The organism is Mesorhizobium sp. M0016 (assembly GCF_040324035.1).
Lineage (GTDB): Bacteria > Pseudomonadota > Alphaproteobacteria > Rhizobiales > Rhizobiaceae > Mesorhizobium.
On the sequence record NZ_JAMYVM010000007.1, the window covers coordinates 1 to 113,313 of the forward strand.

At 62.8% G+C, this 113,313-nt stretch carries 108 protein-coding genes, 1 tRNA gene and 1 pseudogene (1 of these 110 only partly in view); 57 read left to right on the forward strand and 53 right to left on the reverse strand.

Translation table 11 applies throughout. The features are described 5' to 3' along the window. Window positions 1-146: 146 nt before the first annotated feature. Window positions 147-638, reverse strand: coding sequence for a BA14K family protein (locus NKJ88_RS12395; RefSeq protein WP_023684657.1), 492 nt, complete (start codon window positions 636-638; stop codon window positions 147-149). Between the two features lie 322 nt (window positions 639-960). On the opposite strand from NKJ88_RS12395, the gene NKJ88_RS12400 reads away from it, so the two are divergent. Beyond that, a tRNA-Lys gene (locus NKJ88_RS12400) sits at window positions 961-1,036 on the forward strand. 49 nt (window positions 1,037-1,085) lie between these two features. Here NKJ88_RS12400 and NKJ88_RS12405 read toward each other — a convergent pair. From NKJ88_RS12405 to NKJ88_RS12430, 6 genes are all read right to left on the reverse strand, one after another. After that, window positions 1,086-2,147 (reverse strand): ABC transporter ATP-binding protein, encoded by a 1,062-nt coding sequence (locus NKJ88_RS12405; RefSeq protein WP_352444161.1) that lies wholly within the window; start codon window positions 2,145-2,147, stop codon window positions 1,086-1,088. A 38-nt stretch (window positions 2,148-2,185) separates the two neighbouring features. Continuing rightward, entirely contained in the window at window positions 2,186-3,007 is an 822-nt protein-coding gene (locus tag NKJ88_RS12410) for a carbohydrate ABC transporter permease (protein ID WP_023684659.1), read from the reverse strand. Next, entirely contained in the window at window positions 3,008-3,946 is a 939-nt protein-coding gene (locus NKJ88_RS12415; RefSeq protein WP_023670984.1) for a carbohydrate ABC transporter permease, read from the reverse strand. It lies immediately after the preceding gene. Next, window positions 3,946-5,283 carry an ABC transporter substrate-binding protein gene (locus NKJ88_RS12420; protein WP_352444163.1) on the reverse strand — a complete coding sequence of 446 codons (1,338 nt, stop codon included), beginning with the start codon at window positions 5,281-5,283 and terminating at the stop codon, window positions 3,946-3,948. The genes NKJ88_RS12415 and NKJ88_RS12420 overlap by 1 nt, the downstream gene beginning before the upstream one ends. Before the next feature lie 63 nt (window positions 5,284-5,346). After that, window positions 5,347-6,006, reverse strand: coding sequence for a GntR family transcriptional regulator (locus NKJ88_RS12425; RefSeq protein WP_352444165.1), 660 nt, complete (start codon window positions 6,004-6,006; stop codon window positions 5,347-5,349). A 23-nt stretch (window positions 6,007-6,029) separates the two neighbouring features. Further along, complete coding sequence (locus NKJ88_RS12430) at window positions 6,030-6,914, reverse strand: dihydrodipicolinate synthase family protein (protein ID WP_023824857.1); 885 nt, start codon at window positions 6,912-6,914, stop codon at window positions 6,030-6,032. 240 nt (window positions 6,915-7,154) lie between these two features. Between NKJ88_RS12430 and NKJ88_RS12435 the strand changes: the two genes are divergently transcribed. Beyond that, entirely contained in the window at window positions 7,155-8,297 is a 1,143-nt protein-coding gene (locus NKJ88_RS12435; protein WP_023706211.1) for a hypothetical protein, read from the forward strand. A gap of 217 nt (window positions 8,298-8,514) precedes the next feature. Here the strand turns inward: NKJ88_RS12435 and dprA are convergent, their stop codons facing one another. Genes dprA through NKJ88_RS12455 form a run of 4 tightly spaced genes read right to left on the reverse strand, consistent with a single transcriptional unit; the run spans window position 8,515 to window position 12,549 of the window. Next, window positions 8,515-9,642, reverse strand: coding sequence for a DNA-processing protein DprA (gene dprA / locus NKJ88_RS12440; RefSeq protein WP_023670989.1), 1,128 nt, complete (start codon window positions 9,640-9,642; stop codon window positions 8,515-8,517). After that, the gene (gene plsY, locus NKJ88_RS12445) at window positions 9,639-10,244 is read right to left on the reverse strand and encodes a glycerol-3-phosphate 1-O-acyltransferase PlsY (RefSeq protein WP_023696534.1); all 606 of its coding nucleotides are present in this window, start codon (window positions 10,242-10,244) and stop codon (window positions 9,639-9,641) included. Before plsY ends, dprA begins: the two co-directional genes overlap by 4 nt. A gap of 56 nt (window positions 10,245-10,300) precedes the next feature. Beyond that, window positions 10,301-11,587 carry a dihydroorotase gene (locus NKJ88_RS12450; protein WP_352444166.1) on the reverse strand — a complete coding sequence of 429 codons (1,287 nt, stop codon included), beginning with the start codon at window positions 11,585-11,587 and terminating at the stop codon, window positions 10,301-10,303. Continuing rightward, window positions 11,584-12,549: an aspartate carbamoyltransferase catalytic subunit gene (locus NKJ88_RS12455; RefSeq protein ID WP_023806087.1), complete on the reverse strand. Its 966-nt coding sequence runs from the start codon at window positions 12,547-12,549 to the stop codon at window positions 11,584-11,586. The genes NKJ88_RS12450 and NKJ88_RS12455 overlap by 4 nt, the downstream gene beginning before the upstream one ends. 195 nt (window positions 12,550-12,744) lie before the next feature. Between NKJ88_RS12455 and NKJ88_RS12460 the strand changes: the two genes are divergently transcribed. The 3 genes from NKJ88_RS12460 (at window position 12,745) to NKJ88_RS12470 (ending at window position 15,426) form a co-directional block, all read left to right on the forward strand. After that, window positions 12,745-14,373 carry a DNA alkylation response protein gene (locus NKJ88_RS12460; protein WP_023670993.1) on the forward strand — a complete coding sequence of 543 codons (1,629 nt, stop codon included), beginning with the start codon at window positions 12,745-12,747 and terminating at the stop codon, window positions 14,371-14,373. 124 nt (window positions 14,374-14,497) lie between these two features. Continuing rightward, the gene (locus tag NKJ88_RS12465; RefSeq protein WP_352444168.1) at window positions 14,498-15,085 is read left to right on the forward strand and encodes a hypothetical protein; all 588 of its coding nucleotides are present in this window, start codon (window positions 14,498-14,500) and stop codon (window positions 15,083-15,085) included. Next, complete coding sequence (locus NKJ88_RS12470) at window positions 15,085-15,426, forward strand: DUF6105 family protein (protein WP_023670995.1); 342 nt, start codon at window positions 15,085-15,087, stop codon at window positions 15,424-15,426. The genes NKJ88_RS12465 and NKJ88_RS12470 overlap by 1 nt, the downstream gene beginning before the upstream one ends. Here NKJ88_RS12470 and ruvX read toward each other — a convergent pair. Further along, window positions 15,344-15,850: a Holliday junction resolvase RuvX gene (ruvX, locus tag NKJ88_RS12475; RefSeq protein ID WP_023742455.1), complete on the reverse strand. Its 507-nt coding sequence runs from the start codon at window positions 15,848-15,850 to the stop codon at window positions 15,344-15,346. The two genes, NKJ88_RS12470 and ruvX, sit on opposite strands and share 83 nt — an antisense overlap. A gap of 181 nt (window positions 15,851-16,031) precedes the next feature. Between ruvX and NKJ88_RS12480 the strand changes: the two genes are divergently transcribed. The 7 genes from NKJ88_RS12480 (at window position 16,032) to NKJ88_RS12510 (ending at window position 20,963) form a co-directional block, all read left to right on the forward strand. Next, window positions 16,032-16,739, forward strand: a complete 708-nt coding sequence (locus NKJ88_RS12480) for a metal-dependent hydrolase (protein ID WP_023684673.1) — start codon at window positions 16,032-16,034, stop codon at window positions 16,737-16,739. Window positions 16,740-16,783: 44 nt separating this feature from the next. Further along, window positions 16,784-17,200 carry a hypothetical protein gene (locus tag NKJ88_RS12485; protein ID WP_023696540.1) on the forward strand — a complete coding sequence of 139 codons (417 nt, stop codon included), beginning with the start codon at window positions 16,784-16,786 and terminating at the stop codon, window positions 17,198-17,200. A 110-nt stretch (window positions 17,201-17,310) separates the two neighbouring features. Next, a complete protein-coding gene (gatC, locus tag NKJ88_RS12490) occupies window positions 17,311-17,598 on the forward strand; it encodes an Asp-tRNA(Asn)/Glu-tRNA(Gln) amidotransferase subunit GatC (RefSeq protein ID WP_023670999.1) in 288 nt (95 codons plus the stop codon). A 7-nt stretch (window positions 17,599-17,605) separates the two neighbouring features. After that, a complete protein-coding gene (locus NKJ88_RS12495; RefSeq protein ID WP_023726661.1) occupies window positions 17,606-18,061 on the forward strand; it encodes a GNAT family N-acetyltransferase in 456 nt (151 codons plus the stop codon). Beyond that, window positions 18,061-19,626: an amidase family protein gene (locus NKJ88_RS12500; protein WP_023734345.1), complete on the forward strand. Its 1,566-nt coding sequence runs from the start codon at window positions 18,061-18,063 to the stop codon at window positions 19,624-19,626. The genes NKJ88_RS12495 and NKJ88_RS12500 overlap by 1 nt, the downstream gene beginning before the upstream one ends. Before the next feature lies 1 nt (window position 19,627). Continuing rightward, window positions 19,628-20,158, forward strand: coding sequence for a hypothetical protein (locus NKJ88_RS12505; RefSeq protein ID WP_023671002.1), 531 nt, complete (start codon window positions 19,628-19,630; stop codon window positions 20,156-20,158). 7 nt (window positions 20,159-20,165) lie between these two features. Continuing rightward, on the forward strand, window positions 20,166-20,963 hold the full coding sequence (locus NKJ88_RS12510; protein WP_023734347.1) for a YdcF family protein: 798 nt from the start codon (window positions 20,166-20,168) through the stop codon (window positions 20,961-20,963). On the opposite strand, the gene NKJ88_RS12515 is transcribed toward NKJ88_RS12510, so the two are convergent. Next, the gene (locus tag NKJ88_RS12515) at window positions 20,912-21,655 is read right to left on the reverse strand and encodes a DUF599 domain-containing protein (RefSeq protein WP_023671004.1); all 744 of its coding nucleotides are present in this window, start codon (window positions 21,653-21,655) and stop codon (window positions 20,912-20,914) included. The genes NKJ88_RS12510 and NKJ88_RS12515 overlap by 52 nt on opposite strands. A gap of 271 nt (window positions 21,656-21,926) precedes the next feature. On the opposite strand from NKJ88_RS12515, the gene NKJ88_RS12520 reads away from it, so the two are divergent. The 4 genes from NKJ88_RS12520 (at window position 21,927) to NKJ88_RS12535 (ending at window position 25,373) form a co-directional block, all read left to right on the forward strand. Beyond that, a complete protein-coding gene (locus tag NKJ88_RS12520; RefSeq protein ID WP_352444172.1) occupies window positions 21,927-23,330 on the forward strand; it encodes an L-serine ammonia-lyase in 1,404 nt (467 codons plus the stop codon). Between the two features lie 78 nt (window positions 23,331-23,408). After that, window positions 23,409-23,846: a DUF1489 family protein gene (locus NKJ88_RS12525; protein ID WP_023824861.1), complete on the forward strand. Its 438-nt coding sequence runs from the start codon at window positions 23,409-23,411 to the stop codon at window positions 23,844-23,846. A 103-nt stretch (window positions 23,847-23,949) separates the two neighbouring features. Further along, on the forward strand, window positions 23,950-24,675 hold the full coding sequence (locus NKJ88_RS12530; RefSeq protein WP_023712359.1) for a hypothetical protein: 726 nt from the start codon (window positions 23,950-23,952) through the stop codon (window positions 24,673-24,675). Further along, window positions 24,675-25,373, forward strand: coding sequence for a DnaJ domain-containing protein (locus NKJ88_RS12535; protein WP_023730128.1), 699 nt, complete (start codon window positions 24,675-24,677; stop codon window positions 25,371-25,373). The genes NKJ88_RS12530 and NKJ88_RS12535 overlap by 1 nt, the downstream gene beginning before the upstream one ends. 46 nt (window positions 25,374-25,419) lie before the next feature. Here NKJ88_RS12535 and NKJ88_RS12540 read toward each other — a convergent pair whose 3' ends face one another. Continuing rightward, a complete protein-coding gene (locus NKJ88_RS12540) occupies window positions 25,420-26,814 on the reverse strand; it encodes an SPOR domain-containing protein (RefSeq protein WP_502904746.1) in 1,395 nt (464 codons plus the stop codon). Window positions 26,815-26,882: 68 nt separating this feature from the next. Here NKJ88_RS12540 and NKJ88_RS12545 point away from each other — a divergent pair, with 68 nt between their 5' ends. The 4 genes from NKJ88_RS12545 (at window position 26,883) to clpA (ending at window position 30,584) form a co-directional block, all read left to right on the forward strand. Further along, complete coding sequence (locus tag NKJ88_RS12545) at window positions 26,883-27,158, forward strand: hypothetical protein (RefSeq protein WP_155923319.1); 276 nt, start codon at window positions 26,883-26,885, stop codon at window positions 27,156-27,158. Continuing rightward, window positions 27,155-27,484, forward strand: a complete 330-nt coding sequence (locus tag NKJ88_RS12550) for a phasin family protein (protein ID WP_023671011.1) — start codon at window positions 27,155-27,157, stop codon at window positions 27,482-27,484. The genes NKJ88_RS12545 and NKJ88_RS12550 overlap by 4 nt, the downstream gene beginning before the upstream one ends. Window positions 27,485-27,761: 277 nt before the next feature. Beyond that, complete coding sequence (gene clpS / locus NKJ88_RS12555) at window positions 27,762-28,088, forward strand: ATP-dependent Clp protease adapter ClpS (RefSeq protein WP_023671012.1); 327 nt, start codon at window positions 27,762-27,764, stop codon at window positions 28,086-28,088. A 6-nt stretch (window positions 28,089-28,094) separates the two neighbouring features. Further along, window positions 28,095-30,584, forward strand: coding sequence for an ATP-dependent Clp protease ATP-binding subunit ClpA (gene clpA, locus NKJ88_RS12560; protein ID WP_023824862.1), 2,490 nt, complete (start codon window positions 28,095-28,097; stop codon window positions 30,582-30,584). Window positions 30,585-30,686: 102 nt separating this feature from the next. Here the strand turns inward: clpA and NKJ88_RS12565 are convergent, their stop codons facing one another. The 5 genes from NKJ88_RS12565 to NKJ88_RS12585 form a co-directional block, all read right to left on the reverse strand. After that, window positions 30,687-31,364, reverse strand: a complete 678-nt coding sequence (locus tag NKJ88_RS12565; RefSeq protein WP_352444177.1) for a phosphatase PAP2 family protein — start codon at window positions 31,362-31,364, stop codon at window positions 30,687-30,689. Then, entirely contained in the window at window positions 31,361-31,789 is a 429-nt protein-coding gene (locus tag NKJ88_RS12570) for an HIT family protein (RefSeq protein ID WP_023671015.1), read from the reverse strand. Before NKJ88_RS12570 ends, NKJ88_RS12565 begins: the two co-directional genes overlap by 4 nt. Before the next feature lie 96 nt (window positions 31,790-31,885). Then, window positions 31,886-33,100 carry a GNAT family N-acetyltransferase gene (locus NKJ88_RS12575; protein WP_023693439.1) on the reverse strand — a complete coding sequence of 405 codons (1,215 nt, stop codon included), beginning with the start codon at window positions 33,098-33,100 and terminating at the stop codon, window positions 31,886-31,888. A gap of 55 nt (window positions 33,101-33,155) precedes the next feature. Beyond that, window positions 33,156-33,884: a glycerophosphodiester phosphodiesterase gene (locus NKJ88_RS12580; protein ID WP_023700734.1), complete on the reverse strand. Its 729-nt coding sequence runs from the start codon at window positions 33,882-33,884 to the stop codon at window positions 33,156-33,158. Window positions 33,885-33,898: 14 nt separating this feature from the next. After that, window positions 33,899-34,363 carry a RidA family protein gene (locus tag NKJ88_RS12585; RefSeq protein ID WP_023693441.1) on the reverse strand — a complete coding sequence of 155 codons (465 nt, stop codon included), beginning with the start codon at window positions 34,361-34,363 and terminating at the stop codon, window positions 33,899-33,901. Between the two features lie 138 nt (window positions 34,364-34,501). Between NKJ88_RS12585 and NKJ88_RS12590 the strand changes: the two genes are divergently transcribed. The 6 genes and pseudogenes from NKJ88_RS12590 (at window position 34,502) to tsf (ending at window position 38,258) form a co-directional block, all read left to right on the forward strand. Continuing rightward, window positions 34,502-35,332: a cell envelope integrity EipB family protein gene (locus NKJ88_RS12590; RefSeq protein ID WP_023671019.1), complete on the forward strand. Its 831-nt coding sequence runs from the start codon at window positions 34,502-34,504 to the stop codon at window positions 35,330-35,332. Window positions 35,333-35,375: 43 nt separating this feature from the next. Beyond that, window positions 35,376-35,654 (forward strand): DUF4031 domain-containing protein, encoded by a 279-nt coding sequence (locus NKJ88_RS12595; protein ID WP_023824864.1) that lies wholly within the window; start codon window positions 35,376-35,378, stop codon window positions 35,652-35,654. A 65-nt stretch (window positions 35,655-35,719) separates the two neighbouring features. Continuing rightward, window positions 35,720-35,848 (forward strand): annotated as a pseudogene (locus NKJ88_RS12600) (LysE family transporter); the annotation flags it as partial. A gap of 70 nt (window positions 35,849-35,918) precedes the next feature. Then, window positions 35,919-36,263, forward strand: a complete 345-nt coding sequence (locus NKJ88_RS12605; protein ID WP_280800237.1) for a LysE family translocator — start codon at window positions 35,919-35,921, stop codon at window positions 36,261-36,263. Between the two features lie 177 nt (window positions 36,264-36,440). Then, a complete protein-coding gene (rpsB, locus tag NKJ88_RS12610; protein WP_023671022.1) occupies window positions 36,441-37,229 on the forward strand; it encodes a 30S ribosomal protein S2 in 789 nt (262 codons plus the stop codon). A gap of 108 nt (window positions 37,230-37,337) precedes the next feature. Beyond that, window positions 37,338-38,258, forward strand: a complete 921-nt coding sequence (tsf, locus tag NKJ88_RS12615) for a translation elongation factor Ts (RefSeq protein WP_023706229.1) — start codon at window positions 37,338-37,340, stop codon at window positions 38,256-38,258. Window positions 38,259-38,291: 33 nt separating this feature from the next. On the opposite strand, the gene NKJ88_RS12620 is transcribed toward tsf, so the two are convergent. Then, window positions 38,292-39,218, reverse strand: coding sequence for a LysR substrate-binding domain-containing protein (locus NKJ88_RS12620; RefSeq protein ID WP_023706230.1), 927 nt, complete (start codon window positions 39,216-39,218; stop codon window positions 38,292-38,294). Window positions 39,219-39,317: 99 nt separating this feature from the next. On the opposite strand from NKJ88_RS12620, the gene NKJ88_RS12625 reads away from it, so the two are divergent. From NKJ88_RS12625 to lpxB, 13 genes are all read left to right on the forward strand, one after another. Then, window positions 39,318-39,845 (forward strand): nuclear transport factor 2 family protein, encoded by a 528-nt coding sequence (locus NKJ88_RS12625; protein WP_023671025.1) that lies wholly within the window; start codon window positions 39,318-39,320, stop codon window positions 39,843-39,845. 34 nt (window positions 39,846-39,879) lie between these two features. Continuing rightward, window positions 39,880-40,989 (forward strand): aldo/keto reductase, encoded by a 1,110-nt coding sequence (locus NKJ88_RS12630; protein WP_023706231.1) that lies wholly within the window; start codon window positions 39,880-39,882, stop codon window positions 40,987-40,989. A 150-nt stretch (window positions 40,990-41,139) separates the two neighbouring features. Beyond that, a complete protein-coding gene (gene pyrH / locus NKJ88_RS12635) occupies window positions 41,140-41,862 on the forward strand; it encodes a UMP kinase (protein WP_023671026.1) in 723 nt (240 codons plus the stop codon). A 100-nt stretch (window positions 41,863-41,962) separates the two neighbouring features. Beyond that, a complete protein-coding gene (frr, locus tag NKJ88_RS12640; RefSeq protein WP_023671027.1) occupies window positions 41,963-42,517 on the forward strand; it encodes a ribosome recycling factor in 555 nt (184 codons plus the stop codon). Window positions 42,518-42,548: 31 nt separating this feature from the next. Beyond that, window positions 42,549-43,271 (forward strand): isoprenyl transferase, encoded by a 723-nt coding sequence (locus NKJ88_RS12645; RefSeq protein ID WP_031196581.1) that lies wholly within the window; start codon window positions 42,549-42,551, stop codon window positions 43,269-43,271. Window positions 43,272-43,282: 11 nt separating this feature from the next. Further along, window positions 43,283-44,098, forward strand: coding sequence for a phosphatidate cytidylyltransferase (locus NKJ88_RS12650; RefSeq protein WP_352444183.1), 816 nt, complete (start codon window positions 43,283-43,285; stop codon window positions 44,096-44,098). Window positions 44,099-44,201: 103 nt separating this feature from the next. Next, window positions 44,202-45,344 carry an RIP metalloprotease RseP gene (gene rseP / locus NKJ88_RS12655; protein WP_023684693.1) on the forward strand — a complete coding sequence of 381 codons (1,143 nt, stop codon included), beginning with the start codon at window positions 44,202-44,204 and terminating at the stop codon, window positions 45,342-45,344. Window positions 45,345-45,561: 217 nt separating this feature from the next. Next, window positions 45,562-47,955 carry an outer membrane protein assembly factor BamA gene (gene bamA / locus NKJ88_RS12660; protein ID WP_023684694.1) on the forward strand — a complete coding sequence of 798 codons (2,394 nt, stop codon included), beginning with the start codon at window positions 45,562-45,564 and terminating at the stop codon, window positions 47,953-47,955. Window positions 47,956-48,032: 77 nt separating this feature from the next. After that, window positions 48,033-49,091 carry a UDP-3-O-(3-hydroxymyristoyl)glucosamine N-acyltransferase gene (gene lpxD / locus NKJ88_RS12665; RefSeq protein WP_023684695.1) on the forward strand — a complete coding sequence of 353 codons (1,059 nt, stop codon included), beginning with the start codon at window positions 48,033-48,035 and terminating at the stop codon, window positions 49,089-49,091. Window position 49,092: 1 nt separating this feature from the next. After that, window positions 49,093-49,545 (forward strand): 3-hydroxyacyl-ACP dehydratase FabZ, encoded by a 453-nt coding sequence (gene fabZ, locus NKJ88_RS12670; protein WP_023684696.1) that lies wholly within the window; start codon window positions 49,093-49,095, stop codon window positions 49,543-49,545. A 15-nt stretch (window positions 49,546-49,560) separates the two neighbouring features. Further along, entirely contained in the window at window positions 49,561-50,394 is an 834-nt protein-coding gene (gene lpxA / locus NKJ88_RS12675; RefSeq protein WP_352444186.1) for an acyl-ACP--UDP-N-acetylglucosamine O-acyltransferase, read from the forward strand. Beyond that, window positions 50,381-51,283 (forward strand): LpxI family protein, encoded by a 903-nt coding sequence (locus tag NKJ88_RS12680; RefSeq protein ID WP_023829639.1) that lies wholly within the window; start codon window positions 50,381-50,383, stop codon window positions 51,281-51,283. Before lpxA ends, NKJ88_RS12680 begins: the two co-directional genes overlap by 14 nt. Then, window positions 51,273-52,451, forward strand: a complete 1,179-nt coding sequence (gene lpxB / locus NKJ88_RS12685; protein WP_352444188.1) for a lipid-A-disaccharide synthase — start codon at window positions 51,273-51,275, stop codon at window positions 52,449-52,451. The genes NKJ88_RS12680 and lpxB overlap by 11 nt, the downstream gene beginning before the upstream one ends. Before the next feature lie 136 nt (window positions 52,452-52,587). Here lpxB and gltA read toward each other — a convergent pair whose 3' ends face one another. Then, entirely contained in the window at window positions 52,588-53,919 is a 1,332-nt protein-coding gene (gltA, locus tag NKJ88_RS12690) for a citrate synthase (RefSeq protein ID WP_023671037.1), read from the reverse strand. Between the two features lie 181 nt (window positions 53,920-54,100). Then, window positions 54,101-55,525, reverse strand: coding sequence for a glutamate--tRNA ligase (gene gltX / locus NKJ88_RS12695; RefSeq protein WP_023696561.1), 1,425 nt, complete (start codon window positions 55,523-55,525; stop codon window positions 54,101-54,103). A 462-nt stretch (window positions 55,526-55,987) separates the two neighbouring features. On the opposite strand from gltX, the gene arr reads away from it, so the two are divergent. Together arr and NKJ88_RS12705 are read left to right on the forward strand one after the other, a co-directional pair. Then, complete coding sequence (gene arr, locus NKJ88_RS12700) at window positions 55,988-56,404, forward strand: NAD(+)--rifampin ADP-ribosyltransferase (protein WP_023696562.1); 417 nt, start codon at window positions 55,988-55,990, stop codon at window positions 56,402-56,404. Window positions 56,405-56,515: 111 nt separating this feature from the next. After that, window positions 56,516-58,972: a ComEC/Rec2 family competence protein gene (locus NKJ88_RS12705; protein ID WP_352444191.1), complete on the forward strand. Its 2,457-nt coding sequence runs from the start codon at window positions 56,516-56,518 to the stop codon at window positions 58,970-58,972. On the opposite strand, the gene lexA is transcribed toward NKJ88_RS12705, so the two are convergent. Both lexA and NKJ88_RS12715 read right to left on the reverse strand, forming a co-directional pair. Continuing rightward, window positions 58,966-59,748: a transcriptional repressor LexA gene (gene lexA, locus NKJ88_RS12710; RefSeq protein WP_023712350.1), complete on the reverse strand. Its 783-nt coding sequence runs from the start codon at window positions 59,746-59,748 to the stop codon at window positions 58,966-58,968. The two genes, NKJ88_RS12705 and lexA, sit on opposite strands and share 7 nt — an antisense overlap. 204 nt (window positions 59,749-59,952) lie before the next feature. Beyond that, the gene (locus NKJ88_RS12715) at window positions 59,953-60,717 is read right to left on the reverse strand and encodes a GntR family transcriptional regulator (protein ID WP_023824872.1); all 765 of its coding nucleotides are present in this window, start codon (window positions 60,715-60,717) and stop codon (window positions 59,953-59,955) included. A gap of 168 nt (window positions 60,718-60,885) precedes the next feature. On the opposite strand from NKJ88_RS12715, the gene kynU reads away from it, so the two are divergent. Continuing rightward, on the forward strand, window positions 60,886-62,130 hold the full coding sequence (kynU, locus tag NKJ88_RS12720) for a kynureninase (protein WP_023824873.1): 1,245 nt from the start codon (window positions 60,886-60,888) through the stop codon (window positions 62,128-62,130). 106 nt (window positions 62,131-62,236) lie between these two features. Here the strand turns inward: kynU and kynA are convergent, their stop codons facing one another. Both kynA and NKJ88_RS12730 read right to left on the reverse strand, forming a co-directional pair. After that, window positions 62,237-63,073 (reverse strand): tryptophan 2,3-dioxygenase, encoded by an 837-nt coding sequence (kynA, locus tag NKJ88_RS12725; RefSeq protein ID WP_023748414.1) that lies wholly within the window; start codon window positions 63,071-63,073, stop codon window positions 62,237-62,239. Next, window positions 63,070-64,695, reverse strand: coding sequence for an AMP-binding protein (locus tag NKJ88_RS12730; RefSeq protein WP_352444194.1), 1,626 nt, complete (start codon window positions 64,693-64,695; stop codon window positions 63,070-63,072). The genes kynA and NKJ88_RS12730 overlap by 4 nt, the downstream gene beginning before the upstream one ends. A 166-nt stretch (window positions 64,696-64,861) precedes the next feature. On the opposite strand from NKJ88_RS12730, the gene NKJ88_RS12735 reads away from it, so the two are divergent. Continuing rightward, entirely contained in the window at window positions 64,862-65,692 is an 831-nt protein-coding gene (locus NKJ88_RS12735; protein ID WP_352444196.1) for a hormone-sensitive lipase, read from the forward strand. A gap of 45 nt (window positions 65,693-65,737) precedes the next feature. Here NKJ88_RS12735 and NKJ88_RS12740 read toward each other — a convergent pair whose 3' ends face one another. The 5 genes from NKJ88_RS12740 to NKJ88_RS12760 are packed head-to-tail and all read right to left on the reverse strand — an operon-like array spanning window position 65,738 to window position 71,182. Further along, entirely contained in the window at window positions 65,738-66,943 is a 1,206-nt protein-coding gene (locus NKJ88_RS12740) for a molybdopterin molybdotransferase MoeA (protein WP_023806111.1), read from the reverse strand. Beyond that, a complete protein-coding gene (gene moaC, locus NKJ88_RS12745; RefSeq protein WP_023684710.1) occupies window positions 66,944-67,426 on the reverse strand; it encodes a cyclic pyranopterin monophosphate synthase MoaC in 483 nt (160 codons plus the stop codon). It lies immediately after the preceding gene. A gap of 2 nt (window positions 67,427-67,428) precedes the next feature. Beyond that, window positions 67,429-68,241: an indole-3-glycerol phosphate synthase TrpC gene (trpC, locus tag NKJ88_RS12750; RefSeq protein WP_023684711.1), complete on the reverse strand. Its 813-nt coding sequence runs from the start codon at window positions 68,239-68,241 to the stop codon at window positions 67,429-67,431. Window positions 68,242-68,244: 3 nt separating this feature from the next. Further along, window positions 68,245-69,255: an anthranilate phosphoribosyltransferase gene (gene trpD / locus NKJ88_RS12755; protein WP_023712346.1), complete on the reverse strand. Its 1,011-nt coding sequence runs from the start codon at window positions 69,253-69,255 to the stop codon at window positions 68,245-68,247. 31 nt (window positions 69,256-69,286) lie between these two features. Further along, window positions 69,287-71,182, reverse strand: a complete 1,896-nt coding sequence (locus NKJ88_RS12760) for a peptidylprolyl isomerase (protein ID WP_352444199.1) — start codon at window positions 71,180-71,182, stop codon at window positions 69,287-69,289. 147 nt (window positions 71,183-71,329) lie between these two features. On the opposite strand from NKJ88_RS12760, the gene tpiA reads away from it, so the two are divergent. The 5 genes from tpiA to NKJ88_RS12785 all read left to right on the forward strand — a co-directional run bounded on the left by tpiA (window position 71,330) and on the right by NKJ88_RS12785 (window position 76,448). Further along, on the forward strand, window positions 71,330-72,100 hold the full coding sequence (gene tpiA, locus NKJ88_RS12765) for a triose-phosphate isomerase (RefSeq protein WP_023688559.1): 771 nt from the start codon (window positions 71,330-71,332) through the stop codon (window positions 72,098-72,100). Between the two features lie 196 nt (window positions 72,101-72,296). Next, window positions 72,297-72,785, forward strand: a complete 489-nt coding sequence (gene secG, locus NKJ88_RS12770; RefSeq protein ID WP_023693455.1) for a preprotein translocase subunit SecG — start codon at window positions 72,297-72,299, stop codon at window positions 72,783-72,785. 201 nt (window positions 72,786-72,986) lie between these two features. After that, complete coding sequence (locus NKJ88_RS12775) at window positions 72,987-74,105, forward strand: L,D-transpeptidase (RefSeq protein WP_352444201.1); 1,119 nt, start codon at window positions 72,987-72,989, stop codon at window positions 74,103-74,105. 153 nt (window positions 74,106-74,258) lie between these two features. Then, window positions 74,259-75,896 carry a CTP synthase gene (gene pyrG, locus NKJ88_RS12780; RefSeq protein WP_081725397.1) on the forward strand — a complete coding sequence of 546 codons (1,638 nt, stop codon included), beginning with the start codon at window positions 74,259-74,261 and terminating at the stop codon, window positions 75,894-75,896. Between the two features lie 15 nt (window positions 75,897-75,911). After that, a complete protein-coding gene (locus NKJ88_RS12785) occupies window positions 75,912-76,448 on the forward strand; it encodes a DUF1697 domain-containing protein (RefSeq protein ID WP_352444203.1) in 537 nt (178 codons plus the stop codon). Window positions 76,449-76,529: 81 nt separating this feature from the next. On the opposite strand, the gene NKJ88_RS12790 is transcribed toward NKJ88_RS12785, so the two are convergent. The 5 genes from NKJ88_RS12790 to NKJ88_RS12810 form a co-directional block, all read right to left on the reverse strand. Next, window positions 76,530-77,987, reverse strand: a complete 1,458-nt coding sequence (locus NKJ88_RS12790) for an NCS1 family nucleobase:cation symporter-1 (protein ID WP_023688556.1) — start codon at window positions 77,985-77,987, stop codon at window positions 76,530-76,532. Between the two features lie 201 nt (window positions 77,988-78,188). After that, complete coding sequence (otsB, locus tag NKJ88_RS12795; protein WP_023672690.1) at window positions 78,189-78,977, reverse strand: trehalose-phosphatase; 789 nt, start codon at window positions 78,975-78,977, stop codon at window positions 78,189-78,191. After that, window positions 78,974-80,755, reverse strand: a complete 1,782-nt coding sequence (locus NKJ88_RS12800) for an alpha,alpha-trehalose-phosphate synthase (UDP-forming) (RefSeq protein ID WP_023707492.1) — start codon at window positions 80,753-80,755, stop codon at window positions 78,974-78,976. The genes otsB and NKJ88_RS12800 overlap by 4 nt, the downstream gene beginning before the upstream one ends. A gap of 144 nt (window positions 80,756-80,899) precedes the next feature. Next, complete coding sequence (locus NKJ88_RS12805) at window positions 80,900-83,062, reverse strand: amylo-alpha-1,6-glucosidase (protein WP_023688553.1); 2,163 nt, start codon at window positions 83,060-83,062, stop codon at window positions 80,900-80,902. A gap of 43 nt (window positions 83,063-83,105) precedes the next feature. Then, window positions 83,106-84,167, reverse strand: a complete 1,062-nt coding sequence (locus NKJ88_RS12810; RefSeq protein ID WP_023738733.1) for a glycosyltransferase family 4 protein — start codon at window positions 84,165-84,167, stop codon at window positions 83,106-83,108. 189 nt (window positions 84,168-84,356) lie between these two features. Here NKJ88_RS12810 and NKJ88_RS12815 point away from each other — a divergent pair, with 189 nt between their 5' ends. After that, window positions 84,357-84,659 carry a DUF982 domain-containing protein gene (locus NKJ88_RS12815; protein WP_023688551.1) on the forward strand — a complete coding sequence of 101 codons (303 nt, stop codon included), beginning with the start codon at window positions 84,357-84,359 and terminating at the stop codon, window positions 84,657-84,659. A 185-nt stretch (window positions 84,660-84,844) separates the two neighbouring features. Beyond that, window positions 84,845-85,003 carry a hypothetical protein gene (locus NKJ88_RS12820; protein WP_023672685.1) on the forward strand — a complete coding sequence of 53 codons (159 nt, stop codon included), beginning with the start codon at window positions 84,845-84,847 and terminating at the stop codon, window positions 85,001-85,003. Between the two features lie 601 nt (window positions 85,004-85,604). Here the strand turns inward: NKJ88_RS12820 and NKJ88_RS12825 are convergent. The 5 genes from NKJ88_RS12825 to NKJ88_RS12845 form a co-directional block, all read right to left on the reverse strand. Then, window positions 85,605-85,805, reverse strand: a complete 201-nt coding sequence (locus NKJ88_RS12825; protein ID WP_081726098.1) for a hypothetical protein — start codon at window positions 85,803-85,805, stop codon at window positions 85,605-85,607. Between the two features lie 2 nt (window positions 85,806-85,807). Then, the gene (locus NKJ88_RS12830; protein ID WP_023682450.1) at window positions 85,808-85,993 is read right to left on the reverse strand and encodes a hypothetical protein; all 186 of its coding nucleotides are present in this window, start codon (window positions 85,991-85,993) and stop codon (window positions 85,808-85,810) included. A gap of 685 nt (window positions 85,994-86,678) precedes the next feature. Beyond that, the gene (locus NKJ88_RS12835) at window positions 86,679-88,193 is read right to left on the reverse strand and encodes a protein adenylyltransferase SelO (protein ID WP_023824880.1); all 1,515 of its coding nucleotides are present in this window, start codon (window positions 88,191-88,193) and stop codon (window positions 86,679-86,681) included. A 243-nt stretch (window positions 88,194-88,436) separates the two neighbouring features. Beyond that, window positions 88,437-89,813 carry an NAD(P)/FAD-dependent oxidoreductase gene (locus tag NKJ88_RS12840; RefSeq protein ID WP_352444206.1) on the reverse strand — a complete coding sequence of 459 codons (1,377 nt, stop codon included), beginning with the start codon at window positions 89,811-89,813 and terminating at the stop codon, window positions 88,437-88,439. 30 nt (window positions 89,814-89,843) lie between these two features. Next, entirely contained in the window at window positions 89,844-90,671 is an 828-nt protein-coding gene (locus NKJ88_RS12845) for a DUF2243 domain-containing protein (protein WP_352444208.1), read from the reverse strand. Between the two features lie 311 nt (window positions 90,672-90,982). Between NKJ88_RS12845 and ctaD the strand changes: the two genes are divergently transcribed. Further along, window positions 90,983-92,641: a cytochrome c oxidase subunit I gene (gene ctaD, locus NKJ88_RS12850; protein ID WP_023693467.1), complete on the forward strand. Its 1,659-nt coding sequence runs from the start codon at window positions 90,983-90,985 to the stop codon at window positions 92,639-92,641. Window positions 92,642-92,744: 103 nt separating this feature from the next. Here ctaD and sdhD read toward each other — a convergent pair whose 3' ends face one another. Further along, the gene (sdhD, locus tag NKJ88_RS12855) at window positions 92,745-93,134 is read right to left on the reverse strand and encodes a succinate dehydrogenase, hydrophobic membrane anchor protein (protein WP_023688545.1); all 390 of its coding nucleotides are present in this window, start codon (window positions 93,132-93,134) and stop codon (window positions 92,745-92,747) included. Between the two features lie 659 nt (window positions 93,135-93,793). Here sdhD and cphA point away from each other — a divergent pair. Genes cphA through NKJ88_RS12870 form a run of 3 tightly spaced genes read left to right on the forward strand, consistent with a single transcriptional unit; the run spans window position 93,794 to window position 98,291 of the window. Further along, window positions 93,794-96,571, forward strand: a complete 2,778-nt coding sequence (gene cphA, locus NKJ88_RS12860; protein WP_352444210.1) for a cyanophycin synthetase — start codon at window positions 93,794-93,796, stop codon at window positions 96,569-96,571. Continuing rightward, window positions 96,571-97,470 carry an isoaspartyl peptidase/L-asparaginase family protein gene (locus NKJ88_RS12865; protein ID WP_023696172.1) on the forward strand — a complete coding sequence of 300 codons (900 nt, stop codon included), beginning with the start codon at window positions 96,571-96,573 and terminating at the stop codon, window positions 97,468-97,470. Before cphA ends, NKJ88_RS12865 begins: the two co-directional genes overlap by 1 nt. Beyond that, on the forward strand, window positions 97,467-98,291 hold the full coding sequence (locus tag NKJ88_RS12870; RefSeq protein ID WP_023688542.1) for a cyanophycinase: 825 nt from the start codon (window positions 97,467-97,469) through the stop codon (window positions 98,289-98,291). Before NKJ88_RS12865 ends, NKJ88_RS12870 begins: the two co-directional genes overlap by 4 nt. A gap of 194 nt (window positions 98,292-98,485) precedes the next feature. Here the strand turns inward: NKJ88_RS12870 and NKJ88_RS12875 are convergent, their stop codons facing one another. Together NKJ88_RS12875 and NKJ88_RS12880 are read right to left on the reverse strand one after the other, a co-directional pair. After that, complete coding sequence (locus NKJ88_RS12875; protein WP_023702861.1) at window positions 98,486-98,983, reverse strand: hydrolase; 498 nt, start codon at window positions 98,981-98,983, stop codon at window positions 98,486-98,488. Between the two features lie 39 nt (window positions 98,984-99,022). Further along, window positions 99,023-99,193: a hypothetical protein gene (locus NKJ88_RS12880; RefSeq protein WP_023672674.1), complete on the reverse strand. Its 171-nt coding sequence runs from the start codon at window positions 99,191-99,193 to the stop codon at window positions 99,023-99,025. Between the two features lie 914 nt (window positions 99,194-100,107). Here NKJ88_RS12880 and NKJ88_RS12885 point away from each other — a divergent pair. After that, window positions 100,108-100,932: an SIR2 family NAD-dependent protein deacylase gene (locus NKJ88_RS12885; RefSeq protein WP_023672672.1), complete on the forward strand. Its 825-nt coding sequence runs from the start codon at window positions 100,108-100,110 to the stop codon at window positions 100,930-100,932. A 128-nt stretch (window positions 100,933-101,060) separates the two neighbouring features. On the opposite strand, the gene NKJ88_RS12890 is transcribed toward NKJ88_RS12885, so the two are convergent. From NKJ88_RS12890 to NKJ88_RS12900, 3 genes are all read right to left on the reverse strand, one after another. Beyond that, window positions 101,061-102,128 carry a M42 family metallopeptidase gene (locus NKJ88_RS12890; RefSeq protein WP_352444389.1) on the reverse strand — a complete coding sequence of 356 codons (1,068 nt, stop codon included), beginning with the start codon at window positions 102,126-102,128 and terminating at the stop codon, window positions 101,061-101,063. A 47-nt stretch (window positions 102,129-102,175) separates the two neighbouring features. Continuing rightward, complete coding sequence (locus tag NKJ88_RS12895; RefSeq protein ID WP_352444213.1) at window positions 102,176-102,604, reverse strand: GFA family protein; 429 nt, start codon at window positions 102,602-102,604, stop codon at window positions 102,176-102,178. 68 nt (window positions 102,605-102,672) lie between these two features. Then, window positions 102,673-103,284 (reverse strand): ATP-dependent Clp protease proteolytic subunit, encoded by a 612-nt coding sequence (locus tag NKJ88_RS12900; RefSeq protein ID WP_023672669.1) that lies wholly within the window; start codon window positions 103,282-103,284, stop codon window positions 102,673-102,675. A gap of 445 nt (window positions 103,285-103,729) precedes the next feature. On the opposite strand from NKJ88_RS12900, the gene NKJ88_RS12905 reads away from it, so the two are divergent. Further along, the gene (locus tag NKJ88_RS12905; protein WP_023707500.1) at window positions 103,730-105,130 is read left to right on the forward strand and encodes a Do family serine endopeptidase; all 1,401 of its coding nucleotides are present in this window, start codon (window positions 103,730-103,732) and stop codon (window positions 105,128-105,130) included. Between the two features lie 201 nt (window positions 105,131-105,331). Here the strand turns inward: NKJ88_RS12905 and NKJ88_RS12910 are convergent, their stop codons facing one another. The 6 genes from NKJ88_RS12910 to NKJ88_RS12935 form a co-directional block, all read right to left on the reverse strand. Then, complete coding sequence (locus NKJ88_RS12910; protein WP_023672667.1) at window positions 105,332-106,297, reverse strand: ABC transporter permease; 966 nt, start codon at window positions 106,295-106,297, stop codon at window positions 105,332-105,334. 3 nt (window positions 106,298-106,300) lie between these two features. Next, a complete protein-coding gene (locus NKJ88_RS12915) occupies window positions 106,301-107,305 on the reverse strand; it encodes an ABC transporter permease (protein ID WP_502904747.1) in 1,005 nt (334 codons plus the stop codon). Next, window positions 107,302-108,846, reverse strand: a complete 1,545-nt coding sequence (locus NKJ88_RS12920) for a sugar ABC transporter ATP-binding protein (RefSeq protein ID WP_352444216.1) — start codon at window positions 108,844-108,846, stop codon at window positions 107,302-107,304. The genes NKJ88_RS12915 and NKJ88_RS12920 overlap by 4 nt, the downstream gene beginning before the upstream one ends. Window positions 108,847-108,906: 60 nt before the next feature. Then, on the reverse strand, window positions 108,907-109,887 hold the full coding sequence (locus NKJ88_RS12925) for an ABC transporter substrate-binding protein (protein WP_023672664.1): 981 nt from the start codon (window positions 109,885-109,887) through the stop codon (window positions 108,907-108,909). A 102-nt stretch (window positions 109,888-109,989) separates the two neighbouring features. After that, complete coding sequence (locus NKJ88_RS12930; protein ID WP_352444218.1) at window positions 109,990-111,609, reverse strand: GMC family oxidoreductase; 1,620 nt, start codon at window positions 111,607-111,609, stop codon at window positions 109,990-109,992. Next, window positions 111,606-112,355, reverse strand: a complete 750-nt coding sequence (locus NKJ88_RS12935; protein WP_023707502.1) for an FCD domain-containing protein — start codon at window positions 112,353-112,355, stop codon at window positions 111,606-111,608. The genes NKJ88_RS12930 and NKJ88_RS12935 overlap by 4 nt, the downstream gene beginning before the upstream one ends. A gap of 187 nt (window positions 112,356-112,542) precedes the next feature. Between NKJ88_RS12935 and NKJ88_RS12940 the strand changes: the two genes are divergently transcribed. Further along, a protein-coding gene (locus NKJ88_RS12940; protein WP_352444220.1) for a mandelate racemase/muconate lactonizing enzyme family protein crosses the window boundary here: on the forward strand, window positions 112,543-113,313 show its 5' portion. Its footprint extends 324 nt past the window's final position; only the first 771 of its 1,095 coding nucleotides appear in the window; its start codon is at window positions 112,543-112,545; the stop codon falls past the right edge of the window.

Genomic DNA, 113,313 nt, shown 5'->3' on the forward strand with positions numbered 1-113,313 from the left:
CCCATATTTTTTTTCAACCCCCCCCCCCCCACACCACCCCTACCCCGGGCGCGGGGGCGGGTATAGGTTAAAACCACCCACCTCCGAAACCCCCCGCGCCGCGCCCGGCGCGCGCTTTTCTACTCAGCACTTGGTACCAACTCAGCTCAATAGGGCGAATTGCACTGTTGACGCGGGCCGTAATTGGGCTGGAATGTGTTGTCCGAAGCGCGGTACGACCGATAGCGGTCGTAGCACCACTGCACATGGGCATCGCCGCGGTTGTTCTCGCTGTTGACGATCGCGCCGGTGATCAGGGCGCCGGTGGCGAAGGCAGCCAGCGGGAACCAGTAGTCGCCGTGACGGCGATAGCCGCGGTGATATTCGCGATAGCCGCGATGGCCATTCCAATAGCTGCCGCCATCATTGTTGCGCGAGAACTGGCGGCCCACGCGGAAATCGCGATTGCCGGAATTGCGGTTGCCATGGCGCATCCACCGCCAGTTGTCATGACGAGAATCGCCCACATTCACGATGTCGGACGAAGTTGCTGATGACTGGGGCACGAACATCTGGGCGGCATTGGCCGGCATAGCGGCGGCCGCGGCAAACGAAATTGACAGGGTGGTCGCCAGTAGACCCGTTGCGATCTTGTTCATGATCTTCTCCTTGAAGGGTGGTTGACGTCCCTTGTGAGACGAAAACGGCCCGCTCGTGCGATGGTTCCCACCAAAACAGTAAGTTGCTGATTTGTAATGTTTCTCGAATGTGGCGCGTGAGAAAAGGCGCGTCTCGCGCGCCAACAGATCGACGCGGCGACCACGTTGCGGGAGCGGCTCACCGGGCTGGTGACGACGCAATTTGCGGCGCGTCGGGCGATGGCCGAAACCCCGATGGAACGGCCATCTTTTTCCGGTTGACCGGTCGCGGCACTCTCCCTATGTTCCGCGCAATTTCGAGGGCGGCCTTTAGAGCCCGCGGGAGCGCGTAGCTCAGCCGGTAGAGCAACTGACTTTTAATCAGTAGGTCTCGGGTTCGAACCCCGACGCGCTCACCAGAAATATTTCGTGCGGAAGTTGCTCCCTGTCAGCAGCCCCCATCGCCGCCTACAATCGCCGCCCGGTCTTGACGTCGAACAGATGAGCACAGGCGCGGTCGATCTCGATGCGCATCTGCTCGCCCTGTTTCAGTGCCAGCCGCTCGCGGAAAAGGCAGGAGATTTCTTCTCCGGCGCAGTCGACCCTGGCAAAGATTTCCGAACCCGTTGCTTCCAGAAGCACGATCGTGCCGGGGATTCCTTTGGCGGTCGTCGCACGGATATGTTCGGGGCGAATGCCGTAGATGAGGTCGCGGCCGGGTATGTTTGCCAGGTCGCTGCCTTCCGGCAACGGCAAGATCAGTCCACCTGCGCTGCGGAAAACGCCTTCCTCGACATGGCCGCGAATGAAATTCATCGCCGGCGAGCCGATGAAGCCGGCAACGAAGAGGTTGGCCGGGCGATCGTAGAGATCGAGCGGCGCGCCGATCTGCTCGACGAGGCCGTCATGCAGCACGACGATCTTGTCGGCCATGGTCATGGCCTCGATCTGGTCGTGGGTGACGTAGATGGTGGTGGTTCCCAGCCGCTGGTGCAGCGCCTTGATCTCGCCGCGCATCTGCACTCGCAATTTGGCGTCGAGATTGGACAGCGGCTCGTCGAACAGGAACACCTGCGGGTCGCGCACGATGGCCCGGCCCATGGCGACGCGCTGGCGCTGGCCGCCGGAAAGCTGACGCGGATAGCGGTCGAGCAGCTTGTCCAGGCCGAGAATGCTGGCGGCCCTGCCGACGCGGCCGGCGGTGTCGGCCGGATCGGCTTTCTTGATCTTCAGGGCAAAGCCCATATTGTCGGCCACCGTCATATGCGGATAGAGCGCGTAGTTCTGGAACACCATGGCGATGTTTCGGTCGCGCGCCCTGAGATTGTTGACGACGCGATCGCCAATGGCGATCCTGCCGCCCGAGATCGTTTCCAGTCCGGCAATCATGCGCAGCAGCGTCGACTTTCCGCAGCCCGACGGCCCGACCAGGATGACGAATTCGCCATCGGCGATGTCGACGCTGACATCGTGGATGATCTTGGCGGCTCCGAAAGCCTTCTGAACGTTGTTGATTGTTACCGATGCCATTGGATTTCTCCCGGAATGAGTGATGTCGGGGCCGTGCCTCAGCCGCCCTTGACGGCGCCTGCGGTCAGCCCGGCGACGATCTGCCTTTGCGCGAACAGGGTCAGCACCAGCACCGGCAGCGTCACCACAAGTGCCGCGGCGGCGAGCGGACCCCAGCTCACCTGCTCGTAGGAAAGCATGTTGTAGACGGCGACCGGCAGCGTGCGAGTCTCGCGGCTGGCGAGCACAATGCCGAAGACGAAATTGTTCCATGAGAAGATGATCGACAGGATGAAGGCGACGACAATGCCCGGCTTGGCGATGGGCAAGGCGACCAGCCGGAACACCTGCCAGGAACTGGCGCCATCGATGTTGGCCGCTTCTTCCAGCTCCATCGGCGTGGTCTCGAAATAGCCGATCATCACCCAGACCACGATCGGCACCGTCACCACCAGATGGATGATGATCTGCGGCCACAGCGTGCCGAGAATGCCGACCCACTGGAACAGCAGGAACAGCGGAATGAGATAGGAAAGCCCCGGCGTCATGCGGGCGATCATGATGACCACCGCCGAGCGTTCGGCCTTGAGCCGCGCGATGCCATAGCCGGCCGGCACGCCGATCAGCAGCGCCAGCAACGTTGCCGTGCCCGTCACCAGAACCGAATTCCAGAAATAGAGCAGGAAATTGTTCTCCTCGAATACCTTCACATAGTTCGACCAGGCGAGATGTTCCGGGATCAGGATCGGCGGGTATGCACCGTTGTCGATCTCGAACTTCAGCGACAGCGAGACCATCCAGAGGAAGAACAGGATCGCCGGCGAGACGAAGACCAGAGCCGCGAAAAACAGCCCGATCCGGTTGAGCAGCCGTGAACTCATCTATTTGCCCTCCACCCCGATCCATTGGGAGCGCTGGCGCAGCATCAGCAGGATGAAGGACAGCGCGACGATGACGATGAAGAACACCACGGCCATGGCCGAGCCATAGCCGATGTCGTAGTAGGAGAAGGCGGTGTTGTAGAGATAGATGTTGATGGTTTCCGAGGCCGTGCCCGGTCCGCCCTGGGTCATGGCGTAGATGATGTCAAAACTCTTCAACGCATCGATGGTGCGGATGATCATCGCGATCATCAGGAACGGCGCGATCATCGGCAAGGTGAGATAGCGGAATTGCTGCCAGGCGTTGGCGCCATCGATCTCGGCGCTCTCGAAGGGCTCGCGCGGCACGGAGGCCAAGCCGCCCAGCACGATCAGCATCACCAGCGGCGTCCACTGCCAGGTCTCGACCGCAACCAGGGACGGGATGACCGTCCTGGCATTAAAGATCCATTCCTGCGCCGGGATGCCGACCAGCGACAACAGATAGTTGAGCACGCCAAGCTGGGGATGGAACATCATCGTCCAGACCAGCGCCACGGCGACTGGCGTTGCCATCATCGGCATGACGAAGACGCCGCGCAACAGGCCGCGCAGCGGAAATTTGGCGTCGAAGATCAGCGCCGCGACAGTGCCAAGGAACATCGGCGCCGCGACCGAAAGCGCCGTGTAGGTCAGCGTATGGAAAAGCGATTCCCAGAAGCGTTGGTCGACGGCCAGCCGCAGATAGTTTTCCATCCCGGCAAAGCTTCGCGCCTGGCCGAGGGTCCAGCGGTTGACGCTCATCCACAGTGTGAAGGCCCAGGGAAAGACGATCACGGCGCCGACGACGACGAGCGCCGGGACGACGAAAGGCCAGTAGTTGGGAGCCAGACGGATGGTCTGGCCCCCTTCGATGGCTTGCGTCGTCACCCCGGTGCGTTCTGGGGTGATGGCGGACATCAGCCTTGCTCGCTCCGGTCGAGCACCGGCTGGAACTGCTCGGTGGCCTTCTTCAGTTCCTCCGCCGGATCGGCGCCGGCGATCAGATTGGTCAGCGCCACGCCATAGATATCGCGGAACTCGGTGACCGGAATGATGACCGGCAGCGACAGCCGGCTGACATTGCCCGAGCCGACCACGGCATCGAGCCAGCTCGCCGGCATGGTGACGCCTTCGCGCACCTTGGGATCTTCCAGCACCGACTTGCGGAACGGCACGCCGGCACCCGCCTGCAGCAGGCGCGTGCCCATGGCGGGCGAAATCGCCCACTGGCAGAAGAGATAGGCGGCCTCCTTCTTCTCGCTGGCGGCCGTCACGCCGAGGCCGTCGCCAAAGGTGCCGGCGGCATGCGCCTTGGGCCCTTTGGGCATGACGCCGTAGCCAACCTTGCCGACCACACGCGACTTTTCCGGATTTTCCATCGGCGGGGCAAAGCCGACGCCATCGAACCACATGCCGATCTTGCCTTGCAGGAAGGCGGACTGGGCTTCGGCCCAGTTGAATCCGGTGACGCCTGGAGGCGCCGACTTGGTCATCAGCCGCTGGTAGAGGCTGGCGGCCTCGATCGCCTCGGGCGAGGTCGTGCGCAGCTTGCCCTTGTCATCGAGCGGCGTCATGTCGTAGCCGAGCATCAGCGACGTCCATACCGGCGTGTTGGCGTTTTTCAGGCCGCGGGCGACAAAGCCGTAGGTGTTGGTCGACGGGTCGGTCAGCGCTTCGGCGGCCGCCACCAGTTGCTCGAAGGTTTCAGGGTATTTGAGGCCCTTGGCCTCGAACAATTCCTTGTTCCAGTAGACGATCCAGTAGTCGACTGAGAACGGCAGCGAGCGCAACACGCCCTGGCCGTCCTTGGCAAACAGCATGCCGGCATCGGCGAAATCGGTTTCCACCAGCGTAGGATCGGTCAGGGTCGGGTCGGCGAGATAGCCTGATATGTCGGCCAGCCAGCCGCCCTTTTCGAACTGGCGCTTCTGCACGTGGTAGCTCAGATGCACGACGTCGAAGCTCGGTTTGCCGGAGCTCAGTTCGATCACCGTCTTCTGGCGCTGCTGCTGTTCGGGCGTCGCCTCGGCATTGACCTTGATGCCGGTCAGTTCCTCGAACTCGGCGATGTATTTTATCAGCGTGTCGCTGCGCGGGCTTTTCACCAGATTGACGTCAAGCGTCGTTCCCGCAAAGCGCTTCCAGTCGACGCCGGCGGCAAAGCTTGGGCGAACGCCCGCAAAGCCGGCGGCGGCAAGCGCTGCGGTTCCCTGAAGCAGTTGCCTCCTGGTTGGGTTGAACAGATTGGACGACATTTCTTCCTCCCGGTTGTTGTCGTTGTCGATTGCATCGCGGACCGCGGTGCGGCTCAGGTTTCCTCAGATCTGCAGCGCCAGCCGGCGCGCCTTGTCGATATGCAGACTGATCGCCTCGACCGCCTTCTCTGGATCGCGGCTCTCCATGGCTTCGATCACCGCCAGGTGCTCGCGCATCACCGGCACGACGCGCCCGTCGATACGGAACCGCTCCTGGTGGATCAGGCGGATCTTCACCGAATTGACCAGATAGGCCTTGGCGATGATCTCGTTGCCCAGCGCATCGATGAACGTGTCGTGCATGGCCCAGTCGATGGTCTGCGCCTTGGCCTCCATCTCCGGCGTCGGGGTTTGCGCCAGCGCCTGGGCAAGCATGTCCTCATGCTCGCGCCGCAAGCGGGCAAGCTCGGCGTCGGAGGCGCTGACCGTAAACAGCGCCACCGCTTCACGCTCCATGAACAGGCGGAACTGAAAGGCCTCGCGGATCAGGCTGATGTCTATATGGGCGATCTGCATGCCGCGCTGCGGGATGGTCGTCAGCAGTCCTTCCGCCTCGAGACGCGGCACGATCTCGCGAATGGCGCCGAGCGGCAGTCCGGTGAAGGCAACCAGCTCACGTTGCGACACGAACTGGCCCGGCTTGAAGTCGCGCGCCAGCAAATGCCGCGTGAAGCTGGCATAGGCCTTCTCCCTGAGGGTGGTCGGTTCGTTGCCGTCTTCCATTTCGGCGCGCTTCCCTTTGCCGGTCAGGCCGGTTCCCTGGCAAACAGGCTGTCATAGGCTGCGGCAAGCTGCTGCTGCCCTTGCAACGCAATCGGCTCCAGCGGCGGACGGACCGCCAGCCAGCGCTCGTCGCCGGTCTTGCGCGCCACCATGACCTTTACCGCGGGGGTGACCGGATATTTCAGCAATTCGAGCACAAAACTTTCGACGCGAGGATCGTCGCGCCCGTCCTCGGCCATGGCGCGGATTTCGCCCGGGGCGAAATTGGCCATGCCCGAGATTGCGCCTTGAGCACCCAGTCGCACCGCACGCGCCAGATGCCTTTCATCGCCGATCAGGATCACCAGATCGCCGTGGGCGGCAAGCAGCGCCTCGCTGTAGCTCCAATTTCCACCGGAATCCTTGACCCCGGCGACCACGTCGGGAAAAGCAGTGCGCAACCGGCCGATCAGGCCAAGGGAAAGCTGCACCATGGTAACCGAAGGGATGTTGTAGAGCAGCACGTCACGGGCGAGGGGGCCGAGCGCGGCAAAGACGGCGGAGAACCAGCCGAAAAGGCCGTCCTCGCCGACATTCTTGAAGTAGCTCGGCGGGGCCAGCAGAATGTTTCGGGCGCCTCGCTGCAAGGCATGCTGTGCCTGTTCGGCGGCGTCTTCGGCGGCGTCGACCAGCACGCCGGCAACGAGTTGATGCGGCAAGATTCCAGCAGCCAGCATGGCTTCGGTCACCGACCGCCGCTCCGTCGTGCCCACCGACGCGCCTTCCCCTGTGGTGCCGAAAAGCGTCACGCTGCCGCAACCCTGCGCCAGGCAACTTTTGGCCTGAGCGATCATGGGAGCGGTGGCGATCTGCCCGCGGGCATCGAAAGGCGTGGCGAGAGCGGCCGAAAGGCCAAAGCGTGATGTCACCGGAAGGTCTCCGAAGTAGGTGTGTATGCCGTGCTAGCACACTAACATGTTAGTCGTAAATTGGGGTGGTGCGCTTTTTTAACAGCGGAGGGCCTTCACGGGTTCGAAGCCCATGGCGGATCGAGACCATTGGCGAAACAGCAGGATGGCCCCAGTGTTAGGGCACGGAGCGGCAGCTCCAACCTTGTCCCCATCCCAGTCGATGGCTAAACTCAGCCTTTCCCAGGGGAGGGTTCTGACATGACACTTCAGCTTTCGGCGGATGCTGTCGCTCCTAAGGCGGCGGCGCCTCAAAAGTACCTCTTCGGCCCGGTCGCCGATTTCCTCATGCTGGGCGGCAGCGCGTTTCTCATCCTGCCGGTGCTGTTTCTCGTTCCGCTCGAATATGAGGGGCCGGTGGCCGCAACGATGGTCGTCGTCGCCTATCTCGTGAACTATCCCCACTTCGCCCACTCCTACCAGCTTTTCTATCGCAATTTCGGGCGCAAGGTGACGGGCGACGGCTACGACAGGAGCCTGCAACTCCGCTACATCTTCGCGGGCATTGTCGTGCCCCTGGTCATGGCCGGGTTCTTTGCCTATGGCGCGGTGGCGGCGAACACGCGGCTGCTCGGCTTTGCCACCAACGCCATGTTCTTTTTCGTCGGCTGGCACTACGTCAAGCAGGGCTACGGCATGCTGATGGTGGACGCGGTGCTGAAGCGCAAATTCTTCGACGATCGCGACAAGAAGGTGCTGCTGGTAAACTCCTATGCCGTGTGGATCCTTTCGTGGCTGCAGACGAATACGGCGGTCACCCAGGGCAAATATTACGGCCTCGACTATTACACCTTCGCGGTCCCTTCCTGGATCACCGACATCGCCTTGCTGGCAGCCATTGCTTCGACGGCGGCTACGCTTTTGATGCTGGTCAATCGCTGGCGAAAGAACGGTGGCAAGCTGCCCTATAACGGCATCGTGGCCTACGTCGCGTCGCTCTATCTCTGGATCCTGATTGTGAGAATAAATCCGCTCTGGCTGCTGATCGTGCCGGCGCTCCACTCGCTGCAGTACCTCGCCGTGGTCTGGCGCTATCAGACCAATGTTGAGCGTGACAGCTCCGATGCCGAACGCGATCCGCAGCCGAAAATCCTGTCCTTTCTCGGCCCCCTCTACAGGTTTCGGCTCCTCGGCTTCATCGTCGGCGGCACGGCCCTTGGCTATCTCGGCTTCTGGCTGATCCCATCCGCGCTGACGGCTTTGATTCCCTATGACAGGCAAGTGCTGGGGTCATCGCTGTTCTTCTTCATCGTGCTCATCTTCATCAATGTGCACCATTATTTTCTGGACAATGTGATGTGGCGCCGTGGCAATCCGGAGGTATCGAAGTATCTGTTCCGCTGACTGATGCGCAGACTGTCGAGCCCGGTTTTCGTCAGCTGTCGAGTATGCCATCGCGAGCGTGATCGTCAGTGCAACGGAGAGCCCTGGAATGGCGGAGTGCTTTTTCGAGAGCCGCCTGGAAAATACCCTGCGGTGGCATCTGTACCGGCGTTGGCGCCGCCGGCGTGACCCTCGACGCGTGAGTTGCGGCCGACGTGCGGCGGGATCGGCTGGAACGTCACGAAACCAGTGAGACATTGCCGCCGGCATGGCGCTCGATGCGGCCGGCAAGGTCGAGTTCCAGCAGCACCATGGAGACTTGCGCGGCGTTGAGGCCGGTGTGGCGGATGATCTCGTCCACGCCCACCGGCGTTGGGCCCAGCGCCTCGAGCACGCCGCTGCGTTCGTCCTCACCGGGCGGGGGTGTTGCCGAAAAATCGGGTGCCTTTTCTGGCGGCGCAATGCTTCGCGTTCGCGTGCCCGCCAAGGGTGCGATCGCACCGGAAACATCGGCCGCCTCGGTGACCAGGGTGGCGCCATCCTTGAGCAGCCCGTTGGAGCCGGCGCAGCGCGGATCGAGCGGCGAACCCGGTACGGCAAAGACCAGCCGGCCCATCTCGCCGGCCAGGCGCGCGCTGATCAGCGAGCCGGAGCGTTGCGCAGCTTCGATCACCACCAGTCCGAGGGCGGCGCCCGCGACAAGCCGGTTGCGGCGCGGAAAATCCTGCGCCCGCGGCTGCCAGCCGAACGGCATTTCCGAAATAACGGCGCCGCCACGCTCGGCAATGTCGTCGCACAAGCCGATATTTTCGGGCGGGTAGGGGACATCGAGCCCACCGGCCAGCACACCCACTGTACCAGTCGAGAGACTGCCCTGGTGTGCTGCCGTGTCGATGCCGCGCGCCAGGCCGGAAACGATGACGTAGCCGTCGCGGCCAAGATCCGCCGCCAGCATGCGCGCCATCTTGATGCCGGCGAGCGACGCGTTGCGGGCGCCGACGATGGCCACCGCCGGCAGGCGAAAGACGGCTGCCTCGCCCTTCACGGCAATCAGCGGCGGCGGATTGTCCATGTTTTTCAGCATCGGCGGGTAGTCGGCCTCGCCGATGCCGACGAAGCGGGCGCCGTTTTCACTGGCTGCGTCGAGTTCCGCTTCGGCTTCCTCCACGGAAGGAATGCGCATGATCCTTTTGGCTCCGCCCGAAATCATCAGCTCGGGCAGCATCTCCAACGCCGCCTCCGCCGAACCAAAGCGGTTGATCAATTCGCGAAACGAGGCCGGGCCGACATTTTGTGTGCGGATCAGCCGCAGCCAGCTCAGCCGCTGCCGGTCGCTGAGGCGCGGCCCGGCGGCGGGCTTGCTCAACCCTTGGCTCCGATCTTGCCTTCGGTGCCGGCAAGAAGGCGCGAAATGTTGGCGCGATGTTTGAAGATGACGATCAGGCTCATCACCAGGAACAGCCCGGCGGTCTCAGGTGTGCTCCAGAAATAAAGCGCGATCGGCACGATGACCGCCGCCGTCAGCGCTGCCAGCGAGGAATAGCGAAACAGAAAAGCCATCGCCAGCCAGACGACGATAAAGATCAGCGCCACATGCCAGCCGAGCGCGATCAGCACGCCGAGATAGGTCGCCACGCCCTTGCCGCCCTTGAAACCGAGCCAGACCGGAAACAGATGGCCAAGGAAGGCGCCAAGGCCCGCCCAGAGTCCAAGGCCGGCCCACAGTCCGTAGTCGTGTCCAAAATGGCGCGCGATCATCACCGCCGCCGTACCCTTCAACGCGTCGAGCACCAGCGTCGCGGCGGCGAGGCCCTTGTTGCCGGTGCGCAGAACGTTGGTGGCGCCGATATTGCCGGAGCCGATTTTGCGCACATCGCCGAGGCCGGCCGCGCGGGTGATCAAGAGGCCGAAGGGAATCGAGCCGAGGAGATAGCCGAACAGCAATGCCAGGATAACGTTATAACTCATTGTTTGCCCCCGCATTTCCCCAGCAACATATCGGTCTGCGACGTGGCGCGATCGCTCTAGCTCGAAAACACTGTGCGGCCCGCCACCAGCGTTTGCAAGACCATGCCTTGCAGCCGCGCACCTTCGAAGCAGGTGTTTTTCGAGCGCGAGCGGATGCCGCTTTCACTCACGATCCAGGGTTCTTCAAGGTCGATCAGCGCAAGATCGGCCGGCGCTCCCGGCTTCAGCGTGCCGCCCGGCAGGCCGAACAGCCTTGCTGGTGCGGTGGACAGTGTTTCGACCAGCCGAAGTAGCGGCACGTCGCCATTGTGGTAGAGCCGAAGCGCTGCTCCAAGCAGCGTCTCCAACCCGATCGCGCCGGCAGCTGCATCGGCGAAGGGAAGGCGCTTGGTGTCGACATCCTGCGGGTCGTGCGAGGAGACGATGATGTCGATCGTGCCGTCCTTGACCGCCTCGATCATGGCCAGCCGGTCTTCCTCCGCGCGCAAAGGCGGCGTCAGCCGGAAGAAGGTGCGGTATTTCCCGACATCGTTCTCGTTCAGCGACAGATTGTGGATCGCCACGCCCGCCGTGACATTGGCCTTGTCGGCTTTCGCGCGCGTCATCGCTTGCGCTGCCATCGCCGTCGAGATCTTGGCCGCGTGGTAGGCGCCGCGCGTCAGCCGTGCCAGCGCCAGGTCGCGCTCCAGCGGGATGGACTCGGCCTCGCGCGGAATGCCGGCAAGGCCGAGCCAGCTGGCATACAGGCCTTCATTCATCACGCCCGCCGAAGCGAGGTCGCCATCCTGTGTCTCATGTGCGATGACGCCGCCGAAATCGCGGGCATAGGTCAGCGCCCGGCGCATCACCAGTGCGCTGGATATTGTGTGCCGCCCATCGGTGAAGGCGACCGCACCGGCCTCGCGCAACAGGCCGAATTCGGTCATCTCGCGACCGGCGAGGCCTTTGGTGATCGCCGCCGCCGGAAAGATGTTGACGCTTGCCGTGTCCCGGGCGGTGCGCAGCACGAATTCGACCAGCGCGACATTGTCGATCACCGGGTCGGTGTCGGGCATCATGACGACGGAGGTGACGCCGCCGGCCGCCGCCGCAACGCTGGCCGAAGCGATGGTCTCGCGATGTTCGCCGCCCGGTTCGCCGATGAAGACGCGCGCGTCGATCAGGCCGGGAATGATCGCCTTGCCGGCGCAGTCGACCACGGTGGCTCCCGCCGGCAGGCCCTGGTTCAGGGCAGCCTTGCCGGCGGCAACGATCTTTTTCCCTTCGACGATGACGGTGCCGACCTCGTCGATGCCGCGTGACGGGTCGACGATGCGGGCGCGCTCAAAGACCGTCGTGCTCATGCGCCGCGGCCCTCTGCATTGCGGCGGGGATCGAGCAGCGCTTCCATGACCGCCATGCGCACGGCCACCCCCATCTCGACCTGTTCCTGGATGACGCTTTGCGGACCGTCGGCGATTTCGGACGCAATCTCGACGCCGCGGTTCATCGGACCGGGATGCATCACCAGCGCGCCGTCCTTGGCGGCCTTCAGCTTTTCGGCATCGAGGCCGAAATAGCGGAAATATTCGCGTACCGAAGGCACGAAGGCGCCTTCCATCCGCTCGCGCTGCAGGCGCAGCATCATCACCACGTCCGCGCCCTTGAGGCCCTCTGCCATCGAGCGCGAGACGATGACGCCCATTTTCTCGATGCCGGACGGTAGCAGGGTCGACGGCGCCACCACACGCACCTGCGCACCAAGCGCGTTCAACAGCATGATGTTGGAACGCGCCACGCGAGAATGCAGGATGTCGCCGCAGATCGCTACGATCAGTTTCGACAGCGGCCCCTTGGCGCGGCGGATAGTCAGCGCGTCGAGCAGCGCCTGCGTTGGGTGTTCATGCGCGCCGTCGCCGGCATTGACCACCGAGCAGCCGACCTTCTGCGCCAAAAGGGCGGCGGCGCCCGCAGACTGGTGGCGGATGATCAGGATGTCGGGGCGCATGGCGTTCAGCGTCATCGCCGTGTCGATCAGCGTCTCGCCCTTCTTCACCGAAGAGCTCGCCACCGACATGTTCATGACGTCGGCGCCGAGCCGTTTCCCGGCCAGTTCGAACGACGACTGCGTGCGCGTCGAGGCTTCGTAGAAGAGGTTGATCTGGGTGCGGCCGCGCAGCGTCGAGGTCTTCTTTTCGGACTGCCGCGAAATGGCGACGGCGCGATCTGCCCGGTCGAGCAGAAGCTCGATGTCACCGGGGGAAAGATCGCGGATGCCCAGAAGATGGCGGTGAGGATAAAGCGGCAGGGACGAAGCGTCGGTCATCTCAAGGCGCTGCTATAGGGGGGAGAATTCCTTGCCGCAAGCGCCAGCTTGGGATTGCGGCCTTTCTCCCCGGTATTTTCGTCGCGCGCGCCGCCTGCCTTGGGCTATATCTAGCCGATTGCTTCGGATTCGAAGCCTTGTGATGTGAGGCCTTTCTTGCGTTAGAAGGCCCTTCTACTTTCAGAAGGATTGGGCGTGACCGACGACGTGACCAACCAGCCTCCGCCGCTGACGGGCGGCAACGCCTGGCGGGGCGATCCGTTGCTGATCCAGCTTGCCGAGCGTTTTTCCGATCCGGTGCGCAAGGACCTCGACGGGCTTGGCCGGTTCGTCCTGACGCAGGAGGCGCAGGAGCTGGCGCGCCTCGCCAATGTCGAGACGCCGAAGCTCCGCACGCATGACCGTCAGGGCCGGCGCATCGACCTCGTCGAATTCCATCCGGCCTATCATGCGCTGATGCGCCGCTCGGTTGCCGGCGGCCTGCATTCCTCGATCTGGGAAAACGGCGATAGCGAGATCGGCCGTCGCCATCAGGTGCGCGCCGCGCGTTTCTACCTGACCGCCGAACTCGAGACCGGGCATCTCTGCCCCATCACCATGACCAGCGCTTCGCTGGCCGCCCTGATGGCCAGCCCAAAGCTGTTTCGCGAATGGGCGCCGCGCGTGACGACGCGCAAATACGACCAGAGCCAAAAGCCGCCGGTCGACAAGGCCGGGCTGACGCTCGGCATGGGCATGACCGAAAAGCAGGGCGGCACCGACGTGCGCGCCAACACCACACGGGCCGAACGCGCCGGCAGCGGCTTTTATCGCCTCACCGGCCACAAATGGTTCATGTCGGCGCCGATGTCGGACGCTTTTCTCGTGCTTGGACAGGCGCCGGAAGGGCTTTCCTGTTTTCTCGTCCCGCGCATCCTCGGCGACGGTTCCGGAAACGGCTTCCGCTTTCAGCGGCTGAAGGACAAGCTCGGCAACCGCTCCAACGCCTCATCGGAGGTAGAGTTCGTCAACGCCATCGGCGAGATGGTCGGCGAGCCCGGCGCCGGCATAAAGACAATCATGGACATGGTCACGCTGACCCGGCTCGACTGCGCCGTCGCCTCGTCGGCAATCATGCGAGCGGGGCTGGCTGAGGCCGTGCATCACGCCCGTCACCGCCAGGTGGCCGGCTCGACGCTGATCGAACAGCCGCTGATGCAGCGCGTGCTGGCGGACATGGCGCTCGATGTCGCCGCCGCCACGGCACTCTCGTTCCGACTGGCGCGCTCCTTCGACGAGGCTGCCGGCGACCGCGGCGAGGCTGCTTTTGCCCGCGCCATGACCCCGGTGGTCAAATACTGGGTCTGCAAGATCGCGCCGCCACTGCTCTATGAGGCGATGGAGTGCCTCGGCGGCAATGGCTATGTCGAGGAAGCGCCGCTCGCCCGCTACTACCGCGAAGCCCCGGTCAATGCGATCTGGGAGGGCTCAGGCAATGTCATGGCGCTCGACGTGCTGCGCGTGCTCGGCCGCGCGCCCGGCCTGTTCGAGGAGGTGCTGGCCGGCATCGACCGCGATCTCGGCGCCGGCGGACGCGGAACCATTGGCGTGCTCAAGGCGGCCATGCAGGTCGCCGGCACCGATGAGGGGTCGGCCCGCCTGCTGACCGAACAGCTGGCGCTGTCGGCGGCAGCTGCGGAATTGCGCCGGCTGGGGGCAGGGCGGATTGCGGACGCCTTCGTCGAGACGCGGCTCGCCGGCCAGTGGCGCAACACCTATGGCATGCTCGATTCGCGCCACGATGCGCGCATGATCATCGACACGCTCTATCCGCCGGTGAATTGAGGGCCTTCCGCCAGGCCGTGAACGAATTTGCCTGCCTGTGGACAGCCGTTAACCTTAACGAATGGTTTCCGTTGCAGCCGCAGGCCGCAGACCCCACTGTCTTTGTCACCAAAGCAGGAATGCCATGCGGCACATTTTGACGTCCTTTCTGGCCTTGCACTGGGCGCTGGTTTTCGCCCTGCTGGCGTTCATCTGTGTCGATGGAAACCGCGGCGTTGCGGGCGCTCTGGGCGTGCTCGGCGTCGTCGTGGAAAACACTCGTCTGGCCGATCTCGGCAATGCTGCCGTCGTGGCGCCGCTGGCCATCGCCTTGCTGGTCGTGGCGGTGCTGTTTTGCTGGGTCTTCGTCGAGAGCCTGGTTAACGCCGCGGCGAGCCCGGACGGAGCCGACAGTGTGGCGCGGACCGCCTTCATTTCGGCATCCGCGGTGTTGTCGCTCATCCTGATCGGCGGCGCAGCGCGAGGCATCAACGGCCTGTTTTTGGTTGTCGCCGTGCAATTGGCGGCACTTCTGGCCTCCTATGTCGCCATGCTGGCCGAGCGGAGGTCGGTCTTCGCTGTCATGGTTTCTCGGGAGGCAGAGAGCCGCGCCACCGCCCATGCCATAGCCAAGGGTGCCGCGCACGGCTCCTTGCTGTCGCGCATTTCCGGCCGTCCGGACATTGGTCCCAGCGGTCGCAGAGGCGGCTCCAGCCGCAGGGACGGTCACTGATGCGCACGCTGTTCGCATTGTGGGCCGCGCCACTCGCTCTGTTCTGGGGCTGGTTCTTCCTGTCGCTCAACGACATCAATTTCGGCTACGTCATGCTCAGCCGGCAGCTGCATGATTTCGTGTTCCAGCTCTACGGGCAGATGCTGGGCATCGATCCGGCGATCATTCCGGGCATGGTGGCAAGGGCCTGCATCTTCGACGGCTTCCTGCTGATGGCATTGTGGGCGTTTCGCCGCCGCCGCAACATCATGGCCTGGGTCAGGCGGCAGGCGGGGAATCCGGTTCCGTCCGATCGCGTGGGTCAAGCGACTGGAGCCGGTCCAGAACTCCCTGCAGAATAAAGGCCGCAGCCGCCGAATCGATCTTGTCGGCGCGCTTTCGGCGCGAGAAATCCATCTCGATCAGCGTCCGCTCCGCCGCCACCGTCGACAGCCGCTCGTCCCACAGCACGAAGGGCAGGTCGGTTATGCCTGCCATGTTGCGCACGAAGGCGCGCGACTTCTGGGCGCGGGGACCTTCCGACCCATCCATGTTGATCGGAAGACCGAGCACAAACGCGCCGACATTGTCCTTCTGCAGTTGGGCGAGCAGCGCTGCCGCATCCAGCGAAAACTTTTTGCGCAGGATGACCGGGCGCGGATGGGCAAAGGACAGGCCGCGGTCGGAAACGGCGACACCGATCGTCTTGTCGCCGAGGTCGAGCCCGGCCAGCGTCCTGCCGCCTTCCAGGCGTGACGGCAGATCCTCGATTGCTATGATGCCCAACGGCTTTCCCCACCAGCTTTACCGTGACCCAGTCTTAACCGTGACCCAGACTTACCGTGACCCAGACTTGCCGTAACAAAGACCGCGACACGTTCTTTTGAACCGCGAGCACACTATGTCACTTTAATTTTGCTGCCGGCGTTCTATCTTCCGGCGCAACCAAAATCGAGGAACACGATCGATGAAATTGACCTGGTACGGACATTCCGCCTTCCGCGTCGAGACATCAGGCGCGACCATCCTGATCGACCCCTATCTCGTCGGCAACCCATCATGGACGAGCGGCTGGGAGGGGCCGGCGGAAGGCGTCACCCATGTGCTTTTGACCCACGGCCACAGTGACCATGTCAGCGGCGCGGTGGAGGTGCTGAAGAAGAGCGGCGCCCAGCTGGTCGCCAATTACGAGATCTGCATGTACCTGGTCGGCAAGGGCGTCGACGGCAAGAAGATCAATCCCGGCAATCATGGCGGCACCGTCGATTGCGGTGCCTTCACCACCACCTTCGTGCAGGCACTGCATTCCTCGTCGTTTGGGCTCGATGGCGGCCAGAACGTCTACCTCGGCAATCCCAACGGGCTGGTCCTGCATTTCCCGGAGGACAAGACGCTCTACCATATGGGCGACACCGACATCTTCTCCGATATGGCGCTGATCGAGGAACTGCATGAGCCGAAGATCGGCCTCGTGCCGGTCGGCGACCGCTTCACCATGGGCGGCGCGGTGGCGGCCCTGGCCTGCCGGCGCTTCTTCCACTTCGACACGGTCGTTCCCTGCCATTTCGGCACCTTCCCGATCATCGACGCGACGGCGGAGAAGTTCGTGGCCGGCCTCGAAGGGTCAGGTGTCGACGTAGCCTTGCCAGCGATCGGCCAAACGATCACACTATAAAGCGATCGTTTGAACGATCCCTTGTCGCAAAGGGGAATCAAACCATGGGCTTGAGAGTGACTCTTTGCGTGTCGATGCTGGTTGCGGCGTCGCCCGCATCCGCCGCCGAGGACTTCATCAAGGGCGTTTACCTCCAGACCCAGGAGCTTTGCGCGCAAGCCAAAAAGGACACGCTGCAGACGCTGATCGACACCGGCAATGTCATCTTGTCGGCGGACGGCCTGCAAAGCGTCGAGTATAATTGCGAGTTCGTCCAGGTCACCAAGGCGACGCGCTCGCCGAGCTGGGCGGTCACTGCCATCTGCCAGGAGCCGGGCTTTCTCTTTCCCGATATACTGTCGATCACGCAGATGAACGCGACCCAAATCGACATCGTCTCGGTGCGCCCGACCGCCGACGAAGGCGAGCAGGCCGGCAATGGCGGCAGCTATTATCTGTGCGAGGGTGTATCGCTGCCCTAGGCTGAAATGCCGCCCTGGCATGAACGGGCTCTATCCCCAAGCACGATCGATGTTGCGCGGAACGCGCCACGCCGCTATAGCGCCATCTGGTTTTCCCAAAGGCTAAAGACATGTCCGTTGATCTGCAAACTGTGAAGCGCGTCGCGCGTCTCGCCCGCATTGCGGTGAGCGAGGAGGATGCCGAGCGCATGACCGGCGAGCTGAACGCCATTCTGGGCTTTGTCGAGCAGCTGAACGAGGTCGATGTCTCCGGCGTCGAGCCGATGACATCGGTGACGCCGATGGAGATGAAGAAGCGCCAAGACATCGTCACCGACGGCAACAAGGCTGCCGATATCGTCGCCAACGCGCCGGCCACTGACGAGAATTTCTTCCTCGTGCCGAAGGTCGTGGAGTAGCTGGCCGATGGCAATCGAGATCGCCGTCGAAACGCCGCTGCAGGACGATGTCCGCGCTTTGGTCGAGGAGCTCAACGCGACGCTGCTCGAACTGACGCCGCCGGAGCATTGCTACCATCTGACGGTCGAGCAGATGGCTGGCGACGACACCACCGTGTTCATCGCCCGCGACGACGGGCAAGCCATCGGTTGCGGCGCGCTGAAGCGCCATGACGCCCGCGTCGGTGAGGTCAAGCGCATGTACACGCGGCCCTCGCATCGCGGCAGGAAGATCGGCGCCAAGATCGTCGAGCATGTCGAAACGCTGGCGCGCAGCGAAGGGCTGAAGCGCCTGGTGCTTGAAACCGGCGACCGCCATCCCGCCGCCTGGACCGTCTACGAACGCGCCGGCTTCTCGCGCTGCGGGCCGGTGCTGGATTATCCCGATTCCGAGTGGTCGGTGTTTTACGAAAAGAGCCTTTGATGAGCGGATTGACCCATCTGACAATTTCGCAGGCGCGCGCCAAGCTGCGCGCCAAGGAGATTTCGGCCGTCGAAATCACCGAGGCCTATCTCGGTGCCATCGAGCGCGCCAATCCGGTGCTCAATGCCTACATCGTCGTCACCGGCGACAAGGCGCGCGATATGGCCAAAGCTTCCGACGCCAGGCTCGCCAAGGGCCAGGGCGGTGCGCTGGAAGGCATCCCGCTCGGCATCAAGGACCTGTTCGGCACCGAAGGTATCCACACCCAGGCCTGCAGCCATGTGCTGGACGGCTTCAAGCCGCGCTACGAATCGACCGTCACCGCCAATCTGTGGGCAGACGGCGCCGTCATGCTGGGCAAGCTTAACATGGACGAGTTCGCCATGGGCTCGTCCAACGAGACCTCCTATTACGGCCCTGTCGTCAATCCGTGGCGGCGTTCGCGCCTCGACACGGTGGTGATGCCGACCACGCATCAGGGCGATGGCGGTTTCGTTTCGGCCGGCGGCACCAAGACCGCGCGCACGCTGGACAATGCCCAACTGGTGCCGGGGGGCTCGTCGGGGGGCTCGGCTTCCGCCGTCTCGGCTTTCCTGTGCGCCGGCGCCACCGCCACCGACACCGGCGGCTCGATCCGCCAGCCAGCCGCCTTCACCGGCACCGTCGGCATCAAGCCGACCTATGGCCGCTGCTCGCGCTGGGGCATCGTCGCCTTCGCTTCGTCGCTCGATCAGGCGGGCCCGATCGCCCGGGACGTGCGCGATGCCGCGATCATGCTGAAGTCCATGGCCTCGGTCGACGCCAAGGACACCACTTCCGTCGACCGGCCGGTGCCGGATTACGAGGCGGCGATCGGCAAACCGATCAGGGGCATGAAGGTCGGCATTCCCCGGGAATACCGCGTCGACGGCATGCCGGAAGAGATCGAGGCGCTGTGGCAGAAGGGCATTGCCTGGCTCAGGGATGCCGGCGCCGAGATCGTCGACATTTCGCTGCCGCACACCAAATATGCTTTGCCGGCTTATTATATCGTAGCGCCTGCCGAAGCATCATCCAATCTGGCGCGCTATGACGGCGTCCGCTATGGCTTGCGCGTGCCGGGCCAGGACATTGTCGACATGTACGAAAAGACCCGAGCCGCCGGGTTCGGTCGGGAGGTCAAGCGTCGCATCATGATCGGCACCTATGTGCTGTCGGCAGGTTATTACGATGCCTACTATCTGCAGGCGCAGAAGGTGCGCAATTTGATCAAGCGCGACTTCGAGACGGTTTTTGCCGACGGCGTCGACGTCATCCTGACGCCGGCGACGCCGTCGGCCGCCTTCGGCATCGCTGACGAGGACATGGCCGCCGATCCGGTCAAAATGTACCTCAACGACATTTTCACGGTGACCGTGAACATGGCCGGACTGCCGGGCATTGCCGTGCCTGCCGGCCTCGATGCCAAGGGCCTGCCGCTCGGCCTGCAGCTGATTGGCCGTCCCTTCGACGAGGAAACCCTGTTCCAGACAGCCGCCGTCATCGAGCAGGCGGCGGGAACCTTCCAGCCGGAGAAGTGGTGGTAGCATGCCGCCTCCGTCTCGCATTTCCATCGTCGAGACGGGAAACGAACTGCTGATCACGAACCCGCCACGCACCTCGGATTTCAGGACAGTCTTTGTCCTGATCGGGGCCGCGATCGTCGCCTACACCGGCTACATGGGATTGACGGATATGTCGTCCGCAACGCTCACCAGCGGCACGCTCGGCCTGCTGTCCTTCGTGGCGGTCATTGCCCTCTTCACCTATTTCCTGGGCAAGGATTTCATCTGGCGGGTGTTCGGCAGGGAAACCCTGCGGCTGACCGACACTGCAGCCGTGCGCTCGGTGAGGGGTTCCTTGCGAAATCGGTGGTCACTGCCTTTGAAAGGGCATCTTAGGGTCGAAATCCTCGACCATACCTATCCCACGGACGAAGTGGGACTGTCGGAAGTCATCAGCTTGACCAACGCGAACGGCGTCCTTGTTTTCGGCAGGGAGTTAAGCCGCCTCGAAGCGGAAGCGGTAGCGAGTGCGGTCGAGCACTTCACCGGCCGTCACAATTTGAGCTGGAGATAGGCAGGCAATGTTCTTCTATCTCTCCAAGGTATTCTGGTTCTTCGTCCAACCACTCAACCTGGCGATCTTCCTGCTGCTTGCCGGCTTGCTCGCGGCGCTGATCGGCCGCCGGCGATTGGCGGCGACGGGCAGTGTGTTCGCCTTCCTGATTCTGGCGCTGTCGGCCTGGACGTCGCTTGGCGCCATGATGCTCAATCCGCTCGAAGAGCGCTTCCCAAAGCCGCCGCTGCCGCGGAAGGTCGACGGCATTGTCGTGCTCGGCGGCGGCTTCGAGGGCGCCATCAACTTGGCGCGCGGCGGCTATGAGCTGAATTCCGGCGGCGACCGCATGGTCGAGGCGGCGATCCTTGCCCGGCGCTTTCCCGAGGCGAAAGTGGTTATCTCGGGCGGCACCGGTGAACTGTTCATCGATGGCGAGGGGGATGCGGCCACCGCGCCGCGGCTGCTCGGTGCGCTTGGCGTCGACGCCGATCGCCTGATGCTCGAGAGCAAATCCCGCAACACCTATGAGAATGCCGTCTTAACCAAGGAACTGGTAACGCCGAAATCGGGCGAAACCTGGCTGCTGGTGACCTCCGCCTTCCACATGCCGCGCGCCAAGGCGCTGTTCGACAAGGCCGGCTTTCACACGGTCCCGTGGCCGGTCGACTATCGCACCTCGGGCAAGGAAGGCTTTGGCCTGTTTCGCGACAACGCACCCGATTCGCTGCAGACCACGACCATGGCGATCCGCGAATGGATCGGGCTCGCCGCCTATTGGCTATCGGGCCGGATCGACCAGCTTTTCCCCGGCCCGGGCGGCTGACCGATCACCGCTTGTCGCGCCGCTGAAAAGAACTGGCGCCGCACCAGCACCGCCAGAAGCAGCAGCGTCGACAGCACGAACACGATCGGGTCGACGAACCAGCCGAGATAGCCGATCGAGAAGAACACCGCGCGCAGGCCTGAATTGAAATGCTTGCCGGCCAGCATGTTCATGCGCGCCGCGCGCCACACCGCCGTTTCGCTGACCGGGTTGCGTGACGCCTCGCCATAGGGGATCGGCACCGCGCCGATCAGGATCGTGCAGTAGTTGAACAGACGGTAGGCCCAGCCGAACTTGAAGAAGGCGAAGGCCAGGATCAGCACCAGGCCAAAGACCTTGATCTGAAAGGCGGAGCGCGATGAGGTCGCGTTCAACGGCAGATCGTTCAGCACGGCAAGGACCTGATCCGAGGCGCCAAGCAGCGCGAAACAGCCACCGAGCGCAATCAGCGAACTGGAGGCGAAAAAGGCGGTGCCTTGCTGCAGGCCGCTCATGATGGCGGTGTCGACGATGCGGATTTCGCGCTCGGCCATGGTGCGCATCCAGGCCTCGCGCTGCACGTTCATGGCCATCGTCAACGACACCCGGCTGACCAGTCTGCCGTCGGACGCCAGCGTATGCAGCAACCATGCGAGCAGGAAGAAAGCCAGCGCCGCCAGATCAGCCGTCGACAGATGGAAGGAATCGCCCATGCCCCCTTTTACCACAGGCAAAGCGGTCAGTTCGATGCTCCATGCATGCCGCCCAGAAGTGAGCTGCGGTTCTGGGACAACGACATGCATTGAAACAAGAACTTAAAGCGCGTCGCATGAATCCGTTTCAGCGCGACGCGCTTTCAGCCGGTGATGTCGCTGCCGGAGCAAACAAGGTCGGCAGGTGCAGCGCCGCAATCCGCAAAACAGCACAAACATCATGGAAAGTCCTATATGTAGGTCTTGATCCCATTCCCGGAGACGGCGCAGCGTGTTTCTTTCGGTTTTCGACCTGTTCAAGATCGGCATCGGACCGTCGAGTTCGCACACGATGGGACCGATGACAGCGGCGCGGCGGTTTCTCGACGAGATCGCCGGAGACGACTGGCCGCGCCCGGCCGGCGCGAAAGTTGATCGTCTGGGCGCCAGCCTGCACGGTTCGCTCGCCTATACCGGTATCGGCCATGGCTCGGATCGCGCCGTTGTCCTCGGCCTTGCTGGCCTGACACCGCAGACGGTCGATCCCGATCAGGCCGAAGGCATCGCCACGCGCATCGCCGCCGAGAAGCGGATATCGCCACACGGCCATCCCTCCTATCGCTTCGACCCGGCGACGGATCTGGTGCTCGACCGCAAGACGCCGCTCACCGGCCACGCCAACGGCATGGCCTTCTACGCTTACGATGCCGGCGACCGGCTGCTGCTCAAGCGCATCTATTATTCCATCGGCGGCGGCTTCGTGGTGTCCGAGGAAGAGCTGCAGCGGATGAAGGTCAAGGGCTCGGTGACCACAGAAGGCAAGAAGGTGCCCTATCCCTTCAAGAACGCCGTCGAGATGCTGAAGATGGCAGGCAAAAGCGGCCTGTCTATCGCCGACATGAAGCGCGTCAATGAAGAGACGCATATGTCGCGCGAGGAGGTCGACAGCGGCCTTGATGCGATCTGGGGCGCCATGAAGGGCTGCATCGACCGCGGCCTGTCGCAGGACGGCATCATGCCGGGCGGGCTGAAAGTGCGCCGTCGTGCCCGCATGCTGCACGACAAGCTGCAGGAGCAATGGCAGCAGAACAAGCCCAACCCTTTGCTGGCCAATGACTGGCTGTCGATCTACGCCATGGCGGTGAACGAAGAGAACGCCGCCGGTGGACGCGTCGTCACCGCGCCGACCAATGGCGCGGCCGGCACATTGCCGGCGGTGCTGCGTTACTGGCTGCATTTCCACCCCGAGGCCGACCAGCCGAGCATCCGCGACTTCCTGCTCACGGCGGCCGCCGTCGGCGGCATCATCAAGACCAATGCCTCGATCTCCGGCGCCGAGGTCGGCTGCCAGGGCGAGGTCGGTTCGGCCTCGGCGATGGCTGCCGCGGGTCTCTGCGCCGTCATGGGCGGCACGCCCGAGCAGGTCGAGAACGCCGCCGAAATCGCGCTCGAACATCATCTCGGCATGACTTGCGATCCGGTCGGCGGTCTGGTCCAGGTGCCTTGCATCGAGCGCAACGCGCTCGGCGCCGTCAAGGCGGTCACCGCCGCCTCTCTGGCGATCAAAGGCGACGGCGTCCATTTCGTGCCGCTCGACGCCGCGATCGAAACAATGCGCCAGACGGGCCTCGACATGAACGAGAAGTACAAGGAAACCAGCCTTGGTGGGCTCGCCGTCAATGTCGTGGAATGCTGACCGCGCAACGCCACTGGCACTGTGGAGAAGTCGGGCAGGGCCGTTGACGCAATCGCGCGCCGGACTAAACCTTAAGCGATGGCACTCAATCTCCTAAAACTGTGCGTCGGTTGCGACAGCGTCGAGGACCTCGAAGAATGGATCGCCTTCCGCCTCGATGAGCGCCGCCGCGCCGGCGAACCCGCCGAGCACTGGCACACCACCCGCATGGTGCCGGCGCGCGGCGCCGAGGTCACCGATGGCGGTTCGCTTTATTGGGTGATCAAGGGCAGCGTGCAATGCCGCCAGCTGATCACTGATATCAGGCCCTTCACCGACGACGAAGGCATCGGCCGTTGCCGCCTGATGCTCGACCTCGACGTCGTGCGCACCGACTGGCAGCCGCGCCGCGCCTTCCAGGGCTGGCGTTATCTCAAACCTTCGGATGCGCCCGCCGATATCGGCAAGGGCAAGGCCGGAATGGTCGAGATGCCGCCGAAACTGAAGCGCGAGCTCGCCGATCTGGGCTTGCTGTAGAGCCAAGGGCGCGGCCGCTTCTCCCAGAGCGTCGAGCGCTGGCCCTTCATCTTGTCCAAGGCTGGACTTGCAAGGGGGCCGACAACGCCACATCTTGCTTCTTATGAGCGACAAGAAGCAGCGCGTGCCCGCAAGGGCCAGTCCTGCGCCGGTCAAGCCTCAATCCAATGCCGGCGAGATCGACGCCTTTATCCGTCAGGCCCGGACGCTTGTCGCGACCGGCACGGGCCGGCTGATCCTTGCCCTCGACGCAACGATGAGCCGCCAGCCGACCTGGGATGTCGCCGCCAAGCTGCAGGGCGAGATGTTCGACGCCGTTGGCAAGGCCGGCACCCTCAGTGTCCAATTGGCCTATTTTCGCGGGTTGGGCGAGTGCCGCTCGTCGGCTTTTGTCGCCGACACCAATGCCCTGAAGCAGCTGATGACGCGGATCGACTGCCGTGCCGGCCACACCCAGATCGGCAAGGTGCTGGCGCATGCGCTGAAGGAAACGGCGGCGGCCAAGGTCAATGCTCTGGTCTATATCGGCGACGCCATGGAAGAGGATATCGACGACCTGGCGCAGAAGGCCGGCAGCCTCGGTCTGCACGGCGTTCCCGTCTTCGTCTTCCAGGAAGGCCATGATCCCGGCGCAGAAAAGGCGTTCAAGGAGATTGCGCGGCTGTCCAAAGGGGCTTGGTTCCGATTTGATCGGCGGGCTGCCGCGACCTTGGCCGGGCTGCTTTCGGCGGTTGCCGTCTATGCGACCGGCGGATTGAAGGCGCTCGAGGCAAGGGACAGGCCGGGAGACCGGCTGCTGATCGAGCATCTCAGGGGCGGCGGGAATTGATGGGCGCTATCATTGCACTTGTTGCACTGTTTCTGGTGCTGCTCGGCGCGGCGACGATCTTTGTCCGTGCCGATGCGCAAAAACTGGCAAGCGGCATGCGCACGCTCGGGCCGGTGCTTCTGGCGCTGGTTGGCCTTGCCGTGCTGGTGGTCGGGCGCGAAGGCATTGCCGGCCTCATCCTGGCCGCGGCCCTTGCCTGGTACGGGTCGATGCGAATGAAGCGGCCGTCGGTCGGGCCGGCGCCCGGCAAGCGCTCAACGGTGCGGACCGCCGCACTGGAAATGGAGCTTGATCACGATACGGGCGGGCTTGAAGGCCTGGTTCTGGCCGGCCGCCATGAAGGCAAGATGCTGGGCGCGATGGGCCTGGCCGAGCTGCAGCAGCTTTACCGCGAACTCCCCGGCGACCCGGAGAGCCGCCAGCTCCTAGAGACGTATCTTGACGGCCGTTTTCCCGTCTGGCGCAACGACGCTGAGGCGAACGGTGGCGAAGGGCTGGGTGTTGCGCCAGGTGCGGGCGCCATGACTAAGGAGGAGGCCTACAAGATCCTTGGTCTTGAAGCGGGGGCCGCCGCGGCGGATGTCCGCAAGGCGCACCGCCGCCTGATGCAGCGCCTGCACCCCGACATCGGCGGCACGTCTTTCCTGGCGGCGCGGATCAACGAAGCCAAGGACGTCTTGCTCTCCAATCACAACTAGTCTCCTTCGACGCAGTAAATTTCCGGGAGATGGTTCCGACGCCGCCCTACTGTTGGACGGCGTAGCAGGCGATTTTCTTTTTCTTCAGGGCATTGCAGGCATTCCAGGCCGCATCCTTCGAGCGGAAGCCGCCGAACCGGGCACGGTAATAGGTCTCGCCATCCTTTTCGAAGGCGACGGTGAAACCGGAAGCAGCCCCAAGAACTTTGGGCGCCAGCTTGGCGGTCTTGTCGAGGAAAGCCTGGGCTTCGGACTGCTTGGGCGACGACGCCACCTGCACCGCCCAACCAGCCGGCACCGAGGCCGTGTTGACCGGGTCGACCGCCTGTGGGGATACAGGCGTGGGTTCGGCATAGGCAGCCACAATCTGCGCAGTTTCGACCTTCGGCGCCGTCACGATGACGGTCTTGACCTTCCTGGTCTTGACGACGGGGGCGGGCTCTTCGACCGCGGCCACCGTCTGTTCGTCGGCAGACTGGCCTTCAGCAGACTGCTCGTCAGCGGATGTCGGATCGTCATTGGACGCCACGGCATCGTCTTCAACGATCGGCTTGCCATCCGGCGTCGGCGCGTCATGCTTGGGCAGGAAGACCTTGGCCAGCGCCTTGACCGGATTGTCGCCGCCGGCCTTGGCGACCAGGGCGCCGCCGCCGCGGGTCGATGCGCGCGGCATGTAGGCGTTGATCATGCCGGCCATCTGGTTGTCGCGGCTGCGCCCCGAAGTGCCGCCCATGACGACGGCGACGAGGCGGCGGTTGCCATCCGAAACCGACGAGACGAGGTTGAAGCCGGAGGCGCGGGTATAGCCGGTCTTGATGCCGTCGACGCCCTTGATGCGGCCGAGCAGACGGTTGTGGCCATTGATGCGCTGGCGGCCGTAAAGGAAGGAGCGCTGCGAGAAATAGCCGTAATACTGCGGATAATGTTCCCTGAGCGCTATGCCAAGCATCGCCATGTCGTGGGCGGTTGTGAACTGGCCGGGATCGGGCAGGCCGTTGGCATTGCGAAACACGGTGCCGTCCATGCCGAGCGCGCGCGCCTTAGCGGTCATCATGCGGGCGAAATTGCTTTCGCTGCCGCCGAGCAGTTCGCCGAGCGCGGTCGCCGAATCATTGGCCGACTTGGTCACCATCGACAGGATGGCGGTCTCGACCGAAACCGCTCCGCCCGCCTTGACGCCGAGCTTGGTCGGCGGTTCGGCCGCCGCTTTGGCCGAGAACGGCACGGGCGTGTTCCTGCTGATCCGGCCATTCGCCATGGCCTCGAAGGTCAGATAGAGCGTCATCATCTTGGTCAGCGACGCCGGGTAGCGCCGGCCGTTGGCATCGGACGAATAAAGCACCTTGCCGGTCTTGGCGTCGACGACGATCGCCGAAGACCTGGCGGCCATCGAGGACGCGGCATCCGCAACGACAAATGACATCGCCAAAGCGAGGATCATGATCGTTTTGAGGGAAGATGCGGATTTTGAACCGAAGACCGACAACGCCTGACGCACTGATAGTTCCTTTGAAACTCATTGCCCTGGAGGCGGCAAAGGGATCCGACCTCACTTGTTGTCAAACTATCGCAGCCAGCGTTACCAATCCGTTTATGGTAACCGGCGCGTTCACCATTTTCCTCGGGCTTGAGCCTTTCTTTATTCGAATTTTAGCTGATGCCGGCGCAGCGCGGCCTGATGCCGCTGAAATCTTGACTTTTGTGCAGCGCACAATATATTCTCGTGCATTGCACAACCGCGCTCAGGCAAGGGCGCTTCAAAACGCCAAGGGAAACGTCAAATGACCCAGACCTACGAGGACTTCTCGAAATACGGCAAGGAGTTTGCCGATACCGGATTGAAGAGCTTCACCTCGCTCTCCAAGGGCGCGCAGGCGATCGCCACTGAAGCTGGCGAATACACCAAGAAGAGCTTCGAAGCCGGCAGCGCCGCGGTCGAAAAGCTGTTCTCCGCCAAGTCGCTGGAAAAGGCGGTCGAGATCCAGTCCGACTTCGCCAAGCAGAGCTATGAGAGCTTCGTTGCCGAGGCGACCAAGTTCGGCGATCTCTATGCCGATCTCGCCAAGGAGGCTTACAAGCCCTTCGAATCGATTGTCGCCAAGGCGAAGTAATTTCGCTCGAGAATACCAGGCACGGCCTTTCGGGCTTGCAAAACAGACCCGGTCGCGGATGCGCGGCCGGGTTTTTTCATGCCGGTTTCAATTCCGGGGCTTTGGCGGTTCACGATTTTGAAAATCGCCTCGGTTTGCCCACCTAGCCATATTGTCAGCTAACAAGAAGGGCTTAAAATCGTCCATCGAACACCTACATATCGAACTCGCCATGGGGATTCGAAAGAGGCAGGATTACGTGACTTCAGGTTTGACTGCCACAACAAGCGTGGTGCGGATGCAAAGTGACGGCGACGGCAATGAGGCCGGTCGCGGCACAGCCGTCATTACGCGCACGAAGACCAAGACCAAGAAGCCCAGCCTTTACAGGGTCCTCATCCTCAACGACGACTATACGCCCATGGAGTTCGTGGTTCACGTCCTGGAGCGCTTTTTTCAAAAGGACCGCGAAGCCGCCACACGCATCATGCTTCATGTTCACAATCATGGGGTGGGCGAGTGCGGGGTCTATACATTCGAGGTGGCCGAGACCAAAGTGTCTCAGGTCATGGATTTCGCCCGACAGAATCAGCATCCGCTGCAATGCGTGATGGAGAAGAAGTGAGGTAACATGCCGGCTTTCTCCCAAGGCCTGGAAAAGGCGCTTCACCAGGCGCTGACGCTCGCCAATGAGCGGCACCATGAATATGCAACCCTAGAACATCTGCTGCTCGCCCTCATCGACGACACCGAGGCGGCCGCCGTTATGCGCGCCTGCAACGTCGATCTGGACGAGCTGAAGCACACCGTTCTGACCTATATCGACACCGAACTCGACAATCTGGTCACCGGTTACGATGAGGATTCCAAGCCGACCGCCGGCTTCCAGCGCGTCATCCAGCGCGCCGTGATCCATGTACAGTCATCCGGCCGCGAGGAAGTGTCCGGCGCCAACGTGCTCGTCGCCATCTTTGCCGAGCGCGAGAGCCATGCCGCTTATTTCCTGCAGGAACAGCAGATGACCCGCTACGACGCGGTCAACTACATCTCGCACGGCATCGCCAAGCGCCCCGGCGCATCGGAGACGCGCTCGCCGCGCGGCGCCGATGACGAGCAGGGCGGCCAGAACGGCGCCGAGCCGCAGGAGGAAGGCGGCAAGAAGAAGCAGCAGCAGGATGCGCTGACGGCTTATTGCGTCAACCTCAACAACAAGGCCAAGGCCGGCAAGATCGATCCGCTGATCGGCCGCGAGAGCGAAATCAACCGCACCATCCAGGTGCTGTGCCGCCGCTCTAAGAACAACCCGCTCTATGTCGGCGATCCCGGCGTCGGGAAGACGGCGATTGCCGAAGGTCTGGCCAAGCGCATCGTCGAAGGCGACGTGCCCGAAGTGCTGCAGGACGCCACCATCTTCGCGCTCGACATGGGCACGCTTCTGGCCGGCACCCGCTACCGTGGCGATTTCGAAGAGCGGCTGAAGCAGGTTGTCAAGGAGCTAGAGGATTATCCCGGCGCCGTGCTGTTCATCGACGAGATCCACACGGTGATCGGGGCCGGCGCCACGTCAGGCGGCGCGATGGATGCGTCGAACCTGTTGAAGCCGGCGCTGTCTTCGGGTGCCATCCGCTGCATCGGCTCGACCACTTACAAGGAATTCCGCCAGTTCTTCGAGAAGGACCGCGCTCTGGTGCGGCGCTTCCAGAAGATCGACGTCAACGAGCCGACCATCGAGGACGCCATCGAGATCATGAAGGGCCTCAAGCCCTATTATGAGGAATTCCACAAGGTGAAGTTCACCAACGAGGCGATCAAGGCTTCGGTGGAACTGTCGGCCCGCTACATCAACGACCGCAAGCTGCCGGACAAGGCGATCGACGTGATCGACGAGACCGGCGCCTCGCAGATGCTGGTGCCGGAATCCAAGCGCAAGAAGACGATCGGCATCAAGGAGATCGAAGCCACGATCGCCACGATGGCCCGCATCCCGCCGAAGACGGTTTCGGCCGACGACGAGAAGGTGCTGCAAGGCCTCGACATCGAGCTGAAGCGCGTCGTCTATGGCCAGGACACCGCCATCACCGCGCTGACCTCGGCAATCAAGCTGGCGCGTGCCGGCCTGCGCGAACCGGAAAAGCCGATCGGCTCCTACCTGTTCTCAGGCCCGACCGGCGTCGGCAAGACCGAAGTCGCCAAGCAGTTGGCTGCCTCGCTCGGCGTCGAGCTGATCCGCTTCGACATGTCGGAATATATGGAACGCCACACCGTTTCGCGGTTGATCGGCGCGCCTCCCGGCTATGTCGGCTTCGACCAGGGCGGTCTGCTCACCGACGGCGTCGACCAGCATCCGCACTGCGTGCTCTTGCTGGATGAGGTCGAGAAGGCGCATCCGGACCTGTTCAACATCCTGTTGCAGGTCATGGACCACGGCAAGCTGACCGACCACAACGGCAAGCAGATCGACTTCCGCAATGTCATCCTTATCATGACCACCAATGCGGGCGCATCCGATGCGCAGCGCGCGGCGATCGGTTTCGGATCGACCAAGCGCGAAGGCGACGATGTCGAGGCCATCAACCGGTTGTTCACGCCGGAGTTCCGCAACCGTCTCGATGCGATCATCCCGTTCGGCTCGCTGCCGGTGCCGGTCATCCATCAGGTGGTGCAGAAGTTCGTCATGCAGCTCGAGGCCCAGCTCTCCGAGCGGGGCGTCACCTTCGACCTGTCGTCCGACGCGATCGCCTGGCTGGCCGACAAGGGCTATGATGAGCGCATGGGTGCGCGGCCGCTCGGCCGGGTCATCCAGGAGCACATCAAGAAGCCGTTGGCCGACGAGGTGCTGTTCGGCAAGCTCAAGAAGGGCGGCACGGTGCGCGTCACAGTCGAGAAGAAGGAAACCGGCGAAACCGGCCTGAAGCTCGAATCACTGGCCGACGAAGCCCCGGTGCAGCCGAAGCAGGAGCCGGAAGAGGCGCCGAAAGCCCGCAAGGCGGTGGCCAAGAAGCCCGTCGCCAAGAAGGCGGTGGCGCAGAAGCCTCAGCCCAAGGGCAAGGACGAGCCCGAGCCGAAGGGCAAGGATGGCGGCAAGCGCAGCCTGGTGCCGCAACTGCCGCGCAAGAGCTAAAAAGTTCGCCAATGAAAAAAGGGCCCGGTGACGGGGCCTTTTTTCATGGCTGGCCGGTTTGCCGACACAGCGCCCCTGCTTTTCAGGTCAGATGTTGTTAGGTCAGGCGGCGACGCCCTCGGGTGCAAACTTGCCCAGGAAGAACCCGCACGCCTTCCAGATGGCGATCGAAATCAGAACGCTCGCATAGCCATCCACGGCATAATGCCAGCCAAGGACGACCGAGCCGACCATGATGATTGCGGCGAATGCCCACATCAAAAGGCCGGCCAACCGTGAGCGGCGTGTTGCATAAAGCGCGAAAAGCACCGCCATCGCCACATGCATGGACGGGAAGGCGGATATGCCGAGACTGCCTGGCGTCGCCCCGATATAGCCGCTCCACACAATGTCCTGCGCAAGGTGAAAAAAGCTGCCGAGTGCGAAGGCGCAGCCACCGATCCAGAAAGCGAAAAGAAGGTATTGGGCATAGTCTTCCAGCACGCCGAAATCCGGCATGTTTCCGGTGCGCAGGCCGACCGCGGCTGCCAAAAGCAGGGCAGCGATGGCCATCGCCTGCAGCAGGCGGTGTCGCCGGTACGCGTCCGCCAAGGTGCGCAGAAAGGCCCGCCCGGCAGCTGCTTCTACCAACGGCTCTGATGTCGCAACCGAATGTTCCGCGATTTTGAAACCCAAACGCATCCCGGTACGGCGCGCGTTATCACGGGTGGTTTGATATTTTCCTAACCGACGCAGTGGATTGTGGCTGAGCGCATCGCCGTGAGGCGCGCGCCCCCTCAACCGTTCAGCGCTGCCCGGATCCTGGCCGCGTTCTCAGTCAGCACTTCGGGCTTCTCCATCTGCCCCGTATGCGGCTTGAGCGCGATGCCTTCGAACCGCGGGATGACATGGACATGCAGGTGGTAGACGGTCTGGCCGGAGGCCGGTTCGTTGAACTGCAGGATCGTGACCCCGTCAGCGCCGAAAGCCTTTTTGACCGCCAGCGACACCTTTTGGACCGTGGTGAACAGCCGGCCGAGCGTCGCCGGATCTGCATCGAGCAGATTGCGCGACGGTGCTTTGGGCACCACCAGCGTGTGACCGGGGCCTTGCGGCATCACATCCATGAAGGCGACCACGGCATCATCCTCGTAGACGCGGTGCGACGGGATTTCGCCGCGCAGGATCTTCGCGAAGATATTGCTGGGGTCGTAGGCCTCGGTCATGGCGGCGCTCCGGGAGTATGCTCCCGGTGTAGCGAAGCTGTCCCGGACCGGCAAGATGGTCCGGCGATATCGACAGGCGAGGGCAGGGGCGGATCGCTATTCCTCAAGATCCTTGCGGAACGGCGTATGCTCTTCCAGGATTTCGCCCATCCGCTCGACCTCGCGGCGTTCCCGCCGGAGATAGTCGGCCACAGCATTGCGCAGGCCGGGATGTGCGATGTAGTGCGCCGAATGCATGGTCACGGGACGATAGCCGCGCGCCAGCTTGTGCTCACCCTGCGCGCCGGCCTCGACCACCTTCAGCTTACGCTCGATGGCGAAGTCGATGGCCTGATGGTAGCAAACTTCGAAATGCAGGAACGGGTGGTCCTCGATGCAGCCCCAATTGCGGCCGTAGAGCGCATCGGAGCCGATGAAGTTGATGGCGCCGGCGACATAGCGGCCATTGCGCTTGGCCATTACCAACAGGATATCCTGGGACATGCGCTCGCCGATCAGCGAGAAGAACTTGCGGTTGAGATAGGGCCGGCCCCATTTGCGGCTGCCGGTGTCCATATAGAAGGCGAAGAAATCGTCCCAGGCCCTTTCGGTCAGGTCCTTGCCGGTCAGCCGGTCGATCGAGATATCGTTGGCGAGCGCCTCGCGCCGCTCCTTCTTCATCGCCTTGCGCTTGCGCGATGCCAGCGTAGCGAGGAAATCGTCATAGGTCGAAAAGCCTTCGTTGAAGAAGTGGAACTGCTGGTCGGTGCGGTGCAGGAAGCCGGCTGCTTCCAGCGTTGCAACGTCGCTTTCACTGGCGAAGGTGACATGCGCGGACGACACGCCGAGCTTTTCCGTCACCGCCTTCAGGCCCGCTGCGAGACCGGCCTTCACAATGGCGCTGTCCTCGCCTTTGCTGACCAGCAGGCGAGGGCCGGTGACCGGAGAGAACGGCACGGCGCATTGCAGTTTCGGATAGTAGTTGCCGCCGGCGCGTTCGAACGCATCCGACCAGCCGTGGTCGAAGACATATTCGCCCTGGCTGTGCGATTTGAGATAGCAGGGCACGGCGCCCAGCAATCTGCCTTGGGCATTTTCCAGTCTGAGATGATGACCTTGCCAGCCGGTACGCCGCACGGCGCAGCCGGAATCTTCAAGCGCGCTCAGAAAAGCATATGAAACGAGAGGGTTATAGCCATTTTCTGTGTCGCTGCGGGTTGTGCCGGTAAAGCCGTTCCACTCGTCGCAGGTGAAGGCATTGATGCCGGCGGCAACGCGGATGGAAAACTCCGCATTCGCCGTTTGCCCGTCACCTTCATCACCCTGATCCATGGGGCTTATTTAAGCTCTGTCGGGGCCGCTACAAGTCACGTTTCAGGCACTTCCATCAGGCGACATTGACCAGATCGGGTTCGAACCCTTCGAACGTCATCTGGTCGGCGTATTTGAAGGTGAGATCCACCGCCGGCTGGTCATGCACCGTCCAGGTGATGACAGGCATTTTAAGCCTTTCGCGCACGAAGCTGACGAACGGGTTCGGCAGATCGCCCGCGGCATAGGAGGTGAAGGCGAGGTCATGTGCCAGCATGGCAAAATGCGCCTCGATCAATTGGTTGTCCCTGCCATAGGCGGTCAGCCCACCCGGAATGCCAGGCGCATCCCTGGGGAAATCGCGGACCAGCCAGTGGTCGAACGACATGATCGCCGCCTTGCCCTTGTAGCGCTCCAGCATCTTGCCGACGCTTGCCACCAGGCCCTCGTCGTAACCGGGCACGCCCTTCAGTTCGACCACCAAAGGCACGCGGCCGTCGACCAGGTCGAGCACCTCCTGAAGTGAAGGCACATGGTCCTTGGTGCCGCCGATCCTGAGCGCCGCCAGTTCCGCTGCCGTGCGCTGCCAGACAAAGCCGTCCTGGCCGGTCAACCGCCTGAGATCGCCGTCATGAATGATGACGGGGACGCGGTCGGACGACAAATGCACGTCGCATTCGATCGCATAGCCGCGCTCGGCGGCAGCAGCGAAGGCCGACAGCGTGTTTTCCCAGCGCGTCTTGTTCATGTCGTGAAAGCCGCGATGCGCCACCGGGCGGGCGGTCAGCCAGGAAAGGTCGGTCATTGTCTTGGTCCTGCTCATGCGACCTCGAAGACGGCTTCGATTTCCACTGCGGCATTAAGCGGCAGACAGGCGGTGCCGACGGCGGAGCGGGCATGCTTGCCGCGCTCGCCAAGGGCCGCGACCAGGAAATCGGAGGCGCCATTGGCGACCAGATGCTGCTCGACGAAATCCGGCACTGATGCAACAAAGACGGTGATCTTGACCAGCCGCTGGATTTTTTCGAGATCGCCAAGTGCTGCTTTTGCCTGCGCCAAGATGTTGATTGCACAGTACTTTGCGCCTTCCTTGCCGGTTGCCGTGTCGACGTCGCGGCCGAGCAGGCCGCTTGCCTGCAGCTTGCCGTCCTTGAGCGGCAACTGCCCGGCGGTGAACAAAAGATTGCCGGACCTGCAATAGGGCACATAGTTCGCGGCGGGCGCTGCGGCGGCAGGTATCGTCACGCCGAGATCGCTTAGCCGCTTTTCGATTGTTTCACTCATCGTATTTCCCTATTGCTTGGAGACGCCGCGCTGGCCGGGCCGAAATTGCTATTTTTGCCTCGCTTCCGCCACGACTTTTTTTAAGCTGGACCATCCTTACCTGCGGCCTGCCATCAGCTGCGACGATCGGAGCCCTTTATGCGCGCAACGCGCCTTGCCTTCCACGCCGTTCTCGTTCCGGTGCTGTTCTCGATGGCTCCAGCCTTTGCCGTGCCGGCGCTGCAGGCGCATCGCGCCGTCTACGATCTTACCCTCGACAAGGCGTCGGACCGCTCGGGCATCACCGGCATTTCCGGCCGCATGGTCTATGAGTTCAACGGCTCGCCCTGCGAGGGCTATACGGTAAAATTCCGTTTCGTCACCCAGATCGCCACCGGCGACAACACCAGGCTGACCGACCAGCAGACGACCACGTTCGAGGACGCCGAAGGCAAGACCTTCTCGTTCGTGACCAAATCCTTCGTCGACCAGAACCTAGACAAGGAGGTCAAGGGCACCGCCACGAAAGAGACCAAGGGCCTCAAGGTCGACATCGACAAGCCCGAGAAGAACAGCCTGGAACTCGCCGCTACTCAGTTCCCGACCCAGCATCTGGTCGAACTGATCGGCAAGGCCGAGAAGGGCGAGAATTTCTACGAAACCAGCCTGTTCGACGGTTCGGAGGATGCCAACAAGGTGATGACCACCACCGTCATCGTCGGCAAGAAGGCCGAGGGCGACAAGGCCGACCCCGAAGCGCCGGCGCTGGCCAAGCTTGCCGGCGACAAATACTGGCCGGTCGACATCGCCTATTTCGACGAGACCGACAAATCGGGCGAAGAGGTGCCGGAATACCGCATCAGCTTCAAGCTGCACGAGAACGGCATCACCCGCGACCTCACAATGGACTATGGCGAGTTCTCGATGACCGGAAAGCTGGTCAACCTCTCGCTGTTCGATCAGACCAAGCCTTGCCCGGTCTCGAAATAGCAACAATGCGGCGCTGGCACGGCAGGCTTGATGGCAGTTCCCGATGGCGGTCTATGTCGATGCGGCGATCTGGAAATGGGCCGGCCATCGCTGGTGCCACCTGATGGCCGACGATACGGACGAACTGCATCGTTTCGCCGCCGAGCTTGGTGTCAAGCGTTCGTCCTACCAGGGGCCGCCCAGGACATCGGCGCCGCACTATGACATAACCGGCTTCGAGCGCGACCGGGCGGTGCGGCTCGGCGCCATCGAATGCAGCCGCGAGGAGATCGTTTCGATCTTCAGGCGCGTACGGGTACCCAACGGAAAGGGCCGATCGTGACGCTAACGGCATTCTTGGCTTATTGCCTTGCCATCACACTTGCCGCCGCCACGCCGGGTCCGGCGATGTTCACGGTGATCACCAACGGCGTGGCAGGCGGCTTCCTGCGTGCGTTCGTCGCCGGAATGGGCATTGCCGCCGGTGATGCCGTGCTGGTCACCTTGGCACTGCTCGGGCTGGTGGCGCTGGCCCAGACCTTCGAATGGGTGTTTCTCCTGTTGAAATACGCCGGTGCGGCCTACCTGATTTTCCTCGGCATCAAAGATGTGGCGGGCCGCGGCCGCGCAATCGGCCGCGCAAGGAATCCCCCAAACCGGATTGTCGCGTTCGTTCCTGCTTGGCGCCTCCGTGGCGCTCGGCAACCCGAAGGCGATCCTGTTCCACGCCTCGATCATGCCGCTGATCCTCAACCTCGACACCATGACGTTTGCCGACAGCCTGCTGGTGGTGGCAGTCGTCGTCGGCGCCAATATTCTCACCATGGGCATCTACGCCGCGCTGGCGGGCAGGGCATCCGGCTGGTTCAGGACGCCCGAACGCATGCGGCTGATTAACCGGTTCGCCGGCAGCGCCATGATCGGCACCGGAGCGCTGATTGCCGCACGCTGAGCGATGAAGCACCTCACCGCTTGCGTTTGCAGCGCTTCCCCTCTATATGCGCGCTCATTCCACACACGGACTTTGGTGTCTGCCCGGGAGAAATCCGGCTGAAACCTCCGGTGGCGTTCGAGGACAAAGTCCAAAAATGCCTGTGTCCGTGGAGGCTAACCGGAAAAGGAACTAAGAATGGCACTGCCTGATTTCAGCATGCGCCAGCTTTTGGAAGCTGGCATTCACTTCGGCCACCAGACCCACCGCTGGAACCCGAAGATGGCGCCTTACATCTACGGCGCCCGCAACAACATCCACATCATCGACCTGTCGCAGACGGTGCCTTTGCTGCACCAGGCTCTGAAGCAGGTTTCCGACACCGTTGCCAAGGGCGGCCGCGTGCTGTTCGTCGGCACCAAGCGCCAGGCGTCCGACATCGTCGCCGACGCCGCACAGCGTTCGGCCCAATACTATGTCAACTCGCGTTGGCTCGGCGGCATGCTGACCAACTGGAAGACGATCTCGAATTCGATCCAGCGCCTGCGCAAGCTCGACGAGATGCTGGCCGGCGAAGCCCAGGGCCTGACCAAGAAGGAACGCCTGAACCTCGACCGCGAGCGCGAGAAGCTCGACAAGGCGCTCGGCGGTATCAAGGACATGGGCTCGACGCCCGACCTGATGTTCGTCATCGACACCAACAAGGAAGCGATCGCCATTCTCGAGGCCAAGCGCCTCGGCATTCCGGTCGTTGCCATCATCGATTCGAACTGCGATCCGGACAAGATCGACTTCCCGATCCCCGGTAATGACGACGCGGCGCGCGCCATCCAGCTCTATTGCGACCTGATCGCCAAGGCTGCCATCGACGGCATCGCCCGCCAGCAGGGCGCGCTCGGCGTCGACATCGGCGCCTCGGTCGAAGCTCCGGTCGAACCGGCGCTTGATCCGGCTCCGGCCCCGGCTGCGGACGCTCCGGAAGCTTGACAATCGAAGGCCGGTTGCGGCCTTTATCATTCTCATATTTGGCACGCTAGACGGACGCATCACCGAGTACCGGTGGTGCGTCGGTGCATTTAAAACAAAGAGGCGACAATGAGCATTTCGGCTGCACAGGTCAAAGAACTCCGCGACTTGACCGGCGCGGGCATGATGGACTGCAAGGCGGCGTTGACCGAGACCAACGGCAACATCGAAGAGGCCGTCGACTGGCTGCGCAAGAAGGGCATTTCCAAGGCCGACAAGAAGGCTGGCCGTACTGCCGCCGAAGGCCTGATCGGCGTCGACTCCGGCGTCCGCGAGGCCGCCATCGTCGAGGTTAACTCCGAGACCGATTTCGTGGCCCGTAACGAGCAGTTCCAGGAGATCGTTCGCAATGTCGCCAAGGTCGCGCTTGCTTATGGCACGACGGAGGCTGTCTCTGCCGCAAAGTATCCGGGTTCGGACAAGTCGGTCACTGACACCATCAAGGACGCCGTTGGCACCATTGGCGAGAACATGAGCTTCCGCCGTTCGGCCAAGCTCACCGTCCCGCACGGTGCTGTCGCAACCTACGTCCACAATGCGGTTGCCGATGGTCTTGGCAAGCTCGGCGTTCTGGTCGCGATCGAGACGACGGGCAATGAGCATGCCGCCAACGCCTTTGGCCGCCATGTCGCCATGCATGTCGCCGCCACCAACCCGCTGGCGTTGACCGCCGAGCAGATCGATCCGGCAGCGGTCGAGCGCGAGAAGGCGATCTTCGCCGACCAGGCGCGCCAGTCCGGCAAGCCGGAAGCGATCATCGAAAAGATGGTCGAAGGCCGCCTGCGCAAGTTCTACGAGGAAGTCGTGCTCCTCAAGCAGGCCTTCGTGCTCAATCCCGACATCACTGTCGAGCAGGCGCTGAAGGATGCCGAGAAGGACATCGGCGCTCCGGCCAAGATCTCCGCCTATCTGCGCTTTGCGCTGGGCGAAGGCATCGAAAAGGAAGAGACCGATTTCGCGGCGGAAGTCGCGGCGGCGGTGAAGAAGTAGTTTTAAAAATAGCCCCGAAAAGGGCTTCTCAGCTCAGGCAACTCGGCCGGGTGTCCGCAAGGATGCTCGGCCGATTTCTTGTGCGGTGTCGATGAAGGCCCTGAGCTTTGGCGCCATCGACGCCCTGCGCGGGAAGTAGAGGAAGAGGCCGGGCTCCTCGATCGCCGTTTGCGGCAGGATCTGAACGAGGCGGCCGGCGGCCAATTCCGCGCGCACCAGCGGCTCGAACACATAGATCAGCCCGACGCCGGCAAGCGCAAGGTCGATCGCGGCCAGCGAATCGGTAACGATGACCGTACCCTTCGTCTCGGCCACGACATCCTTGCCGTCCTCGGTCAGGTCCCAGCGATAGAGTGCGCCGGAGCGCACAAGCCGGTAGCCGACGCAATTGTGGTCCGAAAGATCCGTCACACCGCGCGGACGGCCATGCCGGCCGACATAGGCGGGGGAGGCGACGATCACGGCGTTGAATGGCGGCGTCAGCCGGACCGTGACCATGTCCTGTGCGATCATCTCGCCCAGCCGGATGCCGGCATCAAAACCCTCGCCGACAATGTCCACCAGCCCCTGGTCGATGAGCAATTCGATGGTCACATCAGGATAGCGTTCAGCCATCGCGGCGACCACGGGAGTGACGGCAAGTGGAACGGCGATGTTGGGAACGTTCAACCTGAGCAAGCCGGAGGGCCGGCCCTTGATGGCTCGGATGCGGTCCATCCGGTCGGCGATATCCTGGAGAGCAGGGGCTGCCGTCTCCACCAGCGCCTTGCCGGCTTCCGTCAGCGAGACGCTGCGCGTGGTGCGCGCAAACAGCGGCTGGCCGATCCGCTCCTCCACGAGGCGCACCGCATGGCTGACGGCGGATGGGGACATGCCCAGTTCGGCCGCGGCAAGCGCAAAGCCGCCGCGTCGGGCAACGGCGACGATGACAGGCAAATGACTGAGCAGATCCCGGTCCATTCATGCATGATATCGCATAGTCCTTGCAAACACTTCAATCTTCTCGATGCCGACAGGCTGACCCATATTGCCATCACCGATGCACAAAGGAGAAGAGAGATGGATGCCTTGAAACACGCTACCTTCGCCGCAGGCCTTGCCCTAGCGCCGGTCGATGCCGGCGGCGCCGAGCCGTCCGGTTGGCGCGCGCTCGCCGACGAACGCGCCGTCATCCGCATCGCCGATGCCATCGACCGTGCCGTCGATGCGCAGGACTGGAAGCTTGCCCGCTCCTATTTCGCCGACCGTGTCACCGTCGACTTCAGCAGCCTGTCAGGACAGCCTGCCGCCACCATCCCCTCCGACAATCTGATCGGTACCTGGGCCGGCAACCTCAGGGGCAGCAAGACCAGCCTGCATCTGCGCACCAATCACCAGGTGATCTTTGAGGCGGACGCGGCGACCGTCTCTTCGAACGGCTATGCCTGGAACCGGATGGAAGGCAATGGCGACCCGCTGTGGGAAGTCTGGGGCACCTACGAGCACCATCTGGTTCGCTCCGGGACCGGCTGGAAAGTCGACGGCTTCGTTTTCCGCGCCACGCATGAGCGCGGCAATCCCTGGGTCAAGATGACGCCTGGCCAGTGAGCCGGCGTCAAGAAATCAGGATAGGAAAAACACCATGACCATGAGCTATTACACACTGGGCAACAGCGGCCTGCGCGTCAGCCGGCTGGCACTGGGCACCATGACCTTTGGCACCGAATGGGGCTGGGGCGCGGACAGGGAAACCGCGCGCGCCATGGCCGACGCCTATGTCGAGGCCGGCGGCAATTTCTTCGACACCGCCGACCTCTACACCGGCGGCACAGCCGAAACCTGGCTCGGCGAATTCATCGCCGAGCGAGGCTTGCGCGACAGAGCGGTGATCGCCACGAAATTCACCTTCAACGCGGAGCCCGGCAATCCGAACGCCGGTGGCAATGGCCGCAAGAACATCTTGCGCGCCGTGGACGCCTCGCTGAAGCGGTTGGGCACTGACTATATCGACCTCTACCTCCTCCATGTCTGGGACGGGCTGACGCCGGCCGAGGAGGTCATGCGCACGATGGATGATCTCGTGCGTGCGGGCAAAATTCGCCATGTCGGCCTGTCCGATGTGCCGGCCTGGTATGCTGCCCGCGCGCAGACGATCGCCGAGTGGCGCGGCTACGAGCCGGTGTCGGCCTTGCAGCTTGAATATTCGCTGGCGGAGCGTTCGACCGAAAATGAGTTCGTGCCCTTCGGCACCCGCCATGGCGCAGGAATCATGGTGTGGAGCCCGCTGGCCAGCGGGCTGCTCAGCGGCAAGTACCGGCCGACGCAGGAAGGCCATGCCGGCCGGCTCGACGGCTTTCGCAACACCACTCATCCGGGGTTCCAGAAGTTCACCGAGCGCAACTGGGCGATCGTGGCGGAGCTCGAAAAAGTTGCCGCCGAACTCGGACGCAGCATGGCGCAGGTCGCGCTCAACTGGGTGGCAACGCAACCGGGCATCGCCACCGTGATTCTTGGCGCCACCAAGCTGGCGCAGTTGCAGGACAATCTAGCGGCGTTGGATTTCACTTTACCCGCCGAGCTTCGCGCGCGGCTGGATACGGTCAGCAGGACACCGCCGCCATTCCCGTACGCCTATTTCGGTTCCGACATACAAGCCCGGGTTACCGGCGGCGCCGTGACCGGCGACAAGCCGTTGGGTTATGCGCCGCCGCTGCTGGTCGAGGGCGACGCCGTCAGCATCACCAGCAACTGACGGGCCGCGACGGGAAGGCGGAATTGGGCGAGGGGCGCCGCGTGACATCGCGGCGCCCTTCGTGTATCGGAACTCGGCATCGCGCCAGCGGCGGCGCCCGCGCGAGGGCGGCCTGCCCAGGCTGCCACACGCAACAATGACGAGGTCCAGATGACGGCAAAGCCCCTCTATCGACGTGTCCTGCTGAAAGCGTCGGGCGAAGCGTTGATGGGCGAGCAGCATTTCGGCATCGATGTCTCGGTGGTCGACCGAATCGCCGCCGACATCGCCGAAGCCCGCGCACTTGGCATCGAGGTCGGCGTCGTCATTGGCGGCGGCAATATCTTTCGCGGCGTGGCGGTGGCATCCAAGGGCGGCGACCGCGTTACCGGCGACCACATGGGCATGCTGGCCACCGTCATCAACTCGCTGGCGCTGCGCACCTCGCTGAACAAGATCGGCGTCGACGCCGTCGTGCTGTCGGCCATAGCCATGCCCGAACTTTGCGAGAGTTTTTCCCAGCGCCAGGCCACCGCCTATATGAACCAGGGCAAGGTCGTCATTTTCGCCGGCGGCACCGGCAATCCGTTCTTCACCACCGATTCGGCCGCGGCCTTGCGCGCCGCCGAGATCGGCGCCGACGCGCTGTTCAAGGGCACCCAGGTCGACGGCGTCTATTCGGCCGATCCCAAGAAGGATCCGAATGCGACCCGCTTCGAGCGCATCAGCCATGCCGAAGTCATCAACAAGGGCCTTTCGATCATGGATACCGCCGCAATTGCACTTGCGCGCGAAAACAACATCCCGATAATCGTCTATTCGATCCACGAAAAAGGTGGTTTCGGCGATATTCTGCGGGGCGGCGGCCGTTGCACGATCGTCGCCGACGAATAATCCGGAGTATACTCTCCTAAAAAGGGATCAGTTTTCGAAAGAGGGTCCGGATATAGGCCCTAAGCAGTGAACCCGGATCAAACGGGTCGAGGAGACTAAGATGAGTGGTGAGTTCGACGACCTCAAGCGGCGCATGGATGGCGCGATCGCCGCCTTCAAGCACGATCTGGCTTCGCTGCGCACCGGCCGTGCCTCCAGCAATCTGCTCGACGCCATCCAGGTCCAGGCCTACGGCACCACCATGCCCATCAACCAGGTGGCGAACGTGTCGGTGCCGGAGCCGCGCATGATCTCGGTTTCGGTATGGGACAAGTCGATGGTCGGCGCGGTCGACCGTGCCATCAGAGAATCCAATCTCGGCTTCAATCCGATCGTCGACGGCACCAATCTCAGAATTCCGCTGCCCGAGCTCAACGAGCAGCGCCGCAAGGAACTGGTCAAGATTTCGCATGGCTACGCCGAGAACGCCCGCGTTGCGGTGCGCCATGTCCGTCGCGACGGCATGGACTTCTTGAAGAAGGCGGAAAAGGACGGCGACATCAGCGAGGACGATCAGCGCAAGCGCTCCGATCAGGTCCAGAAGCTGACCGACGAAACGATCAGCACCATCGATCACCTGCTTTCCGATAAGGAAGCTGAAATCATGCAGGTTTAGGGTCGGCCCGCACCGGCCCGAAAGCGAGACAATGGCAACGCCCGCGCATGTCGCGATCATCATGGATGGAAACGGACGCTGGGCCAAGGCGCGCGGCATGCCGCGGCTTGCCGGCCATCGCGCCGGCGTCGAAGCGCTGCGCAAGACGGTGCGCGCCGCGCCCGGTCTCGGCATTTCCTTCCTGACCGTCTACGCCTTTTCGTCGGAAAACTGGTCGCGGCCCAAGGCCGAAGTCAGCGATCTGATGGGGCTTTTGAAACTGTTCATCCGCCGCGATCTGGCCGAACTGCACCAGAACGGCGTGCGCGTCAGGATCATCGGTGACAGGGCGGGGCTGCAGCCGGACATCAGGGGCCTGCTGGAAGAGGCCGAATCGCTGACTGCGCGCAATGAATCGCTGACCTTGGTCATCGCCTTCAACTATGGCGGGCGCGACGAGATCGTGCGCACGTCACGCAAGCTCGCAGCCGCAGTGGCGCGCGGCGAGATCGACGCAGAGGCGATCACGGCAGACACTTTTGCCGGCGCCCTCGACACCGCAGGCATTCCCGATCCGGAGCTGGTCATCCGCACCAGTGGCGAGCTTCGGCTGTCGAACTTCCTTCTGTGGCAGGCAGCCTACAGCGAACTGGTTTTTCTGCCTTGCTACTGGCCTGACTTCAGCCGCGAACACCTGGCCGACGCATTGCGCGATTTTGCTGGCCGCGAGCGCCGTTTTGGCGGGCTTGCCGCTCAAGATGTCGCTGCCTCGTGATCGGCGGCGGGATGAACAATCTTCAGCTTCGCATCGTCTCGGCGCTGGTGCTGGCCGCAATAGCGCTTGGCCTGACCTGGTTGGGAGGGCTGTGGTTCCGCCTGCTTTGCGCCGGGATATCGGCGGTCATCTTCTATGAATGGGCGCGCATGTCGCGCCCCTTGGCCGGTGCGACCCTCGGCTTCATTCCCGAAGCGCTGCTTCTGGTTTTCGTCGTCGCCCTGGTTGCAGGCGTGCCGGCATCGTGGCTTCTGTCTCTTGTCCTGGCCATGGTTGTGGTCGCTGCTGTCGGCGCCCGTATGCGTGGAGCGGCGCAATGGGATGCAGCCGGTCTTGCCTACGCGGCTTTGTCCGGCTTATCGCTGGCGCTGCTGCGCGGCGGCGACCATCCCGGCCTGGTCGCAATCCTGTTTCTGTTCGCCGTGGTCTGGGCGACCGACATCTTCGCCTATTTCGTCGGCCGCTCCGTCGGTGGGCCCAAGCTCGCGCCATCTATATCCCCCGGCAAGACGCAGAGCGGCGCGCTTGGCGGCGCTGTCGGCGGCGTGGCCGCCGGCGTGCTTCTGGCTGCCGCCGCCGGGGCCGGCAATCTTGGCGTCCTCGCCATGGTTGCGCTGGTGCTGTCGATTGTTGCCCAGGCTGGCGATCTCTTCGAATCCTGGGTCAAGCGCCGCCACGGCCGCAAGGATTCAAGCGCGTTGATACCCGGGCATGGCGGTGTCATGGACAGGGTGGACGGGCTTGTCGCGGCGGCTTTTGCCCTATACGTGATCGGCTGGATTTCGGCGGGCGCCGATCATCCGGCGCAGGGGCTGTTTCCGGCTTGAGTGATATTTCACGGCGAAGAAATGGCGCACGCCACGGATTCGCCTGGATTGATGTCACAGTCGCGGCGACACCTTTTGCCGCGGGTGAATTTGAGGGCATGACTTGAACGAAATTCTTCACGCGTTTTTCAGCACGGAAGGCTTTGTCCTCGGCACGCTGGTGCCGTTTCTGTTCGTGCTGACCGTGGTCGTCTTCATTCACGAAATGGGCCATTACCTGGTCGGCCGCTGGTGCGGCATTGGCGTGAAGGCCTTTTCGATCGGCTTCGGCCCCGAACTTCTCGGCTTCAACGACAGCCACGGCACGCGCTGGAAGCTCTGCGCCATACCGCTCGGCGGTTATGTCAAATTCGTCGGCGACATGAGCGCCACGTCGAGCCAGCCGAGTTCGGAAGATCTGGAAACGCTGACTGACGCTGAACGCAAGGTCGCCTTCCACACGCAACCCATCTGGAAACGCGCCGCCACGGTGGTGGCCGGCCCGCTGTTCAACTTCCTTTTGACCATTGCCGTCTTTGCCGTGCTGTTTTCCCTCTATGGCCGCCCTGTGTTTGAGCCGATGGTGGCGGCGGTCACCGCCGGCAGTCCAGCCGCAAGGGCCGGCATTTTGCCAGGCGACCGATTCGTCGCCGTCGACGGCAGCAAGGTTGAGACCTTCGCCGACGTCCAGCGCCTAGTTTCGGGCCGCGGCGGCGACGCCATCACCTTCACCATGTTGCGCGAGGGCAAGGAGGTCACGGTCGTCGCGACGCCGGAGCCGATGGAGCAGCTGGACGCACTGGGCAACAAGGTCAAGGTGGCCGTCATCGGCGTCGTCAACAACAAGGATGTCGGCCAGCCCAGGCTGATCACCTACAGCCCTGTCGGAGCAGTCGGCGCCGCGGTCGAGGAGACGGGGCACGTCATTCAGCGCACCGGCCAGTTCCTGCAGCGATTCGTTGTCGGCCGCGAAGACAAATGCCAGCTGGGCGGCCCGATCAAGATCGCCAAGATGTCGGGGCAGGCGGCAAAGCTGGGCTTCCTATGGCTGGTGCAACTCGTCGCCGGCCTGTCGGTCGGGATCGGAATTCTGAACCTTTTGCCGATTCCCCCCCTCGACGGCGGCCATCTCCTGTTCTACGCACTCGAAGCCGTTTTCCGGCGTCCGGTATCGGAGCGGATGATGGAAATGGGATACCGGGCCGGCCTCTTTCTGGTTCTGGGATTTATGGGCTTCGTCTTCTGGAACGATCTGTTTGGGTGCTGAAATCATGAAGAAATTTGGCTTCAGCACCGGCAATGTTGAGACGCCGTTTACCATGCACGGGGGTATGCGTGACGCGAAAGCCACGCATCAGGGTTAAGTAATTACAAATTAACCAGAAGCCTTGCGTGTAGGGAAAATCCGGTTAATACGGTAGGAGAAATTACCGCACGTCCGGTTTTCTCGCCGTGGGGACTTCGAGAAAAGGTACAAAAGCCCGATGAAGGCAGCATCCAAATTTTTGAGCGCCGCGTCCGCGGTGGCTATGTCCGCCGCTCTGGTTGTACCAGGTGCGCTCGCCGTGCAGTTCGTTGCCACATCTGCGGCGCAGGCAGCCGTTGTCTCGAGAGTCGAGGTCAGCGGCAACCAGCGTGTCGACGCCGACACCATCCGCAACTACATCACGATCAAGCCGGGCAAGGCGTTTTCCAGCGCCGATATCGACGATGCGGTCAAGGCGCTGTTCGGCACCGGGCTGTTCTCGGACGTGCAGATCAATCAGGTCGGTTCGACGCTGGTAGTCAAGGTTGCCGAATACCAGGTCGTCAACCAGGTTCTGTTCCAGGGCAACAAGAAGCTCAAGGACAACGCGCTGGCAGTCGCCGTGCAGTTGAAGCCGCGCGGGACGTTCTCGCAGGCAACGCTGGACTCCGATGTCGAGGCGGTAAAGGCTGCCTACAGGCGAATTGGCCGGGATGACGCCGCTGTCACGACGCAGATCATGGATCTCGGCGACAACCGCGTGAACGTGGTCTTCAACATCAACGAAGGCGGCCGCACCAAGATCGCCGCTGTCAATTTCGTCGGCAACAGCGCCTATTCGAGCCGCCGCCTGTCCGACGTCATCGCAACCAAGCGCTCGAGCTTCTTGTCCTTCGTGCTGCGTGACGACGTCTATGACGAGGACAAGCTCCGCGCCGACCAGGAATCGCTGCGCCGCTTCTATTACAATCACGGCTATGCCGACTTCCAGGTGGTCTCAGCCGTCGGCGAGCTCGACGACACGACCAACCAGTACACCGTTACCATCACCGTCCAGGAAGGCGACCGCTATACGTTCGGCGACGTCAGCGTCGAGAGCACCATTCCCGAAGTCGACTCGAAGGCGCTGGAATCGGTGGTTCAGACCCACAAGGGCGACGTCTACAACGCCAAGAATGTCGAGGACACCATCATCGCGCTGACCGAAAAGGTCGCGGGTTCGGGCTATGCCTTCGCCCAGGTGACACCGCGCGGTGATCGCAACTTCGAGAACCACACCATTTCGGTCGTCTATACGATCGACCAGGGCACCAAGGCCTATATCGAGCGCATCGAAATCCGCGGCAACGACCGCACGCGCGACTATGTCATTCGTCGTGAGTTCGATGTCAGCGAAGGCGACGCCTTCAACCAGGTACTCATCCAGCGCGCGAAGAAGCGGCTGGAAAAGCTAGATTACTTTGAGAAAGTCGACGTTTCGACTGTCCCGGGTTCTGAGCCAGACCAGGTCGTGCTCGTGGTTGACGTAGTCGAGAAATCGACCGGCGAGTTCTCGGTTGGCGCAGGATATTCGACCGGTGGCGACACTGCGGGTCCGTCCGTCGAAGGTTCGGTCGCGGAGCGCAACTTCCTCGGTCGCGGCCAGTACATCAAGGTTTCGGCGGGTGGTGGCAAGAATTCGCGCGACTACAGCCTGTCCTTCACCGAGCCCTATTTCCTCGGGCGCCGTATCGCTGCCGGCTTCGACATCTTCCAGCAGACACGCAACTACGACCACTATGACAGCGAGACGCTGGGTGCGACGGTGCGCTTCGGCCTGCCGATCACCGACAACATCTCGACGCAGTTGGCGTACAATATCGCCCAGGAGAAGTACAAGCTCGACGACGGTTGCGATAACAATCCTGCCGTCCCGGGCAACGCCCCTGGCGACGGGATTCCCGACGCGGACTGCAACGTATCTGCGGCAATCGTCCAGGGAATTGATGAAAGCCCTTGGATCAAGTCGTCGGTCAGCCTTGGGTTGGTCTACAACACCATCGATGACATGAAGAGCCCGCATGAAGGCATCTACGCCACCACGACCATGGAAGTTGCCGGCCTTGGTGGCGATGCCAAATTCGTAAAGGTTACCGGTCGTGGGACTGTCTACCAGACGTTGTCCGAACAGCTGGACCTGGTCGGCCTGATCTCAGGCGGCGCCGGCCATATCCAAGGCTTCGGCGGTGACGGCCTGCGTATCTTCGATCAGTTCCAGAGCAGCGACCGCATGATCCGCGGCTTCGAGTATGGTGGCATCGGTCCTGCGGATATTGCAACGGGTGACCACCTCGGCGGCACCACCTATTTCAATGCGTCGGCGGAAGCTCAGTTCCCGATACCGGTCATTCCGGAAAGCTTTGGTGTGCGCGGCGCCGTGTTTGCTGATGCCGCCACACTGTATGGCAGCAAGATTAACGTCGCCGGGGTTACTCAAGCTTCAACTGATCTAGAGTTGCGCGCTTCGGTTGGTGTCGGCTTGTTGTGGTCATCGCCTTTCGGCCCGATCCGCATTGACTACGCGATGCCCGTCAAGAAGGAAAAGACCGACGACGTGCAGGAATTCAACTTCGGCATGTCGAGCCGCTTCTGATGCGCGGGTAACGATGCTTCCGGGCCGTTGGGGTCCGGAAGAGAACTGATCCGACCTAGCTGGATATTGCTTCTGGAATGACCGATCCGGTGTTCTTCGCGCCATCACGCCGGTATACGGCTGGCGAAGTCGCGAATCTGACCGGCGCATCGCTTGTCGATTCCGATTTTGCCCACATATCGATCGATGCGTTGGCGCCAGCCAATGAAGGCGGCGAGGGTGCGCTCGTCTTCGTCGACGGCAAGCGCAATTTCGCGCTGATGCAGTCGCTGAAGGCGGCGGCCGTGTTTTGTCCCGCCGAGTTCGCGGGCAAGGCGCCGGCCGGCATTGCGGTTCTGGTTCATCCGCGCCCGCAGCAGGCCTTCGCCATGATCGGCCGGCTGCTGTTCCCGACGGCGGCTACGCCGGGACCGATGACCAGCGAAACCGGGGTCTCGCCGCAAGCTCATGTCGATGCCTCGGCGCATATCGAGGCCGGGGCGATCATCGAGGCCGGAGCGGTCATCGGCCCCCGCGCTTCCATCGGCAGCGGAACGGTCATTGCCCCCCACGCCGTTATCGGCCCCTCCTGCCAGATCGGCCGTGACGGCTACATTGGGCCGGGTGTCAGTGTTCAGTATGCGCTGATCGGCAACCGCGTCATCATTCATGGCGGCGCCAGGATAGGCCAGGACGGCTTCGGCTTTGTCGGCGGCGCCAAAGGCCCTGAGCGTGTGCCGCAGGTCGGCCGCGTCATCATTCAGGACGATGTCGAAATCGGCTCGAACACGACCGTCGATCGCGGCGCTATGTCGGATACGGTCATCGGTCAGGGGACCAAGATCGACAATCTGGTGCAGATCGCCCATAACGTTCGCATCGGCCGCAATTGCATTATTGCCGGGCTCTCTGGTATTTCCGGCTCCGTCACCGTCGGCGACGGTGTCACCATGGGGGGCGGCGTTGGCCTTGCCGATCATTTGACCATCGGATCAGGGGCCAAGCTTGCTGCAAGAAGCGGGTTCATGAGCAACGTGCCGGCGGGCGAGATCTGGGGAGGCTATCCGGCGCAGCCGATGGCGGAAGCCATGCGCGAGATCGCCATGCTGAGGAAGCTCGCCAGGACGCGCAAGCAGGGCGAAGGGGGAAGTAGCTGAGATGGTGCCGGCGACGCTCGAAGCGGTCGATATATTGGGGTTGATGAAGCTTTTACCGCATCGCTATCCCTTCCTGATGATCGACCGCATCATCGAAATCGACGGCAATGATTCTGCCATCGGCATCAAGAACGTGACCATCAATGAGCCGCATTTTCAGGGCCATTTCCCGGATCAGCCGGTGATGCCGGGCGTGCTCATCGTCGAGGCCATGGCGCAGACGGCCGGCGCGATCTGCATCCGTAACCTCAACACGGAAAAGCCGTCGCTGGTCTATTTCCTGACCATCGATAATGCGAAATTCCGCAAACCGGTCGTCCCGGGCGACCAGTTGAAAATCCACGTCAAGAAAATCAAGATGCGCGGCAACCTGCTCAAATTCGCCTGCGAGGCCATGGTGGAGGGCACAAAGGCCGCCGAAGCCGAGATCTCGGCAATGATGGTTACCGGCTGACGGTTCGAAATGCTCATGAAAATACAGACTTCAATCCACCCCTCGGCCGTCATCGAGGCCGGCGCGCAGGTCGGCGAAGGCGCCGCAATAGGACCTTTCTGCTATGTCGGCGCTGACGCCGTGATCGGTGACCGCGTCGAACTGGTCAGCCATGTCTCGGTGCTGGGCGCGACAACCATTGGCGCCGCGACCAAGGTCTATCCAATGGCGACACTGGGCGGACCGCCGCAGAACACCAAGCACAAGGGCGGCCGCACCACTTTGGTCATCGGCCAGCACTGCACGATCCGCGAAGGCGTGACCATGCATCTCGGCACCGATTCCAGCCGCGGTGAGACGACCGTCGGCGACAACGGCAATTTCCTTGCCTATGCCCACATTGCCCATGATTGCGTCGTCGGTAAAAACGCCACCTTCGCCAATGGCGCGACCCTGGGCGGCCATTGCGAGGTCGGTGACAGCGTTTATATTGGCGGCCTCAGCGCCGTTCATCAGTTCGTGCGTGTTGGTGACAACGCCTTTCTCGGCGGCTGCTCGGCTTTTGTCGGCGATGTCATTCCCTACGCCATTGCGGTGGGCAATCGCGCCAGCCTGCGTGGACTCAACATCATCGGCCTGAAGCGCGCCGGGTTGCCGCGCGCCGAAATCTACCTGCTGCGCAAGGCTTACAAGACCATCTTCGACCGCTCCCGCACTGTCGGCGAGAACATCGAATTCGCCAAGGCCGAGTTTGCGTCGTCGCCGACGGCCATGAAAATCATCGATTTCATCACCAGTCGCGGCAAGCGGCATTTTGCCGTCCCGTCGCTTAAGGGTGGCGACGGCGACGATGCCGATGACGAAGGCTGAGGCCACTTCAACGGGCCTCGAACTTGCGCCGGACGCCAGGGTCGGCATCATTGCCGGCGGCGGTAGCTTGCCGGTCGAAGTTGCCGCCGGCCTGGCGGAGGCCGGACATCGGCCTGTCATCATCCTGGTCGAAGGTCAGGCCGACCGTCAGTCCGACCTCACAATCTATGAGCATGAAAGCCTTGCGCTGGAAGACATCGGCTCGCTGGTTGCGTTGCTGAGGCGCCGGCGCATCACCCATCTTGTGCTTGCCGGCGAGATCAGGCGCAGGCCGCGGTTGGTCGACATGCGTCCGAACCTTGGGCTACTGGCACTTATACCCTCGCTCGCCATGGCGCTTGCCCGCGGCGATGACGGGCTGTTGAAGATATTGACCCGCGGCCTGGAGGCACGGGGCGTCAAGGTTGTCGGTGCGCATGAAGTCGTGCCCCGGCTCGTCGCGGCCGAAGGGCCGCTGACCAAAGCAGTGCCGCGAAAGTCCGACTGGCGCGATATCGAGGCGGCACACGCGGCGGCAAAGGCCATCGGCGCGCTCGACATTGGTCAGGCGGCAATTGCCATCGGTGGCCGCACTGTTGCCCTGGAAGGCGTCGAGGGCACCCACGGACTGCTCGAGCGGACGCAGCAGTTGCGCGGCCATGGCAGGCTGGCCGGCAAGACGCGCGGTGTCCTGGTCAAATGCGCCAAGCCTGGCCAGGAATTGCGTGCCGATCTGCCATCTATTGGCCCCCAGACCGTCGAGGCGGCGCATGCCGCGGGGCTCGCCGGCATTGCCGTCGAAGCCGGCCGTTCGCTCATCCTCGAAGGCCCCGCCGTTCTCGCGCGCGCCAATGCGCTCGGCCTGTTCGTGTTCGGCCTGCCGGCTGCGGGGGCTGTCCATGGCAGCTGAGAAGCCGCTGAAGATTGCCATCGTCGCCGGCGAAGAATCCGGCGACCTGCTGGGCGCCGACATCGTGCAGGCGCTGAAGCGCATGACCGGGCGCGAGGTGCAACTCGTCGGCACTGGCGGGCGGCATCTGCAGGCGCTCGGACTGGCGCCGCTGTTCGACGGCGCCGAGATCGCGCTGATGGGGCTCAGCGCCATCCTGCGTGACTTGCCGCGCCTGATGCGGCGGATCAGCCAGACGGCAAGTGCTGTCGCCGCCGAAAAACCCGACTGTCTGATCACCATCGACAGCCCCGATTTCTCGCTGCGCGTCGCCAAAAAGATCCGCGCCGCCGATCCGTCGATCCCGATCGTCCATTATGTCTGCCCGAGCGTCTGGGCGTGGCGGCCGGGTAGGGCGGCCGCGATGAAGCCCTATGTCGACCACATACTGTGCATCCTGCCTTTCGAGGTAAAGGAGCTCAGCCGTCTCGGCGGCCCGCCCGGCACTTACGTCGGACATCGCCTCACGCATGATCCAGGCGTGCTGGGCGCGGCCAGGGCGCAAGCCCAGCCACGCGATCTCTCGGCCGATCACGTCAAGACGCTGCTCGTCCTGCCAGGGTCGCGGCGCGGCGAGGTGAGCCGGCTTATCGGTCCGTTCGGCGAGACGGTGTCGGCGCTGCGCGCGCGTGGCCACAGGCTGCGGCTGTTGCTGCCGACGGTGCCGCATGTCGCCGAACTGGTCAAAACATCGGTGGCGCGCTGGGATCAGGAGCCAGAAGTCATCCTCGATCCCGAGCGCAAGTGGCAGGCCTTCGGCAAGGCCGATGCGGCGCTGATCGCGTCTGGAACGGTGTCACTGGAACTGGCGATGTCGGGTGTCCCGATGATCTCTTGCTACAAGTTCGATCCGATCATGCTGATGGCGCAGAGCCTGATCACGGTGTGGAGCGCTGCTTTGCCCAACCTTATTGCCGACCGGCCGGTCGTGCCGGAAAGCTACAACCAGTATGTGCGGCCGCACTATCTGGCGCGGCAGCTCGAGGCACTGTTCTCAGACACCGCCTACCGCGCCTGGCAAAAGGGTGGCTTTGCCGAGGTTGCCAGACGCATGGCCACGGACAGACCCTCCGGCGACATCGCCGCCGATGTCGTTCTTCGCCACATCGGGAGAGCGAATAGGGCTTAGTGGATAGTGAATAGTGAATAGTGAATAGTGAATAGTGAATAGTGAATAGGATTAACGCGCTCTCACCTATAATCAAGCTGCTACTTACTACCTGCTATTCACTACTTACCATTCACCATTCACCATTCACTCTCTTTCACCTTTTCGCAATCGGCACGTAGTCGCGTTCCGGCGCGCCGGTGTAGAGCTGGCGCGGACGGCCGATCTTCTGGTGGGGATCCTCGATCATTTCCTTCCACTGCGCGATCCAGCCGACGGTGCGCGCGACCGCGAACAGCACGGTGAACATGGTGGTGGGGAAGCCCAGCGCCTTCAGCGTGATGCCGGAATAGAAATCGACGTTCGGATAGAGCTTCTTTTCGATGAAGTAGGAATCGGTCAGCGCGATCTTTTCCAGCTCCATGGCGATGTCGAGCAGCGGATCGTCCTTGATGCCGAGTTCGCCCAGCACTTCATGCGCCGTCTTCTGCATGATTTTCGCACGAGGATCGTAGTTCTTGTAGACGCGATGGCCAAAGCCCATCAGCCGGAACGGATCGTTCTTGTCCTTGGCGCGGGCGATGAATTCCGGGATGTGGTCGACATGGCCGATCTCGCCCAGCATGTTGAGCGCCGCCTCATTGGCGCCGCCATGCGCCGGGCCCCACAGGCAGGCGATGCCGGCGGCGATGCAGGCGAACGGATTGGCGCCCGACGAGCCTGCAAGCCGCACGGTCGAGGTCGAGGCGTTCTGTTCGTGGTCGGCATGCAGAATGAAGATGCGCTCCATGGCGCGCGCCAGCACCGGATTGATCTTGTATTCCTCGCACGGCACCGCAAAGCACATATGCAGGAAGTTGGCGGCGAAGTTCAGCTCGTTCTTCGGGTAAATGAAGGGCTGGCCGATATGGTATTTGTAGGCCATGGCCGCAATCGTCGGCATCTTGGCAATCAGCCGCATCGAGGCGACCATGCGCTGATACGGGTCCGAAATATCGGTGGAGTCGTGATAGAAGGCCGACAGCGCGCCGACCACGCCGCACATCACAGCCATCGGATGCGCGTCGCGGCGGAAGCCGGTGAAGAAGCGCGACATCTGCTCGTGCACCATGGTGTGGCGCGTCACCCGGTAGTCGAAATCGTCCTTCTGTGCCTTGGTCGGCAGTTCGCCGTAGAGCAGGAGGTAGCAGACTTCGAGGAAGTCGCCATGCTCGGCCAGCTGGTCGATGGGATAGCCGCGGTGAAGCAGGATGCCGGCATCGCCGTCGATGAAGGTTATCGCCGACTCGCAGCTCGCCGTCGAAGTGAAGCCGGGATCGTAGGTGAAGGCGCCGGTGGTGTTGTAGAGCGCACCGATGTCGATGACGTCGGGCCCGACCGACCCGCTTCGCACCTTGAATTCATGCGTCTTGCCGGCCAGTTCGAGCGTGGCAGTCGACGGGTGCGTCGTCTTGCTGCCGGTTTCCAGTCTTGTCGCAGCTTCGCTCATTCTCAAACTCCTTCATGTTCCTCATGCCGGCAAGGCAATTCCTGCAAACGACACGTCGAAATCACCGGAATGCGCGAACTCGCCACCGCATTTTGGGAGGTGCGTGCCTGATTGGGCCAAGGCCTAATGTTGCACTGCGAAACCCGCCTTTCAATGCCAATCTTTTTGGGCCAGCTCGCTCCTAATCGATTTGATCCGCAATCCGCGCCAGGCTTTCCTCGCGGCCAAGCACGGCAAGCACGTCGAACACGCCGGGCGAGGTGCTACGGCCGGTAAGGGCCGCCCGGAGCGGTTGGGCCACGGCGCCGAGCTTGTGGCCGCCGGCCGCTGCGAACTCGCGCACCGCGGCTTCAGCCGCGGCAGCCGACCAATCGCCCGAAACAGTCTGCAAAGCGGCATGTGCGCCGCGCAGGATCGCGCGCGCGTCGGCACTGAGCAGTGCTGCCGCCTTCTCGTCGATCGGCAGCGGCCGCTCGACGAACAGGAAGGCCGCGCCATCGGCCAGTTCCACCAGCGTCTTGGCGCGCTCTTTCAGGCCCGGCAAGGCGGCCAGCAGCTGCGCCTTCCTGGCGTCGTCGAGACGGGCGGCGATAGCAGATCCGCCTTCGAGGTATGGCAGAGTGGCGACGAAAATGTCGAACAGCTCGGTATCGGCCATCTTGCGCATATGCGCGCCGTTGATTGACTCGAGCTTGGCGAAGTCGAAACGCGCCGCACCCTTGTTGACATCGCCGATGTCGAACCACGAAATCATGTCCTTGATCGACATGATCTCGTCGTCGCCATGGCTCCAGCCGAGCCGCGCCAGATAGTTGAGCAGTGCCTCGGGCAGATAGCCCATGGCGCGATAAGCCTCGACACCGAGTGCGCCGTGCCGCTTCGACAGCTTGGCGCCGTCGGCGCCGTGGATCAGCGGGATATGCGACATCGACGGGACGTCCCAGCCCATCGCGTTGTAGATCACCGTCTGGCGCGCGGCGTTGGTCAGATGGTCGTCGCCACGGATGATGTGGGTGACGCCCATGTCATGGTCGTCGACGACGACGGCATGCATGTAGGTCGGATTGCCGTCCGAGCGCAGGATGATGAAATCGTCGAGGTCCTTGTTGGGGAAGCGCACCTCGCCCTGCACACGGTCGTGCACCACGGTTTCGCCCTCGGTCGGCGCCTTGATGCGGATGGCGCCCTTGACGCCGGGAGGCGCCTCCGAGGGGGCACGATCGCGCCACGCGCCATTGTAGCGCGGCGGCAAGCCCTTGGCGCGTGCGGCCTCGCGCATCGCCTCGAGCTCGGCAGGGGTCTCGTAGCTGTAATAGGCCTTGCCCAGGCGCACCAGCTCCTCGGCCACCTCACGGTGGCGTGGCGCGCGCTCGAACTGCGATATGGCCTCACCGTCCCAGGAAAGGCCGAGCCAGGTCAGCCCATCCAGAATGGCCTGTGTCGCCGCCTCGTTGAAGCGTTCGCGGTCGGTGTCCTCGATGCGCAGCACCATCGTGCCGCCGGTGTGCTTGGCGTACAGCCAGTTGAACAGTGCGGTGCGCGCGCCGCCTATATGCAGATAGCCGGTGGGCGAGGGGGCAAAACGGGTGACGACCGTGTCGGACATGGAACTCTCGGGAACCTTGGAAAGCGGGGCGTGATCGCGCGGGCTTTCGCGCTTTGCGCGTTCATGTAGCATAGGAGGTCTGGGGCGCAAGGGGCAGACCCGATGGCTGGATGAGGCCGGGGCACGTTGCCAATTATCGGTTGCGTCAACGGGCGCCGGAGCCTTGTAGCACAAAATCTGTTCGCACCTCCGCGCAACCTCGTTTGGCAGCAGCGTCAATGTCTGGGTTTCATTCGGCTGCAGCGTCCGTCACAGTGCCTGGAACATCGCTGCGACGGTGGTAGCCTCCTCTGACGAGCGGACATTTCTTCACGGAGGCGGCACTGCCCGACTACAAAGCCGCCGTGACAGCGTTGGCTTGGTCACGCATATTGACCTTTCTGCAATCATTATCGTGAACACCGCAACTGTGTGCAGTCCGGTCTCGCCACTAAGGAAGCATGATTGAAAGAAGGACTACCGATGACCAGAAACGCCGACCATACGGAGGGTGATCCGTTCTACCATGGCACCCGGGCGGATTTGAAACCCGGGGATCTGCTGAGCGTCGGCCACCCTTCCAATTTCAGAGGTAAACCACTGTCATGGATCTATTTCACCCAGACACTGGAAGCCGCCATCTGGGGAGCAGAGCTTGCAACGGGTGACGGTCGTCAAAGGATTTACATCGTAAAGCCGACGGGGTTTTTCATGGATGACCCTAACCTGACCGATAAAAAATTTCCCGGTAATCCGACGAAATCCTACCGCTCCCGTGATCCGTTACTCATCCTGGGGGAGCTCGCTGAATGGCAGGGTCATACACCCGAACAATTGAAGGCAATGCACGATGGGCTTGCTCGCCTGAGGGCGGAGGGCCGGGATATGATTGAGGATTGAGCGTCCTTGGCGAGTGATGGTCAATTCCGGCGCGGTGGACGCGATCACGCGGACTTTCGCGCTTTGCGCGTTCATGTAGCATAGGGGTCTGGGGCGCAAGGGGCAGACCCGATGGCTGGACGTGGCCGGGGCACGAAGGAAGGCGAAGGCGCCGAGGCAAGCGTCAGCGAACGCTCGCTGTTTGCCGATAGTCCCTATGCCGAGCCGCTGCCCCTCGCGCTCCCTGAGCCGCATCCCGGCGTCGCGCCTGCGCTGCCCGGTCACGCGTTGCCGGCGCAAGTCACAGCGCCCGGATCTATCGCCCGTCTGCGCAGACGGCTTCGCCGTCCGTCATGGCCCGCGCTCCGCCGCAGCCTTGCCGTGGCCGCCAACACGGAGCTCGACCGGGGCGTCGCCTTCCTGCTGGTGCCGGTTTTCCTGGCGGCCGGCGTCATCATTTATTTCTCGCTGGCCGGCGAGCCGGGCTTTGCGCAGCCAATCGCCATTGTGGTGCTGGCGACATGTTGCGCTGTCGCCACGCGATCGCGGCCGAGGACGCATCTGTTCTGCATGGCCGCGATGCTGTGCGCGCTCGGCGTCGTCGCCGCCAAAGTCGAGACCTGGCGCGCCGGAACGCAGATGCTCGGCTCCGAGATTCAGACACGGCTGACCGGCCGCGTCGTCAGTCTCGAACAGATGGAAAGCGGCCGCATCAGGCTGACGCTCGACGTGGTTTCGACCGCTTACCCCGAGCTGCGTTACGCCCCGGAGCGGGTCAGGCTCTCGGCGCGGACCGTTCCCGCCGATATGACCGCCGGCTCCCTGATCACCGGCTATGCCAGGCTGTTGCCGCCGACCGGTCCGGTGCGGCCGGAGAGCTACGATTTCTCCTTCGACAGCTATTTCACCGGTATCGGCGGCAGCGGCTTCTTTCTCGGCAATCCGAAAACCATTGCTACGCAGGGGCCGCCGCCGCTGACCGCGCGGCTCTCCTCGGCAATCGAGAACGCGCGCGAAAACATTGCCGACCATATCAGGGGCAAGATCGGCGGCGCCGAAGGCGAGATTGCCGCGGCGTTGATTGTCGGGGTGCGCGCCGGCATCCCGGACGAGGTCAACGAAGCGATGCGGCGCACCGGCATCTACCACATCATCTCCATCTCCGGCCTGCACATGGCGCTGGTTGCCGGCACCATCATGGCGTTGCTGCGTGGCGCCTTTGCGCTGTTTCCCGATTTCTCTTCGCGCCGCCCAGTCAAGAAATATGCAGCAGTGGCAGCACTCGTCTCCATCGCCGCCTATCTCGTCATTTCAGGCATCGTGGTCGCCGCCGAGCGCAGTTTCATCATGCTAGCGGTCATGCTGGTCGCGGTACTCTTCGATCGTGCCGCGCTCACCATGCGCAATCTGGCGATCTCCGCCATTGCCGTCATCCTGGTGTCGCCGCACGAGGTGGTCGGTCCCAGCTTCCAGATGTCGTTTGCCGCCACAGCCGCCCTTGTCGGCGCCTATGCCGGCTGGGCCGATTACCGCGCCGACAAGGTGAGAACGCCGCTGGCAAAGCGCTCCTTCGTCGGCTTCCTGTCGCGAAAATTCGCGCTGGCCATGGGCGGCCTCGCCATGACCTCGATCATCGCCGGCAGTGCAACCTTGCTGTTCGCCATCTGGCATTTTCAGCGTGTGTCGCCGCTCAGCCTGATCGCCAATCTGGCCGTGATGCCGATTGTTTCGTTGATCGTCATGCCCTTTGCCGTGCTCAGCGCACTGGCGATGCCGTTCGGCGCCGACGGGCCGTTCCTCTATGTGATGGGCAAGGGTCTGATGGCGATGATCGCTATATCGGCCTGGATTTCCGAGCGCTCGCCGGTCGACGCCGTCGGGCTGATCTCCATCCGCTCGGTGCTGTTGGTGGCAGTCGCCCTCGTCATCGCCACCATGGCCACCACCTGGCTCAGGCTGGCGGCCGTGCCTTTCGCGCTGGCCGGCCTGTTGACGGTGCCGCAGGTGCTTACGCCCGACGTGCTCATATCCGAGGACGCACATTTGGTGGCCATGCCGATCGGTGGCGGCGAACTCGCCCTCAACCGCGAACGCTCCAACGAATTCACCACGGACAATTGGAAACGGGCGCTGCGGGCCGAAACCATTGTCCCGCCCGAGATTTTCGAGGCAACAGATACGCGGTTCGATCTCGATCCGCTCGATCTGCCGCCCGGCTCGCCCTTCTATTGCACCGGCGATCTCTGTATCGCTCGACACCCTTCCGGAGCCATTGTAGCTCTTGCGAAAGACCGCAAGACGGCGCGGCCGGCCTGTGCCTTCGCGAGCCTGATCGTCATCGATGACGCCACCGCCTACAATCCGTGCCGCGACCCGCTGGTCCTGGTCGTGACGAAGAAACAGCTGGCCCGCGACGGCAGCGCCGCCGTCTTCTTCGATCCGCAATCGGCAGCGGCAGCGCCAACCATCCGGTTCGCCGTCGACAAGCCGTATCGCCCCTGGCACGAGCAACGCCGCTTCTCCCGCGACGCGCGCGGCCTGCCGCCTTACAACCAGCGTGAAAAGTACAAACCCAAGCCGGCTCAGTAGCGCCGGATCAATCCGACAAGCTTGCCCTGCACCTTCACCCTGTCCGGTCCAAAAATGCGGGTCTCGTAGGCCGGGTTGGCGGCTTCCAGGGCGATCGAGGCGCCCTTGCGGCGGAAGCGTTTCAGGGTCGCTTCCTCATCGTCGACCAACGCCACCACGATCTCGCCGGGGCTGGCTGTGTCGGCATTGCGGATGATGACCGTGTCGCCATCGAAAATGCCGGCCTCGATCATCGAATCGCCCTTGACCTCGAGCGCGTAGTGTTCACCGCCCATGATCATGTCGGGCGGCACCGAGATCGAATGGGTCTGATGCTGGATGGCGTCGATCGGCACGCCGGCGGCGATGCGTCCCATCACCGGGATTGAAATCGAGGAAACGGCATCGTCATTGCCGGCAGACATCGAACGCGACGGCGAGCCCGGCCTGATCTGGCGGCCGAGACCGCCTTGGCCCATCCCGCCTTGTCCCTGGCCGCCTTGCCCTTGGCCGGCTTGACCAAGACTGCCCTGAATGACGCTCGGCGAAAACTTCCTCGCCGCGTTGAGGCCTGGTGCGATCGAGTCGGGTAGCCGCAGCACTTCCAGCGCGCGCGCCCGGTTCGGCAGCCGGCGAATGAAACCGCGCTCCTCAAGCGCTGTGATCAGTCGGTGGATGCCGGACTTGGAGGCGAGGTCGAGCGCTTCCTTCATCTCGTCGAAGGACGGCGGGATTCCGCTCTCCTTCAGGCGTTCATGGATGAACATCAGAAGCTCATGTTGTTTGCGCGTCAGCATCGCGGCCCCCAAGGGTTCTGAAACCAGAATCAGAAAAAACAAACCCAGAACAAACACTATCTGTTCCAGTTGTGTTCCGCAACCTTTTAAAGTTTAATGAATGTGTTGACGTTTTGTTCAGCGTAACGTTCGGCGCTGCGAGCGCCGCCTGCGCCCAGTTGCCAGCAACGGGGTGAAACGAAGACAAGTGGCCTGCGTCGTCGGCTACGATCGCCGCTTCCTTTTCGGACGGGGCTGCGCAGCATCCGCGCCGGGTTCGCTCTGGGCATAGACCCGCAGCGTGTAGCCGATGTGAGCGGTCATCAGAGTTTTCGCACGTTCGACGTCGCGATCGAGGGCCGCTTCCATCAGGGCGGTATGGTGTTCGATCGCCACGGCGTCGCGCAGGGCCGCCACGGCCTTCCGGTGCCCATCCGTGCGGCCGGCGGCGGCGCGCAGCGTCGGGGCCAGACCCAGAAAGCGGTGATGGCGATGCAATTGGTCGGAAATCGTTGCATTGAAGCGCAGCAGCCAGCTGGATGTCGCGGCACTGAGCAGCGCCGCATGGAAGGCCTCGTGTTTTTCGTACCACGCGTCGACCGCATCATCCGATGGATCGTCGAGAACAGACCCGCACCGTGAGAGACGATAGTGGGCGGCAACGACCGCGTCTTCCCACTCGCGGTCGCCCTTCTCGACCGATTCCACCAGCAGGGGCAGTTCGACCACCAGCCGCGCACGCGCCAAATCCTCGAGCTCCGCCCGAGAGACGGGAGCGACCGCAAACCCGCGGTTGCTGATGGCGGTCACAAGCCGTTCCGCCTCCAGCCGCGACAGCGCCTCGCGCAACGGCGTCCAGCCGATGCCGTAGGTGTTGCGCAGCGTGCTCAGCTTCAACGGCGCGGCAGGCGCCAGCCGGGTCGCAAGAATATCGCGCCTGAGCAGGCGATAGGCCACTTCCGTCTTCGAGGTCTGCTCGTCATCCAGCATCGTGATCCATCAGACATAAACGCTCGGCTGAGTATTATATATCAAAGCCTTTCAATGGGTGAATTATATATAATGTTTGACAGCTCAAGGGCGACCACTCAAGATCGCCGGCATGTTTGGGCGGGCAGGCTCCGCCGCGCGCGTTTGTCCATGGAGGGGCGCCGGATCATGATGACACCCGATCTCGCTGCAATCGAAGCAATGGATGCCGCCGATCCGCTGCGCTCCATGCGTGGACGCTTTGTCTTACCGCAAGGCGTGATTTATCTCGACGGCAATTCGCTGGGTGCCGCGTCACCAGCCGTCTTCAGCGAATTGCAACAGGCCGCCACGCAGGAATGGGCGCACGACCTCATTCGCGCCTGGAACACGGCTGGCTGGTTCAACATGCCGGTGGAACTGGGAGATCAGCTCGGACGACTGATCGGCGCGGCTGACGGGCAGACGGTGGTCTGCGACACAACCTCGATCAACATCTACAAGCTGCTGCACGCCGCGCTCGGCATGCGGCCGAATCGGTCGGTCATCGTTGCCGAGGGCGACAGTTTCCCGACCGACCTCTACATGGCCGAAGGCGTCGCCTCGACCCGGCCGGGAACGCGGCTGCGGCTGGAGGGCGTCGACGCGGCCGCAATCGAGGACCTGATCGACGACAGCGTTGCCGTCATCCTGGTCAACCACGTCAACTACAAATCCGGCCAGTTGCGCGACATGGCGGCGCTGACGCGCAAGGCACATGACGCCGGCGCGCTGATCATCTGGGATCTCTGCCACACCGCCGGCGCCTTGCCGGTCGAACTCGACCGTGCCAATGCCGATTTCGCTGTCGGCTGCACCTACAAATACCTCAATGGCGGCCCGGGCTCGCCGGCCTTCATCTACGCGGCCGAGCGCCACCATGGTGATATCAGCCAGCCGCTCAGCGGCTGGTGGGGCCATGCGCGGCCGTTTGCCTTCGAGCAGGGCTTTGCCGTCGGCAGCGGCATTCGCCGCTTCCTGTGCGGAACGCAGCCGGTGCTGTCGATGCGGGCGCTCAAGGGCGCGCTCGATATCTGGAACGACGTCGATATGGCGGCGGTGCGCAGAAAAAGCATCGCGCTGACCGACCTGTTTATCCAGCTCGTCGAAGCCAGATGCGGCGCCTACGGGCTTGAACTGGAAAGTCCTCGCGACGGCAGCCAGCGCGGCAGCCAGGTGTCGTTCCTCCATCCGCATGGCTATCAGGTGATGCGCGCGCTGATCGAGCGCGGCGTGATCGGCGATTTCCGGGCGCCGTCGACCATCCGTTTCGGCTTCACGCCGCTCTATGTCGGATATGGCGATGTCTGGCAGGCGGTCGAAGTCCTGGAGGATATTCTGCGCACCGGCGCCTGGCAGGACGCCCGCTTCGCGGTGAAGACCGCGGTCACCTGAGGAACTAGAGCAATTTCAGGAAAAGTGTGAAGCGGTTTTCCGTCCGCAATTGCGTCAAATCAAAGAGCTAGAGCATTTCGCCGTTTACGTTAAACGGTGAAATGCTCTAGAGCCGGGTGCGGACCGTCCAGAGCTCCGGAAACAGCACAACCTCCAGCATCTTCTTCAGATAGGAGGCGCCTGAGGTGCCGCCCGTGCCGCGCTTCAAGCCGATGATGCGCTCGACCGTGGTGACGTGGTTGAAGCGCCAGCGGCGGAAGTAATCCTCGAAGTCGACCAGCTTCTCGGCCAGTTCGTAGAGCATCCAGTAGCGCTGCGGGTCGCGGTAGACGGTTTGCCAGGCAGCCAGCACGTCTTCGTTCTCGACGCGCGTCTCGCGCCAGTCCGTGCGCCCGGCATCGGCGCCGATGTCGAAGCCATTGCGCGCCAAAAGCAGAAGCGCCTCGTCGTACAGCGACGGCGTGGCCAGGATCGCTTCCAGCCTGTCCGTAAGATCGGGCCGGTGCTTGTGCGGCCCGAGCATGGCTAGGTTGCGGTTGCCGGCCATGAACTCGATAGCGCGGTACTGCCACGACTGGAAGCCCGAGGATTGGCCGAGCGCGTCGCGAAACTCGGTGTATTCGCTTGGCGTCATCGTGCGCAGCACGTCCCAGGCATTGTTGAGCTGCTCGAAGATGCGCGCGACGCGAGACAGCATCTTGAAGCTCGGTTCGAGGCGGTCGGCGCGGATAGAGCGGATCGCGGCGCCGATCTCGTGCAAAGCGAGCTTCATCCACAATTCCGATGTCTGATGCTGGATGATGAACAGCATCTCGTCATGGGCCGAAGACAGCGGCGCCTGCGCATCGAGCACCTTGTCCAGCTGCAGATAGTCGCTGTAGGACATCCGCTCCTTGAACGACATCTGCGCGCCATCGGACGCCGGATCGTGCGGCTTAATCAATTGCTCTTCTCCGCGCGCAACCGGAAGCGCTGGATCTTGCCGGTCTGGGTTTTGGGCAAGGCGTCGATGAACTTCACCGAACGCGGATATTTGTAGGGCGCGATCGTTGCCTTGACGTGGTCCTGCAGGCGTTTGACGGTCAATGCGTCCGGCGAAACACCTTGCACAAGCACGATATGCGCCTCGACGATCTGGCCGCGTTCACCGTCCTCGGCGCCGGTCACCGCGCATTCGGCGACGTCGGGATGCGAGAGCAGCGCCGCTTCGACCTCGGGGCCGGCGATGTTGTAGCCGGCGCTGACGATCATGTCGTCGGAACGCGCGGCGAAGTGGAAGAAGCCATCCTCGTCCTGCGTGAACGTATCGCCGGTGAGATTCCAGCCATCGCGGACATAGTCCTTTTGCCTGGCATCGGCCATGTAGCGGCAGCCGGTCGGGCCGCGCACCGCCAGCCGGCCAGTAGAGCCGCGCGGCAGCTCCCGCATCTCGTCATCGACGATGCGTGCCTGATAGCCGCCGACGGGTTTGCCGGTGGAGGCCGGCTTCATGTCGTCGAAGCGGTTGGAGATGAAGATATGCAGCATCTCGGTGGCGCCGATCCCATCGAGGATCGGCTTGCCGGTCTTCTCAGTCCATTCCTCGAAGACAGGCGCCGGCAGCGTCTCGCCCGCCGAAACCGCGACGCGCAGCGAGGACAGGTCAGCGCCTTGATCCATGGCCTTGAGCATGGCCCGATAGGCGGTTGGAGCGGTGAAGGAAATGGTCGCTTTGTAGGTCTCGATGATGTGGATCATGTTGGGTGGCGTCGCCTGTTCCAGCAGCGTCGCCGCGGCGCCGAAACGCAGCGGGAAGATGGCGAGCCCGCCAAGACCGAAGGTAAAGGCAAGGGGCGGGGAGCCCACGAAGATGTCGTCGGGCGTCACCTCCAGGATTTCGCGGGCATAGGCGTCGGCGACGATCAGCAGGTCGCGGTGGAAATGCATCGTCGCCTTCGGCACGCCGGTGGTGCCGGAGGTGAAGCCGAGCAGGGCGACATCGTCGCGGCCGGTGTCGACGGCAGTGAAGGTGACCGGCTTGTCGAGGGCGGCGCGGTCGAGTTCCGCGTCATGGTTGGCCGTGCCGTCGAAGCCAATGACCTGCTTGAGATACGCACTGCCCTTGGCGCAGGCGGTCATCTCGTCCATCAGCCTTGTATCGCAAAGCGCAACCGTGATTTCCGCCTTGTCGACGATCTTGGCGAGTTCGCCGGCGCGCAGCATCGGCATGGTGTTGACGACCACCGCGCCAACCTTGGTGGCGGCCAGCCAACAGGCGACCATGGCCGGGTTGTTGGCCGAGCGGATCAGCACCCGGTTGCCCGGCTTGACGCCATAATTCTCGACCAGGGCATGGGCGAGCCTGTTGGTCCAGTCGGACAGTTCCTTGTAGGTGCGGCGGCGGCCATTGCCGATCAGCGCGGTGTGGTCGCCGAACCCTTTTTCGACCAGCCTGTCGGTCAATTCGACGCCGGCATTTATGTGGTCGGGATAGTCGAAGCCGTCGAGCAAAAACTCCGGCCATTGCTCCGGCGGCGGCAGGTTGTCGCGCGTGAATGTGTCGATATGCGCTGATGGCCCAAGCATTTTCGGCTGCCCCTGTCTGCCTCGCGCCCATGGCTGAACAAGGCGCAGGATCGCACCAGTCGAAATTTGTTTCAAGCCTAAAATGTTTTTAGGTCGCAGCATTGACGCCGCCCTGTTCGGCGGCCATTCCTGTCGACTGAACTGAAGCCATCCGGGAGGGATGCAGATGCTCCAACATCGTGTTGCCGATTGGGACAATGCCTACGCCAACGGCGACAACATTGCCGGCAGCAATCGCTGGCCGGCCGCGTGGGACACACCGGCACAGGCTTTTCGCGACACAATGTCGGCGTCCGGTCGGGCCAAGCTCGACATCGCCTATGGCGACAGCCCGCGCAACAGGCTCGATCTGTTCCTTCCCGATGTCATGCCCAAAGGGCTCGTCGTCTTCATCCATGGCGGTTACTGGAAGGCGTTCGACAACAAGCCATGGTCGCATCTGGCCAACGGCGCGGTTGCCAATGGCTTTGCCGTGGCAATGCCGACTTACACGCTTTGTCCCGACACACGCATTTCCGGCATCGTTAGGGAAATCGCGGCGGCGATCGGCAAGGCGGCGACGATGGTCGGCGGGCCGGTGATCCTGACCGGGCATTCCGCCGGCGGCCATCTCGCCTCCAGGATGGTGACGACAACGACACCCCTGGCCGCCGATGTGGCGGGCCGCGTGCGCAATGTCGTCTCGATCTCCGGCGTCCATGACCTGCGGCCAATCATGCGCACCGGGATGAATGGGACACTGGCCATCGATGAAGCGGAAGCACTGGCCGAAAGCCCGGCGCTGCTGCGCCCGATGGATGGCGCACGCATCACCTGCTGGGCCGGCGGCGGTGAGCGGGCGGAGTTCCTGCGCCAGAATGCGCTGCTTGCCAACATCTGGATCGGCCTCGGCGCCACGACCAGCACAGTGGTCGAGCCGGACCGGCATCATTTCAGCATCGTCGACGGGCTTGCCGATCCGACACATCCGCTGACGCGGACATTGCTGGCGGAGTAACAACCAGTCTTGTCTCTTGGAATTAACGGTTTGGATCCGCGACCTTCAGCGCAACATCAGAACGCTGCAAGCGGCGCCTGCTTCTGCCGCCGGAGCGAAGGGCTCGCGCACGATCAGGCCGTTGGCGTCGGCCAGCATTCTCAGCATCGAGGAATCCTGGATGCCGAATGGTGTCGCCACCAATGCGCCGGCTTCTTCCCGGACCACGGCGCGCACATAGTCTTGCCTTAGATCATTGGCCGGCATCGCGGCGCCAAGCTGAGCCTGGCGGATGTCCTGCCGGTGGGGACGGCCGCCGAGCTGCGCCAACAGCGGCTTCAGGAACAATTGCGAGCAGACCAGGCTCGCCACCGGATTGCCGGGCAGGCCGATGCACCTGATATCGCCCAGCCGCCCGAACATCAGCGGCTTGCCCGGGCGCATGGCGAGCTTCCAGAAGTCGAGGTTCATGCCTTCGCCGGTCAGCACGTCATGAACGAGATCATGGTCGCCGACCGAGGCGCCGCCGAGCGTGACGATGACGTCGGCTTTCGCATCGACCGCCTTTTTCACCAGCGCCGCGATCGCTTCCTTGCGATCGGCCGCTATACCGAGATCGAGGGCGCGGGCGCCGACCGACTGCGCCACAGCAGCGACGCCATAGGCGTTGGACGAGATGATCTGGTCGGGGCCAGGTTCGCTGCCCGGTGGCAGCAATTCGTCGCCGGTGGCGATGATGGCGACCAGCGGCCGTTGCACCACGTTCAACCGGGGATGATTGGCCGACGCCGCCAGCGACAATGCAGCCGGATCGAGCACGCGGCCTTTCTCCAGCAGCACGTCGCCTTGGGCAAAATCCAGTCCAAGGCGGCGGATGTTGCGGTTCTTCGCCGTCGGTTCGGTGACCTCGATCCGGCCACCGCCGAGATCGCGAACATTTTCCTGGATGACGATAGTGTCTGCGCCTTCAGGCAGCGGCGCGCCGGTGAAGATGCGCACGGCTTCCGCCTTGCCGACAGCGCCGTCAAAGCCGCGCCCTGCAGGCGCCGTGCCGATCACCGAAAGCCTCGCCGGGAGGGTCGCCACATCCTGCGCCCGTGCGGCATAGCCGTCCATGGCAGATGCATTGAAAGGCGGCTGGGTACGCAGCGCCACGACCGGCTCCGCCAGCACCCGGCCGGCCGCATCCGCCAGCGCGACGCTTTCACCGGGCAACGCCACAGCGCCGTCGAGTAGGCGTTGAAGCGCCTCGGCGACTGGAACCAGCGCCATTTACGAACCCGCCTTGTAGTCGCCGGACTTGCCGCCGGTCTTTTCCACCAGCTTTATACCGGAAATCACCATGGCGCGGTCGACCGCCTTGGCCATGTCGTAAATGGTCAGGCACGCGACAGATGCCGCGGTCAGCGCCTCCATCTCGACCCCGGTCTTGCCGGTGACGCGGGCGAGCGCGGTGACCCTGAGGCCGGGCAGCGTGGTGTCCGGTTCGATGTCGACCGACACCTTGGTCAAAAGCAGCGGATGGCAGAGTGGGATCAGCTCATGCGTTTTCTTGGCAGCCATGATGCCGGCAATGCGCGCGGTACCCAGCACATCGCCCTTCTTGGCGTCGCCGTCGAGGATCATCTTCAGGGTTTCGGCCCGCATCGAGACAAAGCCCTCGGCGACCGCCGTGCGCGTCGTCTCCGCCTTCTCGCCGACATCGACCATGTTGGCCTCGCCCTTGGCGCCGAGATGGGTGAGGGCGGCTGCCATCCTCAGATGGCCTCTGCTTTCGCCTTGCCTGTCAAAAGCAGCCGCGTTGCCGCAGCGACATCCTCTTGCCGCATCAGGCTCTCGCCGACGAGGAAGGTGCTGATGCCGGTCTTTTGCATCCTGAAGCAATCGTCGTGGGTGAAAATTCCGCTCTCGCTGACCAGCAATCGGCCGCCCGGCACCATCGATGCCAGCCGTTCCGAGGTCTCGAGGCTGGTCTCGAATGTTCTGAGATTGCGGTTGTTGATGCCGATCAGCTGCGACGAGAGTTTTACCGCGCGCTGCGTCTCGGCCTCGTCATGCACCTCGATCAGCGCGTCCATGCCGAGTTCGAACGCGGTCGCTTCCAATTCGCTCGCCAAGGCATCATCGACGCTGGCCATGATGATCAGGATGGCATCGGCGCCCCATGCGCGAGCCTCGTAGACCTGGTAAGGGTCGAACAGAAAATCCTTGCGCAGCGCGGGCAGGGATACTGCCTTGCGTGCATTGGTGAGAAATTCCGGCGCGCCCTGGAAGGATGGCGCATCGGTCAGCACCGAAAGACAGGCGGCGCCGCCTTTCTCATAGGCCTGCGCCAGTGCGGGCGGGTCGAAATCGGCACGGATCAAGCCTTTGGATGGGCTTGCCTTTTTGATCTCGGCGATCAGGCCGAAGCTGCCCGATCTGCGCTTCGCCTCAAGTGCCCTCCGAAAGCCACGCGGTGCGTCGGCATCCTTGGCTCGCGCCTTGATCTCGGCCAACGGTATCCGCGCCTTCGCCGCCGCGATCTCGTCGCGCTTGTAGGCCTCGATCTTGCGCAGAATGTCAGCCACGGCTCATCCGTTCGAAATCTCGACCAGCCTGTCGAGCACGCCCAGCGCCCGGCCGCTGTCGATGGCCTGTGTGGCCGCGGCCATGCCGTCGGCAAGCGTCGTCGCCTTGCCGGCCACCACCATGCCGGCGCCGGCGTTCATCAGCACCGTATCGCGATAGGCCCCGGCAGCACCTCTCAGCATGTCGCGCAACGCCGTGGCATTGTAGGCGGCGTCGCCGCCGCGCAACTCGTCCTTGGTGTGGCGCTGCAGGCCGACGGCTTCCGGGGTGAGCGTGAAATGGCGGATCTCGCCGCCGGCCAGTTCCGCCACCTGCGTTTCGCCGGTGGTGGTGATTTCGTCATAGCCGTCGCCATGGACCACCCAGGCATGCTCGGTGCCCAAAGCCTTCAATGTCTCGGCCACCGGCACGATCCATTCCGGCAGGAACACGCCGACCATCTGCCTGCTGACGCCGGCCGGATTGGACAGCGGTCCGAGCAGGTTGAAGATGGTGCGCGTGCCGAGCTCGACGCGGGTCGGGCCGACATGCTTCATCGCCGGGTGGTGCGCCGGCGCGAACATGAAGCCGACGCCGGCCTCCTGGATGCAGCGGCCGATCACCTCTGGCGGGATATCGATCTTGACGCCGAGCGCGACCAGCACGTCGGCAGCGCCCGTCAGCGACGACAGGCCGCGATTGCCGTGCTTGGCGACCGGCACGCCGCAGCCGGCAATGACGAAGGCCGAAGCGGTCGAGATGTTGACTGAATGCGAATTGTCGCCGCCCGTGCCGACAATGTCGATGGCGCCCTCAGGAGCTTCGACGCGCAGCATCTTGGCACGCATGGTGGCGACGGCGCCGGAAATCTCGCTCACGGTCTCCCCGCGCACGCGCAACGCCATCAGGAAGCCGCCGATCTGGCCCGGCGTCGCGTCGCCAGACATGATGATGTCGAAAGCTTCGCGCGCTTCCTCGAAGGTAAGCCCGGTTCCCGTGGCGACCTTGGCGATATGGGTCTTCAGGGCGCTCATTGGGCCAAGACGTTCATTGGGCTAAGGCCATTCATTGGGCGAGGGCTTGGGAAACGGCGGCCTGGTCGACGCTGACGGCGTACTGCGTCTGCAACTGCGCCACCAGCTGGTCGAGCAGATCGTCGGACATGCCTTGCGTGAAGGATTTTTGCGCATCGTCGGGTACCGAGCTGGCGTCGGCTCCGGCCGGCTCGAACACTTCGGCGACCTTGAACAGGATCTGGCCGTCGCCGGTGGGCGAGGGGATCAGCCCGGTGCCGCCTTCGCCGACGCCGAACATCGCAGCAGCACCCTCCTTGCCGAAATCGACATCGTCGGCCTCGCGCTTCACGCCGCGCTTGGTCTGCTTTTCAAGCTTCAGTTCGCCGGCGATGACGTCGAGTGTGGTGCCAGCCTTGAGGCGCTTGTCGAGTTCGTCTGCTTTCGCGGTCAGCCGCTTGGTCGTTTCCTCTGTCGTCCAGTCCGCCACCACGCGCTGGCGGACTTCGTCCAGCGTGCGGTCGCGAGCCGGCGTGATCGATGTCAGTTCATAGAACACGAAGCCGTTGTTAGGGGTGGTCAGGGCTTGATTCTCGGTGTTGGGCTCGGCCTCGAACACCGCCTTGATGAGGTCCGGCGATGCCGGCAGGTCCTTGATGATGGTGCCGTCCGGCTTGAGGCCGGTGCGGTCTATGGCCTCGACGGTAACGTCCTTGAGCTTGAGTTTGGCGGCGGCTTCGGCCAGCGTGCTGCCGGCGGCGCGGGTGTCTTCGTAATTGTCGTGCACGTCGAGCAGGATGCGGCTTGCTTCGCCAAGCGCCAGATCCTTGCGGATCTGGTCTGACACTTCGGCCAGCGGCTTCACCGTTTCCGGTTTGATCTCGGTAACGCGCAAAAGCACCGGACCGAACGCGCCCTGGACGACCGGGCTGACTTCGTTGACGGCAAGCGCGAATGCGGCATCGGCGACCGCCTTGTCGGTGATCTTATCCTTGGAGAGCGTGCCGAGCAGCGTGTCGGCCGGGGTCTTGCCCTGCGCGGTGACGATCTTGTCGAAAGTGGCGCCCGTCTTCAGCGAATCGGATGCCGCCTTGGCGGCGTCCGCGGAAGGAAACACCAGCTGTTCGATGGTGCGCATTTCCGGCTTGGTGTAGCGGCCCTTGTTCTTGTTGTAGTCGTCGCTGACCTGCTGGTCCGTTACGGCGCTGACATCCATGATGTCTTCGGGCTCGAGCCGGACATAGGAGAATTTGCGGTATTCTGGCGCCGCGTAGGTTTTCTTGTTGGCCTCGAAATAAGCCTGAAGCACGCTGTCGGATGGCGCCTCGATCGGCTCCACCAACGCCTTTGGCAAGATCAGATAGTCGATGGTGCGGTCTTCGCCGCGATAGAGCGCAACTGCCTTGAAGAAGGTATCCGGAGCCTTGAGCCCGTCCGAAACCGCTTCGACGATCTGCTGGCGCACCGCCACCTGAGCCCGGTTCTTCAGATAATCCTCCGGCCGCATTCCCAGTTCGCGCAGGCGGGATTCGAACAGCCGGCGGTCGAACTGGCCATTCGGGCCCTGGAAGGCGGGTTCCTGCCGCGTCAGTTCGGCCAGCCTGTCCTTGGAGAAGCCAAGCCCGAGCTTGCGCGCCTGTTCGTCGAGGACGGCGCCGGACACCAACTGAGCCAGCACCTGGTTGTCGATGCCATAGGCCTTGGCCTGGTCGCGGCTGATGCGCTGGCCGATCTGCTGTTGCAGCATGGCGATCTGGCGATCGTAGGCGAGGCGGTATTCGGTGATCGACACGGTGGTGCTGCCGGCGGTGATCACCGCATGATGGCCAGCCAGGAAGCCGCCCGTCATCCGCGTGGTGACGCCCCAGGCAAGGAAACTCAACACCAGCAGCGACAGCAGGGCTTTCGCGACCCAGGTCCCTGCCGCGCTTCTCAATATACCAAGCATTGTTACTTCCGATTTTTGCGCAGTTTTGCGTGCGCCCGAGTCTGAAACAAGCGCAATAGCGCCCTTCCGGCTCACTGTCGATTGCTTTGTGGCCTGATTTTGATAGGGAGGGCGAGACCCCAATGTCGCCCGGAGAACCAGATCCCCATGACGCCAGGAATTCGACCGCTCGTTGCCGGCAACTGGAAAATGAACGGCACCAGCGCTTCGCTGAACGAGCTCAGGATGATCGGCAACGGCTTCATGAGCGGGCTCGACGCAGAGACCGAAGCATTGGTCTGCGTGCCGGCGACCTTGCTGTCGCGCGCCGTCGAAATCCTGTCGCGCACGCCGGTGCGGGCCGGTGGCGAGGACTGCCACATCAAGGAAAGCGGCGCCTTCACCGGCTGTGTCTCAGCCGAGATGCTGAAGGATGCGGGCGCCAGCCACGTCATTGTCGGCCATTCCGAGTGCCGCGAACAGCGCAGCGAGGACGATGCCATCGTCCTCGCCAAGGCCTCGGCGGCGTGGCGGGCAGGGCTCGTCGCCATCATCTGCATCGGCGAGACCAAGGCCGAGCGCGAAGCGGGCACAGCACTCGACGTGTTATCGCGCCAGGTCGCCGGCTCGGTGCCACCGAGCGCAACGCCCGCCAACACCGTTATCGCCTACGAGCCGGTATGGGCTATCGGCACCGGCCTGACGCCGACCGCCGAAGACGTGGCGGAGGCGCACGCGCATATCCGCCAAAAACTGGCGGAAGCGCTCGGCGCAGCCGTGGCCGGCAAGATGCGCATCCTCTATGGCGGCTCGGTCAAGGCGTCCAACGCTGTCGAACTGCTAGGCGTCAAAAACGTCGATGGCGCGCTGGTTGGCGGCGCCAGCCTGAAGGCGTCCGACTTTCTCGCCATCGCCGAGGCATACCAGAATATCTCGTAGGCCCCGGAATTTCGTTGCCGACCAGTTCGGTCATAGACTTATGAACGCAGCAGTTCGGCGGAAATCGTTGCAAAGGGCGCATTGCTTCCCATATTCCGGCCACGGGCTTGGAAATGCCGTTAAAGCATTGTATGGAGCCGCCTCCAAATCACCGGCCCTGATCGCCAGGGAGCGGCAGGGCTTGCCAGGATAAAATATGGAAACCGTACTGATCGTCATCCACCTCATGGTCGTGCTCGCCCTTGTCGGCGTGGTGCTGCTGCAACGCTCCGAAGGCGGTGGTCTCGGCATTGGCGGCGGTTCCGGTTTCATGACCGCGCGTGGCGCCGCCAATGCGCTGACGCGGGCGACGGCGATCCTGGCCGCGGCCTTCTTCGTGACGTCGCTGACACTCTCGATCGTTGCCCGCTATGGCGAAAAACCGATCGACATTCTCGACCGCGTGCCGGCCGACAGCGGCAACGGCGTGCTCAATCAGTTGCCCGGCACGACGGCGCCGACGCCGCCTTCGGGCAACACCGCACCGGCCGCGCCCGCGGCCAACGGCGCCGCCACCACGCCGCCCGCCACCACGGCCCCGGCGACGGCTCCATCTCCGGCGACGCCACCTGCAACCGATTCGGCTACGCCGCCGGCTACCAATGGCGTTACCTTGCCGGTGACACCGCAGGTTCCGAACCAGTAGTCGGTAGCGTCAGATGCCGCGATCTGTTGTTGTTTCAACACAGTCGCGGCAAATGGCACACGATCACGAAGATTCGACCGCACCCCGTGCTTGAGGCCCGTACGCCACTTCGATTATAGATTGCCGGCGGCACTTTCTGCGCCCTTGGGGGGCGCCGGGCGACGCCGTGGGCAACAAGCATTGAACGATCGGATCTTCGCCATGCAGCTTCGCAGCTTCATTTTCATGGGGTTTTGTGCCGTATTCGGCATGAGCTCCGCGGTCTTCGCCGGCACTCCGGCAATGACCTCACCGCAGGCGGTTGGCAAAACCGCTGTCATCAACGTCGCCGCCAAGAGCGATGCGACGCAGCTGAAGCTTCTCAAGAAGAAGAAAAACCCGAGCCCGGATGATCTGGCTCAGATCAGCAAGCTCGAAGACAAGATCGCCGCCGAGAGGGATCTCGCCCGCGTCAAGGCGCTCGAGGCCCGCAAGCTGGCGATGCGCGATGCGGCGAAAGCCAGGGCCGATGCCCAGCGCCAGGCGTTCCTGGCAAGCAAGGGCAAGCCGGTGGTAGTTGCCGACGCCAAGCCAGGCAAGAAGACCACCAAGATCATCGCTCCGGTTGACCCGATCGCGCCGGTCGAGCCGATCGAATCGGCCGAACCGCTTCCGGCCGAAGCGATGAATATCGCGCTGACCGGCAACAATGGCGAATTGCGCAGCGAGGCCCCGGGCCAGAAGCCGACGAGTGGCGGACTGTTCGCCGGCCTGTTCGGCGGCACGTCCTCTGCCTCGTCGATTGCCTATCTCCCCGAGACGCGCGCGCTCGACCAGGCTCTCGCCAAGCGGCAAGCCAAGAAACAGTTCAAGGTGAAGCCGGAATTCGTGCCGCAGGACGTCGAATTCAGCGGCTACGAGCCGGGTACGATCGTCATCGATACCAGCGCGCGCCGCCTCTACCTCGTCGAATCGGCTTTCACCGCCCGCCGCTATGCGATCGCGGTCGGCCGCGAAGGCCTGCAGTTCAAGGGCAAGGTTGCCGTTGGCGACAAGCAGGAATGGCCGCGCTGGATCCCGACGCTCGACATGCAGAAGCGCGAACCCAAGCATTATGGCCAGTACAAGGACGGCATGCCCGGCGGCGGCCAGAACCCGCTCGGCGCCCGCGCCATCTATCTCTACGACGGCAAGAAGGACACGCATCTGCGCATCCACGGCACCATCGCGCCGCAGTCGATCGGAACCAGTGCTTCCAATGGCTGCTTCCGCATGATCAACGAGCACGTCATGGACCTCTATAGCCGCGTCAGGGTCGGCACCAAGGTCGTCATCATCTGACGTTTTCACAAACCTGCCGAAGGGCCGGCTTTTGCCGGCCCTTTTGTTTTGACCAAAACACCAGTCTCGAACCTCGGGACTATCGCGCCTTCTCTGGAAAAAGCCTCAGCGGCGGTTTTTTCTCTGGCGGAATCAATTCGGCCGCGTTAAGCGATGACTCCCATGGCGCGATATGTATTCATCACAGGCGGCGTGGTTTCCTCACTTGGAAAAGGCATCGCTGCAGCGGCCCTTGGGGCTCTCTTGCAGGCGCGAGGCTATCGCGCACGCATCAAAAAGCTCGATCCCTATCTCAATGTCGATCCCGGAACGATGTCGCCTTACCAGCATGGCGAGGTTTTCGTCACCGATGACGGCGCCGAGACCGATCTCGATCTTGGCCATTACGAGCGCTTCACCGGCCGCTCGGCCAACCAGCAGGACAACATCACCACCGGCCGCATCTACAAGAACATCATCGAACGCGAACGGCGCGGCGACTATCTCGGCGCCACCGTGCAGGTCATTCCGCACGTCACCGACGAGATCAAGAATTTCGTGCTCGACGGCAATGACGACTATGATTTCGTGCTGTGCGAGATCGGCGGCACGGTCGGCGATATCGAGGCGATGCCGTTCCTCGAGGCGATCCGCCAGCTCGGCAACGATCTGCCGCGCAACAACGCCGTCTATGTCCACCTGACCTTGATGCCTTACATCCCGACGGCCGGCGAGTTGAAGACCAAGCCGACCCAGCATTCGGTCAAGGAACTGCGCGGCATCGGCATTGCGCCCGATATCCTGCTGGTCCGCGCCGACCGCGCTATCCCCAAGGAAGAGCGCAGAAAACTGTCGCTGTTCTGCAATGTGCGCGAGAGCGCCGTCATCCAGGCGCTCGACGTGCCCCACATCTATGACGTGCCGATGGCTTACCACAAGGAAGGGCTCGATTCGGAAGTGCTGGCCGCCTTCGGTATCGATCCGGCGCCGAAGCCGCGCATGGAGCCCTGGCAGGCCGTGTCCAACCGCATCCACAATCCGGAAGGCGAGGTAACGATCGCCATTGTCGGCAAATACACCGGCCTCAAGGATGCCTACAAATCGCTGATCGAGGCTTTGTCGCATGGCGGCATGGCCAACCGCGTCAAGGTCAAGCTCGACTGGATCGAGAGCGAGATTTTCGAGAAGGAAGACCCGACGCCGTGGCTGGAAAAGGTGCATGGCATCCTGGTGCCCGGCGGCTTCGGCGAGCGCGGCTCGGAAGGCAAGATCCTGGCGGCGAAATTCGCCCGCGAGCGCAAGGTGCCGTATTTCGGCATCTGCTTCGGCATGCAGATGGCCTGCATCGAGGCAGCGCGCTCGCTGGCCGGCGTCGAACACGCCTCGTCGACCGAATTCGGTCCGACCGACGAGCCGGTCGTCGGCCTGATGACCGAATGGCTGAAAGGCAACATGCTGGAGAAGCGCCGCGAAACGGGCGATCTCGGCGGCACCATGCGGCTTGGCGCCTATCAGGCTGAACTCGCCAAGGGTTCGAAGATCGCCGACATCTATGGCGACACCCAGATTTCCGAGCGCCATCGCCACCGCTACGAGGTCAATATCGACTACAAGGAGCGGCTAGAAGATTGCGGCCTGGTGTTTGCCGGCATGTCGCCCGACGGTGTGCTGCCGGAAACCGTCGAATATCCCGACCATCCCTGGTTTATCGGCGTCCAGTATCACCCGGAGCTGAAGAGCCGGCCGCTGGAGCCGCATCCCCTGTTCGCCAGCTTCATCTCGGCCGCGGTGGACCAGTCGCGGCTGGTATAAGCAGGCCGCGTTGCCATGCAAACCTATGTTGCGCTGCTCTACAGCATTATCCTCGGCGAAGGCCGCCGGGTCGTCATGGCCGACCTCAAGGCGATGGCTGAACAGCTTGGGCTGAAGAACCCGCGCACCCTGGTGGCGACCGGCAATCTGGTCTTCGAGACACGGGCGACTGGTATCGCCAAGCTGGAACAGCAGTTGGAAACGGCCTTCGAAAAAACCTTCGGCCGCAATGTCGTCATCATCGTGCGCACTGCCGAGGATTGGCTGAAACTTGCCGCCGGCAACCCATTCCCGGCCGACTCTGCCGAGGCAGGCGATCAGGTGGCCGTGCGGGTGATGCGCGAGCCAGCGCCAGCGGATGGTGTGGCCGCGCTCCAGGCCCATGCCGCCGAGGACGAGAGGGTGGCTTCGGTCGACGGCGACATCTGGGTCGTCTTTTCGCGCCAGCGGCCAAGCTCGCGGCTGCTCGCTGCCATGAACCACAAGCGCATGGGCATCGGCACCGCACGCAACTGGAACACGGTGCGGAGGTTGGCTGAGATGGTGGAGTAGGGAGTAGGGAGTAGGGAGTAGGGGTATTATTCCCTACTGACTACTGACTACTGACTACTGACTACTCCCTATCCCTCAATTTCACGCCTTCGCCGTCCTGGCCCCTGCGCCAAGGGCGGCGGTGCGAAGGACGTAGTAGATGACCCCTGCAATGCCGACGCCGAAAAACCAGCCATAAACGCCCCACCATGCCGGCAGCAAATTGGTGAAGTTCGGCAGGACCGAGGAGAAGATGGCGCCGATGCCGGCTGCTATGAAGGCGTTGACGTGCCAGCCGCCCTGGAAGCGGAACTCGCCATCTTCGCGGTACAGTGCCTCGACGTCGACCTCGCCCTTCCGGATCAGATAGTAGTCGACCATCATCACCCCGAAGATCGGCCCCATCGTCGCGCCGATGACGTTGACGAAAGATGCGGCACTGCCTTCCCACGGCGCGAAGGGATAGAGCACCAGCGCGATAACAGCTGCGATATAGCCGCCCTTCTTGAAGTCGATCTGCCGGGGAAAGACATTGGAGAAGTCGAAGGCCGGCGAGACGAAGTTTGCCACCACATTGATGCCGAGCGTCGCCACGGCAAAAGTCAGGGCTGCAAGCGCTGCCAGGAACCAGCTGTCGAATTTCGCCGAGATCTGGTCGGGATGCAGAAGCACTTCGCCATACACGTCGAAGGCAGCGATGGTGGTCACGCCGGCGACCAGCGAGAACAGGATGAGATTGATCGGCAGGCCCCAGATGTTGCCCTTGCGCAGCGATGCCTTGTCTGGGGCATAGCGGGCGAAATCGCAGAAATTGAGATAGAGCGCTGAGAAATAGGTGACCCAGATCGCCGCCACCGCAAACAGCGACGTCCAGGAGCCAGGGGTTCCGGGTACGCCGGCATCCTTTGTCTTGTCGAGCAGCACATCCATCGGGATGTCGCTGGTGAAGGCAAATCTCCCGGATTTTACACAGAGATAGATCGCCAGGATCAACATCATCACCCACACCGCCGGTCCGGCCCAATCCTGGAAGCGGCGCACCGTTTCCATGCCGTTCTGGATGATCAGCAATTGCAGTGCCCAGATGACCACAAAACAGATCACTTCCAGACCCGTGTGGCCGAGGAAATGCGTGTTGGCGTTGAAATCGGCGAACCATTGCGAGCGGATCAGCAACGCCACGATCGCGCCCGATGCCGCCGCCGTCTGCGCGCCGTACCAGAAGCAGGCGACGATGGCGCGCACCAGGGCCGGAATGTTGGCGCCCCAGATGCCGAAGGAGGCGCGCGCCAGCACGGGGTAGGGCACGCCGGTCTTCACGCCGGCATAGCCGACCATGTTCATCAGCGCGTAGATGATCAGCGAACCGATGCCGATGGCGATGATGAAATTGACGAAGCCGCCGCAAAACAGGAACAGGCTTGCGGCGAGATAATAGCCCCAGAGGCTGTGGACGTCCGACGTCCAGACGTTGAAGATCGAGAACGGCCCCCAGTTTCGGACTTTGGCCGGAGCCAGATCCTCATTGTATAGATCAGGTGATGCGCCTTGTATGGTCACTGCGATGTCCTCCCCTTGATGCCGCACGCGCCCTCACGCGTCGACTGCGCAGGTTATGCCTGACGCCGGGGAACCGGCAAGCAATCCATTTGCCGGCTTTGGCCTTAAAGATATTCAATGAGAACAGCGCTTATCGATCGGCTTTTGGCGAAGGTCGGCGCAAACGCGGCGTATCTTGATTCGATCCGCAGGCGGCAGCGATCAGGACGCTTTGCGGTTGAGAGCCGGTGATGCGTCGAAATTGGCGGCAAGCCAAGCTATCGCGCAGGTGACATCATCGAGCCTGTATTGGGCCACGGTCGGCCCACGCGGCTTGACCCGGATCGAGATGCCGCCGGCCTCGTTGATCGCCTCGAAACCGTTTTCGTCGGCGGTGTCGTCGCCGAGAAAGACCGGCCGCCGTCCGGCAAAGGGCGGGATTGCCATGAAACGCCGCACGGCAGCGCCCTTGGCCGCTTCGAGCGGCATGAGTTCGACGCCGGCGTTGCCCGGGATAACCCGATAGCCCTTGGGAAGCTCGGTCAATGCCTGTTCGGCAAGATGCGTTGCCCTGGCCAGCAGATGCGGCGCCGCACGCGTATGGATGGCGAGGATCGGACCCTTGCGCTCGATATGAACAAGGCCGTCATCCAGTTCGGCCTCGATGGCGTCGGCAAGGGCAGCGATATCGGCGGGAGCATCGGCGGTAACGACCGGGCCGTCCGGCGTCAGCCGGTGTTCCAGCCCATAGAGACCGGCAACACGCAGCTTCAACGGATGAAACAGGCGGTCGGCGCCTTCGACCGAGCGGCCGGTGATAAAGGCGACAGCGCCGTCCAGCCGTTCATCGACGACGCCGAGGAGGTTGCGCAGTTCGTCGCTTACGGACACGGCGTCGGGGTGCGCCGCGTGCTCCAGCAACGTGCCGTCGATATCGAGGAAAAGCGCCCATTGTCCTTCCGGCAGGTCGGGTGCGGTTGGCAGGCCCGGTGCTTTTGACAGGCTATTCATGACGCCACCTTCCGCATGCGGTCGAACAGCGAGACGATGTTGGTGTCGGTGTTTGCGGGCCGCTCGGCGACACTTGTCGCTCTTTCGAGGTCGCCGCGTTTGCGCAGGCGCGCCGCATCGAGCAGCATGCTGCCGGCCCAGCGAAAGACATTGTTGTCGCGCACTATTTCGCGCATCGGGCGCATGCGCTCGCGTTGTTCGTCCGGTGACATGGTTAGCGCCTGCAGCAGCACCTGGCTCATCATCGCCGCGTCGTAAGGATTGACGATCAGTGCTTCCAGCAGTTCGCGCGACGCGCCGGCAAACGTGCTGAGCAACAGCACGCCCTGTTCGTCGTCACGCGCGGCGACGAATTCCTTGGCTACGAGGTTCATGCCGTCATGCAGGCTGGTGACCATGCAGATGTCGGCGGCGCGATAGATCTCATAGACCTGTTGCTGCGAATGGTGCTCAGCCACCATGACCACGGGCTTGTAGCCGTCATGACCGTAGCGCTGGTTGAGCTCGTTGGCATAACGCAGGCATTCATCGTGCAATTGCTGGTAGGCCGGCAACGTGCCGCGGCTTGGGGCAGCAATCTGCAGGAACACTACCTTGCCGATCCACTCGGGGTGGCGCGTAAACAATTCGTCCAGCGCATGGAAGCGGTCGAGGATGCCCTTGGTGTAGTCCAGGCGCTCGACGCCGACGCACAGCTTGACGTCCGCCGACAGGCCGAACCGCTCACGCAGGCGGGCGCGGCTTTCCTCGACCGGTGGCAGTTTCGCCAGGAGTTCGGCCGGCCATTCGATGGAGATGGGATAGGCGTGCACCAGGGTCGTCCGCCCGCCATACGAGATCGCGGCGTCGGCGCGCTCGATGCGGCTTTCCAGGAACCGGTCTACGCTTTCAGTGAAATTATTGGCATGAAACTGGGTGTGAAAGCCGATGATCGAGCTCCCGAGCAGTCCATCAAGAACGCGTTCGCGCCATGGGCAGATGCTGAACACTTCGGAGTTCGGCCACGGGATGTGCCAGAAGGTGATGATGATCGCCTCCGGCAGGCGCTCGCGGATCATGCGCGGCAGGAGCGCGAAATGGTAATCCTGAACCAGCACGATCGGCCGCTCATTGCGCGCCTCGGCAACCACCATATCGGCGAATTTGCGGTTGACGACCTCATAGGCCTCCCAGTCCGAGGCACGGAAGACCGGCCGGGTGAAGGCGATATGGCAGAGCGGCCAAAGCCCTTCATTGGCAAAGCCGAGATAGTAGCCCTGATATTCGTCGTCGCTCAGCCACACGCGGCGCAGCGTATAGGACGGATTGTCCGGCGGCACCTGAACCCGATCGTTGCTATCGACCGTCAGACGATCCGCCGTTCCGCCGCCATAGGCGATCCAGGTGCCGCTGCAGGCGCGGGTGATAGGCTCAAGCGCCGACACCAGGCCGCTGGCCGGCACCAGAAGCTCGACGCCGTCGTCCTTGATGTTGTGGATATAGGGTTCTCGGTTCGAGACGACGATGACCTGCGCGTCCGGCAGGTCGTCGGCAAGTATCTTGCGCAAGGTGTCGGGCGACCAGTTCACCAGCGCCGCGTCGGGAGATTGTCCATTCTTCTCGAACTCCCGCAAAACCTTGCGCGTCGCTTCCGATGCGACGTCCTCGCCGGCAGTCGGTGCAACCGTCAAGCTATGGCTACGACGTTGCCTGGAGATCGATAACAGAACGGCTAGAATCGAAAGGCCAAGGCTTGCAAGGATCAAGACCCAGAGCAGGGCCATGCCATAATCAGTCATTCCAATTCCAACTCAATTTTGGCCGTCAGGGCCTTTTTCTTCATGGTTCCATTTGAGTGTTCGCAGCCGACGATCGCCCGTGAGAACCTGTGTTTTTTGCAACGCACAAACCCTGGGATCGGTTCCCGTTGAAAGCCGTTCCGATCATGTCCGCACGATCAGCGGAACCAGCCCCTCATGGCGGTCGGCGAGAAAGGCGACGACGCGGTCGCCGACGCGCTGAAAGGTAAGATCGACCCTCTTTTCGCCGACACCCAGATGCCTGAGCGTCAGCGTATCGATGCCGATCGGCAAACGGGGTCGAGTGACGTGGATTTCGCCGTTCCAGCCGTCGATTTCCAGACCGAGGCACGCCTGCATCAGCATGAAGGCCGAGCCTGCCGACCACGCTTGCGGCAGGCAGGCGACGGGGTAGGCGATCGGCGCTTCGCCCGGCGAGCGGGTGAAACCGCAGAACAGTTCCGGCAGTCGCATGTTGAAATGCACTGCCGATTCGAACGTACCGCTCATCAGCCGCACCACGCTGTCACGCTCGCCGAACCGCGCCAGGCCGGCGCCGCACATCGCCGTGTCATGCGGCCAGATGGAACCATTGTGGTACGACATCGGGTTGAACAGCACAGCATCGTCGGAAAGCGTTCGCACCCCCCAGCCGGAGTGGAAGGAGGCCGAAAGCAACTGGTCGGCGACCATCTTAGCCCGCGCCGGTTCGGGCAGGCCGACATAGAGCAGGTGTCCGGCATTCGAGGTGCGCACCTTGCACGGCTCTCCGGCGCCGTCGATCGCCAGCGCATAGAAGCCGAGATCGTCCAGCCAGAAATCACGCTCGACGGCGATCCGCATCTCTTCGGCGCGATTTTCCCAGTGCTCGGCCTGCGCGAACTCGCCCCGGCGGCGGGCGAGAGCGGCAAGGCCCCTGAAGGCGGCGAAGACATAACCCTGCACTTCGACCAGCGCGATCGGCCCCTTGGGAATGCGCCCGTCGGCGTGGAAGACGGAGTCGAAGCTGTCCTTCCAGCCCTGGTTCGCAAGGCCGGATTCGGCAGCGCGCTGATAGGTGACGAAGCCGGTTGCGCGGCTCGCCTCTTCCGTCCACTTGGCGGCGGCGCAGAGAGACGGCCACAGGCTGGCGATGAAGTCCATGTCGCCGGTGCGTTCGGCATAGGCGCAGGCGAGGTGGATGTAGAGCGGCGTGGTATCGACGCCGCCATAGTAGCGGCCGAAAGGCAGTTCCTGCAGCGCCACCATCTCGCCCTTGCGCGTCTCGTGCATGATCTTGCCGGGCTGCGAGTCGCTGAAAGGCGATGTCTCGGTCGCTTGGTGCTGGGCGAGGAAGGCAAGCACGCCGCGCGCCAGGCCGGGGTTGAGCCATAGCATCTGCAGCGCCGAGATGACGCCGTCACGGCCGAAGGCCGTCGAAAACCAGGGGATGCCGGCATAGGGGTAAGGGCCGGTCGACAACTCGGTGGTCAGCAAGGCGACATCCGCGCGGGCGCGTTCGACCCAATCGTTGAAGACGCGACCCGAACTGTGCACCGTCGCGCCATGGCGGCGCTTGGCCCGCATGCCGAAACGGGCGCGCGCCGCGGCCGCCCGGAAGCGGTCGCGGTCGGGCGTTTCGGTCAGTTCCGCGCCGACCTCGACGTAAAGCATCTTGCTGCTGCGCTTGGTCACTGCGATGAGGAAATCCGCGCGCTCGGCGCTCAACTGGTCTGGCGGCTGCGAGAACGAGATCGCCGACACCCGCGCCAGCCCGTCCAGTCCGTCATAGCGCAGCAGCACCGAGGCAGGCTCGATCTCCGCTGCATGCGCCATTCCGCGCTTCGGTCGGGTCGAACCGCGGACCTCGAACATGTCCCGGAAATCGGCGGCAAAATGCAGCGAGACGCGGATTGCCGAATGCTCCTGGCTGTAGTTGGAAAGGGTGATGCGCTCGAACAGCCGGTCCTGCCACAACAGCCTGACGCGCTCGATATGGATGGCGCCCTGCGGGATGTCGCGGCCACCGACGCTTTGCATCGGCAAATTGGTCATATTGCTGGTGAACAGCACATTGTCCTGGCTGAGGGAGGCGCCGAGCAGCGATGTCTGCCGGCCGCCGACGGTGAGCCTGAACTCCGACAGCACCCGGGTGTCGTCACGGAAGAAACCGTCGCCCGCACCCCTGATATCGCCGTAGGCATCGGCCACGGCAAAACAGTCGCCTTGCTTTAGGGCAAACAGCCGGTGCGGCTCGCGCGGCGCGGTTTCGTCCAGGGAGGCAAGGGCCACGGCAGGGTCGAGCTTGCGCTCGTCAAGTTCGGTCATCAGTCACAAATCTCTGTTTCGGGCTCGGAACGTCCGCCGTCGTTCACGACGCTTTCGATTCAGCCGGGGCGCCGATGAGACGCGCATAGGCAGTGAGATAGTCGCGCGCCATCCTGTTGGCGGAGAACCGACTTTCGAAGACGGCGCGCACCTTTCGCCGGTCGAGTTGCAGCAAGGCCGGCACCGCGGCGACCGCGGCGTCGAGAGAATCGACGACAAATCCGGTAACGCCATGGTCGATGACTTCCGGCAACGCACCGCAGTTCCAGCCGATGGTTGGCGTACCGCACGCCATCGCCTCGATCGCGGCAAGGCCGAACGGCTCGGGCCAGTCTATCGGAAACAGCAGACCAGCGGCATTGCCGAGGAATTCAGTCTTCTCACTCTCGGCGATCTCGCCGACATAGTCGATGCGGTCGCCATCGATCAACGGCTCGATCGTCTCATGGAAATAGGCGCGATCATCGTCGCCGATCTTGGCCGCCAGCTTGAGTTTCATGCCCGAGCGCAAGGCGATGTCGATGGCCCGGTCCGGCCGCTTGTCGCGCGAAAGCCGGCCGAGAAAGGCGAGGTATGGTTCGCCTGCCGCCGTCTCGAAGGTCGGCTGATAGAGACCCGTCGGCAGCCCGTGATGGATGGTGGCCAGCCAATTGGCATTCGCAAGCCCGGTCTTCTGGCTATGCGAGATCGAGATCAGCGGAAAGCGCGGAAAACGCTCATAGGCTGGCGCCAGATCGACATAATCGAGCCGGCCATGAGGCGTCGTCACCGTCTTGTCCGGCATGGTCTCGAAGAACGAGAAATGCAGGAGATGGCTGAGGTGAAAATGAATGATATCAAAGTCGTGGGCTCGGTTCCTCACATCGGCAAGCATCGCAAGATGCGCCGCCGTGTCCGATTTCAGCGGGCGCGGATCGAGGCGTAGCGCGCGTTCGCGACCTGGTATCAGTCTGGCCGACGTCCGGCTGTCGCCGCTGGCGAACAGCGTCACCTCATGGCCGAGTTCGACCAGCCCTTCGGTCAGATAGGAAACGATGCGCTCGGTGCCGCCATAGAGAAGGGGTGGCACCGATTCGTGCAAAGGGGCGACATGGGCTATGCGCATGGTTTGAACGTGTCCCTCAAGGCAATCACGAGAGCGAAATGCATCAGCCGGCCTAACGTTCCGGACAAAAGCGGGCGTCGGCAACCCAAGCCTACCAGCGCAGATTTTTTTGCAATAAGCGGAACAAACGCGCCATCCGCGAATTTAGTAGGGTTGGTTCGCGCTGCGGCCGACCAGGGAGAGAACAAAATGGACCGCTTGCATTTCTTTACGCCCGTGCGCATTGCGCGCGGGCAGGGACACCCCGTCGAGGAAGTCGATAGCGTTGCCGAAGCGATGGTCTTTTTGCAGAAATGGCCATTGGGACGGCGTGGGCCTGTGTATCAGTGCGCCGTGAATTGCTGCTCCGCGGCCCTGTCGGGCAGAATGTCGGCCGAAGCAGCCAGGAAGGCGTTTACGGGCTTTGCCCGCATCACCCGGCTGCTCGATGATGACATGGCCCTGCCGATGGGCGGCGAAAGCATGGCGGAAGTCCACGCGCTGAGGCGCTAGGCGCCGGTCCAGCCATTTGGCTATTGAACACCCGGGCTTTGGCGGCGCGGGCATCATCTTTTCCGCACCGGAGTATTCCGGCGCGGCCCTTCACCTCATGGGCCACACTGTGCTTTCATGCGGCGTTTCGCATGACCGGTGGGTGACGACCATCCACAGGCGGCCCGAACGTGGAGGGGTAGACAATGCCGAGACTGATCCTGGGAACACTCGGCGCTATCGTCATCGCCCTCATCTGGGCGGTCTTTGCCAGTTTGATGGGCGCGCCATCGATCGTGATCACGGTCGGCGCGGTCGCCATTGGGGCCGGCGTCTACACCTACGTCGACCGACGCTCGACTTGACGCGTCCCCGGTCTGCCGCGCGCTCGACCAATTGCACGCCGGTGTTTGACGCGCGCGGCAGCCGCGGCGGGCATTCTTCAAGGATGAGCTTGCTGGCCGCATAGAGAGCCAAGGCGCAGACAGGGCGCCACACGTCGGACCGGGCTCCGCGAGAACTTGGGAGAGATCGTCAAAGATCTTTCAATCCGGCCAATGTAGATCGAAACGGCGAATCTGTGGATTTCCGGTGGAACATCGTCGCCTCGAAACACTTCGGGCGTTGCACTGCCCCATCAGTGCACGTTCCCTTGTTCTGTTGGAACTGGCCGGCTGCCGAAAGGTGGCCGGCTTTTTTGTATATAAGCGGAACCTGAAATTACGGGGCTTGTTCTGCATGCGGCAGCGAGCCCCTCGCTGCTGGTCGAGGGCCGTAACCCTTGGCCGGGCCCGCATCGCTCCGCCAGTGGTGCGGGCCCACGGCCTCCGGTTTTTCCGGGCGTCTCGACTCGCTGATCCTCACCCTGGTCCGGCTAATGCATGTCACTCAAAAAAAGGCTCGGTTGTGAGACAATGACATGCACACGCGGCGCGCTTTAGCACAATCATTCACAAAGCCGTGGGTTCAACTGTTGCTACCCTTCTTGGCTGGATTGTGCGAATGATGACTGTCCTTTTCACCGCCACCCCCTGAAACTCGGCTTTTGGATCGACGGTCTTCATCCGCCGGGGGCTTGTTGATCTGTAAGGGTTTTCTGGCGTTCTCGTGCGATGCGCCTGGCCCGCCCTGCCGGATCGTGTTCGGGTGTTTCTTCGATGTGGACATGATCACCGATCCTGCTGACGGCCCTGATGAGTGGTGTTGACCTTGGTGTTGGCTTGCTGCCCTTGGCGCTCCGGATCCGGCGCTCCGTGAGTGCCGTGCTGGGCATCATCGTGGCTAATCTGTCGCCCTTCTCCTCGACCCTTCTGGCTCTGGTTCTCAGGCGGCACGGGCGGCATTTTGCTCGACATCTGCATCTCCTTGGTTGGTCTCGTGACTCCAAACCGTGATCGTGGGGGGAAGTTCCGTCTGCTTCGTCAGCACCTGTGATTTCGGTGCCGACGGAATCTGACTCCCAACGCGGATTTCAACGAACGGCAGGGCCTGCGTTGCTTGTCGAGGACAGGCAATCTCTGGGCAGGCCCGCGTCGCCCCGCCAGTGATGCGGGCCTGCAATATAAACCTCAAGACTGGGCTGCTATCGCAGTTTATTGCGAGCTTCCGGCGACTTGCGTAGCGGGCTTCAGTGGCTTTCAGGAGAGCAGCGTGTTGTATCCGGTCGATTTCGAGCGACCGAAATACAGTGCTTGACCACGTTGCTGACATGATCGGTGATGGTGTCGCGCCTGGATCGCGGCAGCAGCCTCAGGTCCGCTCTCCCTGCAGCTGATGGCAGCTAAAACGACGTCAAAAGACCTAAGTCTCTTTGATCGCCCTCGCTGCTCGCACGAGCGATGACCAGTCAGCTCCCATGGCTGCGACAAGGTCTCGAGCATCTTCGTCTGATATTCCGGTACGGTCTACGAGCTTCCGTGCCAGCAATTCGAATGCCAATTCTATGATCGTCATAGCTCAGCCCTTACGAGAGTACCCGTGACGATAGCTTGCAAATGGGTCTTCCGCATTTGCACATGTTAAGCGACCATCACGAATGTCTCAGGTACCGCAGAATGTCTGCAGGACGCGCTCATCCGGGCGTGGCGGCTCAGCATAGCGTTCCATTCCCGGCTGCTCATCGAAGGGACGGCTGACGACCGTCAAGATCTCCTCGAACGGTGTGAAGTCGCCGCCCAACGCCGCCTGGATCATCGCCTCGATGCGATGATTGCGGGGGATGAATTTGGGATTGACGGATTGCATGGCTGCCCGGCGCGTGGCCGTGTCGGCTGCTTCGCTTGCAATGCGCTGGCGCCACCGCGCCGACCAGGCATCGAATGAGCCTGGATCCTTAAACAACTGCCGCGCCGTGCCTTGGCCGTCCGCAGCGTCGAGGTCATCGCCCAGGCGCCGGAAGCCGAGCGTAAAATCCGCTTCGCCGCGAGCCAGCACATCCAGAAAGTCGGCAGCGAGCTGCAAGTCGCCTTCCGCTTCGGTCAGCAGTCCGAGTTTTCTGCGGAAGCCGCGCTGCAACACAGCCTCATAGGAGGCCTGGAACGACCTCAGCACCTCTTCCGCTTCAGACACTGCTTCATTCTCGTCCGTGCTCATGAGCGGCAGCAGGGTCTCGGCAAAGCGCGCAAGGTTCCATGTGGCGACACGAGGCTGGTTGGCATAGGCATAGCGACCGGCGCGGTCTATCGAACTGAACACCGCGCTGGGGTCGTAAGCGTCCATGAAGGCGCATGGGCCATAGTCGATCGTCTCGCCCGAGATCGACATGTTGTCGGTGTTCATGACGCCATGGATGAAGCCGACCAGCATCCAGCGCGCCACCAGGTCCGCCTGTGCGGCGACAACGGCCTCCAGCAAAGCCCGGTACGGCCGTGCTTCCCCCGCCAGCTGTGGGAAGTGACGCTGAATGGCATAGTCGGCCAGTATCTTGAGCGCCTCGGTGTCGTGGCGCGCGGCGAAATATTGGAACGTGCCGATCCTGATATGGCTTGCCGCCACCCGTGTCAGGACGGCGCCGGGCAGCCGGACCTCGCGATAGACCGGGTCGCCGGTGAGCACCGCCGCAAGGCTTCGCGTCGTCGGAATGCCGAGCGCCCCCATCGCTTCGCTGACGACATATTCGCGCAGGACAGGGCCGAGTGCGGCGCGGCCGTCGCCGTTGCGCGAGAACCGCGTTGGTCCCGATCCTTTCAGCTGGATGTCACGGCGAACGCCGTTGACGTCCACCACTTCGCCAAGCAGCAGGGCGCGCCCGTCGCCAAGCTGAGGCACGAAGTTTCCGAACTGGTGGCCCGCATAGGCCAGGGCGATTGCTTGCAACCCTTCCGGAAATCTGTTGCCGGCAAGCATCGCCACTCCATCCGGGCTGGTAAGCTGGTCGGCATCGAGCCCGAGTTCCTCCGCGAGGGGCCGGTTGAACCGGATCAGCCGCGGTTCGGACACCGGCTTCGGATCTGTTTGCGCGAAGAAGCGCTCCGGCAATTGCGCATAGCTGTTGCTCAGGGCGGGAAGCCCCGTCTGAATGACCGGGGGTTGTTCAGCAGTCGCAGGTGACGTCATGACGAGCTGTCTCTGAAGAGGAGGGGTTCAACAGATCCCGTTTCGAGGAGCCTGTGTTCATTTGTTCATATAGGGACGCAACGTCGTTGGTGCCATCCGGATCCATCAGGCCGGCACCGGATACAAGCTGGGAACCACCCGCCTCAACTATCGAGGTTCGGGCTGCCGTGGGACGACGGGCCGTGGCGGAATCCAGAGCTGACGCCCGCATCGCCACTGTCTCCGAACTGAGCACCCGGCAATCTAGTCAGTGCGGGCGTGCAATGCCGGGGCGGCGTCTGCCTTGGTTGGCAGCGGCTCTCTCGGGGCCGCTCCCGGCGACGATGTCGAACCCGGTTCGACTCGCTCCTCGGCGATGAGCCGGGCGCCACGCTCATAGGTCAGGTAGCGCCAGAGCCACTGGATCGAGACCTGAACGCGGTGCTGAAAACCGACGAGCAGGTAGACATGGATGAGCGCCCAGGCAGACCAGGCGAACCAGCCTTTCAGTTTCAGCCTACCCGATTCGAACACGGCAGCGTGGCGGCCGACAATGGCCGTGTTGCCTCGATTGCTGAAGACAAAAGCGGGCAGCGTATCGCCAGCATCTATCCGGCGTGCCAGTGCCTTGCCGAGGTGCTCGCCCTGCTGCTTGGCGACCTGGGCAAGACCCGGCAATGGCTGGCCGTTCCCGTCGAGGACCAGTGCGACGTCGCCAAGCGCGAAGACATCGGGATGGCCGACGACCTGCAGGTCGGATTCGACCTTCACCCGACCGCCGCGGTCGAGCCCGACACCAAGCTGGGCGACCAGCGGAGAAGCCGCCACCCCGGCGGCCCAGAGCGTCAAGGCCACCGGGATCACCTGGCCGCCGACGGTGATCTGATGCGCTTCGATCGCCTCGACCCGGTTGCCGAGCGCGACCTCGACGCCCAGGCTTTCAAGGCGCAGACGTGCATATCTGGAAAGCTCCGGGGCGAATCCGGCGAGCAGACGCTCGCCGGCTTCTACCAGTATGATCCTTGTCTTCTTGGGCCGGATGTTGCGGAAGTCGCGCGCCAGTGTGTGCCGGCTGAGTTCGGCGATCGAGCCCGCCAGTTCGACACCGGTCGGGCCGCCGCCGATAATGGCGATCGTCATCAGCCGGGATTGCTCGACTGGATCGGTGGTCCGTTCCGCGTGCTCGAACGATAGCAGCAGCCGTGACCGGATCGTGCGCGCGTCCTCGATGGTCTTCAAGCCGGGACAAACCCGAGCCCAGCTCTCCTGGCCGAAATAGAATGGCTGCGAACCGGTGGCCAAGACCAGGATGTCGTAGGGGACCGTGGTCCCATCGGCGAGCACCAGTATCCTGGCCTCGGTGACGATCTCGGTGACATCGCCGAAGAGGACCTGAACCGAGGGATAGCGGCCCAGGATCTTGCGGATTGGCTCGGCGATATCAGGCGCCGACAAGGCGGCGGTTGCAACCTGATAGAGCAAGGGCTGGAACAGGTGGTGATTGTGGCGGTCGATGATCGTCACCCCGATTTCCGCCTTGCCGAGCGCCTTGGCAACCTCCAGACCGGCAAAGCCTCCGCCGACCACGACGATGCGCGGTGTCAGGCTCCGGCCGTGGCTGCTCTCGGTGGCGAATTGCATGCTTGATACTCCCCTATCCCTGTCCGGAAGTCATAGCCTGGCAGGAGTGCCTCGCTGCCGGCTGGAGCTACTGCTCACTCCGGCGGCATCGGTCCAGGCAAGGCATCCGGCAATGACAGGCGTCGTGCTGACCACAAGGGCGCCGCGCGCGTGAAGAGCTACCAACCCGCGCCATGAGACGCGGTCGACCGCCCAGATGGTGCCGCTGGCGTCGACCCATTTGAGATGGGCGTCGGCGACTTCAACGGCCCGCATCATCGCCGCCGGTTCCATCCCGGCCCGAAAGACGATGATGGAATTGGCGGCACCGTTGAAGAACGGGCCGGCGCCGGCTGCCAGTCCCGCAAGCAGGACGATGCTGGTAAGCGCTGCCGAAGCACCGCGTGCCGGTCCGCCGCGGTTGGGCAGCACCAGCACCAACACAAGCGGCACGATGCCGAAGATGACCAGCCACGCAATATCCCAGGCGAGCGGCAAGTCGCTGTTCATCTTGATCCGGTGCAGACCCAGCAGCCAGTGAAACACGACGGCATCGACGACATGCCAGACGCCGAACCCGGCGAAGGCGAGCCGCAGGATCTCCGTGGTGGTCCCGGGCCGCGCGCCGGCCGCCCTCGCGGCCACCAGCAGCACCGTGCCGGCGACGGCGAGCACATACATGCAAAGATGGAAGAGGCCGTCGGCCATGATCTGGAAGCGCAGGTCGGAACCCACCGGATCGGCGACGCCCGAGAGAAGATGATGCCATTGCAGGATCTGATGCAGGACGATGCCGTCGAAGAAACCGCCGAGCGCGAAGCCGAGCAGCAGCCAGCCGGCTCGCGTTCTCGGGTCGAGTGTCGCGGTGATCGCGTCCATGTCAGGACCACCGGCTCCAGGCCGGGGCGTTCAGTTGCCTGGGCACCGACATGTCCGGCGGCATGGGGTCATGGAGACCATGACGCGCCTCGAGCCAGAAGGCGGATATCAGCCCACCAACCACCGTAGTCAGAACCAGTGTCGCAGCAATTATCGCCAGCATGGACGTCGATCCTCAGCCGCGCAGGGTCGGCCGCGCGGAACCTAACCGCGGCTTCCGTGGAATGTTCCTACCGCCGGTTCGGTGGAGGGAACAATCAAGTTCCAGCACGGTTCGATGCTGGCGACGGACGGCTCAAGCGGAGAAGGTCATGAACGAATATACGGCGGCAGATCCGGACGGTCTCGACAGCCACCAGCCGACCGGCATCACCCGATGGCTGTTTTCGACCAACCACAAGGACATCGGCACACTCTATCTGGTCTTCGCTTTCATCGCGGGGGTGATCGGCATGCTCTTGTCGGTGAGCATGCGAATCGAGCTGCAGCAACCCGGGATCCAGTTTTTCCCCGGACTGGCGTCGATGATCTACGGTTACCAGGGCGACGCGGCGATCGACGCCGGCAAGCAGCTTTACAACGTCTTCACCACGGCCCACGCGCTGATCATGATCTTCTACACTGTGATGCCCGCCCTGATCGGCGGCTTCGCCAACTGGATGGTTCCGATCATGATCGGCGCCCCCGACATGGCCTTCCCGCGCATGAACAACATCTCGTTCTGGCTGCTGCCGCCGGCATTGATGTTGCTTTTATTGTCGATCTTCATGCCCAGCGTCCCCGGCGGCTATGGCCCTGGGACCGGCTGGTTCCTGTACCCGCCGCTGTCGACCTCCGGCCATCCCGGTCCCGCCGTGGATCTGGTCATCCTGTCTCTGCACATTGCGGGCGCCTCCTCGATCCTGGGAGCCATCAACTTCATCACCACCATCTTCAACATGCGCGCGCCGGGGATGACCCTGCACAAGATGCCCCTGTTTGTGTGGTCGATCCTCATCACCGCCTTCCTGCTGCTGCTGGCTCTGCCGGTGCTGGCCGGCGCCATCACCATGCTCCTGACCGATCGCAATTTCGGAACCACGTTCTTCGCGCCGGACGGCGGAGGCGACCCGCTGCTGTACCAGCATCTCTTCTGGTTCTTCGGCCACCCGGAAGTCTACATCATGATCCTGCCGGCGTTCGGCATCGTCAGCCAGGTGATCTCGACCTTCTCGCGAAAGCCGATCTTCGGGTATCTCGGGATGGTCTACGCAATCGTGGCGATCGGGGTGATCGGCTTCGTCGTCTGGGCCCACCATATGTACACCAGCGGGATAGGCCTCGACACGCAGCGCTACTTCACCTTCGCCACGATGGTGATCGCAGTGCCGACCGGGATAAAAGTGTTCTCCTGGATTGCAACCATGTGGGGCGGTTCGGTCAGCCTGCGGACGCCGATGCTCTGGGCCCTCGGCTTCATATTCCTGTTCACCGTGGGCGGGGTGACGGGCGTTCAACTCGCAAATGCCGGCCTCGACCGTGAATTGCACGACACATACTTCGTCGTCGCGCATTTCCACTACATACTTTCACTGGGAGCGATCTTCGGCATCTTCGCGGGCTGGTATTACTGGTTTCCGAAAATGACGGGATATCTCTACAATCCGCTTCTGGCTGGGGTCCATTTCTGGACGACCTTCGTCGGCGTGAACCTCGTCTTCTTCCCCCATCACTTCCTTGGATTGGCGGGCATGCCGCGTCGCTATGTCGACTATCCCGACGCATTCGCCGGCTGGAACATGGTGTCCTCGTATGGATCGTACCTGTCGGCCGCGAGTGTCGTGATTTTCCTCTTCGGCATCTTGGAAGCTTTCTACCGGCAAAGAGCCGCCGGCATGAACCCATGGGGGCCAGGAGCTACCACATTGGAGTGGGAGCTGACCTCTCCACCCCCTTTCCATCAATGGGACAGGCTGCCGCAAATCAGATGAGGCCGGGTTGTCGAACTCCTTTGCGCAAGCAAGCCCGGTTCGCCGCTGAGGCGAACTTCAGCCTGCCGGTGGCAGACGCTGGCTGCAGCTGAGAACCGGATCGCTATCTGAAGCTGATTAACAGCACAGCGAACAAGCTTGCGAGCGCGACTGCCCAGCAGAACAACCAATTGGCGATCAGAAGAAGCGATTTGAGCACGGTGGCATGGCAGTAATCTTCGATGATCGATTGCATTCCAAGCCGCATGTGAACGCAGCTTACGAGAATGAAGCCAATAAGGGCTGGCGCGACATAGATCGATCCTACGACGCTGAGGACGGCGTCTCGAGGCTCACCGACCAGCATTATAACGATCGCGACGATGTAAATGACAAGGATCAACAGGGCAGCAGATGTCAGCCGCTCCAGCATGAACGTTTCGGTTCCGTGTTTCGCCGATCCAAGGCCCCGCACTCGAGCTAGCGGAGTTCTGATTGAGGGTCTGTCAGCCATGGCGTTTCCCCAAAATTACTTGGTTGCCTTGCGCGCAACTCAAGCTGTTGCTGTTTCGATGCCCGGGCCGCCGGTGCCGACGGATAGTGGGCAAGCACGGTCTCCAGTCGAGCAAGGCGGGCTTTGTGGGCGTTCAGTTCGTATCCTGAACGCCATCCAATTTGCCTGGGTCTGCCATCTCTGCATAGCTCGCTTTCAAGCAGCGAGATACGAAGGCGGACCGCGTCGATCTCGTTGACAAGCGCGGCCTTCACCGATTTTCGACTCTGCATGGCTGTAGTTCCGGTGCAAGGATGGTTCCAAACCTGACGCGTCTGGAAATGTTCCCGGGTGCCGAAGGCGTGCTGAAGATTAAATGCCTCAGTGCTGGACCCGCACAATGGGTCGCCATGAGCTAAAGCCGGGCACTAGCTCAACGGCCGCGATGTGCCCGGCGAATGCTTGTGAAAACGAGCGAACGCCTGGCCCGCCTCGTCCCGAGAGATAAGTAGCCCCTCAGAACAGCGGCCGCACGTGGCCGAGATGACCAGAGGGTGTTCTTGGCCCAACATATGTTAACGGCCACTTTTGTTTCTCTCTCCTGCAAAAATATTTGGACTGAAAGGCCGGGAACTAACCGATCCTCCGGATGTTGCGGAGTTAGTCAGGAGAAACGGACTATGTCGGACAAAGAAATTCATCGGGGCGCCTCGCGTTTTCGCCCTATCCGCGTCGTGGATGCCCGCGTGTTTCGCGGGCCGCACCTCTATAGCATGACGCCAATGGTCCAGATTAGGATCGACCTCGGAGCCCTTGAGGCGTTCCCGACAGACAAACTGCCCGGGTTTTCCGAACAAATCGTCCGACTGTTGCCCGGCCTTGCGGGCCATGGCTGCAGCTATGGCGCCGCCGGCGGCTTCGTCCGCCGCATGCAGGAAGGAACTTGGCTCGGCCACGTCGTCGAGCATGTCGCCCTGGAACTGCAGAGCATGCTCGGTCACCGGGTGACACGAGGAAAGACACGGTCGGTCAAAGGCAGTCCGGGCACTTATAACGTCATGTTCGCCTACAAGGACGAGCTTGTCGGGCTGCTCGCCGGGCGCGTCGCGCTCGAACTGGTGGACAGCCTGCTGCCGGCCAATCTGCATGGTGTCGAGGGGCTCGGCGACATTGCGGAAACGCAGGGGCCATTCGAGTTCGCAGCCAGGCTGCAGCAGCTCAAGCTTCTGGCCGCCGAGCGTGCCTTGGGGCCTACGACTGCTTCCTTGGTGCGCGAGGCCGAGAGGCGAGGCATTCCGGCGGCGCGGATCGACGACAGCAGCCTCGTGCTGTTTGGTCACGGAAAGCATCAGAAGCGCATCCGCGCCAGTTGCAGTGACCTCACTTCCGAGATTGCGACCGAGATCGCCTCGGATAAGGACCTGACCAAATTCCTGCTGCAACAGGCCGGCCTGCCGGTGCCACGCGGGGAGCTGGTGCGATCGGCGCAGGACGCAGTCGCGGCGGCAGCACGGCTGGGCTACCCCGTGGTCACCAAACCACTCGATGGCAATCATGGAAGCGGCGTCAACATCGGTCTCGCAACAGAAGACGAGGTCCGCTGGGGCTTCGAACAGGCGCGAGAACACAGCCGCAGCGTTATCGTCGAGCAGCATTTCGTCGGCTCGGACCACAGGATCCTGGTGATCGGCGGAAAGGTGGTGGCGCTTGCCGAGAGGGTTCCGGCCCATGTGGTCGGCGATGGCCGGAGTTCTGTCGCCGAACTCGTCGAGGAGACGAACCGCGACCCACGAAGGGGAGAGGGCCATTCCTCGGTATTGACCCGCATCGAGATCGACGAATGTGTCGAGCATTTCCTGTCAAAATCGCAGCTCACCCTGTCGAGCGTTCCAGCGCCGGGTCAAATGGTGCTCTTGCGGCCCACCGCCAATCTCTCCACCGGTGGGACCGCGATCGACCGGACGGAAGAAATCCATCCCGAAAACGCGCTGATCGCCAGGCGGGCGGCACAGATCGTCGGCCTCGACATTGCCGGGATCGACTTCGTCTGTCCCGACATCTCACGGCCGGTGAGCGAAACCGGCGGCGGCATCATAGAGGTGAATGCCGGTCCTGGCTTTCGCATGCATCTCGAACCCTCGTCGGGGCGCGCCCGCAACGTCGCACGGCCCGTGCTCGATCTTCTCTTCAAAGGCGGCAAGGACGGCCGGATTCCGATCTTCGCGATCACGGGAACCAACGGCAAGTCGACCACTGCCCGGATGCTGGCGCACATCCTGCAGGCGAATGGGGCAACCGTCGGGCTCACCTCCACCACCGGCGTCTACTTGAACGGCGAGCGGATCATGACAGGGGACTGCTCCGGTCCGCAGAGCGCCAGGATCGTGCTGCGCGAGCCGGGTGTCGATGTCGCGGTGCTGGAATGTGCGCGCGGCGGCATCCTGCGCGAAGGGCTTGCCTTCGATGCATGCGATGTTGGCGCGGTTCTGAACGTCCACGGCGACCATCTCGGGCTGAGGGGCATCGACACGATCGAGGACCTGGCGGAGGTGAAATCGGTCGTGGTCGAGTCCGTCCGCCGCGGCGGATGGAGCATTCTTAATGCCGACGACGTCCACACGTCCGCAATGTCGCGAGATGCCGGCGGCAGGATCTGCTACTTCTCGCTGGCGAGCAGGAGCGAGTGGCCCGGTTTCTTGCGCAGCCACCTGGCGGAAGGCGGCCGCGCCGTGACGCGGGAGCCCAGCAGCGACGGCTGGGACATTTTCATCCACGAGGATGGGGAATCGATGTTCCTGATGAGCGTCGACGAAATTCCCGCGACCTTCGAGGGTTCGGCCGAATTCAACGTTGCCAACAGCCTGGCAGCCGTCGCTATGGCGCATTGCCACGACGTTCCGGCGGCAACGATCCGGGCGGCGCTGGCGGAGTTTGGCACCTCGTTCGAGCAATCTCCCGGTCGCCTCAACGTCTTCGACGGGCATGGTTTCCGCACGATCGTCGACTATGCGCACAATCCGGAGGGGCTGAGGGCGCTCGGAAAGCTCGTTTCCCACATGAGGCGCGGCTATCAGCGCACGATCGGCCTGGTCGCCATACCGGGCGACCGCCGCGATTGCGACATCCGCGAGATGGGCGCGATCGCTTCGCGGATATTCGACGTCATCGTCTTCAAGGAGGATGAGCAGGAGCTGCGCGGCCGAGCCCCCGGAGCGATCGCCGGCTTGCTGCGGGAAGGTGCCTTGAACGCCGGCTGCGCCCCAGGCCGCATTCACGCCGTCTGTCCCGAGAAGGAGGCCGTCGACGTGTGTCTCCGGCTTGCACGGGAAAACGACCTTGTCGTGCTGACCGTCGACGACGTTGAAGCCGTGTGGCGGCAAGTAACCGGCTTCGGAGGCGCGACGCCTTCGAGGGGAGGGCCCGATCAGACCCATATTCGCCATCTGAGGGCTGGCTGATGTGGTCGCTGATCCTGCACGGCGGCGCCAAGGAGATCGATCCGCAAGAGGAGGAGGCGCATCGCAACGGATGCATCGAGGCGCTCGAGGCAGGTCGGGCCGTCCTGGCCGGCGGCGGAACGGCGGTCGATGCCGTGGAAGCTGCCGGTCGCGTCCTCGAGGCCGACCCGACATTCAATGCGGGATATGGAAGTGCCCTCAATTCGGACGGCGAGGTCGAGATGTGCGCTGGCCTGATGGAGGGCAGGGACTTCAATGTAGGTGCCGTCGCAGTGATCAAGGGCGTGCGCCATCCAATCAGTGTCGCCAAGGCCATGCTGCATGAGGAGCCGATCCTGCTGGCGTCGGAGGGGGCCCGGCGTTTCGCCGCCGACAAGCAGCTGGAGCTTTGCGATCCGGCGGATTTGATCACGCCGCAGCAGCGCGACGTCTCCAGCAAGTCGGAGGCGAAGGATACGATCGGTGTGGTTGCCCTGGATCAGTACGGGGACATCGCCGTGGGCACTTCGACCGGCGGACTGGACGGCAGTGCTCCGGGTCGTGTGGGGGATTCTCCGCAACCCGGTTGCGGCTACTATGCCGACAACCAATTGGGAGCCGTCGCCTTCTCGGGAGACGGTGAGCATATTGCGCGAAAGGCTCTCGCGGCCCGTGTCATGCAGGCACTCTCGGCGCGGCAGGCATTGTCCTCGGGGCAGGCTGAAGGCGGCCTGGAGCAGGTGCTGAATCCCGCGCTCAAGGAAGTCGAGGCGATCGGCGGCGAAGCCGGAGCCATCGTGCTTACCGCGACCGGCGTGTCTGGATGGGCGCATAACAGCAGGGAGTTCGCAGTCGCATTCATGACCAGCGAGGACAACCACCCACACGTTTTCCTGCGCAAGAAAGACGTGGACAAATGACCGACAAGAAGAAAAAACGATCCTCGAACGGTAAAGCCGGAACGCTCGTCATCATCGGCGGCCACGAGGACCATGATGGCGATCGTGTCATCTTGAAGGAGGTGGCGAGCCTGGTTCCGAACGGCCGCCTGGTGCTTGCCACCATCGCGTCTCATGAGCCGGATGGCTATCTCGAGAAGTATCAGAGGTCCTTCGGTGAACTGGGCATCAAGGATGTCATCGAGCTCTACGTCAACGACCGCCTCGAGGCAGCTCATGAAAAGAAAATAAGTGCGCTTGCAGACGTGAGCGCGGTGTTCTTCTCCGGCGGCGACCAGCTCCGCATCACCAGCCAGATCGGCGACACGCCCATCGACGAGCGGGTGCACGAAATCTATGAAGCCGGAGGCGTCATTGCCGGCACCTCCGCGGGCGCGTCGGTCATGAGCGACACGATGATGGTGAAGGGGCCGAACGCAGCGTCCTTTCGGATCGGCCACATTCGCATGGCGCCGGGACTGGGCCTGCTGCCGAACGTCATTATCGACCAGCACTTTGCGGAACGTGGCCGCATTGGGCGGCTCATCGGGGCGGTGTCGCAGAACCCGCGCGTCCTCGGCATCGGCATTGATGAAGACACCGCGATCGTGGTGAAGGGCGAGATGTTCAAGGTCATTGGCAGCGGCGCTGTCTATCTGGTCGACGCAGCCGGCGTGACGCATTCCAACATCGCGGAAGGTGAGCCTGATGCCGCCCTTTCCATCCATGATCTTAGGGTTCACGTGCTGAGCTCAGGCGACGGGTTCGATCTTGCGCTGCGACGGCCGGTGGGGATTCCTTAAGACTTCGCCGCACTCAAGCTGATGGTGTGGCGCGGTCCGCGTACCGCGAAAACCGTATATGAGGCAGTTCTCCTATTTGAAGTCGCCCAACCAGGATTGTCGCGTTGTTGCGGGCCCGGCAGGATTACGGACGGCCTCTCTCGGCTCGAATCCCGCAAAGCTGAAGACCTTCGCTCACCCGGCGTTCTGCCGAGCTAGCCCCGGCGGCGACTGGCCTGAATGGCAGCAAAGGTTACCGGACGAAACCCCCATGCGTCGACGCCGACATCATGCTGGCGCGTCATCGGCTTCAGACGACCGTGCGAATGACCGTGCAGGTTTACCGACCTCTTGCCGATCTGGTTCCAGGTGCGAAAAGGATAGTGGCACAGAACCAGCAAGCTGCCCTCGACAAGAAGCTCCATGTAGTGGTGCACGCTCGCCCAGGCCGGGTCGCCAATGGTGGCGGCGCCATCATTGTTGCCAATTATCAGGTGCTTGGACCCGTTAAGAGACGACAGCAGTGAAGACACGGTCTCGGCTGGACCCTTGGCGAAATCGCCGAGGTGCCAGACCTCGTCGTTCGGGCCAACCGTTTCGTTCCAAAACGCAACCAGCGCCTGGTCATGCTCGACCAACGAGGCGAAGGGACGCCGGTCGAGGCGCAGAATGCGCGGATCGTTGAAATGCGTATCGGAAGTGAAGAAGATCATGCGCCGCGGCCGGCTGCGACGCGCGACCGGCGGTCGCCTCTAACTGCCGGAGCGCTCTTCGGCTTCATCATCGATCCCGATCGGGGCTTCCCTGAGCATCTTGAGTGCCTCTTCCTTCGTAAGGCCGCACTTGCGCGCGAAGTAGAGCGCCTCGATCGCCTTTTCGCGATCCGCCGTGGATTTTGCGTGCTGTTTGGGCTTTTTGCCCATCGTTCTCTGCCACCTTCCGAGGCCACCAAACCATCACAGTGCCGCGTTGTTCCCGTGCATGGGCTGACCTGCCGGACTGCGCGAATGCCGATGTCGCCGACACCGCGCGAGCCCCGGACAGCGCGTATATCAGCCGGCTCGCGACAACGGCGGAGCGACTCCAACCCCGACAGCGTGAATTCAAACGAAAGCCCGCGCCGTGGGAGGGGCCGGCGCGGGCGATCGGGCTACCGATCTTGCAGCGCGGGGGTCGACCGCTGCATGGCTCGAACTGTGCAAGCGAGCATTTGTTCCGGGCCGCATGCAAAGCATCGGCGTTTCATTGCAATTCTGGGGGACACAACCAGCATTTCGCTTCAGTCCGCCGCCGATGTGGGAGGATGAATACCGCCTTGCGCTAATTCGTCCGCCCTGGACACGAAACCAACCGCGCATTGAGCGCGTAGCTTCGGCGATTTAAAAACACCTGCACTGGAATATTTCCGGGCGCATGGAACATCTCCGGCCGCTGATGTTTAGGCCGGAATGACGATGATCTCTGTTCTTACAATGATTTACTCTCTCGCCATCTTTATCGGCGCGAAGCGGCGCAACCTCTTGGTGAATGCGAAACTCGATAGAGTTTTGCGCAATATGGCTGGCGCAGAACTGAATCAACGTGGCCAGTAAACCGCAACACCGCCGGTTCCAGTTCACAGCCAGTGTCCTCGCGGCCGCTACCTCGGTTCGGGTGGCAAGCGGCTCGGCAGGACTGCAAGGGCCGCCCCCTCTGGGCTGGCTGGTGCGTGGTCGACCCGATTTCGTCGATGAGGGCGGAGCACGCTGGCTCGAAGTGGGGAGCCGCGTCCACGATCCCCGCACCGGGGCACGCACCTTAGGTCCGGCCCACGCGAGTGGCTTCGGAGGACCAATCCATGAACGATGATGATCCTATAGATTCGCTCGCCAATGCAATTCGTCATCGCAGCGCAATTTTGTTTGTGGGGGCGGGGGTATCGATCAGCGTCGGACTTCCGTCTTGGGAGAAACTCATCGAGCGAATGGCAAAGGAGCTCGGCGTCGACGATGAATTTTCCACGCGACGCGATCGTTTTCAGACCTTGGCCGAATACTATCGGATCAAGCATGGCAGCATCGGACCACTTCGCAGTTGGATGGACAGAAACTGGTCTGTCGCCAAGGAACGGATTGAGAAATCGGAATTGCACCGTCTCATCGTGACGCTCGATTTTCCCGTCATCTACACGACGAACTATGACCGGAACCTGGAACTCGCTTTTGAAATCCACGGTCGAGAGTACGTGAAAGTGGCCAACGCACGGCACGTTGCGCAGGCCCGTCGAGGCGTAACGCACATCGTGAAATTTCACGGCGACTTTGACGAGGACTCTTCCCTTGTCCTCACCGAAACCGACTATCTTGACCGCCTGTCCTTCAATTCTCCCCTTGACGTGCGCTTTCGCTCGGATGCTCTCGGCAGCACGATCCTGTTCATTGGCTATAGCCTCTCCGATCCAAACATTCGGTTGCTGTTGCACCGGCTTTGGCAGACCTGGCACCGGTCTGGATATGAGAAAGATCGTCCCCCTTCGTTCATCTTCATGCCCAGCCGCAACCCTGTGGAGGAGGCCGTGCTTGGGCGCTGGGGTATTTCGGTGCTCGTTGGCGCAGGTGATGATCCTGAAGCCGGTCTGACGGATTTCCTCAGGCGTTTGGTGGAAGCGGTGGCGGTGACCTGAGGCGCGCTCCCCAGTGGACCGTAGTTGGGTTTTCTCAGGTGCGCTGTGACCGACGCACCAGATCGTGGCCGACAGGCGCCAGATCGGCGACTGTTGGAGCCAGACTTCCACAATCAATCCCGCAGCGATCATCTTGGCGTGAAGTCGATCTCCGGCGTCAATTGCCGGCAATATGCACAAACCAAGTCAATCGTCGTTTGCACATCATCCAGGCAAACAACTTCGGACGGGGTATGCATGTAACGCAAAGGCACGGAGAGCACCCCACTTGCCACGCCGCCTCGGTTCTGCTGCATGACACGCGCGTCGGTAGGGCTTGAGCTGCCCACCGCCTGAAGCTGATAAGGTAGGCCCTCTTTCTCGGCCACCGACTTCAGCAGTTTGAACACCACCGGGTTGGTGTTCGCGCCTTGAGTGATTGCCGGCCCTTTCCCAAGATCCAGTTTGCCCTGATCCTCGGCGCGAGCGCGCGGATAGTCCATTGCCACGCCCATATCGATTGCGAGGCCGGTTCGAGGCGCGATGTTGAACGCTGAGGTCATCGCGCCTCGGGAACCAATTTCCTCTTGAACCGTACCCAGGATATAGAGGCCCACGCCGGGGTGAACGCCTCCCTCCTCGGAGAGGCAGCGCAGGACCTCGGCGCCGATGAGGAGGCCGACCTTGTTGTCGAACGCTCGTCCGACAGCAAGGTTGCCCTGTAGCGCCGCTAACTCGCCGTGGATAGTGACCGCGCTGCCGACCTCTACGACCTTCAACGCTTCCTCTCGCGAACTCGCGCCGATATCGATCCACAGTTCCATCAGCCAGGGAGTTTGAGACGTGTCAGAGGCTTTGAAGGTCTGGATTGCTTTGCGACCTACGACGCCCAGGATCGGCTCCTTGCCGTGCACCCAGACACGCTGGCCGATTTCAGTGGCAACATCCGTTCCACCTATGGTGCTGAAGAAAAGAAAGCCGTCATCGTCGATGTAATGGACGATGAAGCCGACCTCATCCATGTGCCCGGCATACATGAAGCGCATAGACGCCTCAGGATTGATGATCGCTGTGACATTGCCCATGACGTCCGTCGTCAACCTGTGGGCATACGGACGAACATACTCGCGGAAAAGCTCCGCTACGGGTTGCTCAAACCCGCTCGGCGACGGGGTCGCCACAATTTCCTTCAAGAACTTGAGTGATTCATCGCGCATCAAGCTGACTTTCACGGTTCAAGGGGTGGAGGGCCATTCGAGCATGGTCATACTCGTCGGGCTTCGCGCCAATTTTGGCCTTCTTCGGTGCGATCGCCCGCGAATTGGTCAGCCCAAGGCAGGTTGTGGAGCCAGGCTTCGCGCCGGGGGGTCCAAAGCTCGTATGTCGGGAGAAGGTCGTTTGGCGCATCATCGAGAGTGCCGGTCATGATCTCGGCTTCGTCGTCGCGGAGATTCACCACGCGCGACCCGCATGCCGGACAAAAACCTCTGCCGTTGAACGCCGCAAGCTCGCCCTTGCACTGGTAAGCCGACCGCGGCCACACGGCAAAGGCACTGTAGGTGCTGCCGCTGGTTCGCTTGCAATCCTGGCAATGACACAAGCCAACGCCCAACGGCGCGCCGGTAACAACATACCTCACAGACCCGCAAAGACAGCCGCCGGTCCGCTCTATCTTGTCAACCTCGTCGTTCATGGTCGCCGCCGACATGAGTGAGGGAAGCGTGTTGGACTCCGCTCTGCTGTTTGCATCGAGGCATCAAGTTAATGGGCAATGTCTTCAACAAGGCCTAGCTCCAAAGCTCTTGCTGCCATCAGGTAGCAGCTGTTCAGGGCATGGTCGCGCAGCTCTTCCAGCGATGTTCGAGAACCTTGGACGAGATCGGCGAACCCTTCATTCTCGAGTCGCTCTGCCGTTTCCAACAGCGCAAGTTGTTCGCGAACGATCTGAAGACAGCTTCGAATTGGTCCATTCAGAACCAAGTCTTTCTCAAGCCTTCTTTCATGAATCAGCAGGACTGCTTGCGGGCAAAGGAACCTGCAGGCTTTCGGGAAAGCGGCAAGGACCGTTACCCCGGCAGAGTAAACCGTATTCTTGCCAATGATGTAGCCGTTGCGGCCCGAGTGTTTCAGAAAAAGTTTGAACTCTAGAGCTAGACGTCGCGCGCCGTCGGCGTCGCCTCCGGGCGTGTCGATTTCAACGTAGAGATCGTCTTCCCCGGAACGCACGGCTTTCAAATCGTCCAAGGCTTTGGTGACGACAGTATCATCAATCAAGCCGTGTATACGCAAGTTTGGATCGAACAAAAGCCGGTGAAGGTCTGGAGCGGGCGGCGGGGAGACGGTGTGTTCGGCTGACTGGGGCAACAGGTCCATATAGGCATCCTCATTATGGGGGCCGAACTTAGTTGGTACCCTTTTGTTCCCTTGAGGGAGTTCGAGCGGTGGTGATCACAGCCGCGTCTCTCGGCGGCTGTGGAGCTCCCTCTTTCATTGCAGATCCTTTTCGCACCAAGCCCGGTAGAGGCACCTCAGCCGCTAGGTTGGCTCCATGGGCATATCGGGCATTTGCCGGAGCTGACGCAGTCGCTTTGCTGATTTCTGCCACGTCCGGAACCAGTCCTGTGGACGGTTGAACTCGACGGCCTCAATGGTTCCCGGCTGCTGCCTTCCGGACCCCTGCGGTCGGGCTATTTTTCCTGGCCGTGCCATTTTTCCGGGGGGCTGAAACAAACAGCTTTGTTGGCAGTTCTAGCGTCCGGAGCACCGGCTCCGCGCGGCGCGGCCGAGCGGCCGGGGCTGTCCGGCAGGAGGTCCAGCAATGTCTCACGATATGCAAAGACGATTTGCAACGCGCTTGATCGCGGTTGCGCTGATGCTCTCGGCCAGTGGCGTGGCGCCTGTCCTGGCCCAGGATACCCCGACCGACTTCACAGCGATCATCCAGCAGAAATTGCCGGCCGTGGTCGCGATCACGACCCGGGAGGTTGTCCAGGACCAGACGACGGCGGGCGACTTTACAAGTCCGTTCGACGGCCAGGGCCTCGGACCCGTTCAGCCGCAGGTGAGGGAGGCGCTTGGCTCCGGATTTGTGATCAGTGCTGACGGCTACATCGTCACCAACAACCATGTCGTTGCCGATGCGACAGAGATCCATGTCGTATTTTCCGACAAGGAAACGGCGCCGGCGCAATTGGTCGGCCGTGACCCCGCCACCGATATAGCGGTGCTGAAGGTCGACCCGCGGCCCAACATGACCACGACCAAATGGGGTGACTCGGATGCAATGCAGCCGGGCGCATGGACAATCGCGATCGGCAGTCCCTTTGGGCTCGGAGGGACTGTCACTGTCGGCGTTCTTTCGGCCCGCTCGCGAGACATTCAAGCCGGGCCGTACGACGATTTTCTCCAGACGGACGCGTCGATCAATCGAGGCAACTCGGGCGGTCCGCTGTTCAATGCACGTGGCGAGGTGATCGGCGTCAACACCGCCATCGTCTCGCCGTCGGGCGGCAGCATCGGGATCGGATTTGCGGTGCCATCGCGCACCGCCCAGAGCATCGCCGACCAGTTGATCAGAACCGGCCGGATCGAGCGTGGCTTCATCGGGGTCCGCCTGCAGGACATCACGCCGTCGCTGGCTGAGGCCCTCGGGATGAAGGATGACAAGGGCGCGCTGGTTGCTTCGGTCGAGCCCGGCAGCCCGGCGGAGAAAGCCGGCTTGAAGCCGGGTGACGTGATCACCCGGTTCAACGGCAAGGGCATTGAGGGTGTCCATGACCTCACGCTTGCGACGGCTAGCCAGAAGCCTGGCAGCAAGGCCACTCTGACACGGAGTAACGGCGGCAAGGACCAGGAGATCGCGCTTGTCATCGGTGAGCGCAAGGATGCGGAGGTGAAGACCGGCGCTGTTCCCGACAAGAAGTCGGCGGCAGAAGGCCTCGGCCTATCGCTCAGCCCGATTCCGGATCAGGCGCGTCAGCAGCTCGGCATCAAATCAGGAACGACCGGCGTCTTCGTCGTGGAAGTGGTTCCCGATGGCCTTGCCGCCCGGAGCGGATTGCAGCCGGGCGATGTCATCATATCGGCCAACAATCGCCGGGTGACGGAGCCTTCGGACATCGTCGAGGAGTGGGCGAACTCTCGCCGGCAGAGCAAGCCCATCCTGTTTCGGCTGGAAAGGCAGGGGCAGTCCGTGTTCGTGGCGGTCGCCGGGAAATGACCGTCTCCAGGACGACCATGTGACTGCACCACGATCCGCTTGCGGATCCCGCTCCAAGGGTGTCGGACCCCAGGTGCACCGGGGAAGCATCGCCGCAGAAAGTCTGCGGGATGCGCTCATTGGGCCGGGTGCGCAACGCGCACTGATTCTGCAGCGCCAGAGCTCTTTTGAGCTCATCGTGCTCGAAGGCGCTCGCCATCCTCAGGCAGTTTCGCGCCTTGCCGTAAGCCGTGCCTGGAGAAGGACGACGACGAGCAAAAACAGCCCGCGGATCACCGACTGCCAGTAGGCTGACAGCGAAATCCAACCCATGCCGTTTTCGAAGTTCAGGACGTTGAAAAGGATCCCGAGCAACAGCACGCCGGCCAGCGTGGTCAACACCGAGCCCGAGCCGCCGGTCAGCAGCGTCCCGCCCACGACGACCGCTGCGATGGCAAACAGCTCCCAGCCGACGCCCTCGATCGGCTGGCCTGCGCCGAACTGAGAAGCGAGGACGACGCCGGCGAGCCCGGCCAGGCACCCGCTTGCGACATAGACGAGAAATTTGACGCGGTCAGTGCGCAGCCCCATCAGCCGCGAGGCATCCTCGCCACCGCCGATGGCCAGCACCGTCCGTCCCGTGCTGGTGTAGTTCAGGACCACTGAGCCGACGGCATAGGCAACCAGGGCGATGACTGCCGGAATTGGGAAAATCCAGAAATTCCCTTGGCCGATGGCGGTGAAACCCGAATCGTAAGACACCGAAACGGTCTGGTTGCCGGCCAGAAGCAGCGCCGAGCCGCTTGCGGCCAGCATGGTGGCAAGCGTGGCGATGAATGGCATCAGGTTGCCGCGCGTAACCAGGAGCGCGTTGATCAGCCCGGCTGCCAGGCCGGCGCCAACGCCCGCTGCAAGGCCTGCCACGATGCCGTGCGGGCTCGCCAGGGCCGACGCGACGCTGCCCAAGGCGGCGACGGAGCCGACGGACAGGTCTATGCCGCCGGTCATGATCACGAAGCACATGCCGAGCGCGACGAGCGCGAACATCGAGTTGTAGCGCAGAACGCTCATCACGTTGAAGAGGCCGAGGAAGCGGTCGTAGCGCAGGAATCCGAACAGGACGAGGGCTGCAAGCGCGATGACGACACCGTAAGTGCCGATGATGCGAACCAGTCTGGCGCTGTTCATGGATTACACCCGGTGTTGCTGCTGCAGCCAGACGGCGAATGCGATGATGCCGGCCTTGACGACGAGCGCAGCGGCGTCGGGCACGCCATTGGCGAGCAGCGTGTAGCGCACCAACTGGATGGTCAGTGCGCCCAGCAGGGTGCCGATGATTGTGGCCTTTCCGCCACTCAACAGCGTGCCGCCCACCGCGACCGCCGCGATGGCGTCGAGCTCCATGCCCAGCCCCACGAGATTGGCGTCGCTGGAGGAGTTGATCGCAATGACGACGAGCCCGGCCAGCCCCGCGCACAGGCCGCTGATCGCATAGACAGCGAGCTTGATCCTCGATACGGCGATGCCGGCCAGTTTAGAGGCCTTTTCATTGCCGCCGACAGCCAGGATGCTTCGCCCGAACACCGTGCGGTGAAGGGCCCAAGCGGCCGCCGCAACCAGCACGGCCATGATGATGACCTGCGCGGGAATGCCGAGCGGGCGGGCAAGTCCGATCCACTGGAATTGCGGCACGCGGAAGGTCTGCAGATTGCCGTTGGTCATGACCTGCGCGATCCCGCGCCCGGCGATGAACAGCACGAGCGTTGCGACGATCGGTTGGATGCGGAAACGCGAGACCAACCAGCCGTTGAACAGCCCGAACAGGCCGGCGACGAGGATCGAGGCAACCATCGCGACGGCTACCGCCAGATAGATGTTTCCGACCGGGAAGATCGTGCCCATGAAGATCATCGGCGCCAATGCGCCGGAGATCGCCATCAGCGAACCAACCGACAGGTCGATGCCGCCGGTGGCGATCACCAGGGTCATCCCCACCGCGACGATCACAATCGTGCAGACCTGGGTTAGGTTGACGTTGAGTGTCTGCAGCGTCGCGAAATTGCGCGTATAGGCAAGGTTGAAGACCACCAGCAGCACAAGCGCGATCACCGTGCCGTAGCGCGCCAGGAAACCGAACACATCAAAGCGGCGGTTTCCAGCGTCGTTGGCTGCGGATGGTGTGGCCAGATCGCTCACGCTGCCTCCTTCGCCGCGCCGCCATGCGCCATCGCCGCGAGCACGTCCTCCTCGTCGGCTGCCTGGCCTTCCAGTTCGGCCACCCTTACTCCTTCGCGCAGCACGAATATGCGGTCGGCTCCTTCCATCACTTCCTCGAGTTCCGAGGAGATCATCAGCACGCCGAGCCCGTCATCGGCAAGCTTGCGGATGAGGCGCTGGATCTCGGCCTTGGCCCCGACATCGATGCCGCGCGTCGGCTCATCGAGAATGAGCAGCTTCGGGTTCATTGCCAGCCAGCGGGCAAGCAGCACCTTTTGCTGGTTGCCGCCCGACAACTCGCGGACCTTCTGGTTGGGCCCCGAGCATTTGATGTCGAGTTCACGAATGAAGCGCTCGACGATCTCCTTCTGCCGGGCCTCGTTCAGGATGCCATTGCGGCTGATTTTCGGCAGCAGTGCCAGTGTTATGTTCTCCGCGACGGTCATTTCCGGCACGATGCCCTCGGCCTTGCGGTCCTCGGTGCAGAAGCCCATCCCTGCGGCGATGGCATCGGCGGCACGTGCGGGATGGTAGGACGCGCCCTCCATCGTCATCTCGCCTGCGCTCCGGCGGTCGGCGCCGAATACGAGGCGGGCTGTTTCGGTGCGGCCGGCGCCGAGCAAGCCGGCAAAGCCGGCGATCTCGCCGCGGCGCAGTTCGAAGCTCACGTCACGGACCAACTGGCGGGCTGCCAGCCCTTGCGCGGTAAACAGCACATCACCGATCCTCGACCGATCGCGTTCGCCGAACGCGGTCGCGTGGCCTTCGACGGCTGCGACGTCGCGGCCGAGCATGGCCGCGACCAGCTCCAGCTTGCCGATGTCGCTCATCGCCGCGCTTCGCACCGTGCGGCCGTCACGCATGATCGTGACCCGGTCGCAGACCTCATACAACTCGTCGAGCTTGTGGCTGACGAACAGAACGGAGACGCCGTCGGCCTTGAGCTGACGGATAACGCTGAACAAGACCGAGACTTCACGCTCGTCCAGCGAGGAGGTCGGCTCATCCATGATCACGAGGCGGGCGGAAAAGCCGATGGCGCGGGCGATCGCCACCATCTGCTGCGTGGCGGTGTTGAAATCGCTGAGCGGGCGGCGCACGTCGATGCCGATCGAGAAGCGGCTGAGCAGGCGCTCTGCTTCCGCATGCATCGCGCTCCAGTCGAGCAGGCCGCGGCGGCGCTTCTCGCGTCCAAGGCAGATGTTCTCGGTCACCGAGCGCAGCGGTACGAGATTGATCTCCTGGTAGATGGTGCTGATGCCGCTGACCTGCGCCTGATGCGGAGACCCAACTTCGAACGGCTTCCGTTCGAACAGCACCTGCCCCGCATCCCGGCGGTAATAGCCGGTGAGCACCTTGATAAGTGTCGATTTGCCCGCACCGTTCTGGCCGATGAGTGCGTGGATCTCGCCCGGAAGAACCTGGAGCGAGGCATCGGCCAGGGCAGGGATGCCGGCAAAACGCTTCTGGATGTCACGCATGTCCAGGAGCAGCGCGGCTTGGTCCGGCTGAGCGGTCATCGTCAAACTCCCAAACCCTACCCGCCGAAGCGGGTAGGGCAACTGGAAAGAAAGTGGATATCAGAACGCAATATCGAAGTCTTTCTTCGCGTTCGTGGCGTCGAAGAAGGCATCCTCGTTCTTGATGAACGGCGGGATCTTCTTGCCGGCCGCATAGTCGGCCATCGTTGCGAAGGCCTTCGGCCCGAACAGCGGGCTGCAAGCGCAGATAGCGCCGATCTTGCCGTCAATGATCGCCTGGACGCCTTCCTTCTCGCCGTCGATCGACAAGATCAGCACATCCTTGCCCGGGGTCTTGCCGGCTGCTTCCAAAGCGGCGATGGCGCCCAGCGCCATCTCATCATTATGCGCGTAGATGATATCCGCATCAGGGTGCGCCTGAAGCAGCGTCTCGGCGACCTGCCGGCCCTTGTCGCGGGCGAAGTCGCCGGACTGCGACGCCAGGATGGTGAACTGCGAGTGCTTGGCGATGAAATCGTCGAAGCCTTTCTTGCGGTCGGTAGCGGCCGAGGCTCCGGTCGTGCCTTCCAGCTCGATGATCTTCGACTTGCCATTGGCGTTCTTGACCAGCCATTCGCCGACGCGGGTCGCCTCCTCGATGAAATCCGAACCGATGAAGCAGACATAATCCTCGCCCGGCTTGGCCATGGTGTGATCAACGTCGCGGTCGACCAGAAACACCGGTATGCCGGCATCGCGCGCGGCAAGAATGACCGGGACCAGGGGCTTGTCTTCGCGGGGCGGCAGGAAGATTGCGTCGACGCCCTGCGCGATCATCGAGTTCACGTCGGAGGCCTGCTTGGCCGACGAACCGGCGGCATCCGTGTAGACCAGCTGATGGCCGAGCTTGGCGGCTTCGTCCTGCATGCTCTTGGTCTCGGCAAGGCGCCACGGATTGTTGCTTTCCGTCTGGGCGAAACCGACCTTGTACTTGTCCTTCTTGGCGAGTGGCGGGAGCGCCGCGAAGGCGCGTGAGCCGAGTGTCAGCGCAACCGCGCCGGCAGCGGAGCCAACCAGTAGTTTTCGACGGGTAATGATCATGCTCTTCCTCCTTTATTGTCGCTTTCAGCGACTGTGTAATTTCCTCACGATATCGGCCCAAACGGCTTCGGCGATGAGGCCGTCGGCAAGCTGGATCCGGCGCTATGCCGCCTCCAAAATAAAGTCGGCGCAGCGGTCGCCCAGCATCATGGCGGGCGCCGCCGTATTGCCGGCATTGATGTTGGGGCAGGCCGACATGTCGGCAACCCGCAGATTGTCTATTCCGCGCACGCGCAGCGCCGCGTCCAGCACCGCCATCCGGTCGCTGTCCGAGCCCATCCGGCATGTCCCGGCCGGATGGTAGTTGGTCTTCACAAAGCGCTTGCAATGCTTTGTCATGGCTTCGTCGCTGAGATCATCCTGGCTTGGCACGGCAATGGCCTTGACCCGATCGGCGAGCGGCTTGGTCTGAAAAACCTGCAGGAAATAACGCTGGCCGGAGATCATTTCCCGCATGTCGTCGGGATGTTTAAGCAGGTTCGGCGAAACGATCGGCATGTCCTTCGGATCCGCCGAACGCAGCCTTACGAAACCGCGCGACTTTGGCTTCACCACCACTGTCGTCACGGTAAGCCCATAGGTGTTCTCGACCAAGGTCAGGATATCGCGGTCCAGATAGACGTGCGGCACGCAGAAGGCCTGGATCGTCGGTTCGCCCTCGGGATCGGCCGGATTGACGAAGGCTCCGGCCTCCACCCCCGCTGACAGGATCGTGCCGGCGCCGAAGAGCTTGAAATGCAGGCCGTTCCTGATCATCCTCCAGCCTTGGCCCTGCCTGAAATAGCCGTATGGGCCGTTTGCGGTGGCGATGATCGGCACCTCCGGATGGTCGATCAGGTTTTCGCCGACCCCGGGCAGGTCGGCGACGCAGGAAATGCCGTGCCCGGCAAGCGCCTCGGCGGGGCCGATGCCGGACAGCATGAGCAGTTTCGGCGAGACGAGGGCACCGGACGAGACGATCACGTCGGCATCTGCATGGACGGTATGCTCGGCGCCCGACGCATCCGAATAGACGACGCCGGTGACCCGACCGTTCTCGATCAGCAGCCGGCTGACTGTGCAATTGAGTTTCAGCGTCAGCTTGGGATCATTCGTCAGCGGCTCGATGAAGGCATAGGCGGCGCTGCTTCGCTTTCCCCGCCGGTTCATGAACTGGTAGAAGCCGACCCCGCGCTGCGACGGTCCGTTGAAGTCATGGTTGTACGGCAATCCAAGGCCTTGGACGGCCTGGACGAACCAACGGGAAACATCATCGATGTGGCCTGGATCCGAGACCAGCAGCGGACCTTCGCTGCCATGCAGTTCGCCGCCGAGGCGGTTGTTTCCCTCCATGCCGGTGAAATGCGGCAGCACCGCCTGCCAGTTCCAGCGCACGCCGGCATTGTTGCCGCGCAGCAGTTCGTCCCACTCCTCATAATCGGCCGAGCGGCCTCGCATGTAGACCTGGGCGTTGACCGAGGTGCCGCCGCCCAGCACGTTGCCTTGCGAGATTTCATGGACGCGGCCGTCGAGATGGGCCTGCGGCTCGGTGCGGTGATAGCGCATGAATTTCGAGCCGTTGATCATCTTGAAGATGCCGGGCGGCATGTCGAGCAAGGGGTGATGATGGGAATGGCCGGCCTCCAGCAGCAGGGTTCGCCGTCCCGCTTTCACAAGCCTTGCCGCCGCGACGCAGCCGGCCGCTCCGCCGCCCACCACGATATGGTCGTAGGACTGCGTCATGCTTCCGGCGCCTCACGGCTTTCGAATGTTCCGCGGACATACTCCCAGGCCGCCGAGAGGTGGTTGAGTAGCGCCCGCTCGGCGCCGTCAGGATCTCGCTCAAGGATGGCCGTGCAGATTTCACGATGGCTGAGGAAATTCACGCGGTTGCGCTCGGGCGACCGTGGCATGCGCATCCAATGCGGCGACAGCCAGGCGGTAAATGCCTTGTGCACGACAGGCAGCACCGGGTTGCGCGCGATGTCATAGAGCGCTGCGTGGAACGCCACGTCCGTCGCATAGAATTTCTCGGAATCCGGGATGGCCGCCTCGTTCATCGCCAGCGCCGCCCTCAAGGCTGTGACGTCATCCTTGCGGGCATGGATGGCGGCGTTGCGCGCCAGCGACGCCTCGAGGAAGACGCGCATGTCGTAGAGGTTCTTCACGCCCGCCTGGTCGCTCAGCAGATGTCCTACGATGCCGTCGAGGGCGCCGAGCGCGGCATCCAGGCCAGGCCGGCGCGCCACGGGCCGGAACCGCGGACGCGCTTCCACCAGGCCGCGGCTGGCCAGGCGCGCAATCGCCTCACGCACAACGCCCCGGCCCACACCATACTCGATCATCAGTTCGCGCTCGGCCGGCAGGTAGCTGCCGTCGCCAAGCCTTCCGGACGTGATGTCGGCCTCTATGCCGGCCACCATCGCGTCGGCCGCGCGGGCGGCGAGAATAGCCGCGGGCATCTCAGGACGCTCTTCCGTATCCAGCAAGCCTTTTCCTCCCAGATGGTCCTGTTATTAGAAGGTAAATCGGACCAAAGCACAAGCGGATTGATGCTTTTGTAGGACCAAAAATGACGGATTGGCTTCAGAACCGCTGAAAGATCAGCCACATTGTTGCCAGTCAGCGCTGCCGGTGCAATTATGGTCCGATGAAAAAACGTGAATGGAGCGCAGCATGAGCCGCACCGAAATCAAGGAAGTCGAGACCCGGCTGTTTCGGGTCCCACTGCGTGAGGTGATGACCGATGCCAAGCACGGCGCGCACACGCATTTCGAGCTGGTCACCGTCACGCTGAGGCTTGCCGACGGCACCGAGGGCACAGGCTACACCTACACCGGCGGCAGGGGCGGCTATGCAATCAAGGCAATGATCGATCACGACCTCGCGCCGTTCCTCAAGGCACGCGACGCAACGCAAATCGACACGATCTACGACGGCATGCTCTGGCACATCCACTATGTCGGGCGCGGCGGCATCGCTTCTTTCGCGATTTCGGCGATCGACATCGCGTTGTGGGACCTCAAGGGCCGGCGTAGCGGCCTGCCGCTTTGGCAGATGGCGGGCGGGGCCGGGAAGAGCGCCAAGGCCTATCGCGGCGGCATCGACCTAAACTTTACCCTCGATCAGCTTTTGGCCAGCATCGATTCCTATCTCAATGGCGGCTTCACCGGGGTGAAGATCAAGGTCGGCAAGGACGACCTGGCCGAGGATGTGGCCCGGGTGAAGGCAGTTCGCGAGCGCATAGGACCTCATGTCACCTTTATGGTTGACGCTAACTACGCGCTCGACGTCCCGCGAGCGATCGAGGCAGCGAGAGCATTCGCCGCCTACGATCTGCTGTGGTTCGAGGAGCCCATCATACCCGACGACTATGAGGGTTACGCCAGCATTGCCAAGGCGACCGGAATGCCCCTGGCAATGGGAGAAAACCTGCATGTCATCGAG

Coding starts and splice junctions, on each gene's coding strand:
- NKJ88_RS12625 (WP_023671025.1), top strand. CDS start 39,318: ATGGATGCCTTGAAACACGCTACCTTCGCCGCAGGCCTTGCCCTAGCG.
- NKJ88_RS12650 (WP_352444183.1), top strand. CDS start 43,283: ATGAACAATCTTCAGCTTCGCATCGTCTCGGCGCTGGTGCTGGCCGCA.
- NKJ88_RS12810 (WP_023738733.1), bottom strand. CDS start 84,167: ATGCGCATAGCCCATGTCGCCCCTTTGCACGAATCGGTGCCACCCCTT.
- NKJ88_RS12645 (WP_031196581.1), top strand. CDS start 42,549: ATGGCAACGCCCGCGCATGTCGCGATCATCATGGATGGAAACGGACGC.
- NKJ88_RS12930 (WP_352444218.1), bottom strand. CDS start 111,609: ATGACGCAGTCCTACGACCATATCGTGGTGGGCGGCGGAGCGGCCGGC.
- NKJ88_RS12785 (WP_352444203.1), top strand. CDS start 75,912: ATGCAAACCTATGTTGCGCTGCTCTACAGCATTATCCTCGGCGAAGGC.
- fabZ (WP_023684696.1), top strand. CDS start 49,093: ATGGTGCCGGCGACGCTCGAAGCGGTCGATATATTGGGGTTGATGAAG.
- NKJ88_RS12840 (WP_352444206.1), bottom strand. CDS start 89,813: ATGCAATTCGCCACCGAGAGCAGCCACGGCCGGAGCCTGACACCGCGC.
- lpxB (WP_352444188.1), top strand. CDS start 51,273: ATGGCAGCTGAGAAGCCGCTGAAGATTGCCATCGTCGCCGGCGAAGAA.
- NKJ88_RS12735 (WP_352444196.1), top strand. CDS start 64,862: ATGCTCCAACATCGTGTTGCCGATTGGGACAATGCCTACGCCAACGGC.
- NKJ88_RS12415 (WP_023670984.1), bottom strand. CDS start 3,946: ATGTCCGCCATCACCCCAGAACGCACCGGGGTGACGACGCAAGCCATC.
- NKJ88_RS12620 (WP_023706230.1), bottom strand. CDS start 39,218: ATGGACCGGGATCTGCTCAGTCATTTGCCTGTCATCGTCGCCGTTGCC.
- NKJ88_RS12525 (WP_023824861.1), top strand. CDS start 23,409: ATGGCACTCAATCTCCTAAAACTGTGCGTCGGTTGCGACAGCGTCGAG.
- NKJ88_RS12800 (WP_023707492.1), bottom strand. CDS start 80,755: ATGACTGATTATGGCATGGCCCTGCTCTGGGTCTTGATCCTTGCAAGC.
- NKJ88_RS12575 (WP_023693439.1), bottom strand. CDS start 33,100: ATGGATCAGGGTGATGAAGGTGACGGGCAAACGGCGAATGCGGAGTTT.
- NKJ88_RS12760 (WP_352444199.1), bottom strand. CDS start 71,182: ATGCTTGGTATATTGAGAAGCGCGGCAGGGACCTGGGTCGCGAAAGCC.
- NKJ88_RS12590 (WP_023671019.1), top strand. CDS start 34,502: ATGCGCGCAACGCGCCTTGCCTTCCACGCCGTTCTCGTTCCGGTGCTG.
- pyrG (WP_081725397.1), top strand. CDS start 74,259: ATGACTCCCATGGCGCGATATGTATTCATCACAGGCGGCGTGGTTTCC.
- moaC (WP_023684710.1), bottom strand. CDS start 67,426: ATGGCAGCCGCCCTCACCCATCTCGGCGCCAAGGGCGAGGCCAACATG.
- NKJ88_RS12480 (WP_023684673.1), top strand. CDS start 16,032: ATGAAATTGACCTGGTACGGACATTCCGCCTTCCGCGTCGAGACATCA.
- NKJ88_RS12500 (WP_023734345.1), top strand. CDS start 18,061: ATGAGCGGATTGACCCATCTGACAATTTCGCAGGCGCGCGCCAAGCTG.
- secG (WP_023693455.1), top strand. CDS start 72,297: ATGGAAACCGTACTGATCGTCATCCACCTCATGGTCGTGCTCGCCCTT.
- NKJ88_RS12890 (WP_352444389.1), bottom strand. CDS start 102,128: ATGCGCGATGAATCACTCAAGTTCTTGAAGGAAATTGTGGCGACCCCG.
- NKJ88_RS12630 (WP_023706231.1), top strand. CDS start 39,880: ATGACCATGAGCTATTACACACTGGGCAACAGCGGCCTGCGCGTCAGC.
- lexA (WP_023712350.1), bottom strand. CDS start 59,748: ATGCTGACGCGCAAACAACATGAGCTTCTGATGTTCATCCATGAACGC.
- NKJ88_RS12825 (WP_081726098.1), bottom strand. CDS start 85,805: ATGTCCACATCGAAGAAACACCCGAACACGATCCGGCAGGGCGGGCCA.
- NKJ88_RS12530 (WP_023712359.1), top strand. CDS start 23,950: ATGAGCGACAAGAAGCAGCGCGTGCCCGCAAGGGCCAGTCCTGCGCCG.
- otsB (WP_023672690.1), bottom strand. CDS start 78,977: ATGAATAGCCTGTCAAAAGCACCGGGCCTGCCAACCGCACCCGACCTG.
- NKJ88_RS12705 (WP_352444191.1), top strand. CDS start 56,516: ATGGCTGGACGTGGCCGGGGCACGAAGGAAGGCGAAGGCGCCGAGGCA.
- clpA (WP_023824862.1), top strand. CDS start 28,095: ATGCCGGCTTTCTCCCAAGGCCTGGAAAAGGCGCTTCACCAGGCGCTG.
- arr (WP_023696562.1), top strand. CDS start 55,988: ATGACCAGAAACGCCGACCATACGGAGGGTGATCCGTTCTACCATGGC.
- ctaD (WP_023693467.1), top strand. CDS start 90,983: ATGAACGAATATACGGCGGCAGATCCGGACGGTCTCGACAGCCACCAG.
- NKJ88_RS12885 (WP_023672672.1), top strand. CDS start 100,108: ATGAACGATGATGATCCTATAGATTCGCTCGCCAATGCAATTCGTCAT.
- NKJ88_RS12410 (WP_023684659.1), bottom strand. CDS start 3,007: ATGAGTTCACGGCTGCTCAACCGGATCGGGCTGTTTTTCGCGGCTCTG.
- NKJ88_RS12680 (WP_023829639.1), top strand. CDS start 50,381: ATGACGAAGGCTGAGGCCACTTCAACGGGCCTCGAACTTGCGCCGGAC.
- NKJ88_RS12550 (WP_023671011.1), top strand. CDS start 27,155: ATGACCCAGACCTACGAGGACTTCTCGAAATACGGCAAGGAGTTTGCC.
- lpxA (WP_352444186.1), top strand. CDS start 49,561: ATGAAAATACAGACTTCAATCCACCCCTCGGCCGTCATCGAGGCCGGC.
- NKJ88_RS12815 (WP_023688551.1), top strand. CDS start 84,357: ATGGACCGCTTGCATTTCTTTACGCCCGTGCGCATTGCGCGCGGGCAG.
- NKJ88_RS12730 (WP_352444194.1), bottom strand. CDS start 64,695: ATGCTTGGGCCATCAGCGCATATCGACACATTCACGCGCGACAACCTG.
- NKJ88_RS12880 (WP_023672674.1), bottom strand. CDS start 99,193: ATGGGCAAAAAGCCCAAACAGCACGCAAAATCCACGGCGGATCGCGAA.
- NKJ88_RS12920 (WP_352444216.1), bottom strand. CDS start 108,846: ATGACCGCTCAGCCGGACCAAGCCGCGCTGCTCCTGGACATGCGTGAC.
- NKJ88_RS12485 (WP_023696540.1), top strand. CDS start 16,784: ATGGGCTTGAGAGTGACTCTTTGCGTGTCGATGCTGGTTGCGGCGTCG.
- NKJ88_RS12865 (WP_023696172.1), top strand. CDS start 96,571: ATGTGGTCGCTGATCCTGCACGGCGGCGCCAAGGAGATCGATCCGCAA.
- NKJ88_RS12470 (WP_023670995.1), top strand. CDS start 15,085: ATGCGCACGCTGTTCGCATTGTGGGCCGCGCCACTCGCTCTGTTCTGG.
- NKJ88_RS12910 (WP_023672667.1), bottom strand. CDS start 106,297: ATGAACAGCGCCAGACTGGTTCGCATCATCGGCACTTACGGTGTCGTC.
- NKJ88_RS12570 (WP_023671015.1), bottom strand. CDS start 31,789: ATGACCGAGGCCTACGACCCCAGCAATATCTTCGCGAAGATCCTGCGC.
- NKJ88_RS12540 (WP_502904746.1), bottom strand. CDS start 26,814: ATGATCCTCGCTTTGGCGATGTCATTTGTCGTTGCGGATGCCGCGTCC.
- NKJ88_RS12535 (WP_023730128.1), top strand. CDS start 24,675: ATGGGCGCTATCATTGCACTTGTTGCACTGTTTCTGGTGCTGCTCGGC.
- NKJ88_RS12875 (WP_023702861.1), bottom strand. CDS start 98,983: ATGATCTTCTTCACTTCCGATACGCATTTCAACGATCCGCGCATTCTG.
- NKJ88_RS12425 (WP_352444165.1), bottom strand. CDS start 6,006: ATGGAAGACGGCAACGAACCGACCACCCTCAGGGAGAAGGCCTATGCC.
- gatC (WP_023670999.1), top strand. CDS start 17,311: ATGTCCGTTGATCTGCAAACTGTGAAGCGCGTCGCGCGTCTCGCCCGC.
- NKJ88_RS12715 (WP_023824872.1), bottom strand. CDS start 60,717: ATGCTGGATGACGAGCAGACCTCGAAGACGGAAGTGGCCTATCGCCTG.
- tpiA (WP_023688559.1), top strand. CDS start 71,330: ATGACGCCAGGAATTCGACCGCTCGTTGCCGGCAACTGGAAAATGAAC.
- NKJ88_RS12515 (WP_023671004.1), bottom strand. CDS start 21,655: ATGGGCGATTCCTTCCATCTGTCGACGGCTGATCTGGCGGCGCTGGCT.
- NKJ88_RS12870 (WP_023688542.1), top strand. CDS start 97,467: ATGACCGACAAGAAGAAAAAACGATCCTCGAACGGTAAAGCCGGAACG.
- bamA (WP_023684694.1), top strand. CDS start 45,562: ATGAAGGCAGCATCCAAATTTTTGAGCGCCGCGTCCGCGGTGGCTATG.
- NKJ88_RS12505 (WP_023671002.1), top strand. CDS start 19,628: ATGCCGCCTCCGTCTCGCATTTCCATCGTCGAGACGGGAAACGAACTG.
- NKJ88_RS12395 (WP_023684657.1), bottom strand. CDS start 638: ATGAACAAGATCGCAACGGGTCTACTGGCGACCACCCTGTCAATTTCG.
- NKJ88_RS12895 (WP_352444213.1), bottom strand. CDS start 102,604: ATGAACGACGAGGTTGACAAGATAGAGCGGACCGGCGGCTGTCTTTGC.
- NKJ88_RS12495 (WP_023726661.1), top strand. CDS start 17,606: ATGGCAATCGAGATCGCCGTCGAAACGCCGCTGCAGGACGATGTCCGC.
- cphA (WP_352444210.1), top strand. CDS start 93,794: ATGTCGGACAAAGAAATTCATCGGGGCGCCTCGCGTTTTCGCCCTATC.
- NKJ88_RS12580 (WP_023700734.1), bottom strand. CDS start 33,884: ATGACCGACCTTTCCTGGCTGACCGCCCGCCCGGTGGCGCATCGCGGC.
- frr (WP_023671027.1), top strand. CDS start 41,963: ATGAGTGGTGAGTTCGACGACCTCAAGCGGCGCATGGATGGCGCGATC.
- NKJ88_RS12775 (WP_352444201.1), top strand. CDS start 72,987: ATGCAGCTTCGCAGCTTCATTTTCATGGGGTTTTGTGCCGTATTCGGC.
- NKJ88_RS12845 (WP_352444208.1), bottom strand. CDS start 90,671: ATGGACGCGATCACCGCGACACTCGACCCGAGAACGCGAGCCGGCTGG.
- NKJ88_RS12405 (WP_352444161.1), bottom strand. CDS start 2,147: ATGGCATCGGTAACAATCAACAACGTTCAGAAGGCTTTCGGAGCCGCC.
- plsY (WP_023696534.1), bottom strand. CDS start 10,244: ATGAGTTATAACGTTATCCTGGCATTGCTGTTCGGCTATCTCCTCGGC.
- NKJ88_RS12455 (WP_023806087.1), bottom strand. CDS start 12,549: ATGACCGACGCTTCGTCCCTGCCGCTTTATCCTCACCGCCATCTTCTG.
- NKJ88_RS12465 (WP_352444168.1), top strand. CDS start 14,498: ATGCGGCACATTTTGACGTCCTTTCTGGCCTTGCACTGGGCGCTGGTT.
- NKJ88_RS12830 (WP_023682450.1), bottom strand. CDS start 85,993: ATGTCGAGCAAAATGCCGCCCGTGCCGCCTGAGAACCAGAGCCAGAAG.
- pyrH (WP_023671026.1), top strand. CDS start 41,140: ATGACGGCAAAGCCCCTCTATCGACGTGTCCTGCTGAAAGCGTCGGGC.
- NKJ88_RS12585 (WP_023693441.1), bottom strand. CDS start 34,363: ATGAGTGAAACAATCGAAAAGCGGCTAAGCGATCTCGGCGTGACGATA.
- NKJ88_RS12450 (WP_352444166.1), bottom strand. CDS start 11,587: ATGAGCACGACGGTCTTTGAGCGCGCCCGCATCGTCGACCCGTCACGC.
- NKJ88_RS12740 (WP_023806111.1), bottom strand. CDS start 66,943: ATGGCGCTGGTTCCAGTCGCCGAGGCGCTTCAACGCCTACTCGACGGC.
- NKJ88_RS12510 (WP_023734347.1), top strand. CDS start 20,166: ATGTTCTTCTATCTCTCCAAGGTATTCTGGTTCTTCGTCCAACCACTC.
- NKJ88_RS12905 (WP_023707500.1), top strand. CDS start 103,730: ATGTCTCACGATATGCAAAGACGATTTGCAACGCGCTTGATCGCGGTT.
- NKJ88_RS12420 (WP_352444163.1), bottom strand. CDS start 5,283: ATGTCGTCCAATCTGTTCAACCCAACCAGGAGGCAACTGCTTCAGGGA.
- clpS (WP_023671012.1), top strand. CDS start 27,762: ATGCAAAGTGACGGCGACGGCAATGAGGCCGGTCGCGGCACAGCCGTC.
- kynU (WP_023824873.1), top strand. CDS start 60,886: ATGATGACACCCGATCTCGCTGCAATCGAAGCAATGGATGCCGCCGAT.
- NKJ88_RS12595 (WP_023824864.1), top strand. CDS start 35,376: ATGGCGGTCTATGTCGATGCGGCGATCTGGAAATGGGCCGGCCATCGC.
- rpsB (WP_023671022.1), top strand. CDS start 36,441: ATGGCACTGCCTGATTTCAGCATGCGCCAGCTTTTGGAAGCTGGCATT.
- tsf (WP_023706229.1), top strand. CDS start 37,338: ATGAGCATTTCGGCTGCACAGGTCAAAGAACTCCGCGACTTGACCGGC.
- NKJ88_RS12900 (WP_023672669.1), bottom strand. CDS start 103,284: ATGGACCTGTTGCCCCAGTCAGCCGAACACACCGTCTCCCCGCCGCCC.
- NKJ88_RS12435 (WP_023706211.1), top strand. CDS start 7,155: ATGACACTTCAGCTTTCGGCGGATGCTGTCGCTCCTAAGGCGGCGGCG.
- sdhD (WP_023688545.1), bottom strand. CDS start 93,134: ATGGCTGACAGACCCTCAATCAGAACTCCGCTAGCTCGAGTGCGGGGC.
- gltX (WP_023696561.1), bottom strand. CDS start 55,525: ATGTCCGACACGGTCGTCACCCGTTTTGCCCCCTCGCCCACCGGCTAT.
- lpxD (WP_023684695.1), top strand. CDS start 48,033: ATGACCGATCCGGTGTTCTTCGCGCCATCACGCCGGTATACGGCTGGC.
- NKJ88_RS12820 (WP_023672685.1), top strand. CDS start 84,845: ATGCCGAGACTGATCCTGGGAACACTCGGCGCTATCGTCATCGCCCTC.
- NKJ88_RS12925 (WP_023672664.1), bottom strand. CDS start 109,887: ATGATCATTACCCGTCGAAAACTACTGGTTGGCTCCGCTGCCGGCGCG.
- NKJ88_RS12805 (WP_023688553.1), bottom strand. CDS start 83,062: ATGACCGAACTTGACGAGCGCAAGCTCGACCCTGCCGTGGCCCTTGCC.
- trpD (WP_023712346.1), bottom strand. CDS start 69,255: ATGAGCGCCCTGAAGACCCATATCGCCAAGGTCGCCACGGGAACCGGG.
- NKJ88_RS12835 (WP_023824880.1), bottom strand. CDS start 88,193: ATGACGTCACCTGCGACTGCTGAACAACCCCCGGTCATTCAGACGGGG.
- gltA (WP_023671037.1), bottom strand. CDS start 53,919: ATGAGCGAAGCTGCGACAAGACTGGAAACCGGCAGCAAGACGACGCAC.
- NKJ88_RS12605 (WP_280800237.1), top strand. CDS start 35,919: ATGTGGCGGGCCGCGGCCGCGCAATCGGCCGCGCAAGGAATCCCCCAA.